This window comes from Pseudomonas sp. MF4836, assembly GCF_002018875.1.
GTDB lineage: Bacteria > Pseudomonadota > Gammaproteobacteria > Pseudomonadales > Pseudomonadaceae > Aquipseudomonas.
In genome coordinates this window covers 55455-170797 of the sequence record NZ_MVOL01000003.1, presented here as the reverse complement: position 1 = coordinate 170797, position 115343 = coordinate 55455, and the positions used below count along the sequence as shown (strand labels likewise).

Genomic DNA, 115343 nt, shown 5'->3' with positions numbered 1-115343 from the left:
GAAGGTCAGACGCTTGGAGACCTTCATGATGTCCCAGAAGTTGTGCCAGACCATGCCGAAGCGTGCGCTCAGGCGCCGGTTCTCGTTGCTCTCGCCGTTGTACAGGGCAATGCTCTCGGCGTTTTCACGAACTCGGACCATGGAGAAACGCAGGTCGGCTTCAAACCGTTGTTGATTGTTATTGAGGCCGATCAGGCGTCGACCGATCAGGTGCGTCAGCCAACTGCCGACGGCGGCGTACACCAGCGCGCACCAGAACATATAGCCGGGAATGGTGTAGCCGTAGACCTCGATGCTGCCCGAAACGCCCCAGAGGATGATGGAAAACGACACCAGGCTGACCACCGTGCGGATCAGCCCCAGGCCAAGGCTCAGGGTATTGCTTGTGAAGCTGTTGAGGTCTTCGGAAATCCGCTGGTCCGGGTTGTCGGTGTAACCACCCTGCTCCAGTTGGTAGTAGTTTTTATTGCCGAGCCAGCGGGCGAAGTGTTTCTCGGTCAGCCAGGCCCGCCAGCGAATGGTCAGCATCTGAGTCAGGTAAAGGCGATACACCGCACCAAGAATCGCCACGGCGGCAATCCCGCAGAAATACAGGATCAGGTGCCAGAACGCCGCTTCGTCCTTCTTTTGCAGGGCGTTGTAGAAATCCTTGTACCAACTGTTGATCCACACCGAGATCGCCACGCTGAACAGCGACAGGGCGATCACCGCAATCAGCAGCAGCCAGGCCTTGCCCTTCTCCTCGCTGCGCCAGTATGGCGTGACCATCGCCCAGACCCGTCGGAAAAACTGCCCGCGCACAGTATCGTTGACCGCGGAATATTCAGCGTTCTGATTCATCGTTGTGGCTCGGTAGGGAAGGGGCAAGCTCTGAGCCGATCATAGTTGATCGGCTGGCTTTTTCACGATGCCTTGCGGACATTCGTTCAGGCGCGGTTCAGCGGCGTACCGGGCGCTTCTGCAACTTGCGCTGCAAGGTGCGCCGATGCATGCCCAGGGCGCGGGCAGTGGCGGAGATGTTGCCTTCATGCTCGGTCAGCACACGCTGGATGTGCTCCCACTGCAGGCGGTCCACCGACATCGGGTTTTCCGGCACCAGGGTGTCCAGGTCGGCGTGTTCGGAGAGCAGCGCGGCCAGCACATCGTCGGCATCCGCCGGCTTGCACAGGTAATTGCAGGCACCGCGCTTGATCGCCTCGACAGCGGTGGCGATGCTCGAATAGCCGGTCAGGATCAGCACGCGCATTTCCGGATCCAGCTCAAGCAGCTTGGGCAGCAGCACCAGGCCGGAGTCGCCGTCCATTTTCAGGTCCAGCGCGGCATAGTCCGGCAAGTCCTGCTGAGCGATGGTCAGGCCTTCTTCGGCAGAACCTGCGGTGCTGACGCGAAAACCGCGACGGCTCATGGCGCGGGCCATTACGCGGGTAAAAGTAGCGTCGTCGTCCACCAGCAATAGATGCGGCAGCTCTTCGCCTTCGACTTGGGGTTCGTCACTCATCTTGGTCTCCTCGGGCGACACGGGGCAGGCGCAGCTCGGTAAGCGTGCCACCTTCCTCATGACTGTAGAGTTTCACTGAGCCACCGGCGCGGGTCACGCTGGCCTTGCTCAAAAACAGGCCCAGGCCGAAACCTTTGCCCTTGGTGGTAAAAAACGGCTTGCCGATCTGCTCGGCGATGGCCAAGGGTACGCCGGGACCGTGGTCACGAATACTGATGGTCAGGTTTTCCTCGTCCCAGTCCAGGCGGACTTCCAGCCCTTCGGGGCAGGCATCGGCGGCATTGTTCAGCAGATTGAGCAAGGCCTGGGTCAGGTCCGGCGGCGGCGCCAGGCGCGGCACCGGTCCCTGGCCCAGCAGCAGGAAGCGATAACTGGCTTCGGGGCGCATCAGGTGCCAGCGGTTCAAGGCTTCATCCAGCCACTGGGTGACTTCCTGCATCTCCACCGCCAGGCGCCGATTGGCTTCGGCGGCGCGCACCAGTTGCTGCAGGGTTTCCTTGCACAGCTTGACCTGGTCCTGAAGCACGCTCAGGTCGTCCTGCAACAGCGGATCGGGATGGTCCTGGCGCATTTCCTTGAGCAACACGCTCATGGTCGCCAACGGTGTACCCAACTCATGGGCGGCACCGGCGGCCTGGGTGGCCACGGCCAGCAATTGCTGGTCCCGCAGGCCCTCTTCACGACGGATCGCCCGTAGCTCTTCCTGGCGGCGCAACTCTTCGGCCATGCGCGCGGCGAAAAAGGTGATCACCGCCGCGGCCAGGGCAAAACTCAGCCACATGCCGTAGATCTGCAGGTTTTCCCGGGCGATGGGGAAGGTCTGCAGCGGGTAGAACTGCGCCAGCAGCAGGGTGTACATGGTCAGCGCGATACCGGAGAGAATCACCGAGTAACGCCATGGCAGGGTCACGGCGGCGATGGTCAGCGGCACCAGGTAATAGGAGACGAAAGGGTTGGTCGACCCCCCCGAGAAATACAGCAGCGCGCTGTGGATAAACAGGTCGCAGGCCAGCTGCACCGCGTACTCCAACTCAGTGACCGGCCATGAGGTACGCAGCCGAATCGCCGTGAAGGCGCAGAGGATCATCGAAAAGCCGAGGGTCACCGCCAGTTGCAGCCAGGGCAGCGGCAGCAGGTCAAACCAGTAGGCAAGCCCCACCGAACCGGCCTGGGCAGCCAGGACCAGGGTGCGGATAAAGGTCAGGCGCCAGAGGTTCTGGCGAGTGGCGGAAAGCAATTGTACGGGGGCGAGCATGAGCTCTCCTGATGAGCGCTCCAGGCGGATCGCGACGAGTATAACCAAGCAGCACGCCCCGCAGGCAAAACTGCGGCAAAGCGTCACAGAAAAGCAGTGGCAAGCGCCAAGTTTTAAGCTACAAGCCTAGGGGTTCTCAACTGGCAGCCTGGCGCTTGAAACTTGCCGCTGCCCAATACTGTCTGATGGTTTCACGCAGGAACGGGACCGTCACCTGTGGACCGTACTCAAGGAGTTTTCATGCATACATTCCGTCGCAGCGCCGCCCTTCTCGCCCTCAGCATCGGCTCCATCGCCAGCCTGCCGGCGCTGGCCGCCGATGAACTGCATTACAACCAGATCGCCCTGCGCGCCGAAGTCAGCCAGGAAGTGGCGCGCGACCTGATGATCGTCACCCTGTACAGCGAAGCCCAGGATGCCGATCCGGCCAAGCTGGCGGCGCAGATCACCACCACCATGAACAAGGCCCTGGGCCAGGCTCGTCAGGTCAAGGACATCACCTTGCGCCAGGGCAGCCGCAACAGCTACCCGATCTATGACACCAAGGGCCAGAAAATCACTGGCTGGCGCGAGCGCGCTGAATTGCGCCTGGAAAGCTCGGACTTCGCCGCCCTGTCCAAGCTCACCGGCGAGATGCTCGGCGACCTGAAAATGGCCGGCATGGACTTCGCCATCGCCGACCCGACCCGCAAGACCAGCGAAGACGCCCTGCTCAAGGACGCGGTCAACGCCTTCAAGGCCCGCGCCCAACTGGCCACCGACGCCCTGGGCGGCAAGGGTTACAAAATCGTCAACCTGAACCTCAACAGCAACGGTTATCCACAGCCGTACATGCGCGCACCGATGATGATGAAAGCGGCCAGCATGGATTCGGCGCCGGTGACCCCGGAAGTCGAGGCCGGCACCAGCCAGGTCAGCATGACCGCCGATGGCTCGATTGAAGTCTTGATGCAATAAGCGGTTGCCGGACCTGCCGCCCGGCGGGTCCGGCTCACCACACAAGCCGCCTGCGGCTCGGGCGGCTTACTGCAGCTTGCGCATGATATTGCTGAGCCGAGCCTGGCTGGCCAGGGTGCAGCCCATGGCGAAATCAGATTCCAGCATCTGGCGCTCCATCGCGTTGCGGCACACCTCGAGCACCGCGCTCAACGCGTCGGGATTCAGCCCGTACCAATAAATCAGTTTCACTCGGTAGGGTGCCTGGTTGAAGCGTTCCAGACGCTCCTGCCGCTCTTTTTCCTCAGACCGCTGCCGCAGCGTCATGGCGGCCAGATTCGCGTTGTTGCACCAGCTGTAATGCGGTTTGTTCTTGACCGAGTCGCACGCCCGAAGTGTGCTGAATAGGCGAGAAGTGTCCTCAAGAAACCACGCAACGGGCGGCGACTTCTCTTCACTGCAACCTGCCAGCAGCAGGCACCCAGCCACCATCCACCCTCTAACACCCATGATCCTGCCTGCCCCTGTCCCTTTGACGAAAAATGCCTGCCCCGGGCCGTGATCAGCAAACCGGTCTATCCATAACCTGGCAGCGTCCAGCTCCCCTTTTCCCCCTTGCTCCCTGGGAGCGCGCAACTTTACTAGGCTTGGTCTGGAATAACGACGCGGTTGTTTTGGTTATGAGCTGCTAACCAACCCGCTGTTTCTGATTCAACCCGGCAGCGGTAATCTCATGCCTGCCTTTTTCGCCCTGGCCGCTCTGGCCCGGTCATCACTAGGGGACTTCATGGACACGATTGTCTTTAAACCGCTGCTGCTCGCCGCCAGCCTGCTGGCCTGTGCGCCCCTCGCCCAGGCCGCCTCGACCCTGGTCTATTGCTCGGAAGCCAGCCCGGCCGGCTTTGACCCGAGCCAATACACCAGCGGCACCGACTTCGACGCCTCGGCCGAGACCGTGTTCAACCGCCTGACCCAGTTCAAGCGCGGCGCAACCGAAGTCGAGCCGGGCCTGGCCACCTCCTGGGATGTGTCCAAGGACGGCCTGAGCTACACCTTTCACCTGCGCGAAGGGGTGAAATTCCACAGCACCGACTACTTCACCCCCAGCCGCGACTTCAACGCCGACGACGTGCTGTTTACCTTTCAGCGCCTGCTCGACCCTGAAAACCCGTTCCGCAAGGCCTACCCCTCGGAGTCGCCGTACTTCACCGACATGGGCCTGAACACCACGATCAAGAGCATCGACAAGGTCGACGAGCACAGCGTGCGCTTCAGCCTGAACAACGTCGACGCCGCCTTTGTGCAAAACCTGGCCATGAGTTTTGCCTCGATCCAGTCCGCCGAATACGCCGCGCAGCTACTCAAGCAGGGCAAGGCCGCCGACCTCAACCAGAAACCGATCGGCACCGGGCCATTCGTGTTCAAGCGCTATCAGAAGGATTCGCAGATTCGCTTCACCGGCAACACCGCCTACTGGAAACCCGAGGACGTGAAGCTCGACAACCTGATCTTCTCGATCACCCCCGACGCGGCGGTACGTTTGCAGAAGCTCAAGGCCGGTGAATGCCAGGTCAGCGGTTACCCGCGCCCGGCCGATATCGAAGTGATGGAAAAAGACCCCAACCTGCGGGTGCTCCAGCAGCCCGGCTTCAACCTCGGGTTTCTCGCCTACAACGTGACCCACCCACCGCTGGACCAGCTCAAGGTGCGCCAGGCCCTGGACATGGCCATCGACAAGCCGGCCATCATCAAGGCGGTGTACCAGAGCGCCGGGCAACTGGCGCAGAACGCCCTGCCACCGGCGCAATGGTCATTCGACCCGAACATCAAGGACGCGCCCCACGACCCGGCCAAGGCCCGCGCCCTGCTCAAGGAAGCCGGAGTGGCACCGGGTACGACCCTCAACCTGTGGGCCATGACCGTGCAGCGGGCGTCCAACCCCAATGCGCGGATGTCGGCACAGATGATCCAGGAGGATTGGGCCAAGGTCGGGATCAAGGCCAATATCGTCAGCTATGAATGGGGCGAGTACATCAAGCGCGCCAAGAACGGCGAGCATGACGTGATGATCTACGGCTGGACCGGCGACAACGGCGACCCGGACAACTGGCTCGGCGTGCTCTACAGCTGCGCAGCGGTCAAAGGCAGCAATTACGCCAAATGGTGCGACCCGGCCTACGACCAGTTAGTGCAAAAGGCCAAGCTGAGCAGCGATCGCGACGAACGCATCAAGCTCTACCAGCAGGCGCAACTGATCCTCAAACAGCAAATGCCGATCACTCCGATCGCCAACTCCACGGTGTTCCAGCCGCTGCGCAAGGAAGTGCAGGACTTCAAGATCAGCCCGTTCGGCCTCACGCCGTTCTACGGCGTCAGCCTGAATAAATAACCCTCAAGCGTGAACCAACCGGGTGCGTCAGACGCCCCGGTTGTGCTGTTTTGGCCGTAAAAACAGCAAAAAATGCCTGCGCAAACGATCAAATGCGTCAAATTTTATACATATGCGACATTCATGTACGTTCGTTCCACTGTTTAAGACCTGCGGCAGTTCTGCATCTTGCATTGGGTATGAGGCCTGCATAAGTATCGGCAGGTCGACTCACGAGGTCGTCCTCTAACCAAAAATGACAACAAATCATGAGGCCACCATGCTTAAACACGCGGTCATTCCGTTTTTACTCGGCGCAGGCTTGCTTGCCAGCGCACCCTTCGCCCATGCGGCCACTAACCTGGTGTTCTGCTCTGAAGGGAGCCCGGCCGGTTTCGACCCAGGCCAGTACACCACCGGAACCGACTTCGATGCCTCGGCAGAAACCATCTACAACCGCCTCAGCCAGTTCGAACGTGGAGGCACCGCCGTCGTTCCTGGCCTCGCCACCAGCTGGGATATCTCCGACGACGGCCTGACCTACACCTTCCATCTGCGCGAAGGGGTCAAATTCCACACCACGCCGTACTTCACCCCGACCCGTACCTTCAACGCCGACGACGTGCTTTTCACCTTCAACCGCATGATCGACAAGGACATGCCGTTCCGTAAGGCCTACCCCACCGAATTCCCTTACTTCACCGACATGGGGATGGACACCAACATCACCCAGGTCGAGAAGATCGACGACAAGACGGTCAAGTTCCACCTCAAGAGCGTCGACGCCGCCTTTATCCAGAACATCGCCATGAGCTTCGCTTCGGTGCAGTCCGCCGAGTACGCCGACAAGCTGCTCAAGGAAGGCAAGGCCAGCGACCTCAACCAGAAGCCGATCGGCACCGGGCCGTTCGTGTTCAAGAGCTACCAGAAAGACTCCAACATCCGTTACACCGGCAACAAGGACTACTGGAAGCCTGAAGACGTGAAGATCGACAACCTGATCTTCGCCATCACCACCGACCCGTCGGTGCGAGTCCAGAAGCTGAAGAAAAACGAATGCCAGGTCACCCTCTCTCCGCGTCCGGCCGACCTCAAGGCACTCAAGGAAGACAAAGACCTGAAGATGCCGGAGCAGGCAGGCTTCAACCTGGGCTATGTGGCCTACAACGTGATGCCGGTACTCAAGGGCGGCACCGAACCCAATCCGCTGGCCAACCTCAAGGTGCGCCAGGCCATGGACATATCGGTGAACAAAGCCCAGATCATCGACTCGGTCTACCAGGGCGCCGGCCAGTTGGCGGTCAACGCCATGCCGCCGACCCAATGGTCCTATGACACCACCATCAAGGACGCCAAGTACGACCCCGAGAGGGCCAAGCAACTGCTCAAGGAGGCCGGCATCAAGGAGGGCACCCAGATCACCCTGTGGGCCATGCCGGTACAGCGTCCCTACAACCCGAACGCCAAGCTGATGGCGGAAATGCTGCAGTCCGACTGGGGCAAGATCGGTCTTAAAGTGAACATCGTCAGCTACGAGTGGGGCGAGTACATCAAGCGCTCCAAAGGCGGCGAGCAGCAGGCGATGATCATCGGCTGGAGCGGCGACAACGGTGACCCGGACAACTGGCTCGGCACCCTGTTCGGTTGCGACGCCATGAACGGCAACAACTTCTCCAAGTGGTGCGACAAGCCCTATGACGCACTGATCAAGCAAGCCAAGGCCACGCCGGATGTGGCCAAGCGCACCGAGCTGTACAAGCAGGCGCAACACATCATCAAAGACCAGGTTCCAATGACACCTATCGCACACTCGACGGTGTTTCAACCCATGCGCAACTCCGTGCAGGACTTCAAGATCAGCCCGTTCGGCTTGAACTCCTTCTACGGTGTCAGCATCAGCAAATAAGGCCCGGTGGCGACGTTCAACGACGTCGCCACCAGCCCTGCCACGTCACCGGGTCACCCGCCATCTCCGGAATCGCTGCGCTTTTCAGGCAGCAGACTGCGGGATTTTCAGCGGTTTCCTACGAGACGTTAAGGCTCCCGCGCATTTACGGTTTCGCCGATGACCTCTACCGTCAAGGCTGGGTGAATCTGTATCCGTGAGCCGGCGTTTGCTGCAAGCGATGGTTGAATATCAATGACGCGTCCACGTTCCAGGAAGGAGCTATTGCGCATTGATCACACACATAAAAAGGAGAGGCACCGTCATGCGTCATACCCTGGTTTTATCGGCACTGCTCGGCACCGGCCTGCTGGCCGCCAGCACCATCAGCCTGGCCGCTGGCAACAGCCTGGTGTTCTGCTCGGAAGGCAGCCCGGCAGGCTTCGATACCGCGCAGTACACCACCGCCACCGACAACGATGCCGCCGAACCGCTGTACAACCGGTTGGTGGAGTTTGAAAAAGGCGCCACCACCGTGGTGCCCGGGCTGGCCACGCGCTGGGATATTTCCCCGGACGGCCTGACCTACACCTTCCACCTGCGTGAGGGGGTGAAGTTCCACACCACCCCGTACTTCACACCCAGCCGCACCTTCAATGCCGACGACGTGCTGTTCACCTTCAACCGCATGCTCGATAGCGAGCACCCATTCCGCAAAGCCTACCCCACCGAGTTTCCCTACTTCGACGGGATGAGCCTGAACAAGAACATCGCCAAGGTCGAGAAGACCGGGCCGCTGACCGTGGTCATGACCCTGAACTCGGTGGACGCCGCGTTCATCCAGAACATCGCCATGAGCTTTGCCGCGATCCTCTCCGCCGAATACGCCGAGCAATTGCTCAAGACCGGCAAGCCCAACGAGATCAACCAGAAGCCGATCGGCACCGGGCCCTTCGTGTTCCAGCGCTACCAGAAAGACTCGCAAATCCGCTACGCCGGCAACAAACACTACTGGGACCCGAGCCGGGTCAAGCTCGACAACCTGATCTTCGCCATCAACACCGACGCCTCGGTGCGGGTGCAGAAGCTCAAGGCCGGCGAGTGCCAGGTCACCCTGCACCCGCGCCCCGCCGATGTGGCCGCGCTCAAGCAGGACCCGAAACTGCAATTGATCGAAAAGCCCGGGTTCAACCTCGGCTACATCGCCTACAACGTGCGCCACAAACCGTTCGACCAGCTCGAAGTGCGCCAGGCGCTGGACATGGCGGTGAACAAGGCCAGCATCCTCAACGCGGTGTATCAGGGCGCGGGGCAACTGGCGGTCAATGGCATGCCGCCGACCCAGTGGTCCTACGACGAGAGCATCAAGGATGCTGCCTACAATCCGGAAAAAGCCCGTGAGCTGCTCAAGGCCGCCGGGGTCAAGGAAGGCACCGAAATCACCCTCTGGGCCATGCCCGTGCAGCGTCCCTACAACCCCAACGCCAAGCTGATGGCCGAGATGCTTCAGGCCGACTGGGCGCAGATCGGGCTCAAGGTGAAAATCGTCAGCTACGAATGGGGCGAGTACATCAAGCGCACCAAGAACGGCGAGCATGACATCAGCCTGATTGGCTGGACCGGCGACAACGGTGACCCGGACAACTGGCTCGGTACCCTCTACAGCTGCGACGCCATTGGCGGCAACAACTACTCCATGTGGTGCGACCCGGCCTACGACACGCTGATCAAGCAGGCCAAGCTGATCACCGACCGCGAGCAACGCAGCGTGCTCTACAAACAGGCCCAGCAGTTGCTCAAGCAGCAGGTGCCGATCACGCCTGTCGCTCACTCGACGGTCAACCAGCCGTTGAGCGCCAAAGTCGAAGGGTTCAAGGTCAGCCCCTTCGGCCGTAACGTGTTCTCGGGCGTCAGCCTCGACCAATAACTGAAAACCCAAAGCCTGGGGGCGTTATTCGCCCTCATGCAGGCCTGTTGCCTGAATTCGGCTAACGCGGCTGATGCAAACGTTTGCGATGACCTGAATGAGTTCCAAACCGATAGCCGGATCACTGAAGACCGGCACATAAAAAGCAAAGGAGCCTCACCGATGAAACCAAGCAAGATTGCATTATTGGCCCTGGCTATCAGCAGCGTCAGCGCTGTGGCCCATGCCGAAACCGTCAGCCAGCAATTCGTGCCGACCACGCTCAGCGACACCAGCGCCCAGGCCGAAAGCAAAGGGTTCGTCGAAGGGCAGAGCCTTTCGGGCACCACCCGCAACTGGTACGCCAACGAGTTGCGCCGCCGCGATGATCGCTTCTCCTACAACCACAACAACGTGGCGACCCCGACCGCGCGCCGTATCAACTGGGTCCAGGGCACCATCCTCAACTACAGCTCGGGCTTTACCCAGGGCACCGTCGGTTTCAGCACCGAAGTCGCGGTCTACAACGCGATTGCCCTGGACCGTGACCGCAAGGACATCGCCGGCCCGAACAACCGTACCCTGACCCATGCCGACGGCGACGCAGTGGGCCAGTGGAGCAAGCTCGGCCTGGCCAACGTCAAGGCACGGATTTCCAACACCACCCTGACCGCCGGGCGCCAGAACGTCAGCACGCCAGTGGTCGACGTCATCGGTAACCGGCCACTGCCCTCCAGCTTCCAGGGGGTGAGCCTGCACAGCGAAGAATTCAACAACCTGTCGTTCGACCTCGGGACCTACGACCGCGTATCGCCACGCTCCGAGCAGAGCGTGACCAAGTTCGTCTCCGAGTATCAGCAACGGGCAGAGACCGACCACGTCAATATCGCCGGCCTCAACTACCAACCCACCAAAAGCCTGAAGACCAGCCTCTACGGCAGCCACGTCGAAGACTTCTGGAACCAGTACTACTTCGGCGCCACCCACCAACTGGGTGACAGCTCGGTGTTGAGCCTGACCACCGGCCTCAACTACTACAAGACCACCGACAGCGGCAAAGCCAAGATCGGCGGCATCGACAACGACACCTACAGCCTGTCCCTGGGGCTGACCCACCAGGCCCATACCCTGACGTTCTCCTACCAGGAAGTGAACGGCGACGAATACTTCGACTACCTGCACGACACCAACGGCATCTACCTGGCCAACTCCCTGCTGTCGGACTTCAACGCCCCGAACGAGAAATCGTTCCAGATCGCCTATGGCCTCGACCTGGCCCAATACGGCGTACCGGGTCTCAAGTTCAACGTATACAGCGCGCGTGGCTGGGGTATCGATGGTACGAACTACAAGTACACCGGCATCGGCTATGGCACATCGGGTAAATCGCGCAGCGACCTGCGCCTGATGGACGGCGAGAAGCACCAGGAGTACGGCGTCGGCGCTTCATATGCGGTGCAGAGCGGCCCGCTCAAGGCCACCGCGATCCGCGCGACCTACACCACGCACCGCGCCAGCTCCGAACAACCCGACGGCAACCTCAACGAGTTCCGCCTGGTGACCACCATTCCATTCAACATTCTCTAGGCCGCCAGTCGGAGGGCGGACTCAGGAAGAGTCCGCCATTCAAGCTAATCTGGTTCAACTGATTGCAGAGGGTTCCTGATGAAATTGCTTCCCCTGAAAGCGGCCATCGCCGCCGCCCTGCTGACCCTTGCCACAAGCGCCTGGGCCAAGCCCCTCGTGGTCTGTACCGAAGCCAGCCCGGAAGGCTTCGATATCGTCCAGTTCACCACCGCAGTCACCGCCGATGCGGCGGCAGAAACCCTGTTCAACCGTTTGGTGGACTTCAAGCCCGGCACCGTAGACATCCAACCCGCCCTGGCCGAGTCCTGGGAGATCAGCCCGGATGGGCTGCGCTACACCTTTCACCTGCGCCAAGGGGTGAAGTTCCACAGCACCGATTACTTCAAGCCGACCCGCACCCTGAACGCCGACGATGTGCTCTGGAGTTTCCAGCGCCAGCTGGACCCGAAACATCCCTGGCATGACAAATCCAGCGTGGGTTTCCCCTACTTCGAGAGCATGGGCTTCAAGGAGCTGCTCAAGAGCGTCGAGAAAGTCGACGAGCACACCGTGGTCTTCACCCTGACCCGGCGTGAATCGCCCTTTCTCGCCGACATTGCCATGGCCTTTGCTTCGATCTACCCGGCCGAATACGCCGACCAGTTGCTCAAGGCCGGAAAAACCGCCGAGCTCAACAGCAAACCGATCGGCACCGGGCCCTTCGTCTTCAACCGTTACGCCAAGGATGCCCAAGTCCGGTTCAAGGCCAACCCGGAGTACTTCCGTGGTGCGCCCCCGGCTGATCCGCTGATTTTCGCCATCACCACCGACAACAACGTGCGCCTGCAAAAGCTCAAGGCCAACGAATGCCAGATAGCCCTCTACCCCAAGCCCGATGACATCCCCAGCATCAAGACCAATCCCAACCTCAAGCTCGCCGAGCTGGCGGCGATGATCACCAGCTACACCGCGATGAACACCACCCGCCCTTATATCAGCGATGTCCGGGTACGCAAGGCCATCGATATCGCCTTCGACAAACAGGCCTACGTCGACAGCCTGTACGGTAAGGACAACGCCATACTCGGCACCGGGCCTTACCCGCCGACCCTGCTAGGCTTCAACCGGAGCCTGACAAACCCGGCGCGCGACCTCGACAAGGCCCGGGCGCTGCTCAAGGAAGCCGGGGTTCCCGAAGGCACCGTGCTGACCCTGTTCACCCGCAACGGCGGCGGCCCGACCAACCCCAATCCGTTGCTGGGCGCGCAGATGATGCAGTCCGACCTGGCCCAGATCGGACTCAAGCTCGACATCCGCGTCATGGAATGGGGAGAGATGCTCAAACGGGCCAAGAATGGCGAACACGATCTGGTGACGGCCGGCTGGGCTGGCGACAACGGCGACCCGGATAACTTCGTCACACCGAACTTGAGTTGTGATGCGGCGAAAAACGGCGAAAACTACGCCCGCTGGTGCAACAAGGCCTTTCAAGCGTTGATCGATCAGGCCCGTGCCGACACCGAACCGACGCAACGCGCGGCACTCTATGAAAAAGCCCAGCTGGTTTTCGCTGAAGACCAACCCTGGATTCCCACGGCCTATCCAAAAATGTTCACGGCCATGCGCAAGAACGTCGAGGGTTACCACCAGAACCCGTTGACCAATAACAACTTCGCCACGACCCAGGTGAAGTAGAAATGAACCTGTTCACGCTCCAGCAAGCGACGCCCGACCATGTTTGACGCGCCATGAGCCCAGCGCAGCAGATCGTGACCAGGTTCTAAGAAACGCCTGGCCCCCTTGACCCCAAGGAGGCCGGGCACGCCTAACCGGCTGATGAGGTACTCCAGAAGATGTTTAGTTTTATCGCCCGCCGCGTGGGGTTGTTGATCCCCACCTTCTTCGGCATCACCTTGCTGACGTTTGCCCTGATTCGCATGATTCCCGGCGACCCCGTGGAAGTCATGATGGGCGAACGCCGGGTCGACCCCGAGATGCATGCCCAGGCAATGGAGCGCCTTGGCCTGAACAAACCGCTGTACGCCCAGTACCTGGACTACATCGGCAAGCTGGCCCATGGCGACCTGGGCGAGTCCCTGCGCACCCGCACCAGTGTCTGGACCGAGTTCACCTCGCTGTTCCCGGCGACCCTGGAGCTGTCCATGGCGGCCCTGCTGTTCGCCGGCATCCTCGGCCTGCTGGCCGGGGTGATCGCGGCCTTGAAACGAGGGTCCCTGTTCGACCATGGGGTCATGGGCATCTCCCTGGCCGGGTACTCGATGCCGATCTTCTGGTGGGGCCTGATCCTGATCATGTTCTTCTCGGTCAGCCTGGGCTGGACCCCGGTTTCCGGGCGCATCGACCTGCTCTACGACATCGAGCCGAAAACCGGCTTCATGCTGATCGACACGCTGCTGGCCGATGACACGGGGGCCTTCTTCGACGCCCTGCATCACCTGATCTTGCCGGCCATCGTGCTCGGCACCATTCCCCTGGCGGTGATCGCGCGGATGACCCGCTCCTCGATGCTCGAAGTGCTGCGCGAAGACTACATTCGCACGGCCCGGGCCAAAGGCCTGTCGCCAGCACGGGTGGTGTTTGTCCACGGCCTGCGCAACGCGCTGATTCCGGTACTGACGGTGGTCGGCCTGCAAGTCGGCACACTGCTGGCCGGCGCGGTCCTGACCGAGACCATCTTCTCCTGGCCCGGGGTCGGCAAGTGGCTGATCGAAGCCATCGGCGCCCGGGATTACCCCGTGGTGCAAAACGGCATCCTGTTAATTGCCTGCCTGGTGATTCTGGTCAACTTCGTGGTGGATATCCTCTACGGCTTTGCCAACCCACGCATCCGCCACCAGCGCTGAGATCAAGACCTATGAGCACTCCAACCTCCTCGGTAGCAGTCGATCAAAGCCTGCTCTACCCCTCCCCGTACAAAGAGTTCTGGCACGCTTTCTCGCGCAACAAAGGCGCAGTGGCCGGGCTGCTGTTCATGCTGCTGATCATTTTTTGTGCAATCTTCGCCCCCTGGGTCGCGCCCCATAACCCCAGCGAGCAATACCGCGACTTCCTGCTGACCCCGCCGGCCTGGCTCGAAGGCGGGCAACTGCAGTTCCTGCTGGGCACTGACGAACTGGGGCGTGACCTGCTGTCACGGCTGATCCAGGGGTCGCGGCTGTCGCTGATCATCGGCTTGTCGTCGGTGGTCATGTCGCTGATCCCGGGGGTGATGCTGGGCCTGTTTGCCGGGTTCTTCCCGCGCCTGCTGGGCCCGACCATCATGCGTCTGATGGACATCATGCTGGCCCTGCCTTCGCTGCTGCTGGCGGTGGCGATTGTCGCCATCCTCGGCCCTGGCCTGATCAACACCGTGATCGCCATCGCCATCGTGTCCCTGCCGTCATATGTGCGCCTGACCCGCGCCGCAGTGATGGGCGAGTTGAACCGCGACTACGTGACCGCCGCGCGCCTGGCCGGTGCCGGCCTGCCGCGCCTGATGTTCATCACCGTGCTGCCCAATTGCATGGCACCGCTGATCGTGCAGGCGACCCTGAGCTTTTCCTCGGCGATTCTCGATGCCGCCGCCCTGGGCTTCCTCGGCCTCGGCGTACAGCCGCCGACCCCGGAGTGGGGCACCATGCTGGCCTCGGCCCGCGACTATATCGAGCGCGCCTGGTGGGTCGTCAGCCTGCCCGGCCTGACCATTTTGCTCAGCGTGCTGGCAATCAACCTGATGGGCGACGGCCTGCGCGATGCGCTGGACCCGAAACTCAAAAACGCCGCCTGAGGAGATTCCCATGTCATTGCTAGAAATCAAGAATCTCAACGTGCGCTTCGGCGACGCCCAGGCCGTCCCCGTGGTCGATGGCCTCGACCTGAGCGTGGACAAGGGCGAAGTCCTGGCCATCGTCGGCGAATCGGGCTCCGGAAAGTCGGTGACCATGATGGCGCTGATGGGGCTGATCGAGCACCCGGGCATCGTCACCGCCGACGCCTTGCACTTCGACGGCAAGGACATGCTCAAGCTCAGCGCGCGGCAACGCCGACAGATTGTCGGCAAGGACCTGGCCATGGTCTTCCAGGACCCGATGACCGCGCTGAACCCGAGCTACACCGTGGGTTTCCAGATCGAGGAAGTGCTGCGCCTGCACCTGAAAATGTCGAGCAAGGCGGCCCGCAAGCGTGCCATCGAGCTGCTGGAAAAAGTCGAAATCCCCGGCGCCGCCAGCCGCATGAACGCCTACCCCCATCAACTGTCTGGCGGCATGAGCCAGCGCGTGGCAATCGCCATGGCCATTGCCGGCGAGCCCAAGCTGCTGATTGCCGACGAGCCGACCACGGCCCTGGACGTGACCATTCAGGCGCAGATCATGGACCTGCTGCTCAACCTGCAACGGGAACAGAACATGGGCCTGGTGCTGATCACCCACGACCTCGCGGTGGTGGCCGAAACCGCCCAGCGGGTGTGCGTGATGTACGCCGGCCAGGCGGTGGAAGTCGGCCAGGTGCCGGAGCTGTTCGAGATTCCCGCCCACCCTTACAGCGAAGCGTTGCTGGCGGCGATTCCCGAACACAGCATGGGCGCGGCGCGTCTCTCGACTCTGCCGGGCATTGTCCCCGGGCGGTATGACCGGCCCCAAGGCTGCCTGCTGTCGCCGCGCTGCCCGTACGTGCAGGACCACTGCCGGCAGCAACGCCCAGGCCTGGACCCGAAAGCCGCCAGCCTCGCCCGTTGCTTCTACCCGCTGAATCAGGAGGTGGCGTAATGGCCGTCGTTCTTACCGCCCGCGACCTGACCCGTCACTACGAAGTGTCCCGTGGCCTGTTCAAGGGCACCGCCCTGGTGCGCGCCCTCAATGGGGTGTCGTTCGAACTCGAAGCCGGCAAGACCCTGGCCGTGGTGGGCGAGTCCGGTTGCGGCAAGTCGACCCTGGCCCGCGCCCTGACTCTGATCGAAGAGCCCTCCTCCGGCTCGTTGAAAATCGCCGGGCAGGAAGTGGCCGGGGCCGACAAGGCGCAGCGCAAGCAATTGCGCAAAGACGTGCAGATGGTGTTCCAGAGCCCGTACGCGTCGCTCAATCCACGGCAGAAGGTCGGTGACCAACTGGCCGAACCGCTGCTGATCAACACCAAGCTGTCTGCCGCCGAGCGCCGCGAAAAAGTCCAGGCGATGATGAAACAGGTCGGGCTGCGCCCCGAGCATTACCAGCGCTACCCCCATATGTTTTCCGGCGGCCAGCGCCAGCGCATTGCCCTGGCCCGAGCCATGATGCTGCAACCCAAGGTGCTGGTGGCGGACGAACCGACCTCGGCCCTCGACGTATCGATCCAGGCCCAGGTGCTCAACCTGTTCATGGACCTGCAGCAGGAGTTCAACACCGCCTACGTGTTTATCTCCCACAACCTGGCGGTGGTGCGGCACGTCGCCGACCAGGTCATGGTGATGTACCTCGGCCGGCCGGTGGAAATGGGTCCCAAGGAGGAGATCTACAGCAGGCCCCTGCACCCCTACACCCAGGCCCTGCTCTCGGCCACGCCGACCATTCACCCGGATCCGGACAAACCGAAAATCAAGATCGTCGGCGAGTTGCCCAACCCGCTGAACCCGCCCTCCGGCTGCGCCTTCCACAAACGCTGCCCGTACGCCACTGAACTGTGCAGCACTGAAGAGCCGGCCTTGCGCCTCCTCGACAACCGCCAGGTCGCCTGCCACTACGCCGAACAGTTTCTCGGCTGAGCCACAAAAAAACGCCCCCGGAATCAATCCGGGGGCGCCGGTTTCGCTCAAACCTCCCAGGGCATGGGTGCATAGCACCCGCAGCCAGGGAGGCGTCTATCTGTCAGCTGTCGTTATCGCCGTCATCATCGCTGTCAGGATCCGGGTCGTCGGTGGTCGAATCATCATCGCCCTTGCTCCCGCCCTGCCCCTGATCCCCGGCTTCCGAGTCGGACTTGGCCAGCATCAGCGCACTGCCATGGGGGCTTTTTGCCGCCCACGCGCCAGGTTCCTGCTGCACTCCGGCATGGGCCCAGGCCGCCGAAGTCCCCACCGATAACAGCACCAGCACTTTGATCAACAACACCACGCGTTGAAAGACGCTCATGACCGATCCCATCCGTTCGTAGGTGCACCATTGATGGCCACAGGCCTTGAGTCTTCGAGCCTGTGGCACTGCTGTGAAACTAGTCGTGATGGATGGGGTTTTCCAGATGAGCCACCCGGAAGCCGCCACATGGGTAGATTGCTTTCGACTAGGCCCTACAGCCAGTGGTTATGTACGCCGACCTGGCGCCACTCCCACCAATCCGTCACCCATGAAAAAGCCCCGCTGGGTCAACAGCGGGGCTTTGGGGTGCGGCAGTGTTAGTGGTGTTCGCGGGTGGCGCGGAATTTCACGTCCGGCCAGCGCTCTTCCATCAGTGCCAGGTTGACCCGGGTCGGGGCCAGGTAGGTCAGGTGACCGCCGCCATCGATGGCCAGGTTTTCCACGGCCTTGTTGGAGAATTCCTCCAGCTTCTTCTTGTCGCTGCACTCGATCCAGCGCGCGGAGTACACGGTGATCGGCTCGTAGGAGCACTCGACCTTGTATTCCTCTTTCAGGCGGCTGGCGACCACATCGAACTGCAGCACACCGACGGCGCCGAGGATGATGTCGTTGCTGCGCTCCGGGAAGAACACCTGGGTCGCGCCCTCTTCGGCCAGCTGTTGCAGGCCCTGGCGCAGTTGCTTGGACTTGAGCGGATCCTTCAGGCGCACGCGACGGAACAGTTCCGGGGCGAAGTGCGGGATACCGGTGAAACCCAAGGCCTCGCCTTCGGTAAAGGTGTCGCCGATCTGGATCGTGCCGTGGTTGTGCAGGCCGATGATGTCGCCAGCGAAGGCTTCTTCCAGTTGTTCACGCTCGGAGGAAAAGAAGGTCAGGGCGTCGCCGATGCGCACGTCCTTGCCGGTACGTACATGGCGCATCTTCATGCCTTTCTCGTACTTGCCGGAGCAGATACGCATAAAGGCGATACGGTCGCGGTGTTTCGGGTCCATGTTCGCCTGGATCTTGAACACGAAGCCGGCAAATTTCTCTTCAACCGGTTCCACGGTGCGCTCGTTGGCGACCCGGGCCAGGGGCTTGGGAGCCCAATCGACCACGGCGTCGAGCACGTGATCGACCCCGAAGTTACCCAGGGCCGTACCGAAGAACACCGGGGTCAACTGGCCGTCGAGGAATTCCTGCTGGTTGAATTCGTGGCAAGCGCCCTGCACCAGTTCCAACTGTTCGACGAAGCGGTCGTACTCGTCGCCCAGGTGAGCCCGTGCTTCATCGGAATCGAGCTTCTCGATGATTTTCACTTCGGTGCGTTCGTGGCCGTGGCCAGCGGTGTAGACAATGATGTAGTCGTCGGCCAGGTGGTACACACCCTTGAAGTCGCGGTAGCAACCAATCGGCCAGGTGATCGGTGCGGCCTTGATCTTCAGGACTGCTTCGATTTCATCGAGCAGCTCGATCGGGTCGCGGATGTCGCGGTCGAGTTTGTTGATAAAGCTGACGATCGGCGTATCGCGCAGGCGGCAGACGTCCATCAGGGCGATGGTCCGTGGCTCTACGCCCTTACCGCCGTCGAGCACCATCAGCGCTGAGTCGACCGCGGTCAGGGTGCGGTAGGTGTCTTCCGAGAAGTCTTCGTGGCCCGGGGTGTCGAGCAGGTTGATCATGTGTTCGCGATAAGGGAACTGCATGACCGAGGTCGTGATGGAAATCCCGCGCTGTTTCTCCATCTCCATCCAGTCGGAAGTGGCATGACGGTCGGACTTACGCGACTTCACGGTACCGGCGACCGCAATCGCCTTGCCCATCAGCAACAGCTTCTCGGTGATGGTGGTTTTACCCGCATCCGGGTGGGAAATAATGGCGAAAGTGCGGCGTTTCGCGACTTCGGCGGCCTGTTTGGTCATGGGAAATCGCCTGGCGGTGATTCAAAAAAGGGCGGCGAGTATAGCGTAAAGCAAGCCTTCCAGGCCACCGCTCGGCCTGCCGTCGACGCCCCTGTAGCCGCGGCCGCAGGCTGCACTCTCCGCACCAGACGCCAACATACATTCGAGGCAGTGGAGGCGGTTTCGAGGGACAGCACAGCCGGAGGCAGCGGCTGCAAGAGAGGGTTTGGGCGGGGACCGTTGGGCAATTGGCGATGGCTAAATGCTGTCAACTATGGAACCTTTTAAAAGGTGCAGACGTCCACTCCCCTGCTACACGCTTTCATCAGGGGCTGAAATATCAGCAAGTTAGCCTGACGAGGCTGCGCTCATGGCTCGACCTCATGCCGTTTTGCCGGCATTGGCGAGCTGCTTTTCGCGACCACATTCACCGGCAGCCAGGAATGGCAATGCCGCCCGGAAATGTGTGCGCCGACTGACATAAAGGAGTCCGCCTGTGGCTATTCGCTATGGCAAAGGGCTGATAGGAGGAGCGGTTGTCGTCGCTCTCCTGGCCCTGCTGGTCCACTGGATCGGCATCAATACCATCGAAATGTACCGCGACGATTTGTTGTTCTACCTGCAAGCTCATTTGATTCTGGTCCTGGTGTCGATGCTCGCTGCCCTGGTGGTAGGCATCCCGGCCGGCATTTACCTCAGCCGCCCGCACATGGTGGGACGCGCTGAACGCTTCATGCAGATCTTCAACATCGGCAACACCGTCCCTCCTCTGGCCGTACTGGCCATCGCCCTGGGGATTCTCGGCATCGGCAGCGGCCCCGCTATCTTTGCCCTGTTCCTCGCCTCCCTGCTGCCGATCGTGCGCAACACCTACGAAGGCCTGAAAAACGTCCAGGGCTCGCTCAAGGAAGCCGCCGTCGGCATCGGCATGACCCCGGGCCAAGTGCTGTGGAAAGTCGAATTGCCCAATGCCGTGCCGATCATCATCGGCGGCGTGCGCGTGGCCCTGGCGATCAACGTCGGTACCGCGCCGCTGGCCTTCCTGATTGGCGCCAACAGCCTGGGCAGCCTGATTTTCCCGGGGATCGCCCTGAACAATCAGCCGCAACTGCTACTGGGAGCGGCCTGTACCGCACTGCTGGCACTGCTGCTTGACGGCATCCTGACCATGGCCAGCCGCCTCTGGCTGGAACGCGGTCTGCGCCCGTCTTAATCGCCAGGCCGAGCAAAGGAATCCTTATGAAAAAGCTAAGTTTGATACTGGGCTGCGTCCTGCTGTTCGCAGGCGTCGCCCAAGCGGCTGAAAAGCCGGTGATCCGCATCGGCGCCCGGGTCTTCACCGAGCAGACGCTGCTGGCGGAAATCACCTCGCAGTACCTGCGCACCAAGGGTTATGACACCCGTGTCACCGGCGGTCTGGGCAGCAACCTGGCGCGCAGTGCCCAGGAAAGTGGCCAGCTGGACCTGATCTGGGAATACACCGGCGTGTCGCTGGTGGCCTACAACCACGTCGACGAGAAACTCGACAGCGAACAGTCCTACGCCCGGGTCAAGGAACTCGATGCGAAAAAAGGCCTGGTCTGGCTTTCTCCGTCGACATTCAGCAACACCTACGCCCTGGCGCTGCCAGAGAACGTGGCCAAGGAGTTCCCGCAGATCAACAGCATCAGCGACCTGACCGCTGCGCTGGCCGAAAAGACCAAGGAAAACCGCCTGGTGGCCCTGGACACCGAGTTCGCCAACCGCTCCGACGGCATGGCCGGCATGGTCAAGCTGTACGAGATGAACCTGACCCGCAAAAACACCCGGCAGATGGACGCCGGCCTGGTCTACACCGCCCTGCGCAATGGCCAGGTGTTTGCCGGTCTGGTCTACACCACCGACGGGCGCCTCAACGCGTTCAAGCTGAAGCTGCTGGAAGACGACAAGCATTACTTCCCCGACTACACCGCAGCGCCGGTGGTGCGTCAGGTCTATCTCGACGCCCACCCGCAACTCGCCGCGGAGCTCAAGCCGCTGGCCGCCCTGTTCGACGACGAAACCATGCGCCAGCTGAATGCACGGGTCGACGTCGACCATGAAAGCCCGTCCGCCGTGGCCGCAGATTTCCTGCGCCAACACCCGATCACCCAATAAAGAGGAGAAGACATGGAATTTCTGAACGCCTTTTCCCATCTTGACTGGACACAGGTGCTGCACCTGACCTGGCAGCACATCACCCTGGTGGGCATCGCCGTGATCCTGGCCATCGTGGTCGGCGTGCCCCTGGGCGTGCTGATGACCCGCTTCCCGACCCTGGCCGGCCCGCTGCAAGCCAGCGCCACGGTGTTGCTGACGGTGCCGTCCATCGCCCTGTTCGGCCTGCTGCTGCCGTTCTACTCCAAGTTCGGCCAGGGTCTGGGACCGATGCCGGCGATCACCGCGGTGTTCCTCTACTCCCTGCTGCCCATCATGCGTAACACCTACCTGGCCCTGACCGGGGTCGAGCCCGGCATCCGCGAAGCGGCCAAGGGCATCGGCATGACCTTCGGCCAGCGCCTGCGCATGGTCGAACTGCCCATCGCCGTACCGGTGATCCTCGCCGGGGTGCGCACCGCCGTGGTGATGAACATCGGCGTGATGACCATCGCCGCCACCATCGGCGCCGGCGGCCTGGGTGTACTTATTCTGGCTTCCATCAGCCGCAGCGATATGTCGATGCTGATCGTCGGCGCCGTGCTGGTCAGTCTTCTGGCCATCTTCGCCGACCTGCTCCTGCAATGGCTGCAACGCACGCTGACTCCAAAAGGACTGCTCAAATGATCGAACTTCAAAACCTGACCAAGACCTTCCAAAGCAACGGCAAGACCATCACCGCCGTTGATTCCGTGAGCCTGACCGTCAACGAAGGCGAAATTTGCGTATTCCTCGGCCCGTCGGGCTGCGGTAAAAGCACCACGCTGAAAATGATCAACCGCCTGATCAAGCCGACCTCGGGCAAGATCCTGATCAACGGCGAAGACACCACCGACCTGGATGAAGTGACCCTGCGTCGCAACATCGGCTACGTGATCCAGCAGATCGGCCTGTTCCCCAACATGACCATCGAAGAAAACATCGTGGTCGTGCCCAAGCTGCTGGGCTGGGACAAGCAGAAATGCCACGACCGCGCCCGCGAGCTGATGAGCATGATCAAGCTCGAACCCAAGCAGTACCTGCACCGCTACCCGCGTGAACTCTCGGGTGGCCAGCAGCAACGGATCGGCGTGATCCGCGCCCTGGCCGCCGATGCGCCGCTGCTGTTGATGGACGAGCCGTTCGGCGCGGTCGACCCGATCAACCGCGAGATGATCCAGAACGAGTTCTTCGAGATGCAGCGCGCGCTGAACAAGACCGTGATCATGGTCAGCCACGACATCGACGAAGCGATCAAGCTGGGGGACAAGATTGCGATCTTCCGTGCCGGCAAGCTGCTGCAGATCGACCATCCGGACACCTTGCTGGCGCACCCGGCAGACGAGTTCGTGAGCAACTTCGTCGGCCAGGACAGCACCCTCAAGCGCTTGCTGCTGGTCAAGGCCGAGGACGCGGCGGACAACGCGCCGTCAGTCAGTCCGGAAACCCCGGTGGCCGATGCCCTGGAGCTGATGGACGAACACGACCGCCGCTACGTGGTGGTGACCGACGGCGAGAACAAAGCCATGGGTTACGTGCGTCGCCGCGACCTGCACCGCCAGACCGGCACCTGTGCCCAATACCTGCGCGAGTTCAACGCCACCGCAGCCTATGACGAACACCTGCGCATCCTGTTGTCGCGGATGTACGAGTTCAACCGTTCGTGGTTGCCGGTGATGGACGCTGATCGCGTGTTCCTGGGTGAAGTGACCCAGGAGTCGATTGCCGCTTATCTGAGTTCGGGGCGATCACGCGGGATGAAGACCAATATCGTCTCGCCGGCTGAGGCTGTAGTCGCGTAAAAATACAAAAACGGTGGGAGCGGGCTTGCTCGCGAAAGCGAAATGTCACTCAGCAATGATGTGACGGTAAAAATGCCTTCGCGAACAAGCCCTCTGCCATAGGCCTCGTGTAACTTCATCGGCACTCGCAGCCGGAAAAAAATATCAACAGCGCCACCCGTAAAAACAGACCGACTGTACTTTGCAAAACAGCCAAAATACGCCTCACGCCACCCTCTCGCCGCCAACGTCGCCGATGTTGACGCCATCACACTTGCCTGCGACTTAGCGCACAAAAGCTTCGAACGTGCAGGTATTTTTAACACTGGAAAAATCCTGGGGAACATCTGTCCGTCATCTCGGTCGGCTACAAAGAGTGATATCGATTACGCAGGTCAGACGCGTGCAAAAACGCGACATTTTTAGTTGATCTCAGGCCCCTCACGCCCTAAAGTTCGCGCCGAACGTCCATGCTGGAAACGATCCATCCGGCTCAAGTACTGACGACGAGACAGCAAGGCCAAGGGCAGCGCCCCATGGCCTTTTTGCTTTCGGCGACATGCCTTGGGAAGTAGGCGAACCAAAGTGGGGATACGGAGGACGTTCATTTGCACCCATTGATCAATTTAGTTTGCCAGTAGGAGTTCCCAGCATGTCGATCAACGTCGAAGACTATTTCGCGCGCGCCACTTTTGACAAAATGAAGGCGTTCGCCGACAAGCAAGAAACCCCGTTCGTGGTGATCGACACCGCGATGATCAGCCAGGCCTACGATGACCTGCGCGCCGGTTTCGAATTCGCCAAGGTGTATTACGCGGTCAAGGCCAACCCGGCCGTCGAGATCATTGACCTGCTCAAGGACAAGGGCTCGAGCTTCGACATCGCCTCGATCTACGAGCTGGACAAGGTCATGGACCGTGGCGTCAGCGCCGACCGTATCAGCTACGGCAACACCATCAAGAAATCCAAGGACATCCGCTATTTCTACGAGAAAGGCGTGCGTCTGTTCTCCACCGACTCCGAAGCCGACCTGCGCAACATCGCCAAGGCCGCACCGGGCTCGAAAATCTATGTGCGGATCCTGACCGAAGGCTCGACCACGGCTGACTGGCCCCTGTCGCGCAAATTCGGCTGCCAGACCGACATGGCCATGGACCTGCTGATCCTGGCCCGTGACCTGGGCCTGGTGCCTTACGGCATCTCGTTCCACGTGGGTTCGCAACAGCGTGATATCAGCGTCTGGGACGCGGCGATCGCCAAGGTCAAAGTGATCTTCGAGCGCCTGAAGGAAGAAGACGGCATCCACCTCAAGCTGATCAACATGGGCGGTGGCTTCCCGGCCAACTACATCACCCGCACCAACAGCCTGGAAACCTACGCTGAAGAAATCATCCGTTTCCTCAAGGAAGACTTCGGTGACGAACTGCCGGAAATCATCCTCGAACCAGGCCGTTCGTTGATCGCCAACGCCGGGATCCTGGTCAGTGAAGTGGTATTGGTGGCGCGTAAATCCCGTACCGCCGTCGAGCGCTGGGTGTACACGGATGTGGGCAAGTTCTCCGGCCTGATCGAAACCATGGACGAAGCCATCAAGTTCCCGATCTGGACCGAGAAGAAAGGCGAGATGGAAGAAGTGGTCATCGCCGGCCCGACCTGTGACAGCGCCGACATCATGTACGAGAACTACAAGTACGGCCTGCCCCTGAACCTGGCCATCGGCGATCGCCTGTACTGGCTGTCCACCGGCGCCTACACCACCAGCTACAGCGCGGTGGAGTTCAATGGCTTCCCGCCGCTGAAATCGTTTTATGTTTAAGAGCAGTAGCAAGCTGTAAGCGACAAGCTGCAAGAGAGGAGCCCATGCATCGACATGGGCTTTTTTTCGTCTGTCGCTTTTACCGACGCCTGGTCTTCAGCGCCTAACCAGGCCAGCGCAGCCTCGTGCCTCGGCAGCGGCTACGGGCTTAGTTGGGCGGCGCGCTGTTGGTACTCAGTGGCCAGGGCGCGGATTTGCGGGTGGGTGGCGCTGAGCAGGGCGCGGTGGGCGACGCTGAGGAATTTCAGGTTGCCACCCGCCAGGGCCTGGCGCAGCCAATGCAGGGCATCGTCGATACGACCGGCGTCGGCCAGCACCGCCGCGTAGCTGAACTGCCCGCGAAAATCGCCGCCCTCGGCCGAGCGGCGGTACCAGTCTCGGGCCAGTTCCGGGTCGGCCGGGCAGACAATCCCCTCTTCCAGGTACCGCCCCAGCAGGTTCATGGATTTGGCATGCCCCAACGCCGCGGCCCGGCGATAACAAGCCAAGGCCTGCGCCTGGTCCTGCGGCACGCCGCGCCCGGTGGCCAGCAGGTTGGCGTAGTTGTACAAGCCCCAATCCAGCCCGGCATCGGCCGCCTGGCGATAATGGCCGGCAGCCGCCAACAGGTCGGCAGTACAGCCCCAGCCATGCTCCGCGCAACGCCCGAGCATATTGCGCGCCATCAGGTGCCCACGCCGGGCCGCGATTTCAAACCAGCGCACGGCAAGCGCCTGATCCTGCTCGATGCCCAAGCCGTCGAGCAGGATCTGCCCGAGCAACGCCTGGGCGTCGAGCACTTCGGCCTTGGCCGCGATCAGCACTGCCTGGGCCGCGCGGGCCGGGCTGTGGTCGAGCATGGCGCGCAGTTGCTCGCCGTCGAGGACTTCCTCGCGCCGCAGTTGATAGCTCACGGCCTACACCTCGACCCAGCGCCGCAACAGGTTGTGATACGTGCCGGTCAGGCGAATCAGCGACGGATGATCAGGAACGTCCCGGGTCAGCGCCTGGATCGCCCCGTCCATCTCGAACAGCAGCGCACGCTGACTGTCTTCACGCACCAGGCTCTGGGTCCAGAAGAATGAGGCATAGCGGGCACCCCGGGTCACCGGGTTGACCTTGTGCAGGCTGGTGCCGGGGTACAGCACCATATCGCCGGCCGGCAGCTTCACCTGCTGGGTGCCAAAGGTGTCCTGGATCACCAGTTCACCGCCGTCGTAATCCTCGGGGTCGCTGAAAAACAGGGTCGACGACAGGTCGGTGCGCACCCGCTCGGGGCTGCCCTTGGGCTGGCGCACCGCGTTGTCGATATGAAAATCGAAACTGCCACCGGCGCTGTAGCAGTTGAGCAACGGCGGGAACACCTTGTGCGGCAGCGCCGCCGACATGAATAGCGGGTTGCTCCACAGCCGCTCGAGCATCGCCGCACCGATCTCCTTGGCCAGGGGGTGGCCTTCGGGCAGTTGCAGGTTGTGCTTGGCCTTGGCCGACTGGTAACCGGCGGTGATCTTGCCGTCGGCCCAATCGGCCTGCTCCAGGGCCTGGCGAATGCGCAGCACTTCTTCGCGAGTGAACAAGCCGGGAATGTGCAGCAACATGGCGAGGTACCTGAAGGTCGAGGATCAGCGATGATATTGATTCTTATTGACGCTGTAAAACCGGCATGACGGATGAGTTCGTAAAAACCGTAAAGGGAAATTGTAAAGAATGTAAATTTAGTGCGAATGGAAACATTTCGCAATTGATACAGATACTTGTTTCTCCTATATTCCGCGGCCTCAAATCCTTGGGGAGGGGAATAAAATGTCACGCCAACTACCACTTTCTGCTGTCAGTTCACCGCGTCTGCTTGCCTCTGCAATTGGCGTGGCGCTCAGCGCCGGCTCTGCGGCCCACTTGGCCCAGGCGGCTGAAGACACCAATAAGAAAACCTCGGGCAATGCCATTTCCCTGGACGCCACCGCCATCACCGGCGAAGCCCAGGAGCCCACCTCCTATCAGGTCGAAAAAGCGTCCTCGCCCAAGTACACCGCGCCGCTGATCGACACCCCGCGCTCGATCACTGTTATCCCCCAGCAGGTTCTCAAGGACACCGGCGCCCTCTCCATGCAGGATGCGCTGCGCACCGTGCCCGGCATCACCTTCGGAGCCGGCGAAGGTGGCAACCCACAAGGTGACCGTCCGTTTATCCGCGGCTTCGACGCCCAGGGCGACACCTACCTGGACGGCGTGCGCGATACCGGTTCCCAGAGCCGCGAAATCTTCGCCGTGGAGTCGATTGAAGTCAGCAAAGGCCCGAACTCGGCCATCGGCGGACGTGGCGCCGCGGGCGGCAGCATCAACCTGGTGAGCAAGAAAGCCCACCTGGGCAACAGCTTCGACGGCGGATTCACCTGGGGCTCGGACCAGACCCAGCGCTACACCCTTGACGGCAACTACCAGTTCAGCGACAGCGCCGCCGGTCGCCTGAACCTGATGAGCCACGAAAGCAACGTCGCCGGGCGCGACAAGGTCAACTACGACCGCTGGGGCATCGCCCCGTCCCTGGCCTTTGGCCTGGGCACCGATACCCGGGTCAACCTCGACTACTACCACCTGCAAAGCGACGACCTGCCGGACTCGGGTATCCCGTACACCATTCCGGCCGGGGGCGGCAACGCGCGGACCAAAAGCAACCCGGACAAACCCTACGCCGGGGGCGACAGCAGCAACTTCTACGGCCTGACCGATCGTGACTTCCGCAAGAGCCGGGTCGACACCGCGACCTTCGCCATCGAACACGACCTGAGCGACGCCCTGACCATCAAGAACACCCTGCGTCACGGCACCAGCATGCAGGACTACATCCTCACCCAGCCCGACGACAGCCAGCGCAACGTCAACAACGGCAGCGTATGGCGCCGGGCCAACACCCGGGTGAGCAACACCGCCACCACCACCAACCAGACCGATCTGTTCGGTGACTTCTATGTGGCTGGGTTCAAGAACAGCTTCGCCACCGGCATCGAGTTCAGCCACGAGGAAAGCAAAAAATCTTCGTACAACGTCGACACCGAAACCACCCCGTTGGTCGCCGGCAACCCCAGCGTCTGCACCCCGGGCAGCATCGGGCTGCCCAGCAACTACAACTGCACCTCGCTGAGCAACCCGAACCCGGATGACCCGTGGAATGGCGCGATCTCGCGCAACTACGCCGGCACCGACACCTCCAGCAACACCCGCGCGCTGTATGTGTTCGACACCCTGGAACTGTCGCCGCAGTGGCTGGTGAACATGGGCCTGCGCTACGACCACTTCGACACTCAATACCGCACCTACGACAACGCCGGTGCCACCGTGGTCAACAACGGCGTGCCGGCCAAAGGCAAGGACACCAGCGAGTTCATCACCGGCCAGTTCGGCCTGGTATGGAAGCCCACCGAGCACGGCAGCATCTATGCCTCCTACGCCACCTCGGCCACCCCGCCGGGCGCGACCCTGGGCGAAGGTCAGGAAGGCAACCCGCTGGGCGGCACCACCGACCGCAGCCGTAACGTGCTCAGCAGCGACATGGAGCCGGAAACCACCAAGAACTACGAGCTGGGCACCAAGTGGGACCTGCTCAATGATCGCCTGTCGTTGACCGCCGCCATCTTCCGCACCGAGAAGGAAAACGCCCGAGTCCAGGTCAACACCACGTCCTACGAGAACGTCGGTACCACCCGGGTCGACGGACTGGAACTGTCGGCCAGCGGCAAGCTCACCGACAAATGGCAGGTGTTCGCCGGCTACAGCTACCTGGACGGCAAACAAATCGACGGCGGCCCACTGGGCAAGGCCAACGATGGCAACCAACTGCCCAACACACCGAAAAACAGCGCCAGCCTGTGGACCACCTATAGCCTGACGCCAAAACTGACCGTCGGCGGTGGTGCGTTCTATGTCGACGACGTCTTCGGCAGCGTGGCCAACACCACCATGGTCGATTCCTACGTGCGCTACGACGCCATGGCCGCCTACAAGCTGACCAAGAACGTCGACCTGCAACTCAACGTGCAAAACCTGACCAACGAAACCTATTACGACAAAGCGTTCAGCACCCACTTCGCCAACCAGGCGGCGGGGCGCACCGCGCTGCTCAGCACCAACGTTCACTTCTGATGTAGGCGCTGCCGCAGGCTGCACCAGGGGCGTGAGTTCACTCAGGTTCCCTGGCCTGCAGACTCGGCCAAAGGCAAAAACCCCACACATGGCAATGTGTGGGGTTTTTGTGTGTAAAAAAGAATGCTTCTCGACAACTCACGGCATAATGCGCGCCGTGTTTCTTACTTTTGAGCAACAAGGCAGGTCGATGTGTTGAAGAAAACCCTGTTCCAGCTGCACTGGTTCTTCGGTATCAGCGCGGGTCTGGTTCTGGCCCTGATGGGCATCACTGGCGCAAGCATGTCGTTTCAGGACGAAATCCTGCGACTCATGAACCCCTCGGTGCTGCAGGTCGAGAAACGCCCTGCCGGCGTGCTGCCACCGGCCGAGCTGGTGGCCAAGGTCGAGGCTGCCGAAGGCAAGACCGTGTCCATGCTCTGGGTCGAGACTGACAGCGGCAATGCCGCGCGGGTGTTCTTCACCCCGCCACCGGGTGAACGCCGTGGCCAGATGCGCTACTTCGACCCCTACACCGGCGAGTTCCTGGGCGACGCCGTGGGCCAGGACTTCTTTGGCCTGATGATGCAACTGCACCGGTTCCTGGCCATGGGCGATACCGGCCGGCAAATCACCGGTGCCTGCACCCTGATCCTGATTTTCTTCTGCCTGTCCGGCCTGTACCTGCGCTGGCCACGCCAAGTCGGCAACTGGCGCGCCTGGCTGACCCTGGACTGGGCCAAGAAAGGCCGGGGCTTCAACTGGGACCTGCACGCCGTGGCCGGCACCTGGTGCCTGGCGGTGTACCTGCTGGCGGCGCTGACCGGTTTGTCGTGGTCCTACGAGTGGTACAGCAACGGCCTGAACAAACTGCTCTCCGACACCCCCCACAGCGAGCGCAAGCGAGGCGGCCGTGGCGCGCCGCCGCCCAAGGGCGAAGCCCCGGTGGCCGACTACAACGCCCTGTGGAGCAGCCTCTACAGCAATGCCGGCAAAGACCTCAACGCCTACAACATCCGCATGCCGCCAGTGGCCGGGCAACCCGCCACGGTCTACTACCTGCTCAAGACCTCGCCCCACGAGCGCGCGCTGAACCAGTTGCAGATCGACCCGGCCACCGGCGCGGTCAGCCTGCATGAGCGCTACGCCGACAAGAGCTTTAAAGCGCAACTGCTGACCAGCATCTACGCCCTGCACGTCGGCAGCTATTTCGGCCTGGCCGGGCGCATCATCCTCGCCGTGGCCTCGGTGCTGATGCCGTTGTTCTTTATTACCGGCTGGCTGCTGTACCTGGACCGCCGACGTAAAAAACGCCAGATCAAGGAGGCCCGCAAAGGCCTGGCCAACAGCAGCGACGACAGCGCCGCGTGGCTGATCGGTTTTGCCAGCCAGAGCGGTTTTGCCGAACAACTGGCCTGGCAGACGGCCGGGCAATTGCAGGCCGCCGGGCTGCCGGTGAACGTCCAGCCCCTGGCCAGCATCAGCGAACACGACCTGCAAGGTGCGAGCAATGCCCTGTTCGTGGTCAGCACCTTTGGCGACGGCGAAGCGCCGGATAGCGCTCGCGGTTTCGAACGCAAGGTACTGGGCCGCACGTTGTCGCTGGACCACCTGAACTACGCGGTGCTGGGCCTGGGCGACCGCCAGTATCAACACTTCTGCGGCTTCGCCCGGCGCCTGCACGGCTGGCTGATGGAGCACGGCGGCAGCACCCTGTTTGCCCCGATCGAAGTCGACAGCGGCGACAGCTACGCCCTGCGCCATTGGCAGCAACAACTCGGGCAACTGACCGGGCAAGCGCCGGTGGACCTATGGCAGGCCCCGGCCTTCGACAACTGGACCCTGACCCGGCGCGAGCTGCTCAACCCTGAAAGCCGTGGCTCCGGCGTCTACTTACTGGGGCTGACTGCGCCCAGTGCCAGCAGTTGGCTGGCGGGCGACCTGGTGGAAGTGATGCCACGCAACAGCCCCTGGGCCGTGGAATTCTTCCTGAGCGGCCTGGGCCTGGATGGCGAGAGCACCGTACAGATCGACGGCCTTCAGGAAACCCTGTCCCAGGCCCTGGCCAACCGCCAACTGACGGAAAACCGCAGCCACCTGGTGGGCCTGCACGCCCAGGCCCTGGTGGATGCCCTGGTGCCGGTGACCCTGCGCGAATACTCCATCGCCTCGATCGCCAGCGACGGCGTGCTGGAGTTGCTGGTGCGCCAGGAACGCCACCCCGACGGCAGCCTGGGCCTGGGCTCCGGCTGGCTCACCGAACACACAGCCGTGGGGTCGGCCATCAGCCTGCGCGTGCGGCGCAACAGCGGCTTCCACCTACCGGCCGAACCCTGCCCATTGATCCTGCTGGGCAACGGCACCGGCCTCGCCGGCTTGCGCAGCCTGCTCAAGGCGCGAATCGCCGACGGCCAGCAACGCAACTGGCTGCTCTTCGGCGAGCGCAATGCCGAACACGACTTCTACTGCAAGGACGAACTCCAGGAGTGGCTGACCGGTGGCGACCTGGCGCGCCTCGACCTGGCCTTCTCCCGCGACCAGGCGCAAAAAATCTACGTCCAGGACCGCCTGCGCGAAGCCGCGCCGGAACTGAAAAAATGGCTGGCCGACGGCGCCGCAATCTACATCTGCGGCAGCCTGCAAGGCATGGCCTCAGGCGTCGACCACGTGCTCAACGAGGTACTGGGGGCTGAAGCCGTGGAGCGCCTGATCGAGCAAGGGCGCTATCGGCGGGATGTGTACTGACCGAGCGCACCAGGGGCGAGGGAGCACGGTCGCGAGCCAGTGCCCGTTGACCGGAGGGAATGGCGGTGCAGCCATTGGGGCGGCTACGCCCCCCAGCGCGAGCAAGCTCGCTCGCCACAAAAGCAGCGCGGGGTCCTTAGGCTCCTGGCTTGGCAACTGGCCCCCTGTGGCGAGGGAGCTTGCTCCCGCTGGGCCGCATAGCGGCCCCAACCCGGCCAACGCGAAACACCTGCCGCACCGCATTGGCCGGCTTGCGGGTACTGAGTATTTAGAAGGCTGGCTGCCCGAGCGAAAGCAAACACCCTCACCACAACCGCTCACTGCACGCTGAGTTTCACTTCAACTCGGCGAACGGCGATTGCCATCCAACAACGCCTCCACCACACCGCGCGCCATCTCCACCGAATGCACCAACGACCAGATCAACCCACGCTCGATACCACTGGCGTGCTCGGTGATCTCATCGGACACCTCCTCGGCAGACTTGAGCAGCATGGACACATGGATCAACGCTTCTTCGGCACTGATACCGGGGCGCACGCTGAAGGGGTTATCGGGGCCTGCTGGGCCGGCCGCGGTGGGTAGCAGAGTTGAGATCAACGAGCCGTTTACGCCGGTATTGGCCAGGGCATGGCGCACTCTTTCATTAGCCCGGTCATGTTCCGGATTTCGGCGTGAGAAAGGGCGAGTAACAGGCGGATCGGGGACGATCTTTTTCATGGTGTAGCTCCCGAGCAATAGAGCCTTCACCCACCGCTGCTAAACGAAAGGTGGCGGCTGGACGCGGGTTAGCAGACCAGGGCTCAGGAACCCGGCGCACCCGAAGGTGCCCCACGTACAGCCGCCATAACAAGCTGGCCAGAATGAAATCCGGCCAAGGAAGAGATAGCGCTTATACGTCTGAGACTTATCGAGCTGCTAAACCCGATCACTGAACATTCAGTGACGAACCGAGCCTAGTGAGCTAAGTACCCAGCCGCAAGCGAAAGAGAGTCTCTCGGAAACCCCTTACAAAAGAAAGAGAAATGCCCTTCTTTAACCGCTCAAAAAGTCTGCGCTAAGCCTGCCAAATAAAGTCATACACCCCAGAAATGAAGGAGTGGAATATCTGATCGGACACTTATCAAGCGACTTTCTTATCCGGCCCAATACCCTACCTGTGGCGAGGGAACTTGCTCCCGCTGGGCCGCATAGCGGCCGAGAGGAAGCAAGCGCCTTCGCCACGAAAGAAGGGTCTCAGTTAGGGAAACAACAATTGCCGCGAACAAGAAATCCACCACTCCAGCGGCCATCTCCTGTGCAGACATCAACGATGCATATCTGCCAACGCTCAATACTAATGGCGCGCTCGTAGTTCTCGGGATGGAGCCATCACGAACTGACGTTGCGATACGTTAGGGAGGCGGTTGCACGTCGGCTAGCAGACCGATCCGAGGACACCGGCGCACCCAAAGGCGCCCCACGTACAACCGCCATAACAAGGTGCTGCATATGAAATGCAGTGCTGATGGCTCCGCTTGCGACTTGACCCGGGCTGCTAGACCCGATCACTGAAGTGCAGTGACAACCCGAGTCTAGCCAGCAGGTCTCCAACCTCAAGCGAAAGAGAACCTTTCGGAAAGCCCTTACAAAAGAAAGAGAAATGCACTTCTTTTAGCGCTAACCAAGGCTGCACTTACATTACAAAACCCCACAACCGACCCGCCGCGGCCCGAGCCTATCGGCAGCAGCTACAGGGAGCGATGGGATGGCCTGATACCTATACGGTGTAGCGGGAAGACATGCCCGCCCAGCGCCAGCTGGCGGCAGCCCGATTTTGATCTACCCGCCCCTTCGGCAGGCCGAGTGGAGGTGTTCATCAGGGGATTGGCGCGTAGCGCCCCTCGACGCAGTCGAGGACATCGCTAGTAGCGATGCCCCCTGAGGGACGCCGGAACGAGGGAACCCGAGCGCAGCGAGGGCCGTACGCTCGGGGCGAGACCTTTTGGGTACTTTTGGCTGGGCCGGCATTCCGGGCGTTTGCCAAAAGTACCTCGCCGTAAGGGCGAAACCCTAAGCCGCCGTTACCGCAGCAACGGATATGCACCCCTACCCCCCCCAAAGAACGGGGCCGGCTATCAGGCCGCCCCGCCCCCCGCCGGCGCCAAAGCCAACTCCCCAACTTCAGGCCGCTTCACCACCGCATACACCACCGCCGTAACCAAACTCCCCGCCACAATCGCCAGCAAATACAACAACGCATGATTAATCGCATTCGGAATCAGCATCACAAACAACCCCCCATGGGGCGCCATCAACTTGCAGCCAAAATACATCGACAACGCCCCGGTCAACGCGCCCCCGGCAATACTCGCCGGAATCACCCGCAACGGGTCCTTGGCCGCAAACGGAATCGCCCCCTCGGAGATAAAGCACAACCCCAACACAAACGCCGCCTTGCCCGCCTCACGCTCGCTTTGGGCAAACTTGCGCCGCGCAATAAAGGTCGCGATCCCCAGGCCAATCGGCGGCACCATGCCCGCGGCCATCGCCGCCGCCATCGGTGCATAACTCTGGGACGCCAGCAGCCCCACCGAAAAAGCGTAGGCCGCCTTGTTGATCGGCCCGCCAAGGTCGACGCACATCATCGCCCCCAGCACCACGCCCAGCAGGATGGCGTTGGTGGTGCCCATGCTGTCGAGGAACTGGGTCAGGGCCGAGAGCATGCCCGCCACCGGCTTGCCCACCACGTAAATCATCACCAGGCCGGTAAACAGGCTGGCGAACAACGGGATGATCAGGATCGGCTTCAGCGCTTCCAGGCTCTGGGGCAGACGCACATATTGGCTGAGAGCCTTGGCCGCATAGCCGGCGAGGAAACCGGCGACGATGCCGCCGATAAAACCTGCGCCAAGGGTACTGGCCAGCAAGCCGCCGATCATCCCCGGCGCCAGGCCCGGACGGTCGGCAATCGAGTAGGCGATGTAACCCGCCAGCAGCGGCACCATCAGTTTGAAGGCGGTCTCGCCGCCGATCTGCATCAAGGCCGCCGCCAGGGTGCCCGGCTCCTTGAACGCGGTAATGCCGAAGACAAAGGACAGGGCGATCATCAAGCCGCCCGCCACCACCATCGGCAGCATGAACGAGACCCCGGTCAGCAGGTGCTTGTAGACCCCGGTCTTCTCTTGCCGAGCCGGCGCCTGGGCACCGCCTGCGGCCGATTCCACCTGGCCTTCGGCCAAGGCCTTGTGCAGCGTGGCCTCCGCTTGCTTGAGGGCAATGCCGGTGCCGCAGCGGTAGATTTTCTTGCCGGCAAAGCGTTCGGTGGCAACTTCGATATCCGCCGCCAACAGCACCACGTCGGCCTGGGCAATAGCCTCCGCGCTCAATGGAGTACGGGCGCCGACCGAACCTTGGGTTTCGACCTGCAACTCGTAACCCAGGCGTTTGGCCGCCTGTTGCAAGGCTTCGGCGGCCATAAAGGTGTGGGCGACCCCGGTCGGGCAGGCGGTGACCGCAACGATGCGCGGCGCGCTGGCGGCCACTGTCGCAACCGGCTCAACGCTGGCCGCGGCCTCGCTGTACAGCTGGGCCTCTGCGGCGCCACGGCGCAGCACCGCGTCCACATCCTGCAAGGCCTGGGACGGTGTGCTGCGGTAAACCCGCTTGCCGACAAAACGCGCCATATCCAGCGGCCCGGTGCTGACCACCAACACCCACTCGGCCGCTTCCAGGGTGGCCGCCGAGAGTTGGCGTTCCGGGTGCGCCTCGTCGTGCACTTCGACGCTGGTGCTCCAGCCCTGGCGCTGCGCCGCAGCGTCGAGCAGCCGGGCGCACAGCACACTGGTGACCATGCCGTTGGGGCAGGCAGTAACAATGGCTAACTTCATGTCCAACCCTCTTATTGTTCTGTCAGGGGGCGCACGCGCACGCCCTGTTCGAGCTGCGCCAGTTGCGCCGCATCGCTGATACCAAAACCGATTTGCGAGACCGCCATGGCGGCGATCGCCGTGGCGCGGCGCAGTGTCTGTTCGGCGCTATCGCCGCTGAGCAGGCCATGCAGCACACCCGCCAGCAGCGAGTCGCCGGCGCCCACAGTGCTGGCGACGCTGACCTTGGGCGGCACGGCCTGCAACGCCGGGGCCGAGCTGAACCAATTGACCCCGTCGGCGCCGTGGGAGATCACCACATGCTCCACGCCCTGGGCATGCAGGCGCTGGGCTGCAGCCGCCTGTTCAGCCACCGACAACACCGGGCTGAGCAGGGCCTCGGTCAATTCTTCAGTGTTCGGCTTGATCAACCAGGGGCCTGCCGCCAGGCCGGCGCGCAGGGCGTCGCCGCTGGTGTCCAGGGCGACTTTCAAGCCCAGGTCCTTGAGCCGTACCAGCAGCGCCTGCAACCACTGCGGGCTGACGCCACGGGGCAGGCTGCCGGCAACGACCACCGCGTCATGGCCCGGGGCGATCTGTTCCAGGCGCTCCAGCAACGCGTGTTGCGCCGCCTCGTCGACCTCCGGTCCCGGGCCGTTGACGTCGGTCACACGGCCGTCACTTTCGGCCAGCTTGATGTTGCTGCGGGTCTGCCCCGGCACGCGGATAAAGGCGTCGAAAAACCCCCGCTGGGCAAACAGCGCTTCGAAGGCTTGCGGGTTGTCGGCGCCGAGAAAGCCGCTGACGGTCAGTTGGTGACCAAGGTCCGCCAGCACCTGGGCGACGTTCACGCCCTTGCCGGCGGCATGGGTGTACATGGCCTGGCTGCGGTTGACGGCCCCCGGTTCCAGACGCACCAGTTGCACGGTGAGGTCCAGCGCCGGGTTCAGGGTCAGGGTCAGGATCTTGGCCATTACAGGGCCTCCACGAGGGCGCGCACGTCATCCGCGCTGCCGACGGCCAGGGCCTCCTGCGCCAGAACCTGGACCCGGCTCAGGCTCAACTCGCGAATGCGCGCCTTGACCTCGGCAATGCTGCGCCCGGAGACGCTGAGTTCATCCACCCCGAGCCCGACCAGCACCGGCACCGCCAGCGGATCGGCCGCCAGTTCGCCGCAGACCCCAACCCATTTGCCATGGGCATGGGCGGCGCGCACGGTGATGTCGATCAGTTGCAGCACCGCCGGGTGCAGGCCATCGGCCTGGGCCGACAGGGTCGGATGGCCACGGTCGATGGCCAGGGTGTACTGGGTCAGGTCGTTGGTGCCGACGCTGAAGAAGTCCACTTCCTTGGCCAGGACCGGCGCCAGCAAGGCGGCGGATGGCACTTCGATCATGATCCCCAGTTGCAGGTCGGCGACCGGGATTTCCAGGCGCAGGCGCTCGGTCATGTCCCGGGCCTGGCGCCATTCGTCGACGCTGCCGACCATGGGGAACATGATCCGCAGCGGGCGGTTGTCGGCTGAGCGCAGCAGGGCGCGCAGCTGGGCTTCCATGATTTGCGGGCGTTGCAGGGTCAGGCGGATGCCGCGCACGCCGAGGAAGGGGTTTTCTTCCTTGGCGATCGGCCAGTAAGGCAGCGGTTTGTCGCCGCCCACGTCCAGGGTCCGCACCACCAGCGGGCGCCCGGCCAGGCCGTCGAGGACGCGGCGGTATTCGGCTTCCTGGGTGGCTTCATCCGGCGCTTGCGGGTGGGCCATGAAAATCAGTTCGGTGCGCAGCAGGCCGATGCCTTCGGCGCCGTTTTCCACGGCGCTGGTGACGCCGGCGCTTTCACCGATATTGGCGAACACCTCAACGTGATGGCCGTCGATGGTGTGGGCCAGTTGATGGCGTTGCTCGGCGGCGGCCTTGAGCCGTTGCTCGCGGCTGTCGCGCTCTTCGCCGGCCCGTTGCAGGGTGCTGCTGTCGGCATCCACATGCAGCCGCCCGCGTTGGCCGTCGAGCAGCAGCGGCGTGCCAGGCTTGATCAGCAACACCGCTGCGCCCGCCCCGACCAGGGCCGGAATGCCCAGGGCCCGGGCAACGATGGCACTGTGGGCGGTGGCGCCGCCCCGGGCCGTGAGGATCCCGGCCACCCGCGCCGGGTCGAGGCGCGCCACGTCCGACGGTCCGACTTCGTCCATCACCAGAATGTAGGGCTGCTCCGGCTCGGCCGGGGTCTCGATGCCGCACAGCTGGGCCAGCACGCGGCGGCCAATGTCCCGCAGATCGGCAGCGCGCTCGGCGAGCAGGGCGTCCTGCAACGACTCCTGCTGGCGGGCGGCAGCTTCGATCACGGCCATCCAGGCGGCTTCGGCGCTTTCACCCTGCTTGAGGCGGGTGTCGACTTCATCGGTCAGTTCCGGGTCGTCGAGCATCTCCTGGTGGGTGATGAAAATCTCGCGAATGGCCTTGGCCTGGCTGCGCTGGATCAGCCCTTCGATATCGCCGCGTACCTGCGCCAGTGCCTGTTGCAGGCGCTGGCGCTCGGTGGCGGTGGACTCGCCGCGCAGCGGGTAATCGATGGCCTGTTGCACCTGAATATGTGCCGGGCCGATGGCGATCCCCGGGGCGGCAGCAATCGCCTGGATCAGGCTGCCGGAAGCCGGGGCGCTGAGGGGCGCCTCGATTTCTTCCGCGGCGGCCGGAGTTTCGCTGACCGCCGGCAGTGGCTCGACCTCCTCACCCAGGCCCTGCTCAATGGCCGCCAGCAACGCCGGCAGGGCATCGGCGGCGATGGTCGGCTCGGCGATCAGTTCCAGTACCTGGCCGCGCCGGGCACCGAGGCTGAGCAGCTTGCTCAGGCTTTTCATCGACACCGAGGCACCCTGGCTGTCGAGAATACGGATGCGGATCTCACCCTCAAAACTCTTGGCCAGTTGCGCCAGGACCTTGGCCGGGCGTGCATGCAGGCCGTGGGCGTTGGCCAGGGCGATACGGGCGCTGGGCCAGTCGGCCGGCAGTTCGCCGCCGAGCACTTCCAATACCGCGCGGCTGCTGGTGGCGCGCCCCAGTTCGTGGCCCCGGCCTTCGATCAGCAGCGCGCACAGGCGTTCGAGCAGCGCCTGGTGCGCCTCACCGAGGCTGGCCAGGCAGAACAGCCCGCTCAGCGGTTGACCGAGGTAGCGGATGGGTTTGTCCGGGGTGACAAAGGCCAGCCCCGGGCGTTTGACCGTCTGTTCGCTGTGCAGCCACCACAGGCCATCGCCCAGGGGCAGCGCCTCGACTTGCTGCAACACCGCGGCAAAGCCGTTGCTCACGCAGTCCGCCTGACGCAACAGGCGTGCGCCACGCCATACCAGTTCTTCGAAATCTTCTGCGGCCACGCCCAGGCCGATCATCTGTGCATCCAGCGCGAGCTCTTGTGGCGCGCCCTGCAGCAGTTTCAGCAGGGCTTCGGCCGAGCTGGCACGACGCAGGGCCTGGCCCAGGTCGGTCTCGCCCAGGGCCCTGGTCAGCAGTTGCAGCAGGCGCAGGTGCTCATCGGATTTGGCGGCAATGCCGATCGCCAGGTAGACGATCTGGCCATCGCCCCAGTCCACGCCCTCGGGGAATTGCAGCAGGCGCACGCCGGTGGCAAACACTTGGTCGCGGGTCTGCGGCGTGCCGTGGGGAATGGCAATACCCTGGCCGAGAAAGGTCGAGCCCTGGGCCTCGCGCGCGTTGAGGCCGGCGAGGTAACCCTCGGCCACCAGGCCGTCGGCAACCAGTTTGTCGGCGAGCAGCTGCAGCGCCGCGGACTTATCCACAGCCGATTGGCCCATGGATATCTGCTCTATGGTGAGCTCGAGCATGCTTTCTCCTATTTAGCGCAGGGGGGCGGCGCTAGGTATTGTTTTGAATGAATCAAAGCTTAGGCGTGTTTGCTGTCGCAAACGGCCGAGGGTGCTTGGCAGGCCCTCCAGCCGTTTCTTCAAGCCTAGAAAATACGCTTGCTGAAACGTTTAATCTAGAATGTTTGGCACGTTACTCGATAATCTCTCATCCTTGAAGCCCTACCGGTCGAATGCATGTTGCGACAATGGTCGCCTGCCCTTATCGGGTAGGATTGACGAAAATGTCCGGCAAGCACCAAAAAAACAAGGAAATCCCGGGTTGAAACTCAGTGATATAGCCAGGCTGGCCGGTGTGTCGGTGACAACCGCCAGCTACGTCATCAACGGCAAAGCCGAACAGCAACGCATCAGCAACGCCACCGTCGAGCGGGTGCGCGCGGTGGTCGAAGAGCATGGCTTTACCCCCAACCCCCAGGCCGCCGGGCTGCGCAGCCGACGCACGCGCACCCTCGGGTTTATCCTGCCGGACCTGGAAAACCCCAGTTACGCGCGGATCGCCAAGCTGCTGGAACAAGGCGCCCGCGCCCGTGGTTATCAGTTGCTGATCGCCAGCTCCGACGATGCCCCGGACAGCGAGCGGCAACTGCTGCAGCTGTTTCGCGCACGGCGTTGCGACGCCCTGTTCGTCGCCAGTTGCCTGCCCGCCGACGATGACAGCTACCGCACCCTGCAAGCCCAGGGCCTGCCGATCATTGCCATCGACCGGGTGATGCAGCCCGAGCTGTTCTGCTCGGTGATCAGCGACGATCAGCAGGCCAGCCTGCAATTGACCCGCAGCCTGTTGCAGCCCCAGCCCAAGCAGATCGTGCTGATCGGCGCACGCCCCGAGCTGAGCATCAGCCAGGACCGTCGCGCGGGCTTCCAGCAGGCGCTGGCGGGCTTCGCCGGCGAGGTGCTGGTGGAGCATGGCGAGGCCTTCAGTCGCGATTGCGGCCGGCAATTGATGCAAGAGCTGTTGCAGCGCCTGGGGCATCTGCCGGATGCGCTGGTCACGACTTCTTATGTGCTGTTGCAGGGGGTGTTCGATGCCCTGCACGACTTCCCGCTCAAATCGCGGCCACTGCGCCTGGGGACCTTCGGCGACACCCAGTTGCTGGACTTCCTGCCACTGCCGGTCAATGCCATGGCCCAGCAGCATCAGCTGATTGCCGACCAGGCCCTGCAACTGGCCCTGGCCGCCGTCGAGCAAGCCCATTACCAGCCTGGCGTGCACGCCATCCCCCGGACCTTCAAGCAGCGTATTCACGAGGCCTGAACGTGGAGCTGATCGACACCCACACCCACCTCGACTTCCCGGACTTCGACGCCGACCGTACGGCGTTGCTGGCCGACAGCCGCGCCCTCGGGGTGCGGCGCATGGTGCTGCTGGGGGTGTATCAGGACAACTGGCAGCGGATCTGGGACCTGGTGCAAGGCGACCGCGAGCTGTACGCCGCCTTCGGCCTGCACCCGGTGTACCTCGATCAGCACCAGCCCGCCGACCTCACTCAACTCGGTGACTGGCTGGCACGCCTGGCCGGCCATCGGCAGGTGTGTGCGGTGGGTGAGATCGGCCTGGATTACTTTCTTGAACACCTGGACCGCCCGCGTCAGCAGCAGCTGTTCGAGGCGCAACTGCAACTGGCGGCCGACTTCCAGCTCCCGGCCCTGCTCCATGTACGGCGCAGCCATGCTGCGGTGATTGCCACGCTCAAGCGCTTCAAGCTCAAGCGCGCGGGGATCATCCACGCGTTCGCCGGCAGCCGCGAGGAAGCCCGGGAATACATCAAGCTGGGGTTCAAGTTGGGCCTCGGCGGCGCCGCGACCTGGCCCCAGGCCCTGCGCATGCACAAGGTGCTGGCCGATTTGCCGCTGGAAGCGCTGGTGCTGGAGACCGACTCACCGGACATGGCGCCGGCCATGTACCCCGGCCAGCGCAACAGCCCGCAACACCTGCCGGCCATTTGCGCCGCCCTGGCGCAGATCATGGGCCTGAGCGCCGAACAACTGGCCGCTGCGAGCACGGCCAACGCCTGCGAGCTGTTCAACTGGCCACCCGCCTGAAGTGGCCGGCGGTAGCGGCCGTCAGACGCGAAACGCGCTGATCAGTTGCTTTAGCTGCACCACCTGCGCCGACAACCGGCGGCTGGCGTCTTCGGTCTGGTGTGCACCTTCGGCGGTGCGCTCTCCGGCCCGGTTGATTTCGACAATGTTCTGATCGATGTCGTGGGCCACGGCGGTCTGCTGCTCAACCGCTGCGGCAATCTGCTGGTTCTGGTCGACGATCATGCCCACCGCGCCAAGAATGTTCTCCAGGGCCTGCTGGACCTTTTCCGACTGCCCCACGGTGCCGCTGGCCATTTCATGGCTGACGCCCATGGCCTTGACCGCTGCGCCCACGCCGCCATGCAGCTTGGCGATCATCTGGTCGATTTCCTCGGTGGATTGCTGGGTGCGCTTGGCCAGGGTCCGCACCTCGTCGGCCACCACCGCAAAACCACGCCCCTGCTCGCCGGCCCGAGCAGCCTCGATGGCGGCATTGAGCGCCAGCAGGTTGGTCTGTTCGGCGATGCTCTTGATCACTTCCAGGACTCGGCTGATGGACTGGCTGTCACTGGCCAGCTGGTTGATCACCCGCACCGACTGGTCGATCTCCCCCGCAAGCAGGGCGATGCTGTCCTGCTGCGATTCCACCAGGCCTCGACCATTGATGGTCTCGTCGTTGACGCTGTGGGCACTGCTGACCGCCGCCGCTGCGCTGCGGGCCACTTCCTGGGCGGTGGCCGACATCTGGTTCATCGCCGTGGCCACCTGTTCGATCTGGCTGCGCTGCCCGGCCACCGCCTGGTTGCTTTGCGCCGACACGCTCTCGACTTGCCCGGCCTGGCGCTCGACTTCGCCCACGGTCTGCCCCACCAGCTCGATCAGATCGTGGATCTTGGCCACGGTGCCGTTGAACACTTTGCCCAGCTCCCCCAGCTCATCGCGGCTGTGGGCGGTGAAACTGACCGTCATGTCCCCCGCCGCGACCTTGTCCATCACCGCCCCCAGGCGCCGGAGGGTGGTCCGGGTCGAGGCGTAGAAACCGCCGTACAGGTAGACAATCAGCAAAAACACCCCGGCCAGGGCCGCCACCAGCAGCACCATGTGGCTGCGGTTCTGTCCCAGGCGCTGTTGCAGTTCGACGCCGAGAAACTTCAGGGTCGCTTCGTTGAGCTGGTAGGTCTGATCCATCAGGCCGCTGACCTGGTCGTAAAAGCCCTGCCACGGCGTGTCGAGGGTGTCGGCCATCACCACCTTTTCCTCGAACAGCTCACTGGCCTGTTTCAGGCTGCTTTTACTGGCGCTGGCCAGGCCGTCCAGCGCGCTGTGGGCGGCCTTGCTCGACCCCAGGGCGTCTTGCAGCTTGAGGCCGTACTCGGCCTGGAGTTTTTCAATCTGCACCAGCAACTCGTCGAAGCGGGTGCTGGCCGAGGAGTTGAGAAAGCCCTGGCCCAGGGAGTAGGCACCCATCGCCCGCCCCTCGCCCAGGGTCTGGGTGATCTGCGGGGTGACGCTGGTCACCAGTTCGCTCAATTGGCGGATATCACTCTGCCCATCCCGGCTCAGGCCCGATTGGCTGGCGATGATCTGGCTGAAGATTTGCGCGCTGCCCAGCAGCTTGCCGATCAACGCACTTTTACTCTGCAGCGAGCTCTCGCTTTGCTGGACCTTGAAGGCCGCGATCATTTCATCGCGCTTGGCGTCGAATACCCCGATCTGCTCCGGATCGACCGCCACCGCACGCAAGCCTTGCAGGCGTTCGAGCACGGTGCGCTCCAGGGCGCTGATCTTGCTCTCGGTATCGCCGCCCTTGGCGGACTGGCCGAGGGTGGCGTTGATCTGCACCAGGTTGTTCAGGGTTTCCAGGTCGCGCCGCAAGGTCAGGCTGCTGCCCAGCAGGTCGAGGCTTTGCAGCTCGACCTGGGTGCCCTGGAACTCTCGATAGGAATCGCGCACCAGGTAGAAGTTGGTGACCAGCATCGGCAGGAAGAACAACACGCTGATCAGGCTGAACTTCATGCCGAAGCTCAGGCGGTTCATCAGTGCGACGGCGGGATAGAGCAAACTCTTCAAAAGTAGTCTCCCTTCGGGCTTTTTATTGTTATGGGCAGCCGCGCAAAAGGGTCAGAGTGCCACTATTGAGCGTCACGTCTGTATAGCTCAAATCGGCGAAAGGGTTTGTAACTTAAAGTTAACCGCCCGCGGGAAACCGGCGCGGGTACTGGGGGATGCGAGAAGGGTTTGAGGCGGGGATCGGGTCAGGGCTGGCGGGCAGCCCCGCCCCGGGTCAATCAGCCCAGCACGGTCCACAGGGCAAAGCCTGCGTACCACAGCAGCGCCGCGCGCAGCAGCAACTCCCAGAGCTGGTCCAGGCTATTGACGCCATCGGCGCCCGCCACCGGAGCGGGAATTTCGCCGGCCACCAGGCCGACCTTTTCCACCAACTGTGCAGCGCTGATGTTCCAGTTCAGCAGCTCATGCAGCATCACCCGGCTGACCGCGACAAAGTTGCCGACCAGGGCAAAGCTCGCCGCCAGCAAACGCACCGGAAGCCAGTCGAAGGCATGCCGCAGTTGCCCAGCGCGCTCCACCAGGGCTGGCGTCGTGCCGTGCTCGGCGGCCAGGGCCAGCAGCCGATAACTCAAAGCCGCCACCGGCCCCAGCAGGAAGTACCAGAAAATCACCGCGAAGAAGCTTTGATAGGCCTGCCACAGCAAATGCCCTTGCACCCGCTCCAGCAACTGCTCACCGCTGTCGGCGCAGATCCCCAGGTCACGCTGGGCGACATGGGCCGCGGCCTGCAGGTCTTCGCGGCGCCAGGCATCGCGAAACGGTCCGAGCCCCCCCAGCAGATCGCCACGCCCCAGGCTGTAGATCACCACCAGCAAATGCACCGGCAGCGCCAGCAAGCCATAGGCCACCGGCTCCAGTACCCACAGCAGCATGCCCAGCAGGATTGCCGGCAACAGCACCAGGAACGTGAGGATCAACCAGGGCCGATTGCCCAACCGCGGGCTGGCTTGCAACCGGGCAAGTTCCCCGAGCCAGGCACCGTCGCGCTGCACGCGATGACGCAGGGCGGAAAACTTCTCGACCCAGACAGCCAGCAGCAACACCAGAAAACTCATTGTGCGTCCCCCCTTTCCAGGGCTGCGCGATAGCGCGCCCAGTCAAAACCTGGTCCCGGGTCGGTCTTGCGCCCCGGGGCGATATCGCTATGACCGCAAATCCGCTGCACGGTGATAGCGCTGTATACAGCCTGTAACTGCCGGGTCAGGGCAATCAGCGAGTGGTACTGGGCATCGGTGAACGGCAACTCGTCTGTGCCCTCCAGTTCAATGCCCAGGGAAAAGTCGTTGCAGGTCTCGCGCCCCTCGAAACAGGACACTCCGGCATGCCAGGCGCGATCCAGGCACGAGACAAACTGGGTCACGCTGCCATCACGCTCGATCAGGAAATGCGCAGACACCCGCAGCTCGGCGATCCCGGAAAAATAAGGGTGTTCGGTGACATCCAGACGGTTTTGAAAGAATTCCTGCACTTTGCCGGTAGCAAACTGCCCTGGAGGCAGGCTGATGTTGTGAATCACCAGCAGGGAAATTTCATCGCAAGGGCGCAGATTGAAGTTGGGCGACGGGCAATGGCGCACGCCGTGACACCAACCACTGGCAGGGTCCAACTGCATACAGATTCCTTCAACTAGAGCCTTGGGTGGCTCAGTATGCCGCGATCCAGGCCCAGGTTGCGATCACTTGCCGCGATTGAGGCGCTGCAGGTTGTCGATCACCGATTCCAGGGCCCGGTCGAACAGCAAGGTATCGTCGAGGGTGCGCACGGCAGCGCGGTGAAACTCAAGGGCCAGGCCCATGCGGGTGCGTTCCAGGACCTTCATCCCGGTGCGATTGACGAAGATGTACTTGGCGCCGGGCTGGACGATGGCCGCCAATTTGCAGCGCACAGTGTTTTCCTCGTCTTCCTGAAACTCGACCCAGGCACCCAGGCGCAACTGGTCCACCAGCAGCAGGCTGGTGTCGTTGGCGGCCAGGGCCACGGGCGCGGCTTCCAGGGGGCCCTCTTCGGCCGACGCCAGGACTATTTCCTGCTCCACCGCAACCATCGCTGGTGCCTGGGTTTCGAGGGCCACAACCCGGGGCTCGGGGTTTGGGGTCAGGCGCTCGAAAACCTGAAGGTGCAAGACTTCCAGCTGGCTGAAAAACTCACTGGTGGCAAAAGGATCGAATGCGGCGCTGCTCAGTCCGTCTCGCAGCCCCTTGAGCAACCCCGGCACCAGGTTCAGCAGTTGCAGGGCGGCATCGGGCTCATCGTGGCGCTCAACGCTCCACACCAGCTCTTCCATGGTCTGCACGGCGGCTTGCCACTCGGACGACTGCTCGCCGTGCTTGAGGCAGGTCAGCAACAGCACCTTGCTCCAGGCCTGCTGCACAAACTCCACCACCACCTGGGGCAATACCTTGCCCAGCAAGCCGTGGTTCAGCACCTGTTCAACGCGCCGACGCGCCAGCTCGGCCTTGGCCCGCCCTTCTTCGGCATCGCGGGTGCGCTGTTCGAGCAGTTCGCTGCGGCGCCGCTCATCGGCGGTAAAGGCCAGGAAGTCCGCGAGCAACTCGGAGAAAATCGCCGGATCATCGACAAAATCATTCAGCAGCCGTTGCACCACCTGCTCGATCCGCAGGTACAGGCTGTCGCGCTGGTAATCGTCGCAGGCGCCCCAGCCCAGGGCGGCCGCAGCAATTTCATTGAGCAGGCGCCGGGCCGGGTGGGAGCCACGGCTGAAGAAGCTCTTATCCAGCACCGCGACCTTGAGCATCGGGATCTGCAGGCGGCCGATCAATGCCTTGAGCGAGTCCGGCACGGTGCGGTCGTCGAGAATGAACTCGAAAAGCATGGCGATCAGGTTGATCACATCCTCATCGGCCACCCCGACCACCCGCGATTTACCACTCTTGACGCTGACCCGAGTGAGCAATTGCTCAAGCTGATTGCGCAGGTCGAAGTCATCCTGGGCGCCGGCCGGCACATATTGCTGCAGGTGCGAAAGCAGGCGCAGCAAGTCGCGGGTCGAGATTGGCTGGGTTTCGGCGCTGGCCTCGAGGGTCGGGGCAACGCTGCCACGCACGTGGAATAACAGCTCCTGCAAGGCGGCAAACACTTCCTGGACACTGTCGTCGATCTGCGGCCCGCCCGATTTGACTGCTGCCTCGCTGGCACTGGCATGGGTGTCGGGGGCGGTGCGATCGGTGCTGCGACGGGCCGGCGCGGGCATCAGCTCAGGCAGGACGCCAGTGGCAATCAACAACTGGTTGGCTTCGGCGTACAACTGGTGGACTTCGCTGAGCACGTAACGCTCGAACAGCTTGAGGATGATCAGCTTGACCTTGATCTCCACCCCCAGGTTGCGCCCCGCCTGCATAAAGTACTCGCAGAGCAGTGTCGGCCCCAGGGGGTTGCTGCGTTGATCCAGGCGTTTGCCAAGCAGCGCAGCCAGGCGCGCATGCAACTGGCCCAAAGCCAGGCCATCGCGATTGAGCACCTTGGCCACCATGGCGTCGACGGCCACGGTCCGCTCCAGATCGTCACGGCTCGACTGCGCTGCGGGGTCGTAGCTCACCGCCTGATGTGCCGCCGCGGTCGGGTCGTACTGCACAAGGCCGACAAAGGCCTCGAAGAACATTTCGAGAAAGCCGCGTTCGATGCTTTTGCGCTTGAGGCGCAGGTCGCGCATGGCCTCGAAGAAGGTGTTCTGGTCGACATTGTTTTGCGCCCTGTCGGCCATTTCAAACAGCGTGTCGTCCGCGTTATCGAACAACTCCTGCAAGCCATGGCGCAGCTGCTGTGCGGCCTTGTCACGCACCTGGAGCAGAATCACAGGCAGGCGGGCGAGCGGCGACGCGGTCGCCTGATCGGTAGCCGCCTTGTGCAAAGGCACTACATTCCCGTCGTTGTGCATCCAAGCCTCCAGAAAGGTGTCGCTGTGCTTCAAGGTGAAAATGGCGGGCGCCGACCGCTCACAGTCGAGTACCTGCAGGCACTCACTGCATGGGGATTTTCAGGGGAAACAAGAAGACGTCAAAGCCATGACGCCAATTACAAGGCGGATTATCTGGCAAAAAGCGTTCCGAGTGCCAGCAGACTCTGCTGATCCTTTGAAATAGCCCGCAATTTATGACCGTCAATAACGGCAAATGACTCGATTGATGCGACAAAAGGCGACGACACACGCGATAAGTGCCGTGCGCGCGCCTTGGGTTCACTCACGGCATGGCCCTATAATCGGCCCCACTTTGTTAGTGGAGCCCGTTATGCCGAATCTACGTCTCGCCGATTTGACCGCCGAAATCGAAGCCAACGTGCGCCGTGCGTTGCTCGAAGACATCGGCAGCGGCGACATCACCGCGCAACTGATCCCGGCCGAGCGCCTGGCCAAAGCCACCATCATTACCCGTGAGGCGGCGGTCATCAGCGGCACGGCCTGGGTCGATGCGGTGTTCCGGCAGTTGGATCCGCGGGTTGCCGTGCATTGGCAGGTTCGCGATGGCGATCGGGTCAGCCCCAACCAGGCGCTGTTCCACCTCGAAGGCCCGGCACGCTCCCTGCTCAGCGGCGAGCGCTGCGCGCTGAACTTCCTGCAACTGTTGTCCGGCGTCGCCACCCGCGCGCAGTACTATGCCGACTTCGTCGCCGACACCCAGGTCAAGCTGCTGGATACGCGTAAAACGCTTCCAGGGCTGCGCCTGGCACAAAAGTACGCCGTGACCTGCGGCAGCTGCCATAACCACCGCATTGGCCTGTACGACGCCTTCCTGATCAAGGAAAACCATATCGCCGCCTGCGGGGGCATCCCTGAAGCCATCAAGGCCGCCCACAAGATCGCCCCGGGCAAGCCGGTCGAAATCGAAGTGGAAAGCCTGGCAGAGCTGCAGGAAGCCCTGGCAGCCGGGGCGGACATCATCATGCTCGACGAGTTGAGCCTGGATGACATGCGCGAAGCGGTGCGTCTGAATGCTGGCAAGGCCAAGCTCGAAGCCAGCGGCGGGATCAACGAAAGCACCTTGCGCACCATCGCCGAGACGGGTGTGGATTACATTTCGATTGGTGCCATGACCAAGGATGTAAAAGCGGTGGATCTGTCGATGCGGCTCAGCATCTAAGTGACAAGGCACAAGCTGCAAGCCGCAAGCTGATTTGCTTTGGCTTGCAGCTTGTAGCTGCTTTTAAACCACCAGATTGTTCATCTCGCAGTACTCTTCCCAATCCACGCCCAATACCTCTGCCGCCTCCTTGTGCAGAACCAGGCGCGCCGCCTCGAACTCTTCCGGGGTCGAGGTGTACTTCAACGTCAGTTCCCACGGCTGCAAGCCCTGGGCTTCTGCCTCATCCTCAAACGCCCATTGGATCTGGTCTTTCTGATCGTCGGCACTCAGGTCCTTGATCTCTTCCGCCAACTGCGGCGAGTCCAGCAGGTACTGCTTGAGTGCTTCTTCGTGCCTGGCTTCTTGGGTCAATTCTTTAGCGGTCATGTCGTTCTCGTTGATCTGGGGAATGGAAGATGGATCTGGATCATCAAGGATCTCTCTGACGCAAAAAACCGTGACAAGCCCGGTTTGTCTGGCCTTCAGAACCATTCGGGGATCATCTGAAAACTGCTACGGGGGTGTTCGTGCAAAGTCCGAATATAGGACCTTTGGCTGACGATTTATACGAGTCGTTACATCAAATCTACAAATAAGCCGACGCCATCAGGTGTCGACCATTTATGCAGGCGCCCAGGAACAAGTTCCACAGCACAAAGTCATAGCGATGTGCCATCTAGGCACTTCACAAGGAATTCAGGTGATGCGCAATTTTTCGAAGCTCCCGGCCACCCTGTTTGCAACCGGCATGGCTGCCCTGCTGCTTGGCAGTATGGTGCTGCCCAACACGGCTCAGGCAGGGGTTGAACTCAGTTCTGACCACCCTTCGTATTCGGACAAACTGGCTGCCGTGCACAACTCGTTCGGCAAGGACGTCGTGGTCCGAAGCGACTTCAGTATTGATGGGATGGAAAAGCTGCAGAGCACGGTCAAGAGCAACTCGGTTGAAATCGAAACCCTGAAGAAAACCATCAAGGACCAGGCGCGCCTTATCGAAGAGCTCAAGCGCAACAACGGCTCGAGTTCCAGTTCGAACGCCAGTGAACTGTCCGACCTCAAGCGCACCGTTCGTGAGCAGGAAAGCGACCTGAAGAACCTCCGCAAACAACTGGACGATCTCAAGCGCAGCGCTGGCTCCAGTTCGAGCGCCAGCGACTTGTCCAGCCTCAAGCGTGAAGTCAGCGATCAGGACCGCGCCCTGGACCAGCTCAAGCGCACGGTCGAGGAGTTGAGCAGAAAAGTGAAGTGATGGGGGGCGCTGGTGCCCGAGACAGGAATCGAACCTGCGACCTTCGCGTTACGAGTGCGCTGCTCTACCGACTGAGCTACACGGGCGGTGAGCTAAACCTAGCACAGCTTTGATCCGCGTCCACCGTCGTCACCGTCTCGGTAACGGGCGGACAAAAAAATGCCCCGCAGCTTTCACTGCGGGGCATCTTCATAACGCTGAAGCGTCAGGCGTGGGTGCGATTAAACGCCCGAAGCCTTGGCCGCTGCCACGTCTTTGATGGACAGCTTGATACGGCCGCGGTTGTCCACGTCCAGTACCAGTACTTCCACTTCCTGGCCTTCTTTCAGGATGTCGGTCACTTTCTCTACGCGAGCGTCGCTCAGCATCGAGATGTGAACCAGACCGTCCTTGCCAGGCAGGATGTTGACGAATGCGCCGAAGTCGACGATGCGCTCAACCTTGCCGACGTAGATCTTGCCGATCTCGGCTTCCGCGGTGATGCCCAGAACGCGCTGACGCGCGGCTTCTGCGGCTTCCTTGGTTTCGCCGAAGATCTTGATCGAGCCGTCGTCTTCGATATCGATCGAAGCCTTGGTCTCTTCGCAGATCGCACGGATGGTCGCGCCGCCTTTACCGATGACATCACGGATTTTGTCGGTGTCGATTTTCATAGCGATCATGGTCGGAGCGTTTTCCGACAGCTCGTTACGCGACTGACCAATGATCTGGTTCATCTGACCGAGGATGTTCAGGCGCGCGTCCAGGGCTTGGCCCAGGGCGATCTCCATGATTTCTTCGGTGATTCCTTTGATCTTGATGTCCATCTGCAGCGCGGTCACACCTTTGGCGGTACCGGCTACTTTGAAGTCCATGTCGCCCAGGTGGTCTTCGTCACCCAGGATGTCGGTCAAGATGGCGAACTTCTCGCCTTCTTTAACCAGACCCATGGCGATACCGGCAACCGGTGCCTTCATCGGCACACCAGCGTCCATCAGGGCCAGGGAAGCGCCGCAGACCGAAGCCATGGAGCTGGAACCGTTGGACTCGGTGATTTCCGATACCACGCGGATGGTGTACGGGAACACGTCGGCAGCAGGCAGCATGGCCTGAACCGAACGACGAGCCAGACGACCGTGACCGATTTCGCGGCGACCGGCGCCACCCATGCGACCACACTCACCTACCGAGAACGGAGGGAAGTTGTAGTGCAGCATGAACGGGTCTTTTTTCTCGCCTTCCAGGGTGTCCAGCAGCTGTGCGTCACGGGCGGTGCCCAGAGTTGCAACAACCAGGGCCTGGGTTTCGCCACGGGTGAACAAAGCCGAACCGTGGGTCTTTGGCAGAACGCCGACTTCGATGTTCAGCGGACGTACGGTCTTGGTGTCGCGGCCGTCGATACGTGGCTTGCCGTTGACGATGTTTTCGCGAACGGTGCGGTATTCGATTTCGCCGAAGGCAGCTTTGACTTCGCTGGAAGTCGGCTGGCCTTCTTCACCGGACAGCTTGGCGACGACCTGGTCTTTCAGCTCACCCAGGCGCGCATAGCGGTCAGCCTTGATGGTGATGGTGTAAGCCTGGGAGATGGCTTCGCCGAACTCGGAGCGGATAGCGCCCAGCAGTGCGGTGGCTTCTGGCTGTGGAGCCCAGGTCCAGGTTGGCTTGGCGGCTTCGGCGGCCAGTTCCTTGACGGCGTTGATCACCACCTGGAACTCGTCGTGGGCGAACAGTACGGCGCCCAGCATCTGGTCTTCGGTCAGCTCTTTGGCTTCCGACTCAACCATCAACACGGCTTCCGAAGTACCGGCAACGACCATGTCCAGGCTCGATGCTTTCAGTTGCTCGTAAGTCGGGTTCAGCAGGTAGCCGGTGCTTTCATGGAAAGCAACACGAGCGGCGCCGATCGGGCCGTCGAATGGAATACCGGAGATCGCCAGCGCAGCCGAGGTACCGATCATCGCAGCGACGTCCGGATCGGTTTTCTTGCTGGTGGACAGCACGGTGCAGACAACCTGCACTTCGTTCATGAAGCCTTCTGGGAACAGAGGGCGGATCGGACGGTCGATCAGACGCGAGGTCAGGGTTTCTTTCTCGGAAGGACGGCCTTCACGCTTGAAGAAACCGCCAGGGATCTTACCGGCAGCGTAAGTCTTTTCCTGGTAGTGAACGGACAGAGGGAAAAAGCCCTTGCCTGGATCGGCTTGCTTGGCACCGACTACGGTCACCAATACGCTGACGTCGTCGTCAACGGTGACCAATACTGCGCCGGAGGCCTGACGGGCGATACGGCCAGTCTCGAGGGTAACGGTCGACTGACCGAACTGGAATTTTTTGATTACCGGGTTCACGGTGTCCTACCTTCTTTGTGGCTCTTGGGGAACTTGTCTTCTTGCGAAATTCTTGGGCAACGCCGGGAATCGGCCCAGCTGTCGTTGTCCAGGTAAAACTATTGTCCAGATAAAACTTGAGGCTGGGAGCCTGCCATGCGCCTGCGGGAAACCCGCTGACGCACAGCAAACAACCAACCTCTAGCGCAATCGCTTATTAGCGACGCAGACCCAGGCGAGCGATCAGCGAGCTGTAACGGCTCACGTCCTTGCCTTTCAGGTAGTCCAGCAGCTTACGGCGCTGGTTTACCATGCGGATCAGACCACGACGGGAGTGGTGATCTTTACCGTTGGCCTTGAAGTGACCTTGCAGTTTGTTGATGTTGTGGGTCAGCAGTGCAACTTGCACTTCTGGCGAACCAGTGTCACCAACAGCTTGCTGGTAGTCAGCTACGATTTGAGCTTTTTCTTGAACGTCGAGAGCCATGAGGCAATCCTTTTATCAGGAAACGATTCGCGAGAACCGCTTCAATAGGCCGAGGGCAAACCCTCGTATTTTAAAATGAGAAGTGACCATGCCTATTAACAGCCACCCTCGTCCGGTCATTCTGACCGAATCAATCGACGCGGCGCGATGCGCCCGTCTTCGCTCACTTCACCGATACCGATGAAACGACCGTTGTGATCCTGTACCCGTACCATGCCGAACTTCGGGGCATCCGGGGCTCGTACCGGCTGGCCGTTGAGCCAGTAGAACGAGCTGTGCTCCGAGAACTGCAACAGCGGCCAATCCAGCAGGCCGCTGTCCGATGGCATCAGGAAACGGTCGACCGCTTCGTTGCCGCCTTCGGCATGTACCGCTTCCAACTCTTCCAGCGTAACCGTCTGCGCCAGGGTGAAAGGTCCGGCCTGGGTACGTCGCAGTTCAGCAACGTAAGCGCCACAGCCGAGCTCTTCACCAATATCCTCCACCAGGGTGCGGATATAGGTGCCTTTGCTGCAATCCACCGCAAGCCGCGCAGTATCGCTTTCGAAGGCCAGTAATTCCAAGCGCGCAATAGTAACAGAACGCGCTTCGCGCTCCACTACTTCGCCTGCACGAGCCAGCTTGTACAGCGGCTGGCCATCACGTTTGAGGGCCGAGTACATCGGCGGTATCTGACTGATTTGCCCGCGAAATCTCGGCAACGCCGCCTCGACATCGGTGCGACCAACGGTCACCGGGCGCTCCTGCAAAACCTCGCCCTCGGCGTCCGCCGTAGTCGTGGTCTTGCCCAGTTGCGCCAGGGTTTCGTAACTCTTGTCGGAGTCGAGCAGGTACTGGGAGAACTTGGTCGCCTCACCGAAGCACAGCGGCAATACGCCAGTGGCCAGCGGGTCGAGGCTACCGGTATGCCCGGCCTTTTCAGCATTCAGCAGCCAGCGCACCTTCTGCAAGGCAGCGTTGGAGGTGAACCCCAACGGCTTGTCGAGCAGGATGATGCCGCTGACGTTACGACGGATACGTTTGACCTGAGCCACCGATTACTCCTTGGTGTCTTCGGGTTCTGCCGCAACCGGGTGCTGATTGTCCTCAGCCACGGCACGTTCGATCAGGGCCGACAGGTGGGCACCACGCACGACGCTTTCGTCGTAGTGGAAGTGCAACTGCGGAACGCTGCGCAACTTCATCTCACGGGCCAACTGCATGCGCAGGAAGCCTGCCGCCGAGTTCAGCACCTTGATGCTTTGAGCGATGTCTTCAGCGCTGTCCTGGCCCATCACGGTGATGAAAATCTTGGCGTGACCGACGTCACGGCTGACTTCCACGGCGGTGATGGTCACCAGGCCGACGCGCGGGTCTTTCACTTCACGACGGATCAGCTGTGCCAGCTCACGCTGCATCTGATCGCCGATACGTTGGGTACGGCTATATTCTTTTGCCATGTCTTGTTACCTGTTACTGCCCTGCGGTGAAACCCGCATGGTCTGAAAGCGGCAAACGCCCGGCCTGACAGAAGCCAGACCGGGCGTTGCGTTTAGAGTCCTGCGATGGTCCGAGCATGTTTCATGCTGCAGCCCATGGCGGCCCTTGAAGTGCGCGAGTTAGAGGCTGCGAGCAACCTGAACCTTCTCGAAGACTTCGATCTTGTCACCGACTTTGACGTCGTTGTAGCTCTTCACGCCGATACCGCATTCCATGCCGGCACGTACTTCGGAAGCGTCATCCTTGAAGCGGCGCAGGGATTCCAGCTCGCCTTCGAAGATAACGATGTCTTCACGCAGTACACGGATTGGACGGTTACGGTGCACAACACCTTCGATAACCATGCAACCGGCGATCGCGCCAAACTTCGGCGAACGGAACACGTCGCGGACTTCAGCAACACCCAGGATGTTCTCCCGCACGTCGCTGCCAAGCATACCGGTGAGGGCTTTCTTGACGTCTTCGATGATGTCGTAGATCACGTTGTAGTAACGCATATCCAGACCTTCCTGCTCGACGATCTTGCGAGCGCCAGCATCGGCACGCACGTTGAAGCCGAACAGTACAGCGTTGGAGGCCAGTGCCAGGTTGGCGTCGGACTCGGTGATACCACCGACACCGCCACCCACAACACGCACTTGCACTTCGTCGTTACCCAGGCCGTTCAAGGCACCGTTCAACGCTTCCAGCGAACCACGGACATCGGATTTGAGGACGATGTTGAGCGTCTTCTTCTCTTCCTGACCCATGTTTTCGAAGATGTTTTCAAGCTTGCCGGCGTGAGCACGGGCCAGCTTGACTTCGCGGAACTTGCCTTGACGGAACAGAGCCACTTCACGGGCTTTCTTCTCGTCGGCAACCACGCTCATCTCGTCGCCAGCGTCCGGGGTACCGTCCAGGCCGAGGATCTCGACAGGGATGGAAGGACCGGCTTCCTTGATTGGCTTGCCGTTCTCGTCGAGCATGGCGCGAACGCGGCCATAGTTCGAACCGACCAGTACCATGTCGCCTTGGCGCAGGGTACCGTCTTGAACCAGAACGGTAGCAACCGGGCCACGACCTTTGTCGAGACGCGATTCAACCACAACACCACGACCCGGGGCCGATGGAGTTGCTTTCAGTTCGAGAACTTCGGCTTGCAGCAGAACAGCTTCGAGCAGTTCGTCTACACCGGTACCGACTTTCGCCGAAACCGATACGAACGGGGTGTCGCCGCCCCACTCTTCCGAGGTCACGCCGTGAACCGACAGTTCGCTACGGATGCGATCGAGATCGGCGCCCGGCTTGTCGATTTTGTTCACAGCCACAACCAGAGGAACACCGGCCGCCTTGGCGTGCTGGACAGCTTCAATGGTCTGCGGCATTACGCCGTCGTCCGCCGCAACTACCAGGATCACGATGTCAGTCGCCTTGGCACCACGGGCACGCATGGCGGTAAACGCGGCGTGACCTGGGGTGTCGAGGAAGGTGACCATGCCGCGTTCGGTTTCAACGTGGTACGCACCGATGTGCTGGGTGATACCACCGGCTTCGCCGGCCGCTACCTTGGCACGACGGATGTAGTCGAGCAGCGAGGTCTTACCGTGGTCAACGTGGCCCATTACGGTCACGACTGGTGCACGGGAGAAGGTCTCGCCTTCAAACTTCAGGGACTCGGCCAGGGAATCTTCCAGGGCAGTGTCGCTGACCAGGGTCACTTTGTGGCCCAGCTCTTCAGCAACCAGTTGGGCAGTTTCCTGATCCAGTACCTGGTTGATGGTGGCCGGAGTGCCCAGCTTGAACATGAACTTAATGATTTCAGCTGCCTTGACCGACATCTGTTGAGCGAGATCGCCCACAGTGATGGTCTCGCCGATCTTCACTTCGCGCACGACAGGGCCGGTTGGGCTCTGGAAACCGTGGGCGTTGCGTTTTTTCAGCTTGGCCTTGCCGCGACCACCACGACGGAAGCCGTCGCTTTCTTCGTCGGTAGTACGTGGGGCAACGCGAGGTGCCGGCGCCTTTTCCTTGACCGAAGCACGATGCGGAGCGTTTTTGCGCTCACCATCGCCACTGCCGCGACGATTGTTATCGTCGGCACGTGGTTTGTCAGGACGGCGCTGTTCTTCACGCTTGCGAGTGTCGACAGCAGGGGCTGGAGCAGCGGCCACGACCGGCGCGCTTTCACGCACAGGCTCGGCAACTGCGGCAGGAGCTGCAGCAACTTCGGTAGTCGTGGTTTGCGCAGCAGCAGGCTGGCGACGCGCTTCTTCTTCGGCGCGACGCTTGGCTTCTTCTTCAGCCTTCTGACGTGCAGCATTTTCTACTGCGCGACGTTCTTCCAGTTCGCGTTTGCGCTCGGCTTCGATTTCTTCCGGGCTGCGCTGTACGAAGACTTTCTTCTTGCGTACTTCAACGCTGATGCTTTTGCTGCCAGCAACACGCAGGGTGCTGGTGGTTTTACGCTGCAAAGTGATCTTGCGCGGTTCTTCCACTTTCGCCTTGTGGCTGCTTTTCAAGTGAGTCAGCAACGACTGCTTCTCACTGTCGCTCACATGTTCCTCGGCGGCGGTGTGCGGCAGACCTGCCTCACGCATCTGCTGCAACAGGCGCTCTACCGGTGTTTTGACCTCATCGGCCAGTTGTTTCACCGTGACTTGCGTCATGCACTTCTCTCCTCAGGCCGCGCCTAATTACTCGAACCAATGGGCTCGGGCGGCCATGATCAACTTGCCGGCACGATCATCGTCAATGCCGTCGATGTCGAGCAGGTCGTCAATAGACTGCTCGGCCAGGTCTTCGCGGGTAATTACGCCGCGCACCGCCAGTTCCATCGCCAAATCCTTGTCCATACCCTCAAGCGAGAGCAGGTCTTCGGCCGGATGGGCGTCTGCCAGCTTTTCCTCAGTAGCGATGGCTTTAGTCAACAAGCGATCCTTGGCCCGAGCGCGAAGCTCGTTGACGGTGTCTTCGTCAAAGCCGTCGATGTTGAGCATTTCTTCCAACGGTACGTAGGCAATCTCTTCCAGGCTGGTAAAGCCTTCATCTACCAGCACCTGCGCCAGGTCTTCGTCGACTTCCAGCTCGTCGATGAAGTTGCGCAGGATGTCGCCGGTTTCTGCTTGCTGCTTAGCCTGGATGTCCGATTCGGTCATGACGTTCAGGGTCCAGCCAGTCAACTGGCTGGCCAGACGCACGTTCTGACCACCGCGACCGATGGCCTGGGCCAGATTGTCTGCGCCAACGGCGATGTCCATTGCATGGGCATCTTCGTCAACGATAATTGCCGCAACCTCAGCCGGGGACATGGCGTTGATCACGAACTGCGCCGGGTTGTCATCCCACAGGACGATATCCACACGCTCGCCACCCAACTCACCGGAAACGGCCTGGACGCGCGAACCGCGCATACCAATGCACGCGCCCTGCGGGTCGATGCGCTTGTCTTTGGAGCGGACCGCGATCTTGGCGCGCGAACCCGGGTCACGGGAGGCAGCCATTACTTCGATCAGGCCTTCAGCGATTTCCGGCACTTCAATACGGAACAGCTCGATCAGCATTTCCGGCGCGGTACGCGACAGGATCAGCTGAGGGCCGCGGTTCTCGGTGCGGATTTCCTTGAGCAGCGCACGCAGGCGCACGCCAACCCGGAAAGTTTCGCGAGAAATGATGTCTTCACGGGCCAGCAACGCTTCTGCGTTGTTACCCAGGTCGACGATCACATTGTCGCGGGTTACTTTTTTCACGGTGCCGGAGATGATTTCACCCAGGCGCTCGCGATAGGCATCGACGACTTGAGCACGCTCAGCTTCGCGAACCTTCTGCACGATGACTTGCTTGGCAGTCTGTGCAGCGATGCGGCCGAACTCGATGGAGTCGATCTTTTCTTCAACGATGTCGCCAACCTTGGCGCCAGGATGCGTTTCAGCAACCTTGCTCGGCCAGGTTTCGATCGCAGGATCGTCCAGGTCGGCTTCCTCGACGACAGTCCAGCGACGGAAAGTCTCGTAGGCACCGGTGTGGCGGTTGATTTCCACACGCAGGTCAACTTCGTCTTCAAAACGCTTTTTGGTAGCCGTGGCCAAAGCCAGCTCCAGCGCTTCAAAAATCACGCTTGCCGGTACACCCTTTTCATTGGATACCGACTCAACAACCAGCAGTACTTCTTTGCTCATCGTACGCCTCGCCTTTCGCAAGCCATTGGATCCGCGGGATCCGCGTCTCAGTCAAAACTGGGAATTATGTTGGCCTTGTCGATCATATCGATCGGCAACAGGAACTCATGGTCTTCTACCTGCACCACGATGTCCTGCTCCTCTATCCCGCGGAGAAGGCCCTGAAAATTACGCCGACCTTCGAAAGGCGAGCGCAGCTTGATCTTCACTTGTTCACCGACATACTTGGCAAACTGTTCAAGAGTGAACAGCGGGCGTTCCATGCCAGGAGAGGAAACTTCAAGGGTGTACTCAACAGTGATTGGATCTTCGACATCCAGAACACCGCTGATCTGACGGCTGACGATGGCGCAATCGTCCACCAGCACACCGCCTTCTTTATCAATATAAACGCGCAACAGTGAGTGGCGGCCTTGAGCTGAAAACTCGATACCCCAGCATTCATAGCCAAGGGCCACGACCACCGGGGCCAACAAGGCCTGCAACTGTTCTAGCTTGCTCGACACCTGAACCCCCTCGTGCATGCTTGTGCAAATAAAAAATGGGCGAAGCGCCCATCCCGGAAACGCCGTTGAATAGCGGCGTTATAAAGTGTCCAGCTAACAAAAAGCCCCTGAAAAGGGGCTCCGCTAAAACTGGTTGCGGGGGCCGGATTTGAACCGACGACCTTCGGGTTATGAGCCCGACGAGCTACCAGACTGCTCCACCCCGCGACAAAGCTGGGGCGGAAGTATACGACCGATCCCCTTAAGGGTCAATGTAACCTTCCACCTACAAGAAAGCCCGCAACAGCGGGCTCTCCTGATAATTGGTACCGAGAAGGGGACTCGAACCCCTACACCCTATGGGCACAACCACCTCAAGGTTGCGTGTCTACCAATTCCACCACCTCGGCAAATACTGCGTTACTGCGTGAAACCCTTCTTACTTTTGCTCTTGAGCTGGAGGTACGTCAGTCGCAGTGTTAGCCGACTTTTGCTCTTGAAGCACCGGTACATCATCAGAAGCCGGCTTTTGCTTTGGAACTTCCAACACCGCTGGGTTTGGCAAACCTACTTGAGTCAGCTCATGAGCTTTCTCTTTAGCAAAGTAACCTAACCCCAAGCTGGTTATGAAGAAACCTGCGGCAAGTATAGCAGTAAACTTACTAAGAAAGGTAGAGGAACCTTGGCTTCCGAACACAGTATTTGAAGCACCTGCACCGAAAGACGCACCAGCATCCGCACCTTTACCCTGCTGCAGCAAAACCAGAGCAACTACGCCCAGAGCGCCCAGCAGATGAAAAACGACTACGACTGTTTCCAGCATTTTTTCAGTTTCCCGCGGCGCGACAAATCGCACCGAACTCATCTGCATTCAGGGAAGCTCCACCAATGAGCCCCCCATCGATATCCGGCATGCCGAACAGTTCGACCGCATTGGCCGCCTTCACGCTGCCGCCGTATAGAAGTCGCACACCTCGTGCGACCTCAGAATTCTCTGCCGCCAACTGCGCGCGAATGGCTGCATGCACATCCTGCGCCTGTTGCGGTGAAGCAGTCAGCCCGGTGCCAATGGCCCAGACCGGCTCGTAAGCGATGACCGCATTGGCGAAAGCGCCAACACCCAGCTCTTCGATGATGCTGCCCAGTTGACGCCCGACAACTTCCAGGGTCTTACCGGCTTCGCGCTGCTCCAGGGTCTCCCCCACACACAGTATCGGCTTCAAGCCACATGCCTGTGCTGCTGCGAACTTGCGGTTGAGAGTCACATCACGCTCGCCCATGATCAGGCGGCGTTCAGAGTGCCCAACCAGCACCAGAGAACAACCTGCGTCCACCAACTGACTGGGAGCAATCTCACCCGTCAGCGCACCTTGCATGGATTCCACCGCAGAATTCTGCGCGCCGACCGAAATCGACTTTCCTTTCAGGCCATCAATCACTTGATTGATATACAGGCAAGGAGGGAATACCGCGACATCAACACCGCTAGGCAAGGCCAGATGACGAAGGCCATTGATCAGCTCAGCGACGCTGGCGCGGGTACCGTGCATCTTCCAGTTACCAGCTACCATAGGGCGACGCATGCTGTACCTCGTCGGTCAAAGTGGGCGCAGATGTTACCCAACCGCGTTAACACTGGCAAGCCGAAATCAGGCAGAAACTTCAGCAACCAGTTTTGCCAGCTCATCGGCGTAGCCACGAACCACAGCCTCGTCGTCACCTTCGACCATGACGCGCACCAAAGGCTCGGTACCCGACTTGCGCAGCAACACGCGACCGCGCCCCGCCATGGCAGCCGTAACACGCTCACACGCTTCCTTGACCGCCGGATGCTCGACCGGGTTCTTGCCACCGGAAAAACGCACGTTGACCAGAACTTGCGGGCACTTGCGCAGCGCCTGACGGGACTGAGCCAAGCTCTCGTTACGCGTCTTGAGCGCCATCAACACCTGGAGTGCAGCGATGATTGCGTCACCCGTGGTGGCATGCCGGAAACACACGATATGCCCCGAATTCTCGCCGCCCACCTGCCATTTACGCTCGATCAGCTCGGCAATCACGTAGCGGTCGCCGACATTGGCGCGCACGAAGGGAATCCCCAGATCAGCCAGGGCCAGTTCGAGCCCCAGGTTGCTCATCAAGGTCCCTACAACGCCGCCCTGCAGGCGATCACGCTCGTGCAGATCACGGGAAATGATAAACAGCAGCTCATCGCCGTCGACAATCGCCCCGGTGTGATCGACCATCAGCACCCGGTCGCCGTCGCCATCGAAGGCAATCCCAAGGTCGGCATGCTCAGCCAATACCGCGGCCTGCAACTGCGACATATGGGTCGAACCGCAATTGTCGTTGATGTTCAAGCCGTTGGGCTGCGCCGACAGCACAGTGACGTCAGCACCCAACTCGCGGAACACGCTTGGAGCCACCTTGTAGGTAGCGCCATGAGCACAGTCGAGGACGATTTTCAGACCCGCAAAACTGGTGCTGGAAGGTACGCTGCTTTTGCAAAATTCAATGTAACGCCCAGAGGCGTCATTGATCCGCGACACTTTGCCCAGCTTGCTCGACTCCACCACGGTCATGGGGGCGTCCAGCAGCTCTTCGATCATCAATTCCACTTCATCCGGAAGCTTGGTGCCCTCACCGGAGAAGAACTTGATGCCGTTATCATCATGCGGATTGTGCGACGCACTGATCACAATCCCGGCCTCGGCATGGAACGTCCGCGTCAGATAAGCAATGGCCGGCGTCGGCATAGGCCCCAGCAGCAAAACATCGGCACCTGCGGCGGAAAGACCGGCCTCCAGTGCAGATTCGAACATGTACCCGGAAATTCGCGTGTCCTTACCCACCAGAACACGACAAGCGCCCATGCTACGGAAGGCCATACCAGCGGCCCAACCGAGCTTGAGCATGAAATCGGGGGTAATCGGGTACACGCCCACACGACCGCGAATGCCGTCGGTGCCAAAGTATTTTTTAGTCATAAGTGCTCCATCATTCTTATTCGGCCATTTCCACTGCCGTGATCATCCGCACCACATCCACCGTCTCTGCCACATCATGGACGCGCAAAATCCGCGCGCCCTTGCCCATGGCCAGCGCAGCGAGAGCCAGGCCACCATAGAGGCGCTCTCCCACCGGACGATTCAGGGCGTGACCTATCATGCTCTTGCGGGAAACCCCTACCAGCAGGGGGCGTCCGAAGACATTCAAGGCCTCCATATGCTTGAGCAGGCTCAAGTTATGCTGCAGGGTCTTGGCGAAACCAAAACCCGGATCAAGCACGATCCGCTCAGCTGCGATGCCGACCGCCGCACATTGAGCCATGCGCTCAGCCAAAAACTCACACACTTCCTCAGTCACGCTGCGATAGTGCGGATCATTCTGCATATCGCCAGGCTCACCCAGCATGTGCATCAGACATACCGGCAAGCCGGTAGCTGCAGCGGCGTCCAGCGCACCATCACGCTGAAGGGAGCGCACATCGTTGATGAGGCCAGCCCCCAGGCGCGCAGTCTCTCGCATAACCGCAGGCGTGGAAGTGTCCACAGAGATGATCACATCCAGTTCGCGATGAATCCGCTCGACAATCGGTGCCACTCGCTCCAGCTCCTCCAGGGGAGAAACCGCTCGTGCGCCAGGCCTAGTCGACTCACCGCCAACATCGATCAGCGTAGCACCGGCCGCAACCATTGCCTCGGCATGCCGCAAGGCAGCGTCAAGCTGGCTGAAACGACCGCCATCGGAGAAGGAGTCAGGAGTGACATTAAGAATGCCCATAACATGCGTATGGGCCAAATCAAGAACCCGGTTGCCGCAAGGCAACCGGGTTGAGGACGACACAGAAGTCATTTCAAACCTTAATGGTCAGCAGCTGGGCCGCCAATCGGGGTTTCTGGACGCTCATTCTGCACAACAGGTGGAGTAGTGCCCGAGCCACCTTCCCAATCCCGCGGCTCACGCGGAGTACGACCCGCCATGATGTCGTCGATCTGCTCGGCATCAATGGTTTCGTACTTCATCAAGGCATCGGCCATGGCATCCAGCTTGTCACGGTTATCCGTCAGGATTTGCTTCGCCGTGCCATAACATTGATCAATGATGCTGCGCACTTCGGAGTCGATCAGCTTGGCCGTCTCACCCGAGAAACTCGCGCTTTGACCGCCACCGCCGCGACCGAGGAATACTTCACCCTCTTCTTCGGCATACATCAACGGGCCAAGCTTCTCGGACAGGCCCCACTTGGTGACCATGTTCCGTGCGATCTGACTCGCCCGCATGATGTCGTTGGAGGCGCCGGTGGTCACACCGTCGAAACCCAAGGTCATCTCTTCAGCAATACGGCCGCCGTACAGGGAGCAGATCTGGCTGATAAGGGCACGCTTGGACAAGCTGTAGCGATCTTCTTCCGGCAGGAACATGGTCACACCCAGCGCACGACCGCGCGGAATGATCGACACTTTGTAAACCGGGTCATGCTCAGGCACAACACGGCCGACGATAGCGTGGCCCGCCTCGTGATAAGCGGTGTTCTGCTTTTCTTTCTCGGACATGACCATGGATTTGCGCTCGGCGCCCATCATGATCTTGTCTTTGGCCAGCTCAAACTCTTTCATTTCAACGATGCGCTTGCCGGTACGAGCCGCAAACAAAGATGCTTCGTTCACCAGGTTGGCCAGGTCGGCGCCCGAGAAGCCAGGGGTACCACGAGCGATCACGGCCGGAGCGACGTCCTCACCCATAGGCACTTTGCGCATGTGAACCTTGAGAATCTGCTCACGACCACGAATGTCCGGCAAACCGACGACAACCTGACGGTCGAAACGGCCCGGACGCAGCAACGCAGGATCCAGTACGTCCGGACGGTTGGTCGCAGCGATCACGATGATGCCGTCGTTCATTTCAAAGCCATCCATCTCAACCAGCAACTGGTTAAGCGTCTGCTCGCGCTCGTCATGACCGCCGCCCATGCCGGCGCCACGGTGACGACCGACGGCGTCGATTTCATCGATGAAGATGATGCACGGCGCGTGCTTCTTGGCTTGTTCGAACATGTCGCGAACACGACTGGCGCCCACGCCGACGAACATTTCGACGAAATCGGAACCGGAAATGGTGAAGAACGGGACTTTTGCTTCGCCGGCAATAGCCTTGGCCAGCAGGGTTTTACCGGTACCTGGAGGGCCAACCATCAGCACACCACGAGGAATGCGGCCACCCAGACGCTGGAACTTGCCCGGATCACGAAGGAACTCGACCAGCTCGCCCACTTCTTCCTTGGCTTCGTCACAACCTGCAACGTCACCCAGGGTGGTCTTCACCTGATCTTCAGAGAGCAGGCGCGCCTTGCTCTTGCCGAAGCTCATGGGTCCACCCTTGCCGCCTGCACCGCCCTGCATCTGCCGCATGAAGAACATGAACACGGCAATGATGACCAGAATCGGGAAGCTGGCGACCAGAAGCTGGGTCCAGATGCTTTGCTGCTCAGGCTGCTTGCCTTCGACAACCACGTGGTTATCCACCAGGTCACCGATCAGGCCGTTGTCCTGGATAGCAGGACGGATGGTCTTGAAGCTGTCGCCATCGTTGCGTTTGCCGGTAATCACGTAGCCGTCTACCGCTACGCGCTCGACCTTGCCATCCTTAACTTGCTGGATGAAGTCGGAATAGTTGAGGGTCTGCGGCTCGTTAGGGCTGGAGAAGTTGTTCATTACCGTCACCAGGACAGCCGCAATGATCAACCACAGGATCAGATTCTTTGCCATATCGTTCAATTAACTACCCTCTGAAGCAAGCTCCGCTACTGGCGCGCGCTTCGCATGATATTCACCGGCCTAACTTACTACATTACCTACGGCTCTGGCAGGCGCCGTCTGTAACCCTTTGTGAAACACTTTCTACACAATATTCGCTAATGCTCACGGGGCGAAATACGAAAAACCTATCGACCCGCCAAAAAACCTCGATTTATTCACTACGGCCGCGGTAGCCCCAAGCCAGCATGTATTGCTCGCGGGAACTGCCACGGGAAGAGTCCGGCTTTATCATCTGGACCTTGTCGAATTTCTGACGAGCGTCCTTCACGTAAGCATCAAACCCTTCGCCCTGAAACACCTTGATCACGAAATTACCACCCGGCTTGAGTATCCGAGCCGCCAGATCAAGAGCCAGCTCACATAAAAACATGGCTTTCGGCATGTCCACCTCAGGCGTACCACTCATATTGGGGGCCATATCGGAAATCACAAGGTCCACCTGCGAATTACCAACAGCTTCAAGGATCTGAGCGAGCACGTCGTCCCGGGTGAAGTCACCCTGGATGAAAGTCACGTCCGGAATGCTGTCCATTTCCAGGATGTCCGAGGCGATCAGTCGCCCCTGACCACCGATCAGCCGACTAGTAACCTGCGACCAGCCACCGGGCGCCGCTCCCAGGTCGACAACACTCATACCTGGACGGATCAGTTTGTATTTCTCCTGGACCTCCAGAAGCTTGTAACTCGCACGCGAGCGGTAACCATCCTTCTGCGCCTGCTTCACATAGGGATCATTGACATGTCTTTGCAGCCACTTAAGGCTTGTCTTGGAACGGGCCACGGGCCACCTCAAATAAAACGGGTAGTGATTAACTGGGCGGTCCCGGACTCGCTCGGGTAAACTGGCCGCCGCTTTTTACAAGATCAGACGCAGGGGTCAGATTATGCCGCTCACTCAAGAGCAGAAGAAACAGTACAAATCCATTGGCCACCATCTGAAACCAGTATTGACTGTGGCTGACAACGGTTTGACCGAAGGTGTATTAGCCGAACTTGAACGCGCCTTGAGCGATCATGAGCTGATCAAGATCAAACTCAACATCCTCGAGCGCGAGCCTCGCCTGGCGGTCATCGCCGAGCTGTGCAAGGCGGGCAAGGCTGACTTGGTGCAAGTCATCGGCAAAATGGCGTTGATTTACCGCAAAAACGCCAAGGTAAACAAGCAACTGTCGAACGTCCATCGCTTCCACTGACGTCGACAAGGGTCAAGGGTGCGCTTCGCGTACCCTGCCACCCCATCCAGGGACTGGCTGCAGCACCAGCACCAGGCCGGAAAACCCAAGCACAAGATAGCTGAACAATTGCCAGCGTTGCGCCTCAGGCAACAGCATGCGCACCACGAAATACATCGCACACGCATAAAGCCCCATCAGCAGCAGCTGCCCGCGAATATCCCGCCACACGCTTGCCAGTCCTTCGGACTGAATCAATATCAGCACCTGCAACACCAGGCACGCCGCCGAAAAGCCCACCAGCAACGCACCCAGCATTTTGCCGATATCGTCGATCAGCAGCGGTGCCAAGCCTATTTGCTCGAGCACCGGCAGCAAACCGATGTGCAGAAGCCACAAGCCACCGACCCAGAGCATCTGGGCCAGTTGCCAAAGCATGGCACCCGCGCGAAGCGGGTGCCGTCTTTCAGATGTGACGAACTTCGACAATCTCGTACTCGATAACGCCACCTGGCGTTTTGACGGCGACCACATCACCCTCTTCCTTGGCAATCAAGGCACGGGCCAGTGGCGAACCGACGGAGATCTTGCCGAGTTTGAAGTCCGCTTCATCCTCTCCCACGATTTGATAGGTCACGCTTTCGTCAGTTTCGACGTTGGCGATCTCGACCGTGGTGCCGAAAATCACTTTACCGGTGTGAGGAATGGTCGTGACATCGATGATCACCGCATTCTGCATGCGGCCTTCAATATCGCGAATCCGCGCCTCGACCATACCTTGCTGCTCGCGGGCAGCATGGTATTCGGCGTTCTCTTTAAGGTCACCCAACTCGCGGGCCGTTCCGATGTCCTGGCTAAGCTTAGGACGAACGACCTTGGTCAGGTGAGCGTGCTCTTCTTCCAGGGCTTTAGCGCCCTGGACAGTCATCGGGTATTTGATCATGCCTTCAATCCTGCGTGTAGATCCTGCAAGCGGCGCACGGTCTTCTCGGGACCGAACTTCAACGCTTCGCAGATGGCTTCGCCAGCAGCAATGGTCGTGGTGCAGTAGATCTTGTGCTGCAAGGCATTACGACGAATGGAGTAGGAATCAGCGATCGACTGGCGACCTTCCGTGGTGTTGATAATCAGAGTGACTTCGTCATTCTTGATCATGTCGACCACGTGCGGACGACCTTCGGTCACCTTGTTCACACGACGCACTTTCAGACCGGCAGCTTCAATCAGCTTGGCAGTCCCGGCAGTGGCAACCACTTCGAAACCCAAGTTGATCAGATCACGAGCCACACCTGCAACCAGCGGCTTGTCATCGTCACGCACGCTGATGAACGCGGTACCGCCAGTCGGCAACACTTCGCTGGCCCCCATCTGGGCCTTGGCGAAGGCCTCGCCGAAGGTGTCACCGACACCCATCACTTCACCGGTGGACTTCATCTCTGGGCCGAGGATCGGGTCCACACCAGGGAACTTGGCGAAAGGGAACACCGCCTCTTTCACGCTGTAGAAGTTCGGAATGATTTCCTTGGTGAAACCGATTTCCTTCAGGGTTTTACCCGCCATCACGCGAGCCGCGATCATGGCCAGGGACACACCGATGCACTTGGATACGAACGGTACGGTACGGGAAGCGCGCGGGTTGACTTCGATGACGTAGATGTCCTCGCCTTGCAGCGCCAACTGCACGTTCATCAGGCCGACAACACCTAGCTCCAGGGCCATTTTCTTGACCTGTTCGCGCATCTCGTCCTGGATATGCACAGGCAGCGAGTATGGCGGCAGGGAGCAGGCAGAGTCACCGGAGTGAACACCGGCCTGTTCGATGTGCTGCATGATTGCGCCAATCACCACATCGGTGCCGTCGCAAACTGCATCCACGTCCATTTCGATGGCGCAGTTGAGGAAGTGGTCGAGCAGCACCGGGCTGTCGTTGGACACTTTCACCGCGTCACGCAGGTAGCGCTTGAGCTCTTCTTCTTCGTAGACGATTTCCATCGCCCGACCGCCCAGCACGTAGGAAGGACGCACCACCAGCGGGTAGCCGATCTTGGCAGCTGCACGAATCGCTTCATCTTCGCTGCGCACGGTGGCGTTTGGTGGCTGACGCAGGTTCAAGCGTTCCACCATTTGCTGGAAGCGCTCGCGGTCTTCGGCACGGTCGATTGCATCAGGGCTGGTGCCGATGATCGGCACGCCAGCAGCTTCCAGTGCACGCGCCAGTTTCAGCGGGGTTTGGCCGCCGTACTGGACGATCACGCCTTTAGGCTTCTCGACGCGGCAGATTTCCAGCACGTCTTCCAGCGTTACCGGCTCGAAGTACAGACGGTCGGAAGTGTCGTAGTCAGTGGAAACGGTTTCCGGGTTGCAGTTGACCATGATGGTCTCGTACCCGTCTTCGCGCAGCGCGAGGGCGGCGTGTACGCAGCAGTAATCGAACTCGATGCCCTGGCCGATACGGTTTGGACCACCGCCCAGGATAATGATCTTGTCGCGGCCCGACGGCGCAGCTTCGCACTCCTCCTCGTAGGTGGAGTACAGGTACGCGGTGTCGGTGGCAAACTCGGCGGCACAGGTGTCAACGCGCTTGTAGACCGGGAAGATATCCAGCTTGTGGCGATGCGTGCGCAGGTTCTTCTCGGTCACACCCAGCAGCTTGGCCAGACGCTGATCGGAGAAACCCTTGCGCTTGAGGCGGAACATCAGGTCGCGGTCGATGGAGGACAGACCGAGGGTCTTGACCTTCTCTTCTTCCTTGATCAGATCTTCAATCTGCACCAGGAACCACGGATCGATCATGTTCATGCCGAAGATGTCTTCGACGGTCATGCCGGCGCGGAAAGCATCAGCCACGTACCAGATACGCTCAGCGCCCGGCACGGTCAGCTCGCGCTTGAGCACGCTCATGCTTTCCGGGTTGCTCAGGTCGAGCTTCTCGTCCAGACCGCAAACGCCCACTTCCAGGCCACGCAGGGCTTTCTGCAGAGACTCCTGAAAGGTCCGGCCGATGGCCATGACTTCACCGACAGACTTCATCTGGGTGGTCAGGCGAGCGTCGGCCTTCGGGAATTTCTCGAAAGCAAAACGTGGCAGCTTGGTCACGACATAGTCGATTGACGGTTCGAAGGACGCCGGCGTAGCGCCGCCAGTGATTTCGTTTTGCAGCTCGTCCAGGGTGTAACCGATCGCCAGCTTGGCGGCGATGCGCGCAATCGGGAAGCCGGTAGCTTTCGATGCCAGTGCCGACGAACGCGATACACGCGGGTTCATCTCGATCACGACCATGCGGCCGGTGTCCGGGCAAATACCGAACTGAACGTTGGAACCGCCGGTTTCAACGCCGATCTCACGCAGTACCGCCAACGAGGCGTTGCGCATGATCTGGTATTCCTTGTCCGTCAGGGTCTGTGCTGGCGCAACAGTGATCGAGTCACCGGTGTGCACGCCCATCGGGTCAAAGTTTTCGATGGAGCAGACAATGATGCAGTTGTCCTTCTTATCGCGGACAACCTCCATCTCGTACTCTTTCCAGCCGATCAGGGATTCGTCGATCAGCAGCTCTTTGGTCGGCGACAGGTCCAGGCCGCGAGCGCAGATTTCTTCGAACTCTTCACGGTTGTACGCGATACCACCACCGGTGCCGCCCATGGTGAAGGACGGACGGATGATGCACGGGAAGCCGAGTTTTTCGAGGACCGCATTGGCCTCTTCCATGCTGTGGGCAATACCCGAACGCGGGCAGTCCAGGCCGATGGATTTCATCGCCTTGTCAAAGCGCGAACGGTCTTCGGCCTTGTCGATGGTGTCAGCGTTGGCGCCGATCATTTCTACGCCGAACTTCTCCAGAACGCCTTCGCGCTCCAGGTCCAGAGCGCAGTTCAGAGCGGTCTGGCCACCCATGGTCGGCAACAGGGCATCTGGACGCTCCTTCTCGATGATCTTGGCAACGGTCTGCCACTTGATCGGCTCGATGTAGGTGGCGTCGGCCATGTCCGGGTCGGTCATGATGGTGGCCGGGTTGGAGTTCACCAGGATGACGCGGTACCCCTCCTCGCGCAGGGCTTTACAGGCCTGGGCGCCGGAGTAGTCGAATTCGCAGGCCTGGCCGATCACGATCGGGCCAGCGCCGAGAATCAGGATGCTTTTAATGTCTGTACGTTTTGGCATGGGTTTGTCACTCAAATCCGCAGGTCAGTCGGCAAGCCGTCTTGATCAATTTCTGAAGCTCCAAGGGGGCCACCGGGTTGATCGGGGCCGCCCTCGGACGACTTCTCGCTACATTCTCAAGGCGAGCGCTTAGCGTCGCTTGGCCATCTCGTTGATGAAGCGGTCGAACAGCGGCGCCACATCGTTCGGGCCTGGGCTGGCTTCAGGGTGACCCTGGAAGCTGAAGGCGCTCTTGTCGGTACGCTCGATACCCTGCAGGGTGCCGTCGAACAGCGACTTGTGAATCGCCCGGACGTTGGCTGGCAGGGTCGCTTCATCTACCGCAAAACCGTGGTTCTGGCTGGTGATCATCACCACACCGGTATCCAGGTCCTGGACCGGGTGGTTGGCGCCATGGTGACCGTGACCCATTTTCAGAGTCTTGGCACCGGAGGCCAGGGCCAGCAGTTGGTGACCGAGGCAGATACCGAATACCGGAATCTCGGTTTCCAGCACTTCCTTGATGGCCTTGATGGCGTAGTCGCAAGGTTCCGGATCGCCAGGACCGTTGGACAGGAATACACCATCCGGCTTCAGGGCCAGGACATCGGCAGCCGGGGTCTGTGCAGGGACCACGGTTACGCGGCAGCCGCGCTCGACCAGCATGCGCAGGATGTTCACCTTGACGCCGTAGTCGTAGGCCACCACGTGGTACGGCAGCTCGGAGGCCTCGATGGTCGCGTGGCTGTCGGTTTTCAGGTCCCAGACAGTCGAGCGCCACTCGTATTGCTTCTGGGTGCTGACGACTTTCGCCAGGTCCATGCCCTTGAGGCCAGGGAAGCCCTGGGCGGCGGCGATGGCGGCTTCTTCGGAGATGTTGTCACCGGCCATGATGCAGCCGTTCTGTGCGCCTTTCTCACGCAGGATGCGGGTCAGGCGACGGGTGTCGATACCGGCGATTGCCACAACATTGTTGGCTTTCAGGTAATCGGACAGGGACATGGTGTTACGCCAGTTGCTCGCAACCATTGGCAGGTCACGAATGACCAGGCCGGCGGACCAGACGCGGTCGGATTCGGCGTCTTCCGGTGTGGTGCCGGTGTTGCCAATGTGCGGGTAAGTCAGGGTAACGATCTGCTGGGCGTAGGAAGGATCGGTAAGGATTTCCTGATAGCCGGTCATGGCGGTGTTAAATACCACCTCACCAACGGTTTGACCGTCGGCTCCAATTGCTTCGCCGCGAAAAATGCTGCCATCAGCAAGGGCGAGTATGGCTGGCTTAGTCAAGAAGACCTCCCGTAAGTAAAGCCTGAAAGGGCGATCGCAGGTGTAAAAAAGCGGAGTGACGTATGGACACGTCACCCCGCTCATTCACTGAATTATTCTGCGCGCTTTTAGTGAACACACTAAAGCTGTAGCTTACAGAAAAAGGCTTTTTTGGTCCACCGCTAATGAGCCTAAAAGGCAGAGGAATGCGACAGAACATCGCTTAGCGGGATAAAACAGGGCTCAGGCACATGGCTGAACCCTGTTTTGAGTGCATCATCAGCGCAGGTCGAGTACATCCTGCATATCGTAAAGACCTGGCTCGCGACCGTCCAGCCACAACGCCGCACGCACCGCACCCTTGGCAAAGGTCATGCGGCTGGAGGCCTTGTGAGTGATCTCAAGACGCTCACCCTCTGCAGCGAACAGGACCGTGTGATCGCCCACCACATCACCACCACGAACCGTGGCGAAACCGATGGTTTCACGATCACGCACACCGGTATGGCCTTCACGGCCATAGACCGCCACTTTCTGCAGATCACGCCCCAGCGCATCGGCAATCACCTCGCCCATACGCAGGGCCGTGCCCGAAGGGGCATCGATCTTGTTCCGGTGATGGGCTTCGATGATTTCAATGTCCGCATCATCACCCAGCACCCGCGCCGCCATGTCCAGCAGCTTCAGCGACAGGTTGACGCCGACACTGAAGTTGGCCGCGAACACGATTGGAATATCCTTGCCCGCCTCGACCAGCACCTGCTTCTGCGCAGCATCAAGCCCAGTCGTGCCGATCACCATCGCCTTGCCCGCCTTGCGGCAGAAGGCCAGGTTTTTCAGCATCACTTCCGGCAAGGTGAAGTCGATCAAGACATCGAATTCATCGGCGACACCCTCGAGATTGCCCGATAGCGGCACGCCGATACGACCCAGGGAAGCCAGCTCGCCGGCATCGACCCCGATCAACGTGCTGCCAGGACGCACAATGGCAGCAGTAAGGCCGGTCAGCGGCGCACGTTGCTGCACCGCCTCGACCAGGATCTTGCCCATGCGCCCAGCGGCGCCCATCACAGCTATACGTCGCATGTGTCGCTCCTTACAGATCGCCGAAGAAGCGCTTCACGCCTTCAAACCAACCAGTGGTTTTCGGTGAATGGGTATTGTCATCGGCCAGGGAGCTGCGCAGCTCTTCCAGCAATTCACGCTGACGACGCCCCAGATTGACCGGAGTCTCCACCGCAACGCGGCACATCAAATCACCCGCACCGCCACCACGCACCGGCGCCACACCCTTGCCACGCACGCGGAACTGCTTGCCGGTCTGAGTCCCCTCGGGAATCTTCAACTTGACCCGACCATCGAGGGTCGGAATCTCCAGCTCGCCGCCCAGCGCCGCATCAACAAAGCTGATTGGCACTTCACAGAACAGGTGCTTGCCGTCGCGCTGGAAGATCGCGTGCTCACGCACATTGATCACCACGTACAGGTCGCCGGTAGGCCCACCCTGCGCACCCGCCTCACCTTCACCCGACAGACGGATACGGTCGCCGGTATCGACACCCGCCGGCACTTTGACCGACAGCGTCTTGTACTCTTCGACACGGCCTTCGCCGTGGCAGGAGTCGCACGGATCGGAAATGATCTTGCCCTGGCCATGGCAGCGCGGGCAGGTCTGCTGCACCGAGAAGAAGCCCTGCTGCATGCGCACTTGGCCAATACCGCCACAGGTCGGGCAAGTGATAGGCGAGGAGCCTTTCTTGGCACCCGAACCATCGCACGGCTTGCAATTGACCAGCGTCGGAACGCGGATATTCACGGTAGTACCGCGCACCGCCTCTTCCAGGTTCAACTCCAGGGTGTAGCGCAAATCGCTGCCGCGCTGAGCGCCGCCACGGGAACCGCCACGACCGCCCCCGAAGAAATCACTGAAGACATCACCGAAGATGTCGGAGAAGTTCTGACCACCGAAGCCAGCACCGCCGCCACCCATGCTCGGATCAACACCGGCATGACCGTATTGGTCATAGGCGGCGCGCTTGCTCGAATCAGAGAGTACTTCGTAGGCCTCGTTGGCCTCTTTGAACAGTTCTTCCGACGCTTTGTCGTCAGGATTACGGTCCGGGTGATGCTTCATCGCCAGGCGCCGGTAAGCCTTCTTCAGGTCGGCCTCGCTGGTGCCTCGCTCAACACCCAATACTTCGTAATAGTCACGCTTTGCCATAAGTCTTTGCACTCTTAAGGACGTCCGGCCAAGCTCTCCTGAGCCTCGCCAAACTCGTTGAGCCCCAATACAGGCCCGGACCCAACTCACGTCAATTCAACGATCCTGGTCTTTGAAAAAACCAGCCAGCAGTGGCCGGCCATTGCGGTAATCCCGCTCGGAAAGCAGGAGCATTTCCGGCCATACCGCCACCCCGCGTGACAGGTCACGCCGAGTAAAAAATTTCGCTTGCTCCAGACACGCCAACGCGGGAGCAAGCTCCCGCGCGGCGACATCCTACCAGCCACCGCACAAAGGCAGTCAACTGGCCGACCAACAAGCAGTCTTACTTGTGGTCTTTTACTTCTTCGAACTCAGCGTCGACTACATCGTCAGCTTTTTCAGCCGACTCGCCTGGCTGAGCCGCGCCTTCTGCAGGCTGGGCCTGTTCGGCGTACATCTTCTGAGCAACCGGCGCCGAGACTTTGGACAGCTCTTCAACCTTCGCGTCAATGGCTGCTTTGTCGTCGCCTTTGACGGCGGCTTCAAGGGCAACCACAGCCGCTTCGATTGCGGTTTTCTCTTCAGCGGTCACTTTGTCGCCAGCATCAGCGATCATTTTGCGAGTCGAGTGAACCAGGGCGTCACCTTGGTTACGCGCGCTGGCCAGCTCTTCGAACTTGCGGTCTTCGTCGGCGTTGGTTTCAGCATCGCGAATCATCTGCTGAATCTCTTCCTCGGACAGACCGGAGTTGGCCTTGATCACGATCGACTGAGTCTTGCCGGTGGCCTTGTCTTTGGCGCCTACGTGCAGAATGCCGTTGGCGTCGATGTCGAAGGTCACTTCAATTTGTGGCACGCCACGTGGTGCTGGTGGAATCTCGGCCAGATCGAACTTGCCCAGGGACTTGTTCTGGGCCGCTTGCTTACGCTCACCTTGCAGCACGTGAATGGTCACAGCGCCCTGGTTGTCGTCGGCAGTCGAGAACACTTGCGATTTCTTGGTAGGAATCGTGGTGTTTTTCTCGATCAGCGCGGTCATCACGCCACCCATGGTTTCGATACCCAGGGTCAGCGGGCTGACGTCGAGCAGCAGGACGTCTTTCACGTCACCGGCCAGTACCGCACCCTGGATAGCAGCACCCATGGCAACCGCTTCGTCCGGGTTGACGTCTTTACGTGCTTCTTTACCGAAGAACTCGGTCACCAGCTTCTGCACCAGCGGCATACGGGTCTGACCACCGACCAGGATCACGTCGTTGATCGCGCCAACTTCGATGCCCGAGTCTTTCAGAGCGATGCGGCAAGGCTCGATGGTGCGCTGAACCAGGTCTTCAACCAGAGCTTCCAACTTGGCGCGAGAAATCTTCACGTTCAAGTGCTTAGGACCGGTGGCATCTGCAGTGATGTACGGCAGGTTGACGTCGGTCTGCAGGCTCGAGGACAGCTCGATCTTGGCTTTTTCGGCAGCTTCTTTCAGGCGCTGCATGGCCAGCGGGTCACCCTTGAGGTTCATGCCGCTTTCTTTCTTGAATTCGTCGACGAGGTAGTCGATCAGACGAATGTCAAAGTCTTCACCACCCAGGAAGGTGTCACCGTTGGTGGCCAACACTTCAAACTGGTGCTCACCATCAACTTCGGCAATCTCGATCACCGAAACGTCGAAGGTACCGCCACCCAGGTCATAAACGATCACGGTGTGATCGCCCTTGGCCTTGTCCATACCGTAAGCCAGAGCGGCCGCGGTTGGTTCGTTGATGATGCGTTTTACGTCCAGGCCAGCAATACGACCGGCGTCTTTGGTGGCTTGACGCTGGCTGTCGTTGAAGTAGGCCGGAACGGTGATCACCGCTTCGGTCACTGGCTCGCCAAGGTAGTCTTCGGCAGTCTTCTTCATCTTTTTCAAGATTTCAGCCGAAATCTGTGGCGGCGACATTTTCTGGCCGTTCACTTCAACCCAGGCGTCAGCGTTGTCAGCCTTGACGATCTTGTAAGGGACCATCTGGATGTCTTTCTGTACCACTTCTTCTTCGAAGCGACGACCGATCAGACGCTTCACCGCGTACAGGGTGTTATGCGGATTGGTCACTGCCTGACGCTTGGCCGACTGACCAACCAGGATTTCGCCATCGTTGGCATACGCAACGATCGACGGCGTGGTACGCGCGCCTTCGGCGTTTTCGATAACTTTAACGTTGCCGTTTTCAAGAATAGAGACGCAGGAGTTGGTAGTCCCCAGGTCGATACCGATAATTTTGCCCATGTTAACTCTCCCGAAACTTTGGATTTTGTTGCCGCAGCGGTGGTGGCCAACTGCGGTAGCACTTAAACGCTTGACTTCTAAATGGGGGCCTTACGGCTGATTTCAAGCCTTCTCATCAATAGAAGGCGAAACCGGAGCCGGAGCCTTGCTGACCACGACCATGGCCGGGCGCAGCAGGCGGCCATTGAGCTGATAGCCCTTCTGGAACACCTTGAGCACGCTGTTGGGTTCCATATCGGCGCTTTCCTGCATGGCCATCGCCTGATGATGCTCGGCGTTGAACGGTTCGCCGTGCGGGTCGATGGCTTCCAGCTGATAGCGCTTGAGGGTGTCGTGGAACATCTTCAGGGTCAGCTCGATCCCTTCACGCATCGGACGAATGCTTTCGTCATCCGCGCTGGACAGCTCCAGGCCACGCTCGAGGCTGTCGATCACTGGCAACAGGTCGCCAGCAAAGCGTTCCAACGCGAATTTGTGCGCTTTTTCCACGTCCTGCTCGGCACGGCGGCGGACGTTCTGCAGATCGGCAGCAACACGCAAAGCCTGATCCTGAGCGCCGGCCAGCTGCTCTTCGAGCACTTTTACACGAGCCACCAGGTCTTCGCCCGAGGTCTCGGGAGCCTGATTGGCGTCTAGATTTTGCGTATCCAGCGTCTGTTCGTCAGCCATGAAATTCTCCTTTCAATAACGTCCGTGAGCTCAACTCACGCTTCTGTCCCGGTATATGGGGTCGCATTTCTCAGGTTCAAGGGCTCGACCCATGGCAAAACCTTTCAAGACTGGAAACACACCTGGGTTCGACATTCCTGGTTGCGCTAAAAAAGTTTTCCACCCAAGCAAATCGAGCTAAGGGAGGGCATTGTCAGCCAGAAACAAAACACTGTATAAATAACCAGACTTAAAGCCTGGGAGCGGCCGTCATGCTGGTGCACCTGTCCGTACACAACTACGCCATCGTTGAACATCTCGATCTGGAACTGGATCGCGGGATGAGCGTCATCACGGGCGAAACCGGCGCCGGCAAGTCGATCATGCTCGACGCCCTGGGCTTGACCCTGGGGGATCGCGCCGACAGTGGCGTGGTGCGTCCGGGCGCAGACAAGGCCGACATCCTCGCGACGTTCGACCTTGTGGATATCCCTGAAGCCCGTACCTGGCTGGCCGAACGCGACCTGGACAGCGAGAGCCCGTGCATTTTACGCCGGGTCATTACGGCCGAGGGGCGCTCGCGCGGCTATATCAATGGCTCGCCCTGCCCGCTGGGTGATCTCAAGGCCCTCGGCGAACTGTTGATCGATATCCACAGCCAGCACGAACATCAGTCGCTGCTGAAAACCGAGACCCATCGGCGCCTGCTCGACGAGTACGCCGGCGCTACCGACCTGTCGCGCCAGGTACAGCTTGCCGCGCAACGCTGGCGCCAGACGCGCCAGGAGCTTGAACGCCTGTCCAACTCCGGCGACGAGCAACGCGCCCGCCATCAACTGCTCAGCTATCAAATGGAAGAGCTGGAAAACCTGGGCCTGGGCGACAACGAACTGGAGCAACTGGAACAGGAACACAAAAACCTGACCAACGCCGAAACCCTGCTCGGCATTTGCCGACAGGTGGTCGAGCAATGCAGTGAAAGCGATTCCGGCAATGTCCTCAATGCCCTGACCGCCAGCCTCAATCGCCTGTCGAGCGTCGGCAACTCGCCGACCGCCCTGGGTGAGGCCACCAATCTGCTGGCCAGCGCTCAGATCCAGGTCGAGGAAGCCGTGGGCGAGCTGAATCGCTTTCTCGACCACTTCGATGCCGATCCAGCACGCCTGCAACAACTGGAGGAGCGCCTCGACGCTATCTATACCCTGGCCCGCAAGCACCGAATCCAGCCAACCGAACTGGCAGCCATGCAGCAACAGCTGCTGGATGAAATCGAAGCGCTGGACGCCAATGACGAGTCCATCGAGCGCCTTGGTGACGAGCTGAAGTCATATGCCCGGCATTACCAGGAGAAAGCCAAGGAACTGAGCCGCCTGCGCCAGCAAGCCGCCACCACCCTGGCCAGTGCGGTCGAGCAGGAGATACAGCGCCTGGGCATGCCCGGCGGGCGCTTCACCATCGAGTTGCACGCCAACACCAGCGATGAGTTGCTGCCCTATGGCCTGGAACAGGTGGAATTGCTGGTCAGCGCCAACCCTGGGCAACCGCTCAAGGCCCTGGCCAAGGTCGCGTCCGGGGGCGAACTGTCACGTATCAGCCTGGCGATCCAGGTGATCACCGCGCAAACCTCCCGAGTACCGACTTTGGTATTCGACGAAGTGGATGTGGGTATCGGAGGCCCGACCGCAGAGATTGTTGGCCAATTGTTGCGTCGACTGGGCGAACGAGGCCAGGTACTCACCGTCACTCACTTGCCGCAAGTGGCTGCCCAGGGCCATCAGCATCTATTCGTGCATAAGGTGCGCGGTAGCGACGCCACCCATACGGCGGTGTCCAATCTGGGTAAGACCGAGCGTGTCGAAGAGGTCGCTCGCATGCTGGGTGGCATCGACCTGACTAAAGAGTCGCTGGCCCATGCGAAAAAGATGGTGGTGACCGCAAAAATCTAAGCGCTCGTTACTCGAAAGCCAGAAAGCACGAAGGCGACCCTAGGGTCGCCTTCGTTCGTTTCGCGGACATGGCCCGCGCGACATGCTTACTTTTTCTTGTGGCGTACGTACAACACCAAGTTGTGATCCACCAACTCGAAGCCATGCTTCTCGACGATCGCCTTTTGCAGTTTTTCGATTTCTTCGTCGAAGAATTCGATCACTTCGCCAGACTCCACGTTGACCATATGGTCGTGGTGGCCGCCGTCGGCCAGTTCGAATACAGCGTGGCCGCCATCAAAATTGTGGCGAACCACAAGGCCTGCAGCTTCGAACTGAGTCAGTACACGGTAAACCGTGGCCAGACCGACATCCTCGCCAGCTTCCATCAGCGCCTTGTAAACATCTTCGGCGCTCATGTGTCGCTGCTCGGCGGAATCGAGCATTTGTAGAATTTTGACCCGTGGCAGAGTCACTTTAAGGCCGGCTTTACGTAGTTCGCTATTTTCAACCATGGTCAGCTTTCTCGCGGATGCTGCTTCGCAGCTTCTCTTAATGCGGGTATGATCGGGGTTTACGTTGTCCCAGCCAAGATAGTGGAAGTCGCCCACCGATGCAAAACACCAAGCTCTTGCTAACCAGTTTCACCTTCGTGGGACTGCTCGCACTCGCCGGTTGTTCATTCCCCGGGGTTTACAAAATCGACATCCAGCAGGGCAATGTCGTCACGCAGGACATGATAGACCAGTTACGCCCGGGAATGACCCGCCGGCAAGTACGGTTTATTATGGGCAACCCTCTGCTGACCGACACGTTCCATGCCGATCGCTGGGATTATTTGTATAGCCTGCAACCAGGGGGCGGTGAGCGCCAACAGGAACGCGTCAGCGTTATCTTCAATGACAATGACCAACTCGTCAGCCTTTCGGGCGACTTCATGCCTGGCGTAAGCCGCGACGAAGCCCTGCTGGGCAAGGACAGCGGCACCACCGTGACCGCGCCGGCCGAGAACACCGAGAAGCCAAAACCAGAGAAACCAGTCAAGCCTGGCTCTCTGCTGGATCAGATCCAGAAAGACGTGGATGGGGTAAAAGCCGTCCCGGTTCCGACACCGGAGCCACTGGATACTTCGCCACAATAAGTTGTGTCGAAATAAAAAAGCCCGGCATGTCCGGGCTTTTTATTGCGTGTTTTCTGGCCTGGAGCGCTAATCCTGCAGGCGGGCCTGTGCTGCCTTGGCCGCGCGCAGGCGCCTGACCTCCTTTGGATCCGCCAGCAACGGACGATAAATTTCAATCCGCTCACCCGCCTGCAGCACGTGACGATCAGGATCGGCAATCACTTTGCCAAAAATCCCCACGGGGCAAGACTGCACATCCAGCTCGGGAAACTGCGCAGCAATGCCGGAAGCCATCAGCCCCGCACGAAGGGTCGAGCCGGCTGGCAGCGACACCTTGAGTAACACTTGGCGGTCGACGGCGGCATACACCACCTCGATCTCGATGATTGACTCAAGCATGCAACTGTTTTGCACGCTGACAGAACGCATCAACCAGGGTATTCGCCGCCTGGTTGAACAAGGGGCCCAGGGTGGCCCGTACCAGCGGCCCGGCATAGTCGAACGACAGGTCCAGACTGATCTTGCAGGCCTTCTCGCCCAACGGTTTGAAAACCCAGACCCCGTGCAACTGATTGAACGGCCCCTCCTCCAGGTTCATCTCGATCGACTGCCCCGGGACCAGGATATTGCGCGTTACAAAATGCTGGCTGAGCCCGCCCTTGGCCACCGCCAGGCTGGCGCGCATATGCTCATCACTGCTTTCCAGCACTTCGGCAGATGAGCACCAGGGCAGGAATTCCGGATAACGCGCCACGTCATTGACCAGCTCATAGAGAAACTGCGCCGGATAAGGCAAAAGGGCCGAGCGTTGAATATGGGTCGTCATGTCAGCGTCATTTCCACAGCTGGGCGGCAAACACTACAAGAATGCCGATGGGCGCTACATAGCGCATCAAAAACAAGGTCAAGGCGAACAACACAGGGCTGCGCATCGACAGTTCATCACGAACCGCATCGCGCCCCATCACCCAGCCAGCAAACACCACGAAACACAAACCACCCAGAGGCAGCATGATCCGCGAGGTGAAGAAGTCGATCACTCCAAAGAGGTCCAGGCCGCTGGCCGCCCCCCACTGGTAGAGATGAAAAACCCCGCCTTCGTTCACGAAAAATTTGGCCTGCTGCCAGATGTTAAAGGAGAAAACCGTCCCCAATCCCACGAACCAACAGCTAAAGGCCAGCCAGAATGTTACCCAGGCGCGGCGGATTTTAGTCCTCTCAACCAGATAAGCCACCATGGGTTCAAGCAAGGAAATCGCCGAACTCCAGGCAGCAATGGCCACCAGGACAAAAAACACTACGCCCATCAACTGGCCGAACGCCACATTACCGAAGGCAAATGGCAGGCTGACGAACATCAGCCCCGGCCCCTCGCTGGGGTTGAGCCCGGCGGCAAACACAATCGGAAACAGCGCCAGCCCAGCCACCAGCGACACAAAAGTATCGAGCAGCGCGACGCCCACTACAGTACCGGACAGCGATGCATTCTTCGGCATGTAGGCGCCATAGATCATGATCGAACCGACACCCACGCTCAGGGAAAAGAACGCGTGCCCCATGGCCGGCAGCAATCCGTCGAGTACCTTTTCCGGGTTGAAGTCGAACATGAAGTGCACACCCTGCATGAAATGCCCGGTGGTCATGCTGTAGCCCAGCAGCACCAGGAGCATCACGAACAGCAGCGGCATCATGATTCGCAGGCTGCGCTCCAGCCCCGCGACCACACCCTTGGCGATCACCAGGGCCGACAGCAGCATAAACAAGCTGTGCCACAGCGTCAGACGCCAGGGGTCGGCCGTGACCGAGGCGAAGTAGGCACCGACTTGGTCAGCCGTCACGCCCTGGAAATCGCCGCGCCCCATATCAATGATGTAGTCCAGCGACCAACCACCGACCACGCTATAAAAAGAAAGAATCAGCAGCGCCGTGATCATCCCGGCAAAGGCACCCCAGGACCATTTGGCGGAGTGCCCGGCTTCGGTCGCCAGCACTTTAAGGGCATTGGCCGGGCTTTGTCGGGCGCGCCGGCCGATCAGGGTTTCTGCCAGCATCACCGGGATGCCGATCAGGGCAATGCACAGCAGAAACATCAGGACAAAGGCACCGCCACCGTAGACGCCGACCATGTAGGGAAACTTCCAGATACTGCCCAAGCCCACGGCAGAACCCGTCGCGGCGAGTATGAAGACCCAACGGCTAGCCCAGCCGCCGTGGACAGAAACCTTGTCTGACGACATCGTTAACGCGCCCAACCGATAAAAAAAGAGGGCGCATTGTCCGGGATTCACTCATAGGGCTCAAGCACGCAGCTTCACCGTAGCCGACAGCCTTGCAACTCCCTATAATGCCGCCCCTATGGCTAATCAGAAGAAACACCCAACAGGGACCATCGCGCAAAACAAAAAGGCGCGACACGATTACTTCATCGAACATCGGTTCGAGGCTGGTCTGGTCCTGGCCGGCTGGGAAGTAAAAAGTCTGCGGGCGGGCAAAGCGCAACTGGTCGACAGTTACGTGCTGCTCAAAGATGGCGAGGCCTGGCTGCTGGGTAGCCATATCACGCCACTGACCACCGCCAGCACCCACGTCATTGCCGACCCGGTACGCACGCGCAAGCTGCTGCTCAACCAGCGCGAGCTGGCCAAGCTGTTTGCCGCGGTGCAGCAGAAGGGTTACGCGTGTGTCTGCCTGTCGCTGTACTGGAGCAAGCATTTGATCAAATGCGAAATCGCTCTGGGCAAGGGCAAGAAGGAATACGACAAGCGTGACACCGAGCGCGAACGCGACTCCAATCGTGAGCTGCATCGCGCCGTGCGCAACAAGGGCAAGGAAGAGTAAGACCTCGACCTGCCCCCCTTGCCACCGGCATGCCGGCTCCTGATCCAGGAGCTGGCTGCCGGCGTTTACCCCGCCTACATCCCCTTGCGCCGCTCGGCGCGTGCCATGCGCTGCACTTCCTGACGCACTTCCTCCAGCACTTCCTGCACATACAGAATGTGGCGACTGGAGACTTCCCGCGCCTGTTCCGCGCGCCCTTCGATAATCGCCAGATACAAATCACGGTGCTGACTGATAAGCATGTCGCGGGTTTCCGTACGCTGCTTGTACATGCCGCCGATGTTGGTCACGACGTTGCGCTTGAGCAGGTCGAACAGCCCGCGAATGGTGTGCAGCAACACCGCGTTATGGCTGGCTTCGGCAATGGCCAGGTGAAACCTGGCATCGGCGGCGCCCTCTTCGATCCGGCTGATATCGCCTGGGCGGCTGTAACAGTCCTGCAGTTCCTCAAACGCTGCCGTCAGCCGCTCGCGGTCCACCTCGGTGGCGCGCAAGGCCGCGTAATAAGCGCAAGAGGCTTCCAGGGTGTGGCGAAACTCCAGCAGGTCGCGCTGGGCTTCAGGGTTGCTTTCCAGCAGGTGTAGTAGCGGATCGCTAAAGGTCGAGCCGAGGGAATCGACCACATAGTTACCGCCCCCCTGGCGACTGATCAGCAAACCCTTGGCTGTCAGTTTCTGGATCGCCTCGCGCAATGAAGGACGTGACACGCCAAATTGTTCGGCCAAGGCCCGCTCGGCCGGCAAGCGTTCACCTGACGTCAAAGTGCCCTCAAGGATCATGCCCTCGAGCCGCTCGACAATATCGTCAGACAAACGGCGCTGACGTATCTGATCAAACCCCATAACCCACTCTCCACCATCCCGACCATGTGCCGGGCTCTCTATTCTGGCCTATTGAGGCCGGGCCGACACCTACCAGACGCTGCTCGATTGAACCGATCAGATGCTCGCCACATAGCGCATTCGACAAAAGTTTTAGGGCGGCAAATTGACACATCCCACACAAGGCTTTTACCCTAGCCAACAGTGATTGTAAATTGGTCTTACCAATTTACCGCATCACATTGAAGTGCCTGACCAACAACAATTAGGGGCCACCCCATATGCAAACCTGGCAACAGCTCTACAGTCCGCTTGGCAGCCTCGGCCTGTCCGCCCTCGCCGCCGTTATCCCGATCGTGTTCTTCTTTCTGGCTTTGGCCGTGTTCCGCCTCAAAGGACACGTCGCCGGGAGCATTACCCTGGCCTTGTCGATTCTGGTGGCGATCTTTGCCTTCCAGATGCCTGTCGACATGGCCCTCGCTGCCGCTGGCTATGGATTTGCCTACGGTCTGTGGCCTATCGCCTGGATCATTGTCGCCGCTGTCTTCCTCTACAAACTGACCGTAAAAAGCGGCCAGTTCGAAGTCATCCGCAGCTCGGTGCTGTCAATCACCGACGACCAGCGCCTGCAAGTGTTGCTGATCGGTTTCTGCTTCGGTGCCTTCCTCGAAGGTGCAGCCGGCTTCGGCGCGCCGGTGGCGATCACCGCCGCGCTGTTGGTAGGCCTGGGCTTCAACCCGCTGTACGCCGCCGGCCTATGCCTGATTGCCAACACCGCGCCCGTGGCCTTCGGTGCCTTGGGAATTCCGATCATCGTCGCTGGCCAGGTCACGGGTATCGACGCGTTCAAGATCGGCGCCATGACCGGTCGCCAGCTGCCGCTGCTGTCGCTGTTCGTGCCGTTCTGGCTGGTGTTCATGATGGACGGCATGCGCGGGGTCAAAGAAACCTGGCCTGCCGCGCTGGTCGCCGGCCTGAGCTTTGCCATCACCCAGTACTTCACTTCGAACTTCATCGGCCCGGAACTGCCGGACATCACCTCGGCCCTGGCCAGCCTGATTTCCCTGACCCTGTTCCTCAAGGTCTGGCAGCCAAAACGCAGCGCGGGCGCACAAATCGCCGGCGCGACCTCAGGCACCGCAATCACTGCCAGCGCCGGCGGCTTCGGCCTGCCGCGCAGCACCGTGGCCTCGCCTTACAGCCTGGGTGAAATCTTCAAGGCCTGGTCGCCGTTCCTGATCCTGACCGTGCTGGTGACCATCTGGACCCTCAAGCCCTTCAAGGCCATGTTCGCCGCGGGCGGCTCGATGTACAGCTGGGTGTTCAACTTCGCGATTCCGCACCTGGATCAGATGGTGATCAAGGTCGCACCGATCGTCACCAACCCGACCGCGATTCCGGCGGTGTTCAAGCTCGACCCGATTTCCGCGACCGGCACTGCGATTTTCTTCTCGGCGCTGATCTCGATGCTGGTGCTGAAGATCGATTTCAAAACTGGTCTTACCACTTTGAAAGAGACCTTCTACGAGCTGCGCTGGCCGATTCTGTCGATCGGCATGGTGCTGGCCTTCGCCTTTGTCACCAACTATTCCGGCATGTCCTCGACCATGGCCCTGGTCCTGGCCGGCACCGGCGCGGCCTTCCCGTTCTTCTCGCCGTTCCTCGGCTGGCTCGGTGTGTTCCTGACTGGCTCGGACACCTCGTCCAACGCCCTGTTCAGCTCGCTGCAAGCCACCACCGCGCACCAGATCGGGGTCAATGACACCCTGCTGGTGGCGGCTAACACCAGTGGCGGCGTCACCGGCAAGATGATCTCCCCGCAATCGATCGCCGTGGCCTGCGCCGCGACCGGCCTGGTGGGCAAGGAATCCGACCTGTTCCGCTTTACCCTCAAGCACAGTCTGTTTTTTGCCACTATTGTCGGTCTCATCACCCTGGCCCAGGCTTACTGGTTTACCGGCATGCTGGTGCACTAAGCGCGACACGTAGACGCAAGAACCTGCGCCGGGCCAGCCCCCGGCGCAAGCAATTCACAACCGGGTCTGCAAGGCTGCTGAAAGTTTGCCTCTCTACTATCAGCAGCCTCAGCGGACGGATAACCGGGACCACCCGGAGACACGCCTGATGAGCGAGCTTTTTTACAACGCCGTGCCCAATGCGACCCGCGTCGCACCGCCGCTGGCCGAACCACGCCAGTACCCCAGCGAAAAACCGCAGCAGGTCTATCTGTTCGGAACCTGCGTGGTCGACCTGTTCTATCCCGAAGCCGGGATGGACGCGATTCATCTGCTGGAGCGCGAAGGCATTCGCGTCGAGTACCCGCAAGGACAAAGCTGCTGCGGACAACCGGCCTACACCTCGGGCTATACCGAGCAGGCACGGGCCGTGGCGCGCTCGCAACTGGCGCTGTTTGCCGGGGACTATCCGGTGGTGGTTCCGTCCGGCTCCTGCGCCGGGATGTTGCGCGAGCATTACGCCGACTTGTTCAAGGATGAGCCGCAGATGCTGATACAGGTTCAGGCCCTCGCGGCGCGGACCTACGAGCTGGCGGAGTTCCTGCTGTTTGTGTGCAAGGTGCAACTCAAGGACAGCGGCGAGCCGATCAAGGTCGCGCTGCACACCTCGTGTTCGGCACGTCGGGAAATGAACACCCACCTGCATGGCCGCCAATTGCTGTCGCAGTTGGACAATGTGGAACGGGTCGAACACAGCCATGAAAGCGAATGCTGTGGCTTCGGCGGGACTTTCAGCGTCCGAATGCCAGACATCTCCGGCGCGATGGTGGCGGACAAGACCCGCTCGCTGAAAGAGTCCGGCGCGCACAAGGTGCTCAGCGCCGACTGCGGTTGCCTGATGAACATCAACGGCTCGCTGGAGAAACAACAGGCCGCGCTGCGTGGGCAACACCTGGCAAGCTTCCTCTGGCAGCGTACCGGAGGTGGCCAATGAGCACGCCGCAGCTGATACCGACCGTTGCCGTGTCGGAAGATTTTCGCACCCGGGCCCACCAGGCCCTGGGTGATACGCAACTGCGCAATAACTTTCGCAGTGCGATGGATTCATTGATGACCAAGCGTGCGGCGTCGTTCAGCGATGCCCACGAGCGGGAACATCTGCGAGCGCTGGGCAATGCTGTCCGCGCCCGTGCGTTATCCAAGCTGCCCGACCTGCTCGAGCAACTTGAACAGAACCTGACCCGCAACGGTGTGACAGTGCACTGGGCGGAAACGGTGGACGAGGCCAATGGCATCGTCCTCTCGATCATCCGCGCTCACGAGGCTCGGCAAGTGATCAAGGGCAAATCGATGGTCAGCGAAGAGATGGAAATGAACCATGTCCTCGCTGAACAAGGCATTGAATGCCTTGAGTCGGACATGGGCGAATTTATCGTCCAGCTCGACCACGAGAAGCCTTCACACATCATTATGCCGGCGATCCACAAGAACGCCGGTCAGGTCGCGTCCTTGTTCCACGACAAACTTGGCGTGGAGTACACCAAGGACGTTGACCAACTCATTCAGATCGGTCGCAAGGTCTTGCGGCAGAAGTTTTTCGAAGCGGACATCGGCGTCTCCGGCGTCAACTTCGCAGTGGCCGAGACCGGCACCCTGCTGCTGGTGGAAAACGAAGGCAACGGGCGCATGTCCACCACCGTGCCGCCGGTGCACATTGCCGTCACCGGCATCGAGAAAGTCGTCGAGAACCTGCGCGACGTAGTGCCGCTGCTGTCGCTGCTGACCCGCTCGGCCCTCGGCCAGCCCATCACCACCTACGTCAATATGATCTCCGGGCCACGCCAGGCGCATGAGCTCGACGGCCCGCAGGAAGTGCACCTGGTGCTGCTGGACAACGGTCGCAGCCAGGCCTTTGCCGACAGCGAGCTGCGCCAGACCCTGAACTGCATCCGCTGCGGCGCCTGCATGAACCACTGCCCGGTCTACACCCGCATCGGCGGCCACGCCTACGGCGAGGTCTACCCCGGTCCGATCGGCAAAATCATCACCCCGCACATGGTCGGCCTGGCCAAGGTTCCGGATCACCCCAGCGCTTCGTCGCTGTGCGGCGCCTGCGGTGAAGTGTGCCCGGTGAAGATCCCGATCCCGGCGCTGCTGCGGCGCCTGCGCGAAGAAAACGTCAAGGCCCCGGACAGCCCTCATCAAGTGATGCGCGGCCAAGGCAGCAAGTACTCGCGCAAGGAACGCTTCATCTGGAACGCCTGGGCCCGGCTCAACAGCTCGCCCACGCTCTATCGGCTGTTTCTCCTGGCCGCCACTCGCCTGCGTGGGCTGACGCCAGGCAATGTCGGGCCCTGGACGCAAAACCACAGCGCGCCGAAACCTGCCGCTCGCTCCCTGCATGACCTGGCCCGCGAGCACCTGGCCAAACAGGAGGACCGTCGATGAGCGCCAAACAGAACATCCTCGCCAAGCTGCGCCACAGCCTGACCGGCACCACCACGGTGGCGGACAACTTCGACGAAGCGCTGGTGACCGAGCCCTACACCTACAGCCCGGAACAACGCATCCCGCAACTGCGCAAACTGATGGAAGCGGTACACACCGAAATCCACCTCAGCACCGGCGCCGATTGGCCCGAGCTGCTGGCCCAGCTGCTCAAGGACCGGCAATTGCCCAGCCTGCTGATCGCCCCCACCACGGCCCACGGCCAGCGTGTCACCGCGTACTGGGCCGAACACTCGGATCTGCCGACACTCAAGGCCTACGACCGGCCGGTGGAAGAGTGGAAAGCCGAGTTGTTCAATGACACCCCGGCCAGCCTCACCACCACCCTCGGCGCAATTGCCGCCACCGGCAGCCTGATCCTGTGGCCGACCCGGGAAGAGCCGCGCCTGATGAGCCTGGTGCCGCCGGTGCATTTTGCCCTGCTCAAGGCCAGTGAAATTCGCGACAACTTTTATCAGGTCCAGCAGCAGATGAACTGGGCTGCCGGCATGCCGACCAATGCCCTGCTGGTATCCGGCCCGTCGAAGACTGCCGACATCGAGCAAGTCCTGGCTTACGGCGCCCACGGCCCGAAAGACCTGGTGGTACTGATCCTGGAGGACCAATGAGCCTACCGGCCGCTTTCCTGCGTGATGCGCAGCAACTGATTCCCCAGGAGCGCCGTTTCGACGACCCGCTCTCGACCCTGGCCTTTGGCACCGACGCCAGTTTTTATCGGCTGATCCCCAAGCTGGTGATCCGCGTCGAGTCCGAAGACGAAGTGGTCGCCCTGCTCGAACTGGCCCAGCGTGACCGCGTGCCGGTGACCTTCCGCGCCGCCGGCACCAGCCTTTCGGGGCAGGCCATCAGCGACTCGGTATTGATCGTGCTGGGAGATAACTGGAACGCGAAAGAAATCCGCGGGCAAGGCATGCAGATCCGTCTGCAACCGGGGGTGATCGGGGCCCAGGCCAATGCCTGGCTGGCACCGTTCGGACGCAAGATCGGCCCTGACCCGGCCTCGATCAATGCCTGCAAGATCGGCGGTATCGTCGCCAACAACGCCAGCGGCATGTGCTGCGGCACCGCGCAAAACACCTATCACACCCTGGCTGGGATCCGCCTGGTACTGGCCGACGGCAGCCGCCTCGACACCGAAGACGCCAACAGCGTGGCCGCGTTCCGCAACAGCCACGGCGAACTGCTGGAGCGCCTGGCAACCCTGGGCCGCGAGACGCGGGCCAATGCCGAGCTGGCGGCCAAGATCCGCCATAAATACCGCCTGAAAAACACCACCGGCCTGTCGCTCAATGCCCTGGTGGATTACGACGAGCCTGTGGATATCTTGAGCCATCTGCTGGTGGGCTCCGAAGGCACCCTGGGTTTTATCAGCGCAGTGACCTACGACACGGTGATCGACCACCCGAACAAGGCGTCGGCGCTGATTGTGTTCCCCGATGTGGAAACCTGCTGCAACGCCGTGACCGTGCTCAAGAGCCAACCGGTCTCGGCCGTGGAACTGCTGGACCGCCGCAGCCTGCGCTCGGTGCAGGACAAGCCCGGGATGCCGGCCTTTGTCCAGCAACTGTCGGCCAGTGCCTGCGCGCTGTTGATCGAGTCCCGCGCCGCGTCGTCGTCGCTGCTGCACGAGCAACTGGCGCAGATCATGAATTCCCTGGCTGCCTTCCCGGTGGAAAAGCAGGTGGACTTCACCGAAGACCCGCAGGAAAACGCCAAGCTCTGGGCAATCCGCAAGGACACCTTCCCCGCCGTGGGCGCGGTGCGTAAAACCGGGACCACGGTCATCATCGAAGACGTGACGTTCCCGGTCGAACAGTTGGCTATCGGCGTCAACCGCCTGATCGAGCTGTTCGACAAACACCATTACGACGAGGCGATCCTGTTTGGCCATGCCCTGGAGGGCAACCTGCACTTCGTCTTCACCCAGGGCTTCAACAGTGCCGAAGAAGTGGCGCGTTACCAGGCGTTCATGGATGACGTGGCGCAGTTGGTGGCGGTGGAGTTCGGAGGTTCGCTCAAGGCCGAACACGGCACCGGGCGCAACATGGCGCCCTTTGTCGAGCTGGAATGGGGCAGCGATGCCTACCAGTTGATGTGGCAACTCAAGCGTCTGCTCGACCCCAACGGCATCCTCAACCCGGACGTGGTGCTCAGCGACGACCCGCAAATCCACCTCAAGCACCTCAAGCCGCTGCCGGCGGCGGACGAGATTGTGGATAAGTGCATCGAGTGCGGGTTCTGCGAACCGGTGTGCCCGTCCAAGGGGCTGACCTTGAGTCCGCGCCAGCGCATCGTCATCTGGCGTGATATCCAGGCGAAAAAAAGTGCCGGCATCGACACCCGCGAACTGGAAGAGGCCTATCAGTACCAGGGCATCGACACCTGCGCCGCGACGGGCCTGTGTGCGCAACGCTGTCCGGTGGGCATCAACACCGGGGAGCTGGTGAAGCAACTGCGCAGCCGCAGCGCCAACCACGGCAAGACCGCCGATTGGCTGGGCAATCACTTCGCGACCACCTTGCAGGGCGCGCGCTTTACCCTGCACGTGGCCAACGGCGCGCGCATGCTGCTGGGGGCTCCGCGCCTGGCCAGGCTGTCGGCGTCCTTGAGCAAGCTGTCCAAGGGTCAGGTCCCGCAATGGACCAGCGCCATGCCGCAACCGGAAAAGGCCATCCGTTTCAGCCCCAGCGTCAGCGATCAGCGCCCACGGGTGGTGTACCTGGCGGCGTGCGTCTCGCGGGTGATGGGCCCGGCAGCGGGCGACAAGGAACAGATGTCGCTCTACGACAAGACCCGGGGCCTGCTGGAAAAAGCCGGCTTTCAGGTGGTGATCCCCGACAATCCGGACAGCCTCTGCTGCGGCCAGCCATTCGCCTCCAAAGGCTATGCGGAGCAGGCCGAACACAAGCGCCAGGAGTTGATCGGCGCCCTGCTCCACGCCAGCCGTGGCGGCCTCGACCCGATCTACTGCGACACCAGCCCGTGCACCCTGCGCCTGGTACAGGACCTGGGCGATGTGCGCCTGGACCTGTATGACCCGGTACGTTTCATCCGCACCCACCTGATGGATCGGCTGGAATTCACCCCCCAGGAAGCGCCTATCGCAGTGCATGTCACCTGCAGCACCCAGCACCTGGGAGAAAGCCAGGCCCTGATCGACCTGGCCCGGCGCTGCAGCAGCAACGTGGTGATTCCGGAGGGTATCCACTGCTGCGGTTTCGCCGGCGACAAGGGCTTCACCACCCCCGAACTCAATGCCCACTCACTGCGTAGCCTCAAGGACGCGGTGCAGCATTGCAGCGAAGGGATCTCCACCAGCCGCACCTGTGAAATCGGCCTCAGCCAGCACGGCGGCATCGACTATCACGGGCTGGTGTACCTGGTGGACAGGGTCACCCGGGCCAAGGTGGCCTGAGGCATCAACCTGACTGAAAAGGGGCATCTTTGCCCCTTTTTAGTGCCCCCGGCACTAGCCAGGTGGTTTTTTCATAACCGGAGTAAAAAAAACCGAATTCCTGCGCGCGGCTATAGTCATCTGCTTAGGCCCCAGTGAATGAGGCTTATAACCGACCTCGGCAGGTTGTCCTGATTGATCGGCAGCACCGAGACTAATCGTTCAAGGAGATACCTTATGAAGCGTTCTGCATTGGCTGGACTGTTCATTACTGCGGCAATGTTGGCCTCCCCGGTGTTCGCGGCCGCGCAGGAAGACCTGTGTCAGATCAACCTGCAAAAAATCCGCGACGCCAAAGTCAGCACTGAAGCCATGAGCGAGCAACTGAGCAACGACATCGACGCGTCGGTTCAACAGGCAACCGCCGAGAAAGCCAAAGGCACCGAGGAAGGCACCAAGAATTGCATCTCGCTGACCACCCAGGCGATCCAGAAATTGCAGAACAACACCAAGGGCGATCAGTAAGCAACCGCTCAAGGTCAACCTTCGGGTTGGCCTTCTGAGCCCGGTTGGCGTACACTGTGTCGACCTGCTGGTTACGTACAGCAGGTTCGGGGCCGTTTAGGATTCGACGCCGGTTGCGAAACTTTAGGTGCATGCCGAGTTGGTAACAGAACTCGTAAATCCACTGTTGCAACTTCCTATAGTTGCCAATGACGAAACCTACGGGGAATACGCTCTCGCTGCGTAAGCAGCCTTAGCCCTTCCCTCCTGGTACCTTCGGGTCCAGCAATCATCAGGGGATGTCTGTAAACCCAAAGTGATTGTCATATAGAACAGAATCGCCGTGCAGTACGTTGTGGACGAAGCGGCTAAAACTTACACAACTCGCCCAAAGCACCCTGCCCGTCGGGTCGCTGAGGGTTAACTTAATAGACACGGCTACGCATGTAGTACCGACAGCGGAGTACTGGCGGACGGGGGTTCAAATCCCCCCGGCTCCACCACTTCAACATCTAAAGACGTCCACGGACGTCTTTTTTTGTGCCTGAAACCCAGTAAATCCGGGGGCTTAGGCACCATCAAGATCCATCAGCGTCCACCGACGTCCATGCAAACGTGTATTCCAAGTGGTATTCCAAGCTCCTAACTGGTAATTTTTGGAATACACAAACAGCATTGGAATACACCATGGGTGCCCAAGCCACGCGCCTTTCAGACCTGAAAGTCAAAGCCGCCAAACCTAAGGAAAAGGACTATACGCTGACTGATGGCAACGGCCTTCAAATGCGAGTACGAATCAATGGCTCAAAATTATGGAATTTCAACTATATCCATCCCGTAACCAAAAAACGGATAAACATGGGACTAGGCACGTTCCCCGAGGTGAGCCTGGCTCAAGCACGCAAGCGAACCGTTGAAGCAAGGGAGATCGTCGCTCAGGGGCTGGACCCGAAAGAGCAGCGCGATGCGGAGCGGCATGCGAAAAAAGCAGCCACAGAACACACTCTCGAAAACGTGACGACGGCGTGGTTTGAGCTCAAAAAGGATTCAGTCACCGCTGCCTATGCTGAAGACATTTGGCGCTCTCTCACGCTGCACGTCTTCCCGGACCTGGGCAGCACACCAATCTCAGCCATCAATGCCCCTAAGGTCATCGGTATGCTCAGACCCTTGGAAACCAAAGGCAGCCTCGAAACAGTTAAGCGCCTAACACAGCGTCTCAACGAGGTCATGACCTACGGCGTCAATTCAGGACTGATTTACTCAAACCCGCTCAGCGGAATCCGTTCCGTCTTCAAAAAGCCCAAAAAGAAGAACATGGCGGCACTCCCACCCGATGAGCTGAAAGACTTGATGTTGGCAATCGCCAATGCCAGCATAAAAAGGACTACCCGCTGCCTAATCGAATGGCAGCTCCATACCATGACCCGCCCCGCAGAGGCTGCTACCGCCCGCTGGGCTGACATCGACATAGAAAAGAGGGTATGGACGATTCCAGCTGAGCGCATGAAGAAACGCCGGATCCACATAGTGCCGCTCACAGACCAGGCCCTTGCCCTGCTTGAAGCAATCAAGCTCTACAGCGGACACCGCGAGTACGTGTTCCCTGCAGACCGAAATCCTCGAACCCACTGCAACAGCCAAACCGCCAACATGGCACTGAAACGCATGGGATTCGAAGGACGACTGGTAAGCCATGGGATGCGCTCTATGGCCAGTACCATCCTGAACGAAAATGCCTGGGATCCTGAGTTGATTGAAGTAGCGCTTGCACACGTCGATAAAGACGAGGTACGTAGCGCATATAATCGAGCGGACTACATTGAGCGCAGACGCCCAATGATGAAGTGGTGGAGCGAGCACATCCAAGAAGCAGCTACCGGCAATCTTTCGATGTCGGCCATTCAGGACAACCGGGACAGGAAGATCGTCTCGATTCGTTGAGTGATAAAGCTCTACCGAAATAGCGCCCCCTCAGATATCCTATATCCGTTAACTAACCACTCCAGATGCTACATATCTGGAGTGGTTCGAAAACAGCTCAATAGCTAGCTCTAAAGCCACAGCGACCATCAATACATAAATCACAACACAGCTTGAATAAGCAAGAGCTTAAAATCAATTCCTTTTAATCAACAAGCTTCCAGAATTTGATCCATACGTCTTACCTGTAACCATACCTTGCTTGTAATAGTCATTGAGCAACTTCAAAAAATCCTCAACATCATTCTTGTCTTCAATTAGGACTCTTCCATCTGAAGTTGACTTCAGTTCTCGCCCCTCATACTGAAGAAGCATCTGCTTCATATTCTCAATTTCAGCAGCACCGATTTGAGCATGATTGTTATTTTTAGCGATATTCGCTAGGGCTCGCATCATAGAAGGTTTTGATGTGACTTCCGCACGAACAATTTCTAAACCTTCGACCACAGAATGATTATTTATTATCTCTAATGTTTTGTTTGATAGCTCAACAAACTCATCTTCTAACTCGGCAATTTTTTCGAACGCAGCCTTAGAGAAAATCAGAAACGAATTGTCTTGCAATACGCAATCAAATCTATCTTCAAAAGTAATATGCTCAGCCTTAACCTCCACCAACTTAGGGTCTGCGGAGTCGAAGTGAGCCTTAACTTTCTTCCCAAAGCCTTGCGGTGTGTCTGTAGCAACACTTGTAGCTGTTAACTTTTTGAAAAATAAGGCTTTTGCCTTTCCACCATCAGTCGTACTTACAATCTTAACGCAGTAGCACCAAATATTCTTTTTTAGCTCATTTAAAGAAACGGCGGACTTTATTTCCGTGCCGTTGAGAATTTTCTTCCAGGTATGATCTGAAACCTTTAACTTTCCAGCCTCATCATACTTGAACAGCGTTTTTGGCATGTCATCGGAGATGACAGCATATTTCTGAGCCACTGCCGAAGACTCTACATATTTATCAACTTGCGCCTTTGCAGACTTAAGAAAAAAACCATTGATTTCCTTCGATGCATCTATCCTACTAAGAGCATAGCTAAATCCTTTTTTCTTATTTTCAGTCTTGGCTTTTCTTTGTATAAAGAAAACCTCGAACGAAAGATTTGGCTGCTCTAGTAAACCTTTAACGGTGCTCAACGCTTCGCTACTCATCCTTCCTCCCCAAATCTATACCAAAATACAATCTGTGGGCAATTCGCTTCATCTTGAGCAAATCACCTTCTTCCATAAACTTTTCTTTGGTAAGAATTATTATTTTCCTCTTTACTCCCGCTAGGCTTTCGACCTCTACGTGATAGAGCGAATACCAAAAACTCAAAGTTGGGTTTATAAGTATCATTGATGAATTGACGTAAATTGTATACGTAACACACATCAAAGTGACTATTGGTATTAACTGGGCAGGGTCAGCGGGATCTTGAAATACGAAAGGGATAATGTAAGTAAATAGATAAGCGATTGATTCTGAGTTTTTATTTTCTACGTCAACTACCTTGGAAATTTCGCCGCTTTCCTCAGCTCTCTCTCCGAGATTTTTGAGTAAGACCATCAAGAAAATAACAGCCAGAACCGAGATAATTATAAGAGTGGTAGCCACACCGAATTTCTTTGCGAAATTCATCCAGGCATCGCTGTTGAAACCGCCAAAGCTTATATAGTCGCTGTTTTTATAGAATTGCTGAAAAATAATTATCAAAAACAACGGAATGTAAGACACTAGGAAAAGGGTAAGCCTTCCCAGCCGCGTCAATCCGTGCCTTCTGTCCCTACTGCTCTGCATTGGACTATTCCCTGTGCCTTAACACAAGATCTTAGCTGATAGGTGACTACCCTCCAATCAGAATCCTATCCGGACGCTCAGCCTGATTCGTTGAGTGGTGCCAAAACGTCGCAAACGGAAAATTACCTCTAAAACTCCTTCAACCAGATCAAGATGCCGAGTTGGATTCAATTCGAAAAAAACTCAGCCCTACATAATCGCAATGACATAACCACCAGAGAGGTTTGCCCCATGTCATTGCAGTGCCCTCGCTGTCATTCCCCAAAAGTCGCTTCCTTCCACCACGCCATGAAAATCGGGGCCGCTATCGGCACCGTAGGCGGTGCAGCCCGTGGCGTCAGCACAGCTATAGCAGGTGGTCAGGCTGGTGCGCTCATCGGCGCTATCGCCGGACCTGTCGGCGTCACCCTCGGATCAGTGTCGGGCGCCATCCTAGGCGGCCTGGCTGGTGGCGTGGGCGGCTGCGCGCTCGGCGCTCAGTTAGGCGAGTCGCTCGACCGCCACGTCCTGGCCCACAACCTCTGCCTGCTCTGTGGTCACCGCTTCAACCTGCCGACCTGACCTGGCCGTACCATTTCTTTCTATCCATATCGTCGGGACGGTGCTGCGCAGTGCGCGGCGCTTATGCCGACTTGCACCCAAAGGAACCTCAACCATGGCTCATCTCGTCGAAACTATGGCCTACGCTGGCGCTTCTCCCTGGCACGGCCTGGGTAACCAGCTCACTCAAAAACAACCCATCGAAGTTTGGCAACGCGAAGCCGGCATGAACTGGAAAATCGAGGAAAGCCCCGTGCATTTCAAATCGGATGCTGTCGGCCGCCTGGGCACCATCCACTCCTTCCCTGAGCAGAAGGTGCTCTACCGATCAGATACCAAGGCACCACTGTCGGTAGTCTCTCAACGCTATCACACCGTGCAGCCGCGCGAGGTGCTGGAGTTCTATCGGGATCTCACCGAGGTCTCCGGCTATGAATTGGAAACGGCCGGTGTGCTCAAGGGCGGTCGCAAGTTCTGGGCGCTGGCGCGTACCGGGCAAGGCGCAACGCTCAATGGTAACGACCAGGTCAACGGCTACCTGCTGCTGGCCACATCTTGCGACGGCACCCTGGCCACCACAGCAACACCTACCACCGTGCGAGTGGTGTGCAACAACACTCTGACCATCGCCCTGGACGGCACCAGCCGCGCGATCAAGGTGCCGCACAACACCCGCTTCGATCAGAAAGCAGTAAAGAAACAGCTCGGCATCGCCGTCTCGCAGTGGGATGAGTTTATGTACCGCATGCGGACCTTGTCTGAGCGCAAGGTTCAGTGGCATGAGGCACTGGGGTTCTTCATGACAGTGTTGTGTGAGACCAGTCCAACCGGCGCACTGCCGGAGGTACTGCCCAACGAACGCGCCCTGCGAAAGGTGCAAGAGCTGTATGAAGGCCGCGGTCGGGGCAGTCAGCTGGACTCGGCTCGCGGTACCGCCTGGGGCCTGCTCAACGCCGTAACCGAGTACGTCGACCATGAACGTCGCGCCCGTAGCAACGAGTACCGCATGGACTCGGCCTGGTTCGGCCAAGGGGCGCAGATCAAGCAACGTGCTCTGGACTCCGCCCTGCAGCTTGTCGCCTAAACGGTTACTTCCTCCCCCCAAAACGCCCGATCAGCAACGAGGCTGATCGGGCGTTTCTATTTCTGCAAGGTGAACGCTATGAACGCTACTCCGTTGCGCAGCACTAGCAAGGCTCGTCCAGCGCTGCGCCTGATCAGCACCAAGGAACTGCCTCGTGAAGATTGGCTGGCGGTGCGCAACCAAGGCATCGGCAGCTCGGATGCCGGCGCTGCGGTGGGTCTAAATCCCTACAAATCGCAGTTGGAGCTGTGGCTGGAGAAAACCGGTCGATACACCACTCTGCCAAAAGCCGACCCACATGATGAAGAAAGTCCGATGTACTGGGGCAACGTGCTGGAACCAATCGTGGCCTGGCACTACAGCAAGCGTACTAAGAATAAGGTGCGACGTATCAACGCCGTACTGCAGCATCCGAATCCGGATATGTCCTGGATGCTAGCCAACATCGACCGTGAGGTGATCGGCGCGGACGACGTGCAGATCCTCGAATGTAAGACCGCCGGCATAAATGGGGCACGCCTCTGGAAGGAAGGTGTACCCGAGTATGTAGAACTGCAAGTGATGCACCAACTCGCAGTCACCGGCAAGCAGGCGGCAGATGTAGCGGTGCTGCTCGGAGGTCAGCACCTGGAGATCCATCGCATTAAGCGAGATGAGCAGATGATCGCCCGCCTGATCGAACTGGAGCGTAAGTTTTGGACCTACGTGGAAACCGATACCCCGCCGCCAGCCGACGGCAGTCCATCGGCCGAGGCGGCTTTGCGCTGCTTGTACCCGGAGGGCAACGGTCAGACCGTCGACTTCAGCGGCCATGCAGGATTGGCTGCGGCCTACTTAGAGCTCAAGGCCGTACGCCAGTCGATTGCCGACAAGGAAAAGCGCGAGGCTGAGCTCAAGCAGATGCTGCAGCAGGCCATGGGCGATGCCAGTCGGGCGGAGTTCTCCAACGGCTACGTCTCCTGGCGCAAGGCCAAGGACAGCATCGGTCTCGATGTCGCTCAACTGCTCCAGGACAAGCCCTACCTGCAGACCAAGTACCCGCTGCTGAAACCCGGTGCAAGGCGTTTCCTGGTCGGCTGATTTCCACCTCTTTCACTCTTCCCTCCCCTTGGCCAGTCCATACAGTTCGCGCTGCGTGACTGGTCTTTTTTCATTTCCAGGAGAACCATCATGTTGAAAGGCTTAGCACTGACTCCGCCCGTGCTCGGACGCATCTCCATCGGCAAAGTCGTTGAAAGAAACGGTAAACGCCTGCCGGAGAAAGATGATCAGTTCACCATCACATCCCAAGTACAAAGCAGGGATGGCTGGCTGCTACATCCACTCAACGACGAACTGCGCCAGAGTAAGGAAGACAAGCTGCGCAGTATTCCTATACGCCTATTGTTCAACGAACCGGAGCTGAATTTCCGGGCCGATTACACCCTGTTCGACCGGCAGTCCGGGCGACCGTTGTGCGTGGGCAATGGTGAAACCTGCAAGCGCGCTGCCCAGGACGGCATACAGTCTCTGCCCTGCCCTTCGCCCGATGCCTGCCCACTGGCCAAAGGCGGTGCCTGCAAGCCTTACGGGCGACTGAATGTGATTATCGGTGATGAGGATTCGTTGGGTAGCTTTGTGTTCCGCACCACCGGATTCAACAGCATCCGCACCCTGGCCGCTCGACTGCATTACTTCCAGGCCATCTCGGGCAATCGACTGGCTTGCCTGCCGCTGGAGCTGCGTCTACGCGGTAAATCCACCCGGCAAAGCCATGGCACGCCGATCTTCTATGTCGACATCACGATACGCGCTGGCATGGATATGAGCGAAGCACTGCAGAAGGCGAGCGAGCTGGATACACAGCGGCAAACAGCAGGTTTCGATCAGAGGGCTCTAGATGACGCGGCTCGCCGAGGCTTCGGCAACGGCGCCTTCGAGGACAGCGAGGAGGACAGTCACGTCGTGATCGAGGAGTTTTTCGTAAATTCGGAGCCCGCCAGCACCTCTAGCCAGGATGAATCGCAGCCCGCTCCCAACTCCCTCGCGGGAAAACTAGAAGCCCTCACGTCGCAGGCCCACTGAATCAAACCTGTCGGTGCCGAGTACATCGGCCCGATACAAGATCTTGGAGTCCCACCATGTCGCTAATGCGATTTTTGCTCTGCTTGTTCATATTCGTCGGCGCGCTTGCAGCCGCCGGGGCGCTGGTGCTGAGCATTCTGCTCATGCTGCGCTTCCCACCGCTGTTACTGGTCTTGGTGCTGGCCTGCTGGATACTGAGTCGCTTGCACAGGCTAATTTCCTCTTGCCGGAGAAAACCCACCTGAAATATTCCAAGTAAACGTCAGCGGCCATGCACGCGGCCGCTTTTACCAGGAGAATGAATCATGCTTCGATACTGCTTGATCTGCGACTCCAAGGCCATCCTGACAAGGGAAGCAGCCAAAGGCATCGCCCTGTTGCTCGGCCTGGCTGACAGCGCGCTGCGAGAAGCGCAGAAATCTAATGAGAATACCCAAGCGCCAGGCAGCCATCTGCTCATCAATGGGTTGGCCGCTATCACTCCCGCGTATCCATCGGCGTTGCGGTTAGCCGAGGATGTCGCCAAGTTTCACTTCGCGGGGTTCAACTGTTTGTGCCTACGCTGTGGTGCTCTGTTCGACGAGCCTCGGGAAAAAGAATCCTCTGAAACAACAAAGCAACCGCCGTGACTGAGCCAATCAGTTGCGATCAAGCCTAGTGACAAGACGCTCCACCATGTCCATGACGAAGTCGCGGTCATACTCCTCCAGCCTAGACAGCAAGTCATAAAGCCTCCGCGCCTGATCCTCAGGGCGTGAACTCCCCTCGGTCAGCAGGTCAGCCGTTTCACAACGAAAAACCGCTGCCAGCTCCACCAAACGCTCGATGTTAGGCATAACGATCCCTCGCTCGATACGGGATACGGCCTCGCTTCCAATCCCAAGCCTTTCCGCAACCTGCTCCTGACTCAGCTTGCAACGAGCACGCTGGCGAGCAATTGCTTGGCCAACAAGCTCAGCCAACTGCTTCGATTTGGTTTTTGACATGCCGCCCTCCAGTTCAACCTGGATGGTTGGCTATCAACCCGTTGACATGAAGGACTTATTAAGTTGAGACTCAACCTAAAAGGTTCTATCGCATCCTTTCTCAAAACCACTATCTCTTGCAGGGAGCTCAGAAAAACCATGATCGTCGTAACAGGTCTGAATGAAGCGCAGATTGAAGGTCTCGTGAAAAGTAAAGCGTCCTTCGAGATCCATGGTCTCAGGGGCAATTTCATGGCAGGTATCAAACAGGTTGAAACCAAGATTGAAAACCTGGGGATGAAGTGTCGAGTTAAAAGCGATGTGAAAAGTGCAGTAGTGCAAGGCGGTGCACTCGGCGCCGTATTCACTGTCCTCACAACACCAGCCACATTGACCATAGCGACATTAACGGCTGCAGCAGGCGTAGGTCATACACTAGTTACGTACAACCCCGACTACGAAATCATCAAGGACTACGTCAACAAGCGGCTAAAGGTTGTTTACAAGAAATAGCAGCTTTGCTCAGCCCTCTCCTCAAACCCTCCATAGTAAGAAATAAACCATGAACCGTATCCTCAGCATCCTTCTTCTCGCGTCCTGTGCTCACGCCAACGCTGAGATCTCCGCGTACCAAGGGACAGCGGCTTTCTTTCCAGACGAGAAATCGACTCACAACCTCCCGGAAGCGATTCCATGTGTCACTCGCTCTGCAGCAACTGGCCAACCCATGCTCTTCTGCACTTGGCTCACCAGCACGCGGTACGTGGACATCTGGGACGCTCAGCGCCAGCAAAATGTCCGCATCACCAACAAAGTCAACGGCATGTGTCAGCGTGGCAACTGTCGAATGCAAGGTGCGGATGTAGGTAACTGGAAGGAGGACACTCCGTTCCAACTCTCGATCTGGTATCGCATAGGCAGTAGCACTGACGGCAAGCCAGTCGCCTACCGTACCGACGCCACTCGTCAAGTGTCGTACGTCGAAGCAGGCAGTCTACTGATGAAGTTCTACCTGGATGCAGGTGTCCCGGACAATGAACTGGTCTCGACCTTCGACAAACGCTACATCGGGGGTTGGACAGCGTGGAATCAGACGAAGGGCGAGGCAGCATCAGCAGCAAAATCCCCTTCTAATCCCCAATCCGAATGGCCAGAAGTCAAAACTGCCTGGTGCAATCCGCGCATGGATGACGACTGCTACATCAACAGCAAGAAAGTGCCAGTAGCTGAACTGGGCAAATGGTTGCCGGACATCAGCGAATCGAATGCCGACCAGCTAGGAGGTCACTGCGAGGCCATCCTCTGCTTCGACAAAGACGAACAGCCGATGGGCTATCTGTTGCCATAACAATCCTGAGCACTGCCGGACAATCTAGAATAGTCGCGCCTTGCTAACCCCAATAACAGGGGGCATACGCCCCCCATTACTAGCCAAGATTTTTTATTTTTGCCAAAGCATAATCGCGCCCAGACCATAAGAGTCCAACGATGGCCCCCACTCTATCCTGATTATGTCAGGATCGAGGTGCCCATGCGCTAACCGACTTCTACCCTAAGCCCCTAAAAGCCCAAATTATCCAGCATGCAAACAACTTGACATACCTATCGCCAGTGCAGGCCTTTAGTGCGATTGTAGTATCGATAATTAATAGGGGCTGGGCAGTCCAATACCCTGTATCACTGCATAAAGAGCCAAGCCCCCGACCGAACCAAATTTTGTGCCGATTTTTCTCCCGCGATCGAATCAAAAGGCGCGTTTTGGCAACTGGTCAAAAAGCATCAGGTCTCGATATTCACCACTGTGAACAGTACTCGTGGCACCACGAGTGCTGAAGTTTTCAGCCCCATCAAATAGAAGAGAATAACGTTTTTCGGTTTCCCAGACCTCCTCGTTGAAAGTCAGATTTAGAGGATTGATGAATGCGTCATCGAATACCTCCATATCCTTCAGCTCGGTAAAGTGCATGACTTCTTTAGACGGTCCACTTAAGAGGTTTGCTGACCCGCTGAAAACCTCACATCCAGACTTCGACACCGCGCCATAAATTTTGGCATGGAATTTAGAATCTGGAACCACCTCACGCAATAAGCGCGAAGCCAAATCCAACTTCTCCAACAAAGAGTAATCTATACCTTTAGATTGCTGATAAGCTTTCTTGAAGGAATTTAGCTGGCCCTTACGGGTTACCAACCGAACCTTGCCAGGGTCTGCTCGAAGAATTAGCTCAAGCCAAGTGTCGACTAGATCTTGATCCTTCATCCACTGGTGCCCCACAAACGGGACAATGATGTAGATTTTATCGAACAACACCGTCCAACGTACCAATAGCTTGTGAAGCCATTGCATTATTTGGCTCTTAGAGTACACGCCAGGGCGAATTGTCTGGGAAATAGGTTTTGCACCAACTACATTACATATGGAAAAATCACACTCATCAAACTCAAAGCTCTCTACGTATGGTTTGCTCAGAAAGGAGACATAGCTACTTCCGCACAAGCAATTAAATGACATACGAATAAACATGTACTCTGGAGGAAGGCCGCGACCATGCTTCAACGACCAACTATAATAACCTGAGAATTCAGCAAAAATAGATTTGAAGTTCCTTCTCAGCTCTTCAAAGATAAAACCGTCCAATCCCGCACTACACTTTTCGCACTCATATAGAGCGCGACCAGCGTAATCATACACATGAGAACGCCGATTCATATCGAGTTCACGACTCAAGACCTGCGTTAAATTTGGAAATGCCGCAAGCTTATTTATTTCCTCAGCAGTTGCCTCGTCCTCTAGGATATAACCAATTAAGGATGCGCCCTCAGAGAAGGCGCTGTAGTCTGGATTGACGACATGGATACTGAATTGATGCGAGCAATTATTACACGCACCAAGGATATAACCATTGTCGTCTTGCGCGGGGAGAGTAATGACTCCAGCATTTACCTCCATGGTCCAAACCTGCGAAAAAGTTATTATAGCAGAGCACACCGAGCAGAATGTTTTGCTAATTTTGACACTATCGGAATCTAGCTGATTTCTTTTGAACTGCTTAAGGTCCTTTTTACTAAAAATCATTCCCTACCTACCCTATATATTTTTTTCAATAAAAACACTAAGCCATAACTGCAAGCACGCACCGCTCGAACGAACGGGGTATCTGACATCAAGATTACGGTTTTTGCCTGGCAATCGCCCCCCATCGAGTATTCCCATACCAGCCAATGGTTAGGCTCTTGGTAACGGCTTCGACGTTACCTTCGCCAGACAATGAGACTCACTGCTTGTTCTTCTGCATTGAGAAAATCAGTTGAAAGGCAGGAGATGTGCTGCCCGGACGGTTACCGCCAGATGATCGGATCGAATTGGTGCCGCCAGCCCGTTGCTCTATAGATGAAATGGTAGCAATCGGCAGAGTACGACCAAAAACCAGGTGCCGCGATAGACGGGGCTCGATTGGAGCAATCAAGAAAAGCTCGCCTCACAATAGCAAATTAATATCATCTGCTGTAATTAGAGGGACCAACAATCGGTTTTGGTAAAACTCGCGAACAAGGAGGAAGGCTGGTGACCATTATCCAAGAGATCCATGCGTGGTCTAAGGGGCTCGCAGACTGGCAACAAGATGCAGTAGCCAGGCTCTATGAGGATCGGACGCTTAGCGCAGTCGATCTTGAGGACCTATATGCGCTGGTCAAAGTAGAAGCCGGAATTCCGGACCCAGAAAGTCGCAAACCCAAAAAGCTTCAAGATGCCCAGGTTGCCCCACCGGTCGATCCAGCTCGAATCGTTCAGTTGGTTGCCATCAAGGATTTGGCTCATGTCAACGCGTTGGCGCATGGCGGCAGTGTCCCAATTGCATTGACAGGCTTGACCGTCATCTATGGTGAGAACGGCGCCGGTAAGTCGGGCTACTCCAGGGTATTCAAGCATGCGTGCCGCGCAAGGGACCGACGCGAACCGATCCTTCCCAATGCGAACCTCGACCCCAAAAATGCCGGCGTAGCTCAAGCTGTATTCGAGACGATGATAGACGGTGTTGCCACAGACTTACCCTGGCGCTATGGAGCCGCTGCTCCCGAGCCGCTATCAGACATATCCATCTTCGATACCTACTGCGCTCGCGCCTACATCGACAACCATGGTGACTTCGCCTACGCCCCATATGGGCTGGACATCCTGGAAGGTCTGACCAGTGCATGCAACAAACTCAAGGCTCGTGCCACGCAGGACAAGACGGCAAACGCTCCGAGTGACGCGGCATATGTGGCGCTGACGAAGGAACAAACGGCAGTTGCGGTGGCGCTTCTCGGTATACCGGCCAAGACCAAATCAGATCAAATTGAAGCACTGGCTAAGGTCACCGAGGCTGAGCAGAACCGGCTAACTCTTCTGACCAAGACCTTGTCGGAAGCCGACCCAAAGCAGAAGGCCCAAGCGCTGCGCCAAAAAGCCACGCGATTCGCTGGATTGAAGGGTCGTATCGCTACGGCGATAGTCTTTGTCGACGACGATAAGATCACCCAACTTCAAGCACTCATTGAAAAATCCAAAACGGCAAAGTCCGCAGCTGAACTGGCCTCAACCGAATTCAAGCAGACCCCTGGGCAGTTGATAGGCACCGGCGGAGAGGAGTGGAAGGCTCTCTTCGAAGCGGCCCGAGTATTCGCCCAAACTTGCCACCCTGGCCATGAGTTCCCAGATCTTTCTGAGGGCGCTGCCTGCCCGCTTTGCCAAAATGCCCTCGGCCCGGAGGGAGCTACGCGTCTTGTCCGATTCGATGCCTTCATCAAACAGAAAGCCGAGCAGACTGCGAAGCAAGCGCGAGAGCTCGCGGCATCTGCCTATAGGGCAATCCAGCAAGCCGTTCTAGATGTGATGTTCCGCGATGCGCTGATTGAGGAACTGACAGAGATTGATCCAATCCTAGCAGCAGAATGCACATCAATGCAGGACAGCCTGCTCCTCCGGCAGAAGTCCACGTTACGGGCAGCTGCAGCGGACCTCCCGTGGGCCGAAGTTCCGAAACTATCGGCCAACCCACAGCATGCTTTGACTATCATCATTGAAGAATTGCAAGAGCAGGCGAAGGCGCTGGAAGCCACCGCTGATGAGGCGGTACGTGCCGCCATGGTTGCCGAGAAACGTGAGTTCGACGCTCGTGTGCGGCTTGCAGAGGTCAAAGACGCTGTTTTGGAGGCTTTAGCCAAGCATGAAATTTGTCGCAAGCTGCAAATCTGCATCGACAGCCTGGATGCCCGTGGCATATCCAGGAAGTCCACCGAGCTTTCTCGTACAACGGCTAGCCAGGAATTAGCCGATGCCCTTAACGAAGAACTCAAGCGGCTCAAGGTGCATCAGCTACAAGTAGTAATGAAGCCGGAATCGCCTGGGGGCCGGACGCAATTCAAGCTTGTCTTGCAACTGCCCGGTGGTGGTGCACCTGGGGCAATTCTAAGCGAAGGGGAACAGCGCGCGATTGCTATCGCTTCCTTCCTAGCCGAGATCAAACTTGGCAAGGGACGCGGCGGCATCGTGTTCGATGATCCGGTCTCTTCGCTTGACCACCGGCGCCGGTGGGAGGTGGCTGAGCGTCTGGCAATAGAGTCTCTGACTCGTCAAGTGATTATCTTCACACATGACATCTACTTCCTTTGCATTTTGGAGCAAAAAATCGAGGAGCTGGCTGGCACACTGACCAAAAACTACATCCGCAGGACAGAGCGAGGCTTTGGTGTCCACTCCCAAGACTTGCCCTTCGACGTTTTGGGCACCAAAGGTCGCCTGGCTCGACTTAGGGATATGCTGGTGGAGGTTCGCAAGGCGCAGAAAGTGGGAAATGATGACGATCATCGCCACCTTACCGCAGCCTGCTATGGAAAGCTGCGTCTTGCATGGGAGCGATGTATCGAGGAAGTTCTTCTTAATGGTGCTGTTCAGCGGTTCGGCGAGGGCGTTTCAACTCAACGCCTCAAGTCTGTCGTCGTGACCGATGACGACTATCACGAAATTGATGCCGGAATGACTAAAAGCTCCAAATTCGAGCACGATGCGGCAATGGCGGTTGGAAGGTTGCCCGTTCCAGAGCCCGATGAACTGGAACAGGACATTGCGAAGCTGGATGCGTGGCGTAAGACCGTCGATGATCGCCTGAAGACAATCGCAAAAGCTCGAGGGTGATCGCAAGGTTGCTCGGAGCCAGCGCTTCCTGATCAAGCTGGCAGGTTTAGGGCAGTCTAATGGCACAACTACAAGGCAGGGCGGCACTTGGCCGCCCAACCCTTCACAGCATTACGGTTGAGCAGAATCAAGGGTGTACTTCGGTCATAACGCTTGGGTCACCGAAGCTGACCTTTACGCAGGCAATTACCTCGCAACGGCTTCATACCCAAATGGTGATTTTTGACACATAGCGCATCGCATAGTGGACATGGCTCCGGATGTTCAAATCGTCTAGTCGTACAACGCCGAGAATGCACCGTTCACCGTACTGGTCCTTGTCGTGATTACAACTGTTGAAGCATCCCTGCCCCCTTAGTAATACTGTCGGATGTAGCTATAGGCTTTCTCGAACAGCTCTTCATCCGCGTGCAGCTTGTACTTAAAGAGAGATTTGCGCAGGGCTTTCTTGACCTCACGCTCACCAGCTTGCGTACCCTGCCAGCCAGGGAAGCGCACTAAACGCACGATCTCATCAATGTCCGCGACTACCCGCTCGACCATGATCGGCGTATCAGCCGTCTTAACCTCGTTAAACAACTCGGTCAGTGCTGCCTTACCGCGATCCTCGTCCTCTTCGGGCGGTATTTCCTTCTCGGCCTGACGCGTTTCCTTGGCGATCTCCAGCAAAGCTTTCAAAAACTCCACGCTGTTGATCTGCCCGGACTCGAAGCGATCTTTCAAGGCATCAAGTCGCTCCGATAATTGCTTGAACTTGGGGTTGCCACTGTGCCCACGAAGCCGGCGCTTAAGCTTTATCTCGATTTCCTTCGCCTTCTTCGGGTCAGGGTTCGAGAGAACTGCCTCTAGCAAATCGGCGTCCAGCACAAGGGTGTCGAGGTCATCGCGCACCGCATCCACATGCACGTTCTGGTGAATCAGCTCGATAGTCTTGGCGCCTAGTGAGTGCCAGATCAGCTTGCCGTGACCGCTGGAAGGCTGCACCGACTGATACACCTGTGACAGCCACTTGTAGTCTTTCTCGAAGGCACCTAGCACCAAGTCGGGCGACAACGCCTCCCAGATCTTGTTAAGTACGCTGTATTCGGCGGCAAAGTTGTCCCGCACCTCGTTGTTCGGCAAACACTCCTGCGCAGCCATCAGGCCTTCATAGCCTTGCTGGTCACGATCGATGCCGGGGAAAAAGGCCAGGCACTTCTGTATCGCTTCGGGCAGCTTGTCCTTCAGTTCTTGGATGTTGCTAACAACCTGTTTGACGCTCTGGTCATCAAACTCCAGCGCAGCAGCAACATCGTCGAAGATGCCCAGATAATCCACGATCAGACCATGGGTCTTCTGCTCGGAGTATGTCCGGTTCACCCGGCAGATCGCCTGCAATAAGGTGTGGTCACGCAAAGGCTTATCCAGGTACATCGCCTGCAAGATCGGCGCATCGAAGCCGGTCAGTAGCTTGGCTGTGACGATGATCAGCTTCAGCGGGTCGGCCGGGTCGCGGAAGCGGTCGAGCAGCCGTTCTTCTTCATCGCGCGAGCGGTCGTAAGTAGCGTACTCCGGGTGCGCCTTCTTATCAGCGGCCTGCACCGACATAACGATATCGGTGGCCTCCGGTGGCAGCAGCTTATCCAACTCCGCCTTGAACAGAAGGCACGACTCACGGTCGAAGGTGACGATCTGGCCCTTGAAGCCATTGGGCTCTACCTTGCCCTGAAAGTGCTGAACAATGTCCTCACACACCTTGCGGATACGCTCGGGGGTCTTAACCAACACGGCCATCTTCGCGGCGGTCTTGGCGAGGTTGTCCTTATCAAGGTCCGACAAGCCACCGGTCAAATCTTTATAGGCAGCGTCGAGGGCTGCCTTGTCGATATGCAGATCGATCAGTCTCGGCTCGAAGTGTAGTTTCAGCGTGGCGCCGTCGCGGATCGATTCTTCGAAACCATACCGGCTCATGTAGCCCTTTTCGTCCTCGTCGGCACCAAAGGCGTAAAAGGTGTTGCGGTCGGCACGGTTGATGGGTGTGCCGGTCAGACCGAACAGAAATGCATTGGGCAGGGCCTCGCGCATCTTACGGCCCAGATCACCTTCTTGCGTGCGGTGTGCTTCGTCCACCAGTGCAATGATGTTGCTGCGATCGTTCAGGCTGCCTGTGGCCTCGCCGAACTTGAAGATCGTCGTGATGATGATTTTGCGCACATCCTGCGCTAGCAGTTGCTGCAGCTTCTCCCGCGTATCGGCCTTTTCCAGATTGGGAATGTCCGCCCCGGTGAAGGTGCCGGTGATCTGGCTATCCAGGTCGATTCGGTCCACCACGATCAACACAGTGGGGTTCTTCAACCCGGCGTGCATCCGCAGTTTTTGCGCGGCAAACACCATCAACAGCGACTTGCCCGAGCCCTGGAAGTGCCAGATCAGGCCTTTCTTGGGGTAGCCTGCCAGCACGCGCTCGACAATCTTGTTAGCTGCCTCGTACTGCTGATAGCGGCAGATAACCTTGATGCGGCGCTGCTTCTTGTCTGTGGCGAACAGGGTGAAGCTTCCGAGGATGTCCAACACCACATGCGGCCGCAACATGCTCTCGGCCGACAGCTTGAGTGACCTCAGCGGATGGTGCTGCGCATCGCCTCCCTCCAGATGCCACGGCCCCCAGTCCTTAACCGGCAGGCCAACGGATCCGAAGTGGTAGGCTTTGCCCTCGGTGGCCACCGAGAACACATTGCAGACGAACAGCTCTGGCACGAATTTCTCGTAGTCATCGTGTACCTGCACTGCACCATCGACCCAGCTGATGCATTTCTTGACCGGCGTCTTGGCCTCGATCAGCACCAGCGGCAGACCGTTGACCAAAAGCACTAGATCGGCGCGGCGCTCAGTGGGGCCGGCACGGTAGGTGTACTGCTGGGTGACGATGTACTGGTTCTGCGACAAGTCGTCCATATCGATCAGCCGCACCGGCAAATGCTCGTTGTTCTGGCCGAAGGGCATCGAGCGCTCGCCACGCATCCAAGCGGTCATTTCCTCGTTGGCGCGTATCAGGCCATCCGAACGCACAGACAACACGATGGCGCGCAGCTTGTAGAGCACTTCGTCAGCGCGGTCGGGCTGTGCAGCAATATCAGGGTTCAGACGGATCAGCGCATCCCGCAGCCAGGGCTCGACCAGCACGTCCTGAATCTGGCGCGGCACTTCACTCGGCACCGCGTAGCGCCAGCCGATGCCTTTTGGATTGGGGCCGTAGCTGACTTGCGATTCTTGGACGATATTGGTCGGGACAGCCTTGATGGGGCCCGCGAGCAGGTCGCGGACGTAGGCTTCGACGGTGTTGGATTCGTTAAATGCCATTTGCGCCCCTATTCTCAATTGACTCGAGCGCGTGCAGTTTCAGGTTCTGCGCCGCCTCCTTGCGAGTAGCTATGTCTTTCCGAGCCGACCGAATCGCTCTCATCTCTGCCAACAGAGCATCCTGTTCTTCTACTTCTGGCACCTTGAGCTGGTGCTGGCGAATATCAGCACCGTTGATCTTCCAGATTCCGTTTGTGGATTTGGCGCGAGAGATCAGTCGATTGTGCGTGCTCTGGCTGTTCCACTGCCAAACCGCAAACTCTGGCCTGATGATGTTCTCGTCAAACTTCAGTCGAATAAGCAGGTCTGGATAGAAACAACCCTTTGGCACAACATCGACAAGACCGCACTTGCCTGTGAGTAGCTTGTTGCCGTTTCCACGCACAACAAGAACGTCGTTGGCCTTCAGTTCAAACGTAGCAGCTTCAGTTTCGGATATCTCGGCGTACTTAGTATTGCCCTCTGTCACAATGCGACCATCTCTTACGGCGCCGATACTGAGAGTTGGATATCCTCGCTCGTCAGCGTTAGCTTTCGGGGACACCCCGTTTTTTGGCCCCGTTGGCACGAGTTTGTCGACCGTAATGAAACGGTCAGCCTGCACCGAAGCCAGCGCGTCTTCAAGGCGTGAGTTTTCTAGTGCTATTGTCGCGAGGTCCGCTTCCACAAACGAAACCAAGCATTCTTCAATAGCGCCGAGAAGCTTGACGAGACGATGTTGCTCATCCATCGGCGGCAGCGAGAACTCGAAATCCGCCAAACTCGTCCAGTTGGTACGGGGGCTCAACGAGCCGGCCGATGTGCCTACCGCGTGATCGAAAAAAGCCTCGGTCTGGCAAATGAAAGGCAGCAAACCCGGCAGCAAGACCTGCACATCCTTTGTTTCAAGCACATAGATGTCACCGGAGCAAACTCCGGCAAAATCCGCCACGGCCACCTTGCGCTGGTAAGCGCGGCGCTTGCCAAACAGCACCTGCCCGGGCTGGAACACGCTGGTGAAGGTCACGCCGTCAGCGACATTGCCCCAACTGCGAATGCGCAAATCGCCCGGCTCCAGATGCTCCATGCCAACATAGCGATCAAAGCCATCTGTCAGCGGATCTTGGCTGCGGGCTTTCGAGAGGCGCACCACGTCGCCAAACTTCACCCGCCGCCAGCCGGGCTTTAGCGCTTTAATGTTCTTATCAGACACGATCGATGTCCTCCGCAATCATCCCATCCAGCGTTTCTACAAGCGCATCCATCTGCTGCCAGAAGGCGCGGCCTTCGTTCTGCAACCGCTCCCAGGAGGAGCGCAGCGATAACGCGTCGCCATTACTATCGGTTGCGATGGCGGCGGCAATGCGTTTCACGTAAAGCGGGATAGACAGGTTGCTAGCGCTGGCGCCGATCTCGGCCAAGGTGGCGACCTTGGCGAAGCCGGGCTCATCCGCAAACGTCTTGTAGGCAGTCAGGATGCGCTGCTGGTGCTCGGATTTCAGAAAGCTCTGTGCACTTTCCCGCGTGACCTCGTTCACCGCGTCGATGAAGATCACCTTGCCTTTGCGTACGGCCGACTTCTTGCGGTTACAGATAACGATGCACGACTCCATCGGGGAGTTGTAGAACAGGTTGGGGCCCAAGCCGATCACGGCCTCCACCCAGTCCTGCTCGATCATCTTGGCGCGCATGGCCTGCTCTTCGTTGCGAAACAGCACGCCGTGGGGCCAGAGCACTGCACTACGCCCCTTGGTCGTGAGGCTAGTCAGGATGTGCTGCTGGAAGGCGTAATCGGCGCGACCCTGCGGCGGGGTGCCCAGCGAGTTACGGCCCCACTTGTCACTGCTCCAAGCCTCGCGGCTCCACTGCTTGATGGAGTACGGCGGGTTGGCTAGGATCACGTCGAACTGGCGAAGTCGGTCGCCCGCGATGTGCTTGGGGTCGGCCAGGGTGTCACCACGGATGATCTCGAAGTCTTCCACGCCGTGCAGGAATAAATTCATACGGGCGATGGACGACGTGATGAGGTTGCGCTCCTGCCCGTAGAGCCTGAGCGTGCGGTATTCGCCACCAGAGCGCTTCACTTCGTCCAATGCCGAGATCAGCATGCCGCCTGTGCCGCAGGTGGGGTCGTAGATCGACTCGCCCGCCTGCGGCTCCAGGAGTTGCGTCATCAGGTGTACCACGGTGCGGTTGGTGTAGAACTCGGCGGCCGTATGGCCCGAGTCATCGGCGAACTTTTTGATCAGATATTCGTAGGCGTTACCGAGCTCGTCCTCCGGCACGTTGGCCACTGACAATGTCTGAGTGGAGAAGTGTTCTATAAGGTTTTTCAGCGTTTCGTCAGGCAAACGCTCACGGTTGGTCCAGGGAGCATCACCGAAAATGCCGTCCAGCAGATCTGGATTGGCCGTCTCGATTGCTCGCATGGCCCTTTGAATTGCAGCACCCACGCTCATTGCGGTTTGCCTTACATCCTTCCAATGGGCTCCCTCAGGAATCTGAAATCTGTGGTTTTCAGCAAACTTGGCGTAAGAGAGGTCCCCGGCGGAGTTGGCTAGCGCCGCCTGGTATTCCTCCTCCCATACATCGGCCACACGTTTGTAGAACAGTAGGGGGAAGATGAACTGCTTGTAGTCGCCTGCGTCGATGAGGCCGCGCAGCAGCACGGCTGCGCCCCACAGGTAGCTTTCGAGCTCTCGTTGGGTGATGCGTTTGCTTAGGTAACTCATTTAAGCCAGTCCCCTTCTGCCATGAGCTTCGCGAGCTGTTCTTCGGCCTCGCGACAGCGAGTGAGTGCGTCCTTAAATGCCGCGATGGCGTCAGGCAGTGGCGGGATGTCTTCTCGCAGCGGAGGTAGGACATACCGCGAAATGTTCAGCGTCCAGTCTTCCGCCTTAATTTCATCGAGGGTGACGACCTTTGCTGCATCCTGCACATCGGTAAAGCTTTGATACCAGGCCAGGATTTCATCGGCATGAACCGTGTCAAGGAAGTTTTGCGCACGACCTCGCTTGAACAGGCGTGATGCGTCGACGATTAACACTTTATTTCTGTGTTCTACCGGCTTGCGTTTGCGCAGGACCAGGATACTTGCGGCAAGGCCTGTACCGTAGAACAGATTAGGGGCGAGACCGATAACCGCTTCAACCAAATCCATTTCTAACAACTTCTGGCGGATGCTGCCTTCGGCACCTTTGCGGAATAGGGCCCCCTGGGGTAGCACCACAGCCATTCGTCCCGTTGCATCAGCCATGGATTTAACCATGTGTTGTACCCAGGCGAAGTCGCCAGAACTGGATGGTGGCAGACCAGCGAAATTGCGGCCGAAAGGATCATTGATCCACTGTTCCTCCCCCCATTTTTCAAGCGAGAAGGGAGGGTTAGCGATCACGCAGTCGAAACTCGCCAGATGGTCGCCTTCAAAGAACGCAGGGTTGCGCAACGTGTCGCCACGCACTACCTGAAAGTCTTCAATACCGTGCAGGAACAAGTTCATGCGAGCGATAGCAGACGTGGTAAGGTTTTTTTCCTGGCCGAAGAGCTTGCCCCAAAGGCGTTTTACATCGCCGTGTTTTTCCTTCACGTGCTGGACGGCAGCGAGCAACATACCTCCCGTCCCACAGGCTGGGTCATAGATGGTGTCGGCCTCTTTCGGATCAAGCATGTCGATCATCAACCGCACTACGCTGCGCGGGGTATAGAACTCACCGGCTTTCTTGTTGGTGGCGTCGGCAAATTTCTTGATCAGGTATTCGTAGGCATCGCCCAGAAGATCTGAACTTACATTTTTGTTGCCTAGTGGAAGCTTGGAGAAGTGCTCGATCAAATCTTTGAGTAATGGGTCTGACAGACGATCCTTGTTTGACCACTGCGCATCGCCGAATACCCCGTAGAGGCTTTCTGGGTTTGCTTTTTCGATCTGGCGCATAGCCCATTGAAGTGCTGCGCCTACGTTGATCGACTTCTCGCGAACATCCTCCCAGTGGCAGTAATCAGGAATCTGGAATCGATGCGACTCAGGAAAAAGTGCCAGCTCAGGATCGCCGCCCTCTTCAACGACTTCGCGATTCTCGTCATCCCATACGTCGCAAATGCGTTTGAAGAACAACAACGGGAAGATGTAGGTCTTGAAATCAGCTGCATCTACCGGACCGCGCAGGATGTTGGCGGACTCCCAGAGGTGGCTTTCGAGCTGACTAAGGGTAATTAGTTGGTCACTCAAAAAAGTAGCCCTTTTCATAAAATTCACCGCAAAGCGGCCTGTATACGTACATATTCTTCACTGTTTAGCCGAAAAGGTTGGACTGCTTAGCGATGTAACCCAGTGGATTCTTCTGCTTCTCGATCAATCCTTCGTCGACGAGACGCTGTAGCCACGCCTTGGCCTGCGCGTTTGAGATGTCCAGCGCGGCGGCCACTTCGACGTCTTTCATCGGTGCATTCAAGAGCTGCTGAATAACAGGGCGCACAGCGGCGAAGAGCATTTCAGCAGGGGTCGATTCCGGCTGCGGAGATCCCTTAGCCTCTTCCATCGGTGCCACGCACTCTGGTTTGACTGGCGGCAGCTCTTCCGAGGTCGCAACTGCTAATTGCACATCGGAAATAACGTCTAAAGATGCCGTTGGCTTGGAGTCAGTTGGCGATGGCCCATCGTTCGAAAACAGCGCAAAACCAACCTGTGTGGCGGCCGCCTGTGTCGGCATCACTACGTTGAACACCGCTTCGAACGAATCCACGTCTTGCGGGTTCGGCCAGAGACGCGCGCCTTTCTTTCGCAAACCTTCCAGCCCCACAGAAGAGTCGCTCGTCGGTCGAACGAAGACAGGGACGAACTTGAGCTTGTCGAGCTGCTCGACTGCGCCCGCCCAAGTACCACCTTTGTTAAAGTCGGCACTCACTACGAGGGACGTATCGGCCAATGCGTAAATCAGCTTGTTCCGCTGCATGGCATGACCGACGTTGAACCCGGCATTCGGGTCGTAGGGCGAAACCAGCACTAGCTGGCCATCAAGCAACAGATTGCGGTGCTCGCGGTTCATGGTGGTCTTTTCGAGGCTGTCAGCCAGAACACCACAAACCTTTCCACCTGCCTCCAAGGCCCCGCGCATCGCGGCTTGATCGATACCTTTGGCACCGCCTGAGACAAGCGCTCTCCCTGCTTGAGCAGCGAGCCGACCAACTGCCATCGTGTAGTTGATCAGAGATTCGTCCACATGACGCGACCCGACGACAGCAAGCCCACCAGATTCAAGCAAACTCATGTCACCACAGCCGTAGAGTACAGCTGGCGAGTCTTCGCGAAGACGTGCCTTCAAGCGACGCGGATACTCGGCGTCGGCACGGCTAACCACCCAAATGGCACGTGCCTGCCAGTGCTCAACCACTTGGCTCAGCAGGAATCCGCGTCCCAACAACCGCTGCAAACGGCTTTCGTCAATCACCGGCTGGCAGGCACGCAGGATCTCAGCCGCGCCTGACGAGATGAGATCGGATGGTTGCCGTTGGATTTCGCGCAAATGACGTGCGAGGCGTTTGTATTCCCCGGGCGAGAGTAGATCGGATGACGCGGTTCCGCGCCCGGCAATGAGCGGCGCAGTCAGTAGCAGGATCGCCTGCGTGTTGGGTGATAGGACCGGCGTCATTCGTCGTGCCCCGTCTGTGAAAGGGCCATCGGCCAAACCGCGCCACTACCGTTCTTGAGCAGTAGCCACGCAGACACCGTCAGCGTCCAGCGCGAATCGACCATGTCATCAACCAAGAGGACCGGGCCAGGAGGGATGATCTGGCCGTTAAGTGCGAGCGAGCCATCAATGTTACGCGCCTGTTGTGTACTGTTTGCCATCGTTTTCTGTTCGGGCCTTGCGTCTG

93 protein-coding genes, 3 tRNA genes and 1 other RNA gene (2 of these 97 cut by a window edge) are annotated in these 115343 nt (G+C 59.4%); 41 read left to right on the top strand and 56 right to left on the bottom strand.

Annotated elements, in window-relative coordinates; genetic code table 11:
• The 3 genes from MF4836_RS07490 to MF4836_RS07480 all read right to left on the bottom strand — a co-directional run.
• Positions 1-840, bottom strand: partial view of an ABC transporter ATP-binding protein/permease gene (locus MF4836_RS07490; RefSeq protein ID WP_078469822.1) — the beginning only. It extends 888 nt beyond the left edge of the window; the window shows 840 of its 1728 coding nt (coding positions 1-840); the start codon lies at positions 838-840; its stop codon lies beyond the left edge, outside the window.
• Between the two features lie 97 nt (positions 841-937).
• Positions 938-1498 (bottom strand): response regulator transcription factor, encoded by a 561-nt coding sequence (locus MF4836_RS07485; protein ID WP_020297106.1) that lies wholly within the window; start codon positions 1496-1498, stop codon positions 938-940.
• Entirely contained in the window at positions 1491-2753 is a 1263-nt protein-coding gene (locus MF4836_RS07480) for an ATP-binding protein (RefSeq protein WP_020297105.1), read from the bottom strand. Before MF4836_RS07480 ends, MF4836_RS07485 begins: the two co-directional genes overlap by 8 nt.
• Before the next feature lie 240 nt (positions 2754-2993).
• Between MF4836_RS07480 and MF4836_RS07475 the strand changes: the two genes are divergently transcribed.
• Positions 2994-3710, top strand: a complete 717-nt coding sequence (locus tag MF4836_RS07475; RefSeq protein WP_078469821.1) for an SIMPL domain-containing protein — start codon at positions 2994-2996, stop codon at positions 3708-3710.
• 66 nt (positions 3711-3776) lie between these two features.
• Here MF4836_RS07475 and MF4836_RS07470 read toward each other — a convergent pair whose 3' ends face one another.
• Positions 3777-4181: a hypothetical protein gene (locus MF4836_RS07470; protein WP_078469820.1), complete on the bottom strand. Its 405-nt coding sequence runs from the start codon at positions 4179-4181 to the stop codon at positions 3777-3779.
• 295 nt (positions 4182-4476) lie between these two features.
• Between MF4836_RS07470 and MF4836_RS07465 the strand changes: the two genes are divergently transcribed.
• From MF4836_RS07465 to MF4836_RS07425, 9 genes are all read left to right on the top strand, one after another.
• Positions 4477-6078: an ABC transporter substrate-binding protein gene (locus MF4836_RS07465; RefSeq protein WP_078469819.1), complete on the top strand. Its 1602-nt coding sequence runs from the start codon at positions 4477-4479 to the stop codon at positions 6076-6078.
• Positions 6079-6337: 259 nt separating this feature from the next.
• Entirely contained in the window at positions 6338-7963 is a 1626-nt protein-coding gene (locus tag MF4836_RS07460) for an ABC transporter substrate-binding protein (RefSeq protein WP_078469818.1), read from the top strand.
• A 304-nt stretch (positions 7964-8267) separates the two neighbouring features.
• Entirely contained in the window at positions 8268-9869 is a 1602-nt protein-coding gene (locus MF4836_RS07455; RefSeq protein WP_078469817.1) for an ABC transporter substrate-binding protein, read from the top strand.
• A gap of 162 nt (positions 9870-10031) precedes the next feature.
• A complete protein-coding gene (locus MF4836_RS07450; RefSeq protein ID WP_078469816.1) occupies positions 10032-11435 on the top strand; it encodes an OprD family porin in 1404 nt (467 codons plus the stop codon).
• Between the two features lie 78 nt (positions 11436-11513).
• Positions 11514-13109, top strand: a complete 1596-nt coding sequence (locus MF4836_RS07445) for an ABC transporter substrate-binding protein (RefSeq protein ID WP_078469815.1) — start codon at positions 11514-11516, stop codon at positions 13107-13109.
• Positions 13110-13267: 158 nt separating this feature from the next.
• Positions 13268-14278 (top strand): ABC transporter permease subunit, encoded by a 1011-nt coding sequence (locus MF4836_RS07440; protein ID WP_078469814.1) that lies wholly within the window; start codon positions 13268-13270, stop codon positions 14276-14278.
• A gap of 11 nt (positions 14279-14289) precedes the next feature.
• Positions 14290-15201, top strand: a complete 912-nt coding sequence (locus MF4836_RS07435; RefSeq protein WP_078469813.1) for an ABC transporter permease subunit — start codon at positions 14290-14292, stop codon at positions 15199-15201.
• A 10-nt stretch (positions 15202-15211) separates the two neighbouring features.
• Positions 15212-16180 carry an ABC transporter ATP-binding protein gene (locus MF4836_RS07430; RefSeq protein ID WP_078469812.1) on the top strand — a complete coding sequence of 323 codons (969 nt, stop codon included), beginning with the start codon at positions 15212-15214 and terminating at the stop codon, positions 16178-16180.
• Entirely contained in the window at positions 16180-17151 is a 972-nt protein-coding gene (locus MF4836_RS07425; protein ID WP_078469811.1) for a peptide ABC transporter ATP-binding protein, read from the top strand. Before MF4836_RS07430 ends, MF4836_RS07425 begins: the two co-directional genes overlap by 1 nt.
• Before the next feature lie 103 nt (positions 17152-17254).
• On the opposite strand, the gene MF4836_RS07420 is transcribed toward MF4836_RS07425, so the two are convergent.
• Both MF4836_RS07420 and MF4836_RS07415 read right to left on the bottom strand, forming a co-directional pair.
• Positions 17255-17518 carry a hypothetical protein gene (locus MF4836_RS07420; protein WP_078469810.1) on the bottom strand — a complete coding sequence of 88 codons (264 nt, stop codon included), beginning with the start codon at positions 17516-17518 and terminating at the stop codon, positions 17255-17257.
• A gap of 260 nt (positions 17519-17778) precedes the next feature.
• Positions 17779-19362 carry a peptide chain release factor 3 gene (locus MF4836_RS07415; protein ID WP_078469809.1) on the bottom strand — a complete coding sequence of 528 codons (1584 nt, stop codon included), beginning with the start codon at positions 19360-19362 and terminating at the stop codon, positions 17779-17781.
• A gap of 475 nt (positions 19363-19837) precedes the next feature.
• On the opposite strand from MF4836_RS07415, the gene MF4836_RS07410 reads away from it, so the two are divergent.
• The 5 genes from MF4836_RS07410 (at position 19838) to MF4836_RS07390 (ending at position 25092) form a co-directional block, all read left to right on the top strand.
• Complete coding sequence (locus MF4836_RS07410; RefSeq protein WP_078469808.1) at positions 19838-20554, top strand: ABC transporter permease; 717 nt, start codon at positions 19838-19840, stop codon at positions 20552-20554.
• A 26-nt stretch (positions 20555-20580) separates the two neighbouring features.
• On the top strand, positions 20581-21477 hold the full coding sequence (locus MF4836_RS07405; RefSeq protein ID WP_078469807.1) for a glycine betaine ABC transporter substrate-binding protein: 897 nt from the start codon (positions 20581-20583) through the stop codon (positions 21475-21477).
• A gap of 12 nt (positions 21478-21489) precedes the next feature.
• A complete protein-coding gene (locus MF4836_RS07400; RefSeq protein ID WP_078469806.1) occupies positions 21490-22143 on the top strand; it encodes an ABC transporter permease in 654 nt (217 codons plus the stop codon).
• Positions 22140-23297, top strand: coding sequence for an osmoprotectant ABC transporter ATP-binding protein OsmV (locus MF4836_RS07395; protein ID WP_078469805.1), 1158 nt, complete (start codon positions 22140-22142; stop codon positions 23295-23297). The genes MF4836_RS07400 and MF4836_RS07395 overlap by 4 nt, the downstream gene beginning before the upstream one ends.
• A 631-nt stretch (positions 23298-23928) precedes the next feature.
• Complete coding sequence (locus MF4836_RS07390) at positions 23929-25092, top strand: type III PLP-dependent enzyme (protein WP_020297087.1); 1164 nt, start codon at positions 23929-23931, stop codon at positions 25090-25092.
• Between the two features lie 140 nt (positions 25093-25232).
• On the opposite strand, the gene MF4836_RS07385 is transcribed toward MF4836_RS07390, so the two are convergent.
• Positions 25233-25985 carry a tetratricopeptide repeat protein gene (locus MF4836_RS07385; protein WP_078469804.1) on the bottom strand — a complete coding sequence of 251 codons (753 nt, stop codon included), beginning with the start codon at positions 25983-25985 and terminating at the stop codon, positions 25233-25235.
• A 3-nt stretch (positions 25986-25988) separates the two neighbouring features.
• Positions 25989-26669 (bottom strand): Fe2+-dependent dioxygenase, encoded by a 681-nt coding sequence (locus tag MF4836_RS07380; RefSeq protein ID WP_078469803.1) that lies wholly within the window; start codon positions 26667-26669, stop codon positions 25989-25991.
• Positions 26670-26874: 205 nt separating this feature from the next.
• On the opposite strand from MF4836_RS07380, the gene MF4836_RS07375 reads away from it, so the two are divergent.
• Positions 26875-29211 carry a TonB-dependent receptor gene (locus MF4836_RS07375; protein ID WP_078469802.1) on the top strand — a complete coding sequence of 779 codons (2337 nt, stop codon included), beginning with the start codon at positions 26875-26877 and terminating at the stop codon, positions 29209-29211.
• A gap of 192 nt (positions 29212-29403) precedes the next feature.
• Complete coding sequence (locus MF4836_RS07370) at positions 29404-31935, top strand: PepSY domain-containing protein (RefSeq protein WP_078469801.1); 2532 nt, start codon at positions 29404-29406, stop codon at positions 31933-31935.
• A gap of 339 nt (positions 31936-32274) precedes the next feature.
• Here MF4836_RS07370 and MF4836_RS07365 read toward each other — a convergent pair whose 3' ends face one another.
• The 4 genes from MF4836_RS07365 to ptsP form a co-directional block, all read right to left on the bottom strand.
• A complete protein-coding gene (locus tag MF4836_RS07365; protein ID WP_078469800.1) occupies positions 32275-32655 on the bottom strand; it encodes a DUF6124 family protein in 381 nt (126 codons plus the stop codon).
• Positions 32656-34052: 1397 nt separating this feature from the next.
• On the bottom strand, positions 34053-35804 hold the full coding sequence (locus MF4836_RS07360) for a PTS fructose-like transporter subunit IIB (RefSeq protein ID WP_078469799.1): 1752 nt from the start codon (positions 35802-35804) through the stop codon (positions 34053-34055).
• A gap of 11 nt (positions 35805-35815) precedes the next feature.
• Positions 35816-36757, bottom strand: a complete 942-nt coding sequence (gene pfkB / locus MF4836_RS07355; RefSeq protein WP_078469798.1) for a 1-phosphofructokinase — start codon at positions 36755-36757, stop codon at positions 35816-35818.
• Positions 36757-39618: a phosphoenolpyruvate--protein phosphotransferase gene (ptsP, locus tag MF4836_RS07350; RefSeq protein WP_078469797.1), complete on the bottom strand. Its 2862-nt coding sequence runs from the start codon at positions 39616-39618 to the stop codon at positions 36757-36759. Before ptsP ends, pfkB begins: the two co-directional genes overlap by 1 nt.
• Positions 39619-39919: 301 nt before the next feature.
• On the opposite strand from ptsP, the gene cra reads away from it, so the two are divergent.
• Together cra and MF4836_RS07340 are read left to right on the top strand one after the other, a co-directional pair.
• Entirely contained in the window at positions 39920-40915 is a 996-nt protein-coding gene (gene cra / locus MF4836_RS07345; protein WP_078469796.1) for a catabolite repressor/activator, read from the top strand.
• 2 nt (positions 40916-40917) lie between these two features.
• Positions 40918-41703 carry a TatD family hydrolase gene (locus MF4836_RS07340; protein ID WP_078469795.1) on the top strand — a complete coding sequence of 262 codons (786 nt, stop codon included), beginning with the start codon at positions 40918-40920 and terminating at the stop codon, positions 41701-41703.
• Positions 41704-41724: 21 nt separating this feature from the next.
• Here the strand turns inward: MF4836_RS07340 and MF4836_RS36120 are convergent, their stop codons facing one another.
• The 4 genes from MF4836_RS36120 to MF4836_RS07320 form a co-directional block, all read right to left on the bottom strand.
• Complete coding sequence (locus MF4836_RS36120; protein ID WP_443217306.1) at positions 41725-42429, bottom strand: methyl-accepting chemotaxis protein; 705 nt, start codon at positions 42427-42429, stop codon at positions 41725-41727.
• A gap of 1544 nt (positions 42430-43973) precedes the next feature.
• The gene (gene ampE, locus MF4836_RS07330) at positions 43974-44810 is read right to left on the bottom strand and encodes a regulatory signaling modulator protein AmpE (RefSeq protein ID WP_078469793.1); all 837 of its coding nucleotides are present in this window, start codon (positions 44808-44810) and stop codon (positions 43974-43976) included.
• A complete protein-coding gene (gene ampD, locus MF4836_RS07325; protein WP_078469792.1) occupies positions 44807-45367 on the bottom strand; it encodes a 1,6-anhydro-N-acetylmuramyl-L-alanine amidase AmpD in 561 nt (186 codons plus the stop codon). The genes ampE and ampD overlap by 4 nt, the downstream gene beginning before the upstream one ends.
• Positions 45368-45430: 63 nt before the next feature.
• Positions 45431-47650, bottom strand: coding sequence for a DUF1631 domain-containing protein (locus tag MF4836_RS07320; RefSeq protein ID WP_078469791.1), 2220 nt, complete (start codon positions 47648-47650; stop codon positions 45431-45433).
• A 352-nt stretch (positions 47651-48002) separates the two neighbouring features.
• On the opposite strand from MF4836_RS07320, the gene nadC reads away from it, so the two are divergent.
• Complete coding sequence (gene nadC, locus MF4836_RS07315) at positions 48003-48851, top strand: carboxylating nicotinate-nucleotide diphosphorylase (RefSeq protein WP_078469790.1); 849 nt, start codon at positions 48003-48005, stop codon at positions 48849-48851.
• A 63-nt stretch (positions 48852-48914) separates the two neighbouring features.
• On the opposite strand, the gene MF4836_RS07310 is transcribed toward nadC, so the two are convergent.
• Entirely contained in the window at positions 48915-49220 is a 306-nt protein-coding gene (locus MF4836_RS07310) for a DUF6388 family protein (protein WP_020299904.1), read from the bottom strand.
• A 316-nt stretch (positions 49221-49536) separates the two neighbouring features.
• Between MF4836_RS07310 and MF4836_RS07305 the strand changes: the two genes are divergently transcribed.
• Positions 49537-50082, top strand: a complete 546-nt coding sequence (locus MF4836_RS07305; RefSeq protein ID WP_078469789.1) for a hypothetical protein — start codon at positions 49537-49539, stop codon at positions 50080-50082.
• Positions 50083-50092: 10 nt separating this feature from the next.
• On the opposite strand, the gene MF4836_RS07300 is transcribed toward MF4836_RS07305, so the two are convergent.
• The 16 genes from MF4836_RS07300 to rlmE all read right to left on the bottom strand — a co-directional run bounded on the left by MF4836_RS07300 (position 50093) and on the right by rlmE (position 65593).
• Positions 50093-50168, bottom strand: a tRNA-Thr gene (locus tag MF4836_RS07300).
• Between the two features lie 135 nt (positions 50169-50303).
• Positions 50304-52409 carry a polyribonucleotide nucleotidyltransferase gene (gene pnp / locus MF4836_RS07295; RefSeq protein WP_020299906.1) on the bottom strand — a complete coding sequence of 702 codons (2106 nt, stop codon included), beginning with the start codon at positions 52407-52409 and terminating at the stop codon, positions 50304-50306.
• 196 nt (positions 52410-52605) lie between these two features.
• Complete coding sequence (gene rpsO, locus MF4836_RS07290) at positions 52606-52875, bottom strand: 30S ribosomal protein S15 (protein WP_020299907.1); 270 nt, start codon at positions 52873-52875, stop codon at positions 52606-52608.
• 116 nt (positions 52876-52991) lie between these two features.
• Positions 52992-53909, bottom strand: coding sequence for a tRNA pseudouridine(55) synthase TruB (gene truB, locus MF4836_RS07285; RefSeq protein ID WP_020299908.1), 918 nt, complete (start codon positions 53907-53909; stop codon positions 52992-52994).
• A gap of 3 nt (positions 53910-53912) precedes the next feature.
• Positions 53913-54314 carry a 30S ribosome-binding factor RbfA gene (rbfA, locus tag MF4836_RS07280; protein ID WP_078469788.1) on the bottom strand — a complete coding sequence of 134 codons (402 nt, stop codon included), beginning with the start codon at positions 54312-54314 and terminating at the stop codon, positions 53913-53915.
• A gap of 159 nt (positions 54315-54473) precedes the next feature.
• Positions 54474-56999 carry a translation initiation factor IF-2 gene (gene infB / locus MF4836_RS07275; RefSeq protein WP_020299910.1) on the bottom strand — a complete coding sequence of 842 codons (2526 nt, stop codon included), beginning with the start codon at positions 56997-56999 and terminating at the stop codon, positions 54474-54476.
• Between the two features lie 27 nt (positions 57000-57026).
• The gene (gene nusA / locus MF4836_RS07270) at positions 57027-58508 is read right to left on the bottom strand and encodes a transcription termination factor NusA (RefSeq protein WP_078469787.1); all 1482 of its coding nucleotides are present in this window, start codon (positions 58506-58508) and stop codon (positions 57027-57029) included.
• Positions 58509-58555: 47 nt separating this feature from the next.
• The gene (rimP, locus tag MF4836_RS07265; protein WP_020299912.1) at positions 58556-59014 is read right to left on the bottom strand and encodes a ribosome maturation factor RimP; all 459 of its coding nucleotides are present in this window, start codon (positions 59012-59014) and stop codon (positions 58556-58558) included.
• 130 nt (positions 59015-59144) lie between these two features.
• Positions 59145-59221, bottom strand: a tRNA-Met gene (locus MF4836_RS07260).
• Positions 59222-59317: 96 nt separating this feature from the next.
• Positions 59318-59403 (bottom strand) — tRNA-Leu (locus MF4836_RS07255).
• 29 nt (positions 59404-59432) lie between these two features.
• Positions 59433-59816, bottom strand: a complete 384-nt coding sequence (gene secG / locus MF4836_RS07250) for a preprotein translocase subunit SecG (protein ID WP_078469786.1) — start codon at positions 59814-59816, stop codon at positions 59433-59435.
• Positions 59817-59820: 4 nt separating this feature from the next.
• Complete coding sequence (gene tpiA / locus MF4836_RS07245; RefSeq protein ID WP_020299914.1) at positions 59821-60576, bottom strand: triose-phosphate isomerase; 756 nt, start codon at positions 60574-60576, stop codon at positions 59821-59823.
• Between the two features lie 66 nt (positions 60577-60642).
• The gene (gene glmM / locus MF4836_RS07240; protein WP_078469785.1) at positions 60643-61980 is read right to left on the bottom strand and encodes a phosphoglucosamine mutase; all 1338 of its coding nucleotides are present in this window, start codon (positions 61978-61980) and stop codon (positions 60643-60645) included.
• A gap of 16 nt (positions 61981-61996) precedes the next feature.
• The gene (folP, locus tag MF4836_RS07235) at positions 61997-62848 is read right to left on the bottom strand and encodes a dihydropteroate synthase (RefSeq protein WP_078469784.1); all 852 of its coding nucleotides are present in this window, start codon (positions 62846-62848) and stop codon (positions 61997-61999) included.
• Positions 62849-62856: 8 nt separating this feature from the next.
• Entirely contained in the window at positions 62857-64761 is a 1905-nt protein-coding gene (gene ftsH / locus MF4836_RS07230) for an ATP-dependent zinc metalloprotease FtsH (protein WP_078469783.1), read from the bottom strand.
• Positions 64762-64963: 202 nt separating this feature from the next.
• Entirely contained in the window at positions 64964-65593 is a 630-nt protein-coding gene (gene rlmE, locus MF4836_RS07225; RefSeq protein ID WP_020299918.1) for a 23S rRNA (uridine(2552)-2'-O)-methyltransferase RlmE, read from the bottom strand.
• Between the two features lie 103 nt (positions 65594-65696).
• On the opposite strand from rlmE, the gene MF4836_RS07220 reads away from it, so the two are divergent.
• A complete protein-coding gene (locus tag MF4836_RS07220; protein ID WP_078469782.1) occupies positions 65697-66005 on the top strand; it encodes a YhbY family RNA-binding protein in 309 nt (102 codons plus the stop codon).
• Between the two features lie 12 nt (positions 66006-66017).
• Here MF4836_RS07220 and MF4836_RS07215 read toward each other — a convergent pair whose 3' ends face one another.
• The 8 genes from MF4836_RS07215 to grpE all read right to left on the bottom strand — a co-directional run bounded on the left by MF4836_RS07215 (position 66018) and on the right by grpE (position 76522).
• Entirely contained in the window at positions 66018-66422 is a 405-nt protein-coding gene (locus tag MF4836_RS07215) for an MFS transporter (RefSeq protein ID WP_078469781.1), read from the bottom strand.
• A gap of 28 nt (positions 66423-66450) precedes the next feature.
• Positions 66451-66927, bottom strand: coding sequence for a transcription elongation factor GreA (gene greA / locus MF4836_RS07210; RefSeq protein WP_020299921.1), 477 nt, complete (start codon positions 66925-66927; stop codon positions 66451-66453).
• The gene (gene carB, locus MF4836_RS07205; protein ID WP_078469780.1) at positions 66924-70145 is read right to left on the bottom strand and encodes a carbamoyl-phosphate synthase large subunit; all 3222 of its coding nucleotides are present in this window, start codon (positions 70143-70145) and stop codon (positions 66924-66926) included. The genes greA and carB overlap by 4 nt, the downstream gene beginning before the upstream one ends.
• Before the next feature lie 129 nt (positions 70146-70274).
• Positions 70275-71411 (bottom strand): glutamine-hydrolyzing carbamoyl-phosphate synthase small subunit, encoded by a 1137-nt coding sequence (gene carA / locus MF4836_RS07200; RefSeq protein WP_078469779.1) that lies wholly within the window; start codon positions 71409-71411, stop codon positions 70275-70277.
• A 258-nt stretch (positions 71412-71669) separates the two neighbouring features.
• On the bottom strand, positions 71670-72476 hold the full coding sequence (gene dapB / locus MF4836_RS07195; protein WP_078469778.1) for a 4-hydroxy-tetrahydrodipicolinate reductase: 807 nt from the start codon (positions 72474-72476) through the stop codon (positions 71670-71672).
• Positions 72477-72486: 10 nt separating this feature from the next.
• The gene (gene dnaJ / locus MF4836_RS07190) at positions 72487-73611 is read right to left on the bottom strand and encodes a molecular chaperone DnaJ (RefSeq protein WP_020299925.1); all 1125 of its coding nucleotides are present in this window, start codon (positions 73609-73611) and stop codon (positions 72487-72489) included.
• Positions 73612-73936: 325 nt separating this feature from the next.
• Positions 73937-75853 (bottom strand): molecular chaperone DnaK, encoded by a 1917-nt coding sequence (gene dnaK / locus MF4836_RS07185; RefSeq protein ID WP_078469777.1) that lies wholly within the window; start codon positions 75851-75853, stop codon positions 73937-73939.
• A 102-nt stretch (positions 75854-75955) separates the two neighbouring features.
• Positions 75956-76522 (bottom strand): nucleotide exchange factor GrpE, encoded by a 567-nt coding sequence (grpE, locus tag MF4836_RS07180; RefSeq protein ID WP_020299927.1) that lies wholly within the window; start codon positions 76520-76522, stop codon positions 75956-75958.
• A 251-nt stretch (positions 76523-76773) separates the two neighbouring features.
• Between grpE and recN the strand changes: the two genes are divergently transcribed.
• Positions 76774-78447 carry a DNA repair protein RecN gene (gene recN, locus MF4836_RS07175; protein ID WP_078469776.1) on the top strand — a complete coding sequence of 558 codons (1674 nt, stop codon included), beginning with the start codon at positions 76774-76776 and terminating at the stop codon, positions 78445-78447.
• An 86-nt stretch (positions 78448-78533) separates the two neighbouring features.
• Here the strand turns inward: recN and fur are convergent, their stop codons facing one another.
• Positions 78534-78941, bottom strand: coding sequence for a ferric iron uptake transcriptional regulator (gene fur / locus MF4836_RS07170; protein ID WP_020299929.1), 408 nt, complete (start codon positions 78939-78941; stop codon positions 78534-78536).
• Positions 78942-79039: 98 nt separating this feature from the next.
• Between fur and MF4836_RS07165 the strand changes: the two genes are divergently transcribed.
• Positions 79040-79567: an outer membrane protein assembly factor BamE gene (locus MF4836_RS07165; protein ID WP_078469775.1), complete on the top strand. Its 528-nt coding sequence runs from the start codon at positions 79040-79042 to the stop codon at positions 79565-79567.
• Between the two features lie 66 nt (positions 79568-79633).
• Here MF4836_RS07165 and MF4836_RS07160 read toward each other — a convergent pair whose 3' ends face one another.
• From MF4836_RS07160 to MF4836_RS07150, 3 genes are read right to left on the bottom strand one after another with little or no spacing between them, the layout of a single operon-like run.
• Positions 79634-79945 (bottom strand): RnfH family protein, encoded by a 312-nt coding sequence (locus MF4836_RS07160; protein ID WP_078469774.1) that lies wholly within the window; start codon positions 79943-79945, stop codon positions 79634-79636.
• The gene (locus MF4836_RS07155; protein WP_020299932.1) at positions 79938-80372 is read right to left on the bottom strand and encodes a type II toxin-antitoxin system RatA family toxin; all 435 of its coding nucleotides are present in this window, start codon (positions 80370-80372) and stop codon (positions 79938-79940) included. Before MF4836_RS07155 ends, MF4836_RS07160 begins: the two co-directional genes overlap by 8 nt.
• A 7-nt stretch (positions 80373-80379) precedes the next feature.
• On the bottom strand, positions 80380-81783 hold the full coding sequence (locus tag MF4836_RS07150; RefSeq protein ID WP_078469773.1) for a sodium-dependent transporter: 1404 nt from the start codon (positions 81781-81783) through the stop codon (positions 80380-80382).
• Positions 81784-81901: 118 nt separating this feature from the next.
• On the opposite strand from MF4836_RS07150, the gene smpB reads away from it, so the two are divergent.
• Positions 81902-82384, top strand: coding sequence for an SsrA-binding protein SmpB (gene smpB / locus MF4836_RS07145; RefSeq protein WP_020299934.1), 483 nt, complete (start codon positions 81902-81904; stop codon positions 82382-82384).
• A gap of 74 nt (positions 82385-82458) precedes the next feature.
• Here the strand turns inward: smpB and MF4836_RS07140 are convergent, their stop codons facing one another.
• Complete coding sequence (locus MF4836_RS07140) at positions 82459-83226, bottom strand: FCD domain-containing protein (RefSeq protein ID WP_078469772.1); 768 nt, start codon at positions 83224-83226, stop codon at positions 82459-82461.
• A gap of 260 nt (positions 83227-83486) precedes the next feature.
• On the opposite strand from MF4836_RS07140, the gene MF4836_RS07135 reads away from it, so the two are divergent.
• The 8 genes from MF4836_RS07135 (at position 83487) to MF4836_RS07100 (ending at position 93510) form a co-directional block, all read left to right on the top strand.
• A complete protein-coding gene (locus MF4836_RS07135) occupies positions 83487-85181 on the top strand; it encodes a lactate permease LctP family transporter (protein WP_078469771.1) in 1695 nt (564 codons plus the stop codon).
• 148 nt (positions 85182-85329) lie between these two features.
• Positions 85330-86154 carry a (Fe-S)-binding protein gene (locus tag MF4836_RS07130; RefSeq protein ID WP_078469770.1) on the top strand — a complete coding sequence of 275 codons (825 nt, stop codon included), beginning with the start codon at positions 85330-85332 and terminating at the stop codon, positions 86152-86154.
• Positions 86151-87608 carry a LutB/LldF family L-lactate oxidation iron-sulfur protein gene (locus MF4836_RS07125; protein ID WP_078469769.1) on the top strand — a complete coding sequence of 486 codons (1458 nt, stop codon included), beginning with the start codon at positions 86151-86153 and terminating at the stop codon, positions 87606-87608. The genes MF4836_RS07130 and MF4836_RS07125 overlap by 4 nt, the downstream gene beginning before the upstream one ends.
• The gene (locus MF4836_RS07120) at positions 87605-88276 is read left to right on the top strand and encodes a LutC/YkgG family protein (protein WP_078469768.1); all 672 of its coding nucleotides are present in this window, start codon (positions 87605-87607) and stop codon (positions 88274-88276) included. The genes MF4836_RS07125 and MF4836_RS07120 overlap by 4 nt, the downstream gene beginning before the upstream one ends.
• Positions 88273-91083, top strand: coding sequence for an FAD-binding and (Fe-S)-binding domain-containing protein (locus MF4836_RS07115; protein ID WP_078469767.1), 2811 nt, complete (start codon positions 88273-88275; stop codon positions 91081-91083). Before MF4836_RS07120 ends, MF4836_RS07115 begins: the two co-directional genes overlap by 4 nt.
• A gap of 216 nt (positions 91084-91299) precedes the next feature.
• Positions 91300-91587, top strand: coding sequence for a hypothetical protein (locus tag MF4836_RS07110; protein ID WP_078469766.1), 288 nt, complete (start codon positions 91300-91302; stop codon positions 91585-91587).
• Between the two features lie 88 nt (positions 91588-91675).
• Positions 91676-92069: a transfer-messenger RNA gene (gene ssrA / locus MF4836_RS07105) on the top strand.
• A 184-nt stretch (positions 92070-92253) separates the two neighbouring features.
• On the top strand, positions 92254-93510 hold the full coding sequence (locus MF4836_RS07100; RefSeq protein WP_078469765.1) for an integrase domain-containing protein: 1257 nt from the start codon (positions 92254-92256) through the stop codon (positions 93508-93510).
• 174 nt (positions 93511-93684) lie between these two features.
• Here MF4836_RS07100 and MF4836_RS07095 read toward each other — a convergent pair whose 3' ends face one another.
• Both MF4836_RS07095 and MF4836_RS07090 read right to left on the bottom strand, forming a co-directional pair.
• Positions 93685-94695 (bottom strand): Kiwa anti-phage protein KwaB-like domain-containing protein, encoded by a 1011-nt coding sequence (locus MF4836_RS07095; RefSeq protein WP_078469764.1) that lies wholly within the window; start codon positions 94693-94695, stop codon positions 93685-93687.
• Positions 94688-95323: a hypothetical protein gene (locus tag MF4836_RS07090; RefSeq protein ID WP_078469763.1), complete on the bottom strand. Its 636-nt coding sequence runs from the start codon at positions 95321-95323 to the stop codon at positions 94688-94690. The genes MF4836_RS07095 and MF4836_RS07090 overlap by 8 nt, the downstream gene beginning before the upstream one ends.
• A gap of 231 nt (positions 95324-95554) precedes the next feature.
• Between MF4836_RS07090 and MF4836_RS35780 the strand changes: the two genes are divergently transcribed.
• From MF4836_RS35780 to MF4836_RS07060, 5 genes are all read left to right on the top strand, one after another.
• Positions 95555-95884 (top strand): hypothetical protein, encoded by a 330-nt coding sequence (locus tag MF4836_RS35780; protein ID WP_078469762.1) that lies wholly within the window; start codon positions 95555-95557, stop codon positions 95882-95884.
• Between the two features lie 94 nt (positions 95885-95978).
• Positions 95979-96947: a DUF932 domain-containing protein gene (locus MF4836_RS07080; protein WP_078469761.1), complete on the top strand. Its 969-nt coding sequence runs from the start codon at positions 95979-95981 to the stop codon at positions 96945-96947.
• 78 nt (positions 96948-97025) lie between these two features.
• A complete protein-coding gene (locus tag MF4836_RS07075; RefSeq protein ID WP_078469760.1) occupies positions 97026-98027 on the top strand; it encodes a YqaJ viral recombinase family nuclease in 1002 nt (333 codons plus the stop codon).
• A gap of 90 nt (positions 98028-98117) precedes the next feature.
• A complete protein-coding gene (locus MF4836_RS07070) occupies positions 98118-99011 on the top strand; it encodes a recombination directionality factor (RefSeq protein ID WP_078469759.1) in 894 nt (297 codons plus the stop codon).
• 305 nt (positions 99012-99316) lie between these two features.
• A complete protein-coding gene (locus MF4836_RS07060; protein WP_078469757.1) occupies positions 99317-99640 on the top strand; it encodes a hypothetical protein in 324 nt (107 codons plus the stop codon).
• A 9-nt stretch (positions 99641-99649) separates the two neighbouring features.
• Here the strand turns inward: MF4836_RS07060 and MF4836_RS07055 are convergent, their stop codons facing one another.
• Entirely contained in the window at positions 99650-99997 is a 348-nt protein-coding gene (locus tag MF4836_RS07055; protein ID WP_078469756.1) for a helix-turn-helix domain-containing protein, read from the bottom strand.
• A gap of 138 nt (positions 99998-100135) precedes the next feature.
• On the opposite strand from MF4836_RS07055, the gene MF4836_RS07050 reads away from it, so the two are divergent.
• Both MF4836_RS07050 and MF4836_RS07045 read left to right on the top strand, forming a co-directional pair.
• Positions 100136-100489 carry a hypothetical protein gene (locus MF4836_RS07050; protein ID WP_078469755.1) on the top strand — a complete coding sequence of 118 codons (354 nt, stop codon included), beginning with the start codon at positions 100136-100138 and terminating at the stop codon, positions 100487-100489.
• A 49-nt stretch (positions 100490-100538) separates the two neighbouring features.
• Positions 100539-101324: a hypothetical protein gene (locus MF4836_RS07045; RefSeq protein ID WP_078469754.1), complete on the top strand. Its 786-nt coding sequence runs from the start codon at positions 100539-100541 to the stop codon at positions 101322-101324.
• Positions 101325-101720: 396 nt separating this feature from the next.
• On the opposite strand, the gene MF4836_RS07040 is transcribed toward MF4836_RS07045, so the two are convergent.
• Positions 101721-102926 (bottom strand): hypothetical protein, encoded by a 1206-nt coding sequence (locus MF4836_RS07040; protein ID WP_153050202.1) that lies wholly within the window; start codon positions 102924-102926, stop codon positions 101721-101723.
• Positions 102927-103541: 615 nt separating this feature from the next.
• On the opposite strand from MF4836_RS07040, the gene MF4836_RS07035 reads away from it, so the two are divergent.
• On the top strand, positions 103542-106154 hold the full coding sequence (locus tag MF4836_RS07035; RefSeq protein ID WP_078469752.1) for an AAA family ATPase: 2613 nt from the start codon (positions 103542-103544) through the stop codon (positions 106152-106154).
• A 354-nt stretch (positions 106155-106508) separates the two neighbouring features.
• Here MF4836_RS07035 and MF4836_RS07030 read toward each other — a convergent pair whose 3' ends face one another.
• The 6 genes in view from MF4836_RS07030 to MF4836_RS07005 are tightly spaced (at most 46 nt apart) and all read right to left on the bottom strand, a layout consistent with a single transcriptional unit that may run on beyond the window.
• Positions 106509-109493 (bottom strand): type I restriction endonuclease subunit R, encoded by a 2985-nt coding sequence (locus MF4836_RS07030; protein WP_078469751.1) that lies wholly within the window; start codon positions 109491-109493, stop codon positions 106509-106511.
• Entirely contained in the window at positions 109483-110685 is a 1203-nt protein-coding gene (locus tag MF4836_RS07025; RefSeq protein ID WP_078469750.1) for a restriction endonuclease subunit S, read from the bottom strand. Before MF4836_RS07025 ends, MF4836_RS07030 begins: the two co-directional genes overlap by 11 nt.
• A complete protein-coding gene (locus MF4836_RS07020; RefSeq protein WP_078469749.1) occupies positions 110678-112204 on the bottom strand; it encodes a type I restriction-modification system subunit M in 1527 nt (508 codons plus the stop codon). The genes MF4836_RS07025 and MF4836_RS07020 overlap by 8 nt, the downstream gene beginning before the upstream one ends.
• Entirely contained in the window at positions 112201-113715 is a 1515-nt protein-coding gene (locus MF4836_RS07015) for a type I restriction-modification system subunit M (RefSeq protein ID WP_078469748.1), read from the bottom strand. The genes MF4836_RS07020 and MF4836_RS07015 overlap by 4 nt, the downstream gene beginning before the upstream one ends.
• 46 nt (positions 113716-113761) lie before the next feature.
• A complete protein-coding gene (locus MF4836_RS07010; RefSeq protein WP_078469747.1) occupies positions 113762-115117 on the bottom strand; it encodes a DNA-processing protein DprA in 1356 nt (451 codons plus the stop codon).
• Positions 115114-115343, bottom strand: the 3' end of a protein-coding gene (locus MF4836_RS07005) for a RecQ family ATP-dependent DNA helicase (protein ID WP_078469746.1). 1849 nt of this gene lie beyond the right edge of the window; the window shows 230 of its 2079 coding nt (coding positions 1850-2079); the start codon falls outside the window, past its right edge; its stop codon occupies positions 115114-115116. The genes MF4836_RS07010 and MF4836_RS07005 overlap by 4 nt, the downstream gene beginning before the upstream one ends.

What these genes read in the sequence shown, in the direction of transcription:
- MF4836_RS07020 (WP_078469749.1), bottom strand. Translation starts at nt 112,204, where the DNA reads ATGAGTTACCTAAGCAAACGCATCACCCAACGAGAGCTCGAAAGCTAC.
- MF4836_RS07015 (WP_078469748.1), bottom strand. Translation starts at nt 113,715, where the DNA reads ATGAAAAGGGCTACTTTTTTGAGTGACCAACTAATTACCCTTAGTCAG.
- MF4836_RS07095 (WP_078469764.1), bottom strand. Translation starts at nt 94,695, where the DNA reads ATGAGTAGCGAAGCGTTGAGCACCGTTAAAGGTTTACTAGAGCAGCCA.
- MF4836_RS07140 (WP_078469772.1), bottom strand. Translation starts at nt 83,226, where the DNA reads ATGGGGTTTGATCAGATACGTCAGCGCCGTTTGTCTGACGATATTGTC.
- MF4836_RS07115 (WP_078469767.1), top strand. Translation starts at nt 88,273, where the DNA reads ATGAGCCTACCGGCCGCTTTCCTGCGTGATGCGCAGCAACTGATTCCC.
- dnaJ (WP_020299925.1), bottom strand. Translation starts at nt 73,611, where the DNA reads ATGGCAAAGCGTGACTATTACGAAGTATTGGGTGTTGAGCGAGGCACC.
- MF4836_RS07045 (WP_078469754.1), top strand. Translation starts at nt 100,539, where the DNA reads ATGAACCGTATCCTCAGCATCCTTCTTCTCGCGTCCTGTGCTCACGCC.
- MF4836_RS07360 (WP_078469799.1), bottom strand. Translation starts at nt 35,804, where the DNA reads ATGAAGTTAGCCATTGTTACTGCCTGCCCCAACGGCATGGTCACCAGT.
- grpE (WP_020299927.1), bottom strand. Translation starts at nt 76,522, where the DNA reads ATGGCTGACGAACAGACGCTGGATACGCAAAATCTAGACGCCAATCAG.
- MF4836_RS07160 (WP_078469774.1), bottom strand. Translation starts at nt 79,945, where the DNA reads ATGCTTGAGTCAATCATCGAGATCGAGGTGGTGTATGCCGCCGTCGAC.
- MF4836_RS07430 (WP_078469812.1), top strand. Translation starts at nt 15,212, where the DNA reads ATGTCATTGCTAGAAATCAAGAATCTCAACGTGCGCTTCGGCGACGCC.
- ampE (WP_078469793.1), bottom strand. Translation starts at nt 44,810, where the DNA reads ATGAGTTTTCTGGTGTTGCTGCTGGCTGTCTGGGTCGAGAAGTTTTCC.
- MF4836_RS07155 (WP_020299932.1), bottom strand. Translation starts at nt 80,372, where the DNA reads ATGACGACCCATATTCAACGCTCGGCCCTTTTGCCTTATCCGGCGCAG.
- MF4836_RS07470 (WP_078469820.1), bottom strand. Translation starts at nt 4,181, where the DNA reads ATGGTGGCTGGGTGCCTGCTGCTGGCAGGTTGCAGTGAAGAGAAGTCG.
- MF4836_RS07050 (WP_078469755.1), top strand. Translation starts at nt 100,136, where the DNA reads ATGATCGTCGTAACAGGTCTGAATGAAGCGCAGATTGAAGGTCTCGTG.
- MF4836_RS07070 (WP_078469759.1), top strand. Translation starts at nt 98,118, where the DNA reads ATGTTGAAAGGCTTAGCACTGACTCCGCCCGTGCTCGGACGCATCTCC.
- MF4836_RS07375 (WP_078469802.1), top strand. Translation starts at nt 26,875, where the DNA reads ATGTCACGCCAACTACCACTTTCTGCTGTCAGTTCACCGCGTCTGCTT.
- MF4836_RS07010 (WP_078469747.1), bottom strand. Translation starts at nt 115,117, where the DNA reads ATGACGCCGGTCCTATCACCCAACACGCAGGCGATCCTGCTACTGACT.
- nusA (WP_078469787.1), bottom strand. Translation starts at nt 58,508, where the DNA reads ATGAGCAAAGAAGTACTGCTGGTTGTTGAGTCGGTATCCAATGAAAAG.
- MF4836_RS07090 (WP_078469763.1), bottom strand. Translation starts at nt 95,323, where the DNA reads ATGCAGAGCAGTAGGGACAGAAGGCACGGATTGACGCGGCTGGGAAGG.
- MF4836_RS07415 (WP_078469809.1), bottom strand. Translation starts at nt 19,362, where the DNA reads ATGACCAAACAGGCCGCCGAAGTCGCGAAACGCCGCACTTTCGCCATT.
- MF4836_RS07395 (WP_078469805.1), top strand. Translation starts at nt 22,140, where the DNA reads ATGATCGAACTTCAAAACCTGACCAAGACCTTCCAAAGCAACGGCAAG.
- MF4836_RS07420 (WP_078469810.1), bottom strand. Translation starts at nt 17,518, where the DNA reads ATGAGCGTCTTTCAACGCGTGGTGTTGTTGATCAAAGTGCTGGTGCTG.
- MF4836_RS07215 (WP_078469781.1), bottom strand. Translation starts at nt 66,422, where the DNA reads ATGCTTTGGCAACTGGCCCAGATGCTCTGGGTCGGTGGCTTGTGGCTT.
- recN (WP_078469776.1), top strand. Translation starts at nt 76,774, where the DNA reads ATGCTGGTGCACCTGTCCGTACACAACTACGCCATCGTTGAACATCTC.
- MF4836_RS07220 (WP_078469782.1), top strand. Translation starts at nt 65,697, where the DNA reads ATGCCGCTCACTCAAGAGCAGAAGAAACAGTACAAATCCATTGGCCAC.
- MF4836_RS07405 (WP_078469807.1), top strand. Translation starts at nt 20,581, where the DNA reads ATGAAAAAGCTAAGTTTGATACTGGGCTGCGTCCTGCTGTTCGCAGGC.
- MF4836_RS07450 (WP_078469816.1), top strand. Translation starts at nt 10,032, where the DNA reads ATGAAACCAAGCAAGATTGCATTATTGGCCCTGGCTATCAGCAGCGTC.
- MF4836_RS07150 (WP_078469773.1), bottom strand. Translation starts at nt 81,783, where the DNA reads ATGTCGTCAGACAAGGTTTCTGTCCACGGCGGCTGGGCTAGCCGTTGG.
- rbfA (WP_078469788.1), bottom strand. Translation starts at nt 54,314, where the DNA reads ATGGCAAAAGAATATAGCCGTACCCAACGTATCGGCGATCAGATGCAG.
- carB (WP_078469780.1), bottom strand. Translation starts at nt 70,145, where the DNA reads ATGCCAAAACGTACAGACATTAAAAGCATCCTGATTCTCGGCGCTGGC.
- tpiA (WP_020299914.1), bottom strand. Translation starts at nt 60,576, where the DNA reads ATGCGTCGCCCTATGGTAGCTGGTAACTGGAAGATGCACGGTACCCGC.
- greA (WP_020299921.1), bottom strand. Translation starts at nt 66,927, where the DNA reads ATGATCAAATACCCGATGACTGTCCAGGGCGCTAAAGCCCTGGAAGAA.
- MF4836_RS07475 (WP_078469821.1), top strand. Translation starts at nt 2,994, where the DNA reads ATGCATACATTCCGTCGCAGCGCCGCCCTTCTCGCCCTCAGCATCGGC.
- folP (WP_078469784.1), bottom strand. Translation starts at nt 62,848, where the DNA reads ATGACTTCTGTGTCGTCCTCAACCCGGTTGCCTTGCGGCAACCGGGTT.
- dnaK (WP_078469777.1), bottom strand. Translation starts at nt 75,853, where the DNA reads ATGGGCAAAATTATCGGTATCGACCTGGGGACTACCAACTCCTGCGTC.
- MF4836_RS07075 (WP_078469760.1), top strand. Translation starts at nt 97,026, where the DNA reads ATGAACGCTACTCCGTTGCGCAGCACTAGCAAGGCTCGTCCAGCGCTG.
- MF4836_RS07040 (WP_153050202.1), bottom strand. Translation starts at nt 102,926, where the DNA reads ATGGAGGTAAATGCTGGAGTCATTACTCTCCCCGCGCAAGACGACAAT.
- MF4836_RS07425 (WP_078469811.1), top strand. Translation starts at nt 16,180, where the DNA reads ATGGCCGTCGTTCTTACCGCCCGCGACCTGACCCGTCACTACGAAGTG.
- MF4836_RS07055 (WP_078469756.1), bottom strand. Translation starts at nt 99,997, where the DNA reads ATGTCAAAAACCAAATCGAAGCAGTTGGCTGAGCTTGTTGGCCAAGCA.
- ptsP (WP_078469797.1), bottom strand. Translation starts at nt 39,618, where the DNA reads ATGCTCGAGCTCACCATAGAGCAGATATCCATGGGCCAATCGGCTGTG.
- ampD (WP_078469792.1), bottom strand. Translation starts at nt 45,367, where the DNA reads ATGCAGTTGGACCCTGCCAGTGGTTGGTGTCACGGCGTGCGCCATTGC.
- MF4836_RS07485 (WP_020297106.1), bottom strand. Translation starts at nt 1,498, where the DNA reads ATGAGTGACGAACCCCAAGTCGAAGGCGAAGAGCTGCCGCATCTATTG.
- ftsH (WP_078469783.1), bottom strand. Translation starts at nt 64,761, where the DNA reads ATGGCAAAGAATCTGATCCTGTGGTTGATCATTGCGGCTGTCCTGGTG.
- MF4836_RS07310 (WP_020299904.1), bottom strand. Translation starts at nt 49,220, where the DNA reads ATGACCGCTAAAGAATTGACCCAAGAAGCCAGGCACGAAGAAGCACTC.
- MF4836_RS07480 (WP_020297105.1), bottom strand. Translation starts at nt 2,753, where the DNA reads ATGCTCGCCCCCGTACAATTGCTTTCCGCCACTCGCCAGAACCTCTGG.
- MF4836_RS07445 (WP_078469815.1), top strand. Translation starts at nt 11,514, where the DNA reads ATGAAATTGCTTCCCCTGAAAGCGGCCATCGCCGCCGCCCTGCTGACC.
- nadC (WP_078469790.1), top strand. Translation starts at nt 48,003, where the DNA reads ATGCCGAATCTACGTCTCGCCGATTTGACCGCCGAAATCGAAGCCAAC.
- MF4836_RS07365 (WP_078469800.1), bottom strand. Translation starts at nt 32,655, where the DNA reads ATGAAAAAGATCGTCCCCGATCCGCCTGTTACTCGCCCTTTCTCACGC.
- MF4836_RS07165 (WP_078469775.1), top strand. Translation starts at nt 79,040, where the DNA reads ATGCAAAACACCAAGCTCTTGCTAACCAGTTTCACCTTCGTGGGACTG.
- MF4836_RS35780 (WP_078469762.1), top strand. Translation starts at nt 95,555, where the DNA reads ATGTCATTGCAGTGCCCTCGCTGTCATTCCCCAAAAGTCGCTTCCTTC.
- MF4836_RS07440 (WP_078469814.1), top strand. Translation starts at nt 13,268, where the DNA reads ATGTTTAGTTTTATCGCCCGCCGCGTGGGGTTGTTGATCCCCACCTTC.
- rpsO (WP_020299907.1), bottom strand. Translation starts at nt 52,875, where the DNA reads ATGGCTCTCGACGTTCAAGAAAAAGCTCAAATCGTAGCTGACTACCAG.
- MF4836_RS07380 (WP_078469803.1), bottom strand. Translation starts at nt 26,669, where the DNA reads ATGTTGCTGCACATTCCCGGCTTGTTCACTCGCGAAGAAGTGCTGCGC.
- MF4836_RS07455 (WP_078469817.1), top strand. Translation starts at nt 8,268, where the DNA reads ATGCGTCATACCCTGGTTTTATCGGCACTGCTCGGCACCGGCCTGCTG.
- MF4836_RS07390 (WP_020297087.1), top strand. Translation starts at nt 23,929, where the DNA reads ATGTCGATCAACGTCGAAGACTATTTCGCGCGCGCCACTTTTGACAAA.
- MF4836_RS07130 (WP_078469770.1), top strand. Translation starts at nt 85,330, where the DNA reads ATGAGCGAGCTTTTTTACAACGCCGTGCCCAATGCGACCCGCGTCGCA.
- MF4836_RS07100 (WP_078469765.1), top strand. Translation starts at nt 92,254, where the DNA reads ATGGGTGCCCAAGCCACGCGCCTTTCAGACCTGAAAGTCAAAGCCGCC.
- MF4836_RS36120 (WP_443217306.1), bottom strand. Translation starts at nt 42,429, where the DNA reads ATGTCGGCCACCGCCCAGGAAGTGGCCCGCAGCGCAGCGGCGGCGGTC.
- MF4836_RS07320 (WP_078469791.1), bottom strand. Translation starts at nt 47,650, where the DNA reads ATGCACAACGACGGGAATGTAGTGCCTTTGCACAAGGCGGCTACCGAT.
- MF4836_RS07305 (WP_078469789.1), top strand. Translation starts at nt 49,537, where the DNA reads ATGCGCAATTTTTCGAAGCTCCCGGCCACCCTGTTTGCAACCGGCATG.
- MF4836_RS07125 (WP_078469769.1), top strand. Translation starts at nt 86,151, where the DNA reads ATGAGCACGCCGCAGCTGATACCGACCGTTGCCGTGTCGGAAGATTTT.
- infB (WP_020299910.1), bottom strand. Translation starts at nt 56,999, where the DNA reads ATGACGCAAGTCACGGTGAAACAACTGGCCGATGAGGTCAAAACACCG.
- MF4836_RS07435 (WP_078469813.1), top strand. Translation starts at nt 14,290, where the DNA reads ATGAGCACTCCAACCTCCTCGGTAGCAGTCGATCAAAGCCTGCTCTAC.
- MF4836_RS07400 (WP_078469806.1), top strand. Translation starts at nt 21,490, where the DNA reads ATGGAATTTCTGAACGCCTTTTCCCATCTTGACTGGACACAGGTGCTG.
- smpB (WP_020299934.1), top strand. Translation starts at nt 81,902, where the DNA reads ATGGCTAATCAGAAGAAACACCCAACAGGGACCATCGCGCAAAACAAA.
- pfkB (WP_078469798.1), bottom strand. Translation starts at nt 36,757, where the DNA reads ATGGCCAAGATCCTGACCCTGACCCTGAACCCGGCGCTGGACCTCACC.
- MF4836_RS07460 (WP_078469818.1), top strand. Translation starts at nt 6,338, where the DNA reads ATGCTTAAACACGCGGTCATTCCGTTTTTACTCGGCGCAGGCTTGCTT.
- MF4836_RS07465 (WP_078469819.1), top strand. Translation starts at nt 4,477, where the DNA reads ATGGACACGATTGTCTTTAAACCGCTGCTGCTCGCCGCCAGCCTGCTG.
- secG (WP_078469786.1), bottom strand. Translation starts at nt 59,816, where the DNA reads ATGCTGGAAACAGTCGTAGTCGTTTTTCATCTGCTGGGCGCTCTGGGC.
- MF4836_RS07135 (WP_078469771.1), top strand. Translation starts at nt 83,487, where the DNA reads ATGCAAACCTGGCAACAGCTCTACAGTCCGCTTGGCAGCCTCGGCCTG.
- MF4836_RS07080 (WP_078469761.1), top strand. Translation starts at nt 95,979, where the DNA reads ATGGCTCATCTCGTCGAAACTATGGCCTACGCTGGCGCTTCTCCCTGG.
- MF4836_RS07060 (WP_078469757.1), top strand. Translation starts at nt 99,317, where the DNA reads ATGCTTCGATACTGCTTGATCTGCGACTCCAAGGCCATCCTGACAAGG.
- glmM (WP_078469785.1), bottom strand. Translation starts at nt 61,980, where the DNA reads ATGACTAAAAAATACTTTGGCACCGACGGCATTCGCGGTCGTGTGGGC.
- MF4836_RS07120 (WP_078469768.1), top strand. Translation starts at nt 87,605, where the DNA reads ATGAGCGCCAAACAGAACATCCTCGCCAAGCTGCGCCACAGCCTGACC.
- MF4836_RS07030 (WP_078469751.1), bottom strand. Translation starts at nt 109,493, where the DNA reads ATGGCATTTAACGAATCCAACACCGTCGAAGCCTACGTCCGCGACCTG.
- dapB (WP_078469778.1), bottom strand. Translation starts at nt 72,476, where the DNA reads ATGCGACGTATAGCTGTGATGGGCGCCGCTGGGCGCATGGGCAAGATC.
- MF4836_RS07110 (WP_078469766.1), top strand. Translation starts at nt 91,300, where the DNA reads ATGAAGCGTTCTGCATTGGCTGGACTGTTCATTACTGCGGCAATGTTG.
- fur (WP_020299929.1), bottom strand. Translation starts at nt 78,941, where the DNA reads ATGGTTGAAAATAGCGAACTACGTAAAGCCGGCCTTAAAGTGACTCTG.